We start from the raw sequence: 115,343 nt of genomic DNA, 5'->3' as shown, positions 1-115,343 counted from the left end.
ATATGGTCGTGCTGGATGAACTGACCTACATGGTGGCGTATGACTATCTGCCGCTTGAAGAGGTCATCAATGCCTTAAATGCCCGTCCGCAGAATCAGACGGTAATTATTACCGGTCGCGGTTGTCATCGCGATATTCTGGAACTGGCCGACACGGTCAGCGAGCTGCGTCCGGTCAAACATGCTTTTGAAGCGGGCGTAAAGGCCCAGATGGGAATTGATTATTAGGAAACGGTGCCGGATGACGGCGTAAACGCTTTATCCGGCCTACGGCCAAAACGTAGGCCCGGTAAGCGTAAGCGCCACCGGGCATTCAGCATCAGCCGTTGTTGTTACGACCGCCTGAACGACGACCGCCGCCAACCTGGCTGTGACGCTTCACCGCACGGCGAATCTGGTTCGCCTTCATACGACGTCGGTCTTTCTCGACGGCCACTTTGGAGGTGGTTTCCGGCGCCAGTTGCACCAGTTCACGCAGATAGTTGGTCTGCGCCAGATCCAGTTCAGTCCAGCCACCGCGCGGCAGCCCTTTCGGCAATGGAATATCACCATAGCGCACGCGGATCAGTCGGCTAACCTGCACGCCAACCGCTTCCCACAGACGACGTACCTCACGGTTACGCCCTTCGGTCAGCGTGACGTTGTACCACTGGTTAATACCTTCACCACCGCTGAATTTGATGGTCTTAAACGCCGCCGGGCCATCTTCCAGTTGAACGCCACGACTCAGGTCACGCAGCTTGGCGTCATCAACCTGACCAAATACGCGCACGGCGTATTCACGCTCAACTTCACGACTCGGGTGCATCAGACGGTTCGCCAGTTCGCCATCCGTCGTGAACAACAGCAAACCGCAGGTATTCACATCCAGACGACCTACGGCAATCCAGCGAGCGCCGCGCAGTTTCGGTAAGCGATCAAAAACGGTAGGACGACCTTCCGGGTCGTTACGGGTACACAGCTCACCTTCTGGTTTGTAATAGGCCAGAACGCGACAAATTTGTTCCGCAGACTCTTTCACCGAGATCAGATGACCGTCGATACGGATTTTCAGACCCGGCGTGATTTCAACGCGATCGCCAAGCGTGGCGATTTTGCCGTCAACGCTTACGCGGCCTGCTTCAATAATGGATTCAATTTCACGGCGAGAACCGTGGCCAGCGCGAGCCAGCACTTTTTGTAACTTTTCGCTCATAGAGCTTCCTTCAGGTGTCGCCTTCACAGGCGTCTGGTATACTTTCGAAAACAACGAGTTAGCATCAACAACTACTTAACTCACTGATATGTAACTATTTCATGGTACACAGCATGGCAAACAATATGTCACACAAGCTGTCACACACAACGATTCGTGGGCGCACATACTACACTAACTTTAGACTAAATGATTCAACAAGTTTTGTGCGTCTGAGTCTCGGTACTGATAGCCGAAAGCAAGCGGAAGTGATTATGAATCAGATCCGTCCTTTCATTCCCCTTGTTCAGAATGGAACGATGAGCCCCGAAGAGTTTAAACTTAAAATACAGGGCTACCGAGCCGCCACAAAACAAGACTTTGATGAATATCTTTTGAATTGGCTAAAAGGCGGCTTAGAAGAGGCTAAACGGTTACCAGAATTAGGCAGGTACCACAAACAGATTACGGGTGCGCCTTTATCGCCCCTAGACACTGCAAACGAGGCGCAAGGCTACGCCAACTCCCATTTGGGTAATATGTATAACGGTAACGATTTTTCCGCCAGGATGATGACTGCTGCACTCAGAATGAAGATGTTAACAGTTAATGAATCCGACCTTGATCAGGTTCACCATGTCGCCAGCCAGATAGATATGAATCAGGCCCTTATGTCACAGGCTTATGAAGCCTTCTATTCTGGTGATTTGACACGTTACCAGCAAATAATTGATTCGATGGGGTCAGCTTTACAAAATGCAATCCCGGCAGTTAATCCAGCGCCAATAGAGCAAAATACAGCGACAATTGCCGAGCCTGAGTCAGCATATAGTCCAAGATTGTTGGAAGCGTGGAACGACTATATAAAGGATAAGGGTCAAAAGTGGCGTAAGCAGACAGCAAACGAGAATCAGCGTTTCTTTGATGTTCTCTACCATGTTGTAGGTGATATCCCTGTCGATAGCGTTACGAAACAGCATATAAGAGATTCTCTCAAGGTCGCGGAGAATCTGCCTACTCGAACTAGACTACCTTATTCCAGAATGAGTCTTGTCGAGTGCATTGATTATGATGTCCCTGAGGATGACCTGATCGCCAGTGAGCATGTCCACAAACATTTAAAGCTCTGGCGCTCATTGTTCAAAACGTATCTAGTCGATCAGAAAGATATTCTTACCAAATCCCCTACTGAGGGGATCACCTACGAGGTGAAATCTAACCGGGGTGGGAACTATACAGCCAGCGAACTAAGCCGGATCAAAGAGTATCTCTTCGCGCTACCGGACAGTGATTATAGAAAATGGTACTTCCTCACCCTGATTTATACAGGTGCTCGACGTGGTGAAATAGCGGATATCCGTAAACATCACATACGGAAAGATGAGGAGACCGGGCGCTGGTATATCTTTATTGAAGGTGGGAAAACCGAACACGCCCGGCGACAAGTTCCAATCCATAGGGCTATAGAGGCGGGACTCTTGGCCTGTGTGGAAAACCGGAAGGATTCCGATCCTGTCTTTGGCAATCATCCGAACTATACAACCATCACATATGATTGGGTGGGATTGCTCCGAGTGCTAGAGATACCCGATTACAACGAGTTTGGGCTAAAACGGCGGGTGCATTCATTGCGACATACATTTATAAGCAATGCGATAACGTCCGTTGGCAATCCCCCACTGGTGCAATTTGTCGTTGGTCACAGCAGAACACAATCCCTTGGCATCACTGCCAGGTATACCCACACCCCACCACTAAAGGATCTACTCTCCGTGGTTGATTTGGCAAACTGAAACAACCCATAATTTAAATTAACCTTACATCACAGCAAATTAGGCCCAGAGCAAGGGTCTTTTTGTACATAAAACGTAAGCGCATCATAAAACAACCTATGCAATTACAACCCCCACCATTGAGAATGATTATTACTTGCAATTTGCAAGGGATGCTGTTAATATATACAGTATGAGTTAGAGAACATCAAACAGGCCAACGAGCCACCCACCGCCCTAACTCCTGAACCCCCACCCACTCAGGAGAACATACCCATGTTAACTAAATCTGAACTGCTCGCCTTTGGTCTCGACTATGACGAAACGGCTAAATTCTGTCTTGTCCGTGAGGCCAAATGCGGCACCCGTAAGGCTGTGGGCCAAAACAAGAAAGGCAAGGTTGTCGTGTACACGCCAAAGGGTTACGCCCCGGCGGCGGCTATTGTCTGGACTCTCCACAATGGGGACATTCCCGAAGATCACGCCGTTGTGACCGTGGGTGATCCTTTGGACTGCTCACTGTCAAATGTCCGTCTGGTAACGTCTGAAGAGGCGGACCAGCTACGCCGGGATCGCCGTGTATCGACCGCCAAGGCGCTTGTGAGAACTCCCAACGGATTACCGAGGGGTATCACACAGAGCGGCCCCAATGGCTATTACACGGCGTCATTTCGCCGCAACGGTGAACGGTTCCACAAGTGCGGGCGCGACCTCGCAGAGCTAACCGTGTGGATTCTCCTGAACCGTGACGGAATTGATATTACAATGGGCGGTAAGCTGTGATCAGCCTTGTCGGGGCGTATATCGCCGAACAGAAGCGCCGGGCCAAACGCCGCAAGCGCAAGTAATGACTAACCCCGCCTCTGTGCGGGTTTTTTATTGGCTCTTTTCCTCGTGAAGCCGTAGCGCTTTTGCTAATTCCAACTGAAAGGAAAATGACAGGCGGGAGCGGCTGATTTTGATACCGTCGATCACAATATGGGTGGGGTAAGCGGTGACCATGCGCCCGCCATAGGGGAAGCGTTTCGGGTGGGTAGACTTATCGTTATTCATTCATGTGTCATCCGTCTGGGTGGGGGTGATCCCGGTAGCGGATGATTGATCGAATATCGATCAAAATCAATAACTTAACTGATCCCTAATTCCTGGGGGTGGTACAAGTCCGCCTCCCCCAGCGCCTTATCTTGTGTGGGAAAATATCTGGGAGTTTGGATATATCAGCCAGGCACCACGAACCGCCCCCCTGGGGGTCTTGATCATGTTTCGCAAATATCTGCACTTGTCAATACTGATCATTCTCACAGCATCCATTCTTTACACTTTTTGACACTACAGACCCATACCGATCAGCCTCTTCAGGTCAATCCTTTGTATTCAACAAGTTAGTAAATACACAATGGCATTGTGTTGTTTTACCCTGTGGACCAGTGGCCCAGCCGGGCCACCCTGGAGGCGTCCGCCTCCCCTGTGCGCCTGTGGCGCGTTATCTTGTGGCAAGCAATACAAACCCACAGGGTTAAGAGTGGTAGCGCCACAGGCGCATACAGACAACGGGCCTACAAAGGCCCCATGAGGGGCGAAGGCTTTCGCCCCGATTGGTATTGAGAACAACTATCGTTTACAAATGATATTGATTCTCATGTGGAGAATAAAAAGCTGGGGATTTTTCTTGAGGGTAAATTGAAAATTTGCCAGGCAAGGCTATAACGAAATGATAATTAATTACGCACAAATACAAGAGGTTAGAGGCGCTGGGGGAGTCTGATCACCTTGCTAGCTTTGTGGTGATAGTACATTAAGCAACCATCTTTTACCCACTTAAACAGGCCATAAGGGCCGTTTCTCTCCCCTGTCGGGTCATTACTCTGCCATTAAACGCGATTAAACCCGATTTAATTCACTAAAAATACACATCTTAAAATTAATCATTTTTGTCGTTTACAAGTACATGTTTTTGATCAAGAATTCATCATAAATAGGATCTGGAGGGTACAGAATGAATTTCGTAGAAGGCTGTAAATCAGTTCAGGAAGTAAAAGCGGTAGCCGTCGAGCTACTCAAACAGGGCAAGGGGCTGACGCTGTACCGTGACGCCTGGTTACTTGGTTATGAATTGATGCTCAGGGTGTCGGATCTGCGCTCCATAAAGTACGACGATATAAAAGGCGATCATCTTGTACTGGCCCAACAGAAAACGGGGGAGTCTGTCCGGGTGAGACTCACCGATACCGCTAAACGCATCATAGCGGCCCGGAGAGAGGCGAACCCTGATCATGTGTACCTCTTACAGTTGGACAGCCACAGGAGCAAAGGAAAGCCTGTGAGCCGCTCTAAATTGCATGAGGAAATTAGCTACGCCGGGGAAAAGCTGGGGCTGAATCTTTCGACCCACAGCATGAGGAAGAGTAAACCAACGATTGGTTATGACAATGGGGAGGATATAGCCGTAATTAGTAAAGCATTAGGGCACAAATCGTTATCCAGTACGCTCCATTACATTGGGGCAACACAACGCAAAGTAGATGATTTTAGTGATAAATATTCAATTGAGGTTGCCGAATGATTTCGGTGAAACGGCGAAGCCTTTCATGGGCTAGCCCACAAAGAGGATTTGTTATGAGAAGTCAAGCCGTCTTAAATTCTGCCCGCCGGGCGCGTCGTTATGGTGTCGGGGTTTTACTGTCTGTCCTCGTTATGGGAACCGTTGGGATAGATGACGCTAAAGCCGGGACCATTACCATGAGTAACCCACAGGAAGAAACCACAGACAGCGGTAAGCGCCTGTGTATCTATTCCAACAGTATTTACACGTTTACCACGGTAACCCGGTCCCAGAATTGCCCGTACAGTAAAACGTTCGATACAGAGGATGCCGAATGACACAGGAAAGAGAAAGAGAGGCGCAGGAGATCCGGCAAGATACAGCCCGCGCCACACTTACCAGATAGTAAGCTATAGCAGAGTACCAAAAAGAAAAGGCTCCCACCAGGGGAGCCTTTTGTTAGTTACCGCCTTGAGTCAGGAGGTTAAATTGTTGCTGATTATTATGCTCAATCTCGGACTGTACAAGTCCCTTGATCTGCCCGTCCTGAACTTTAACGGCAACATTAACGTTCAATGGTTGGTTAAGCCAGCTTGGGGGAGTCATCAGTGGATTACCCGGCACACTCACCACGGTAGATGTTGTCGGCGGGTTAAACGTTGGCGTAGGAGCCACATAACCCGGATTAGAGTATGAGCTTACCCAGCCTGATTTATCCTCTGGTTTGGCAAAGTCTGGATTAGTCGGAAGGTCTGGGCTGTGGATGAAATCCCACATTTTACCCAGCGGGCTATCTTTCTTCAGATTGCCCCCGGCGGTGGTGTCCTGCCCGTACATGAAATCGTTAGCATCAAGGATTCTATCCCAGACATAATCCCCGCCAACAGTCCCGATTGCTGTAGCCCAGCCAACAGCGCCACCAGACAAGGCACCTAATCCGCCCAGCTTCCCGGTACGTGGTCCCCGTGCTTTGGTGTCCTTCCCTTTCTGATTTGGCTTCTCGTTATCAATACCACCTGTGGTAGCTGCCTCAATGCCACCAATAGCGGCTATCCCCTTCATGACTCCCAACAGCTTAGTGAGTGGGTTTAACATGGTGAGAATCCACTTGAAAGCCCCGCCCAACTTCCAGACGCTGGAGGCAAATAACGCAACGCCTGCGGCGTACGCTGCCATTTCACCCCATGCCTTTAACTGCTCGCCAGTGATACCCATCTTAGAGGCATAAAACTCAATGAGCCGTGCAACCAGAACAACGGTATCGTGAAGCTCTAAGAATGCATCAGTGGCACCCGACACTATCTGTCCGGCAATATGCCCGAACACCTCAAGTGCTCCGCCTGCGCCGTCTACAGCCGCCGCTGCACTATCGAAAGCGCTGGTCAGTGACTCACCAAAGCCAGAAGTGAAAAACACGTTCATGGCGTTCTGCATACTAGTTTGTAGGCGCTGCCAGCTTGCCCGGTTGGACTTCATAGCCTTATCCAGAGCGCCGCCGTTACGAGCAAGTTTCTTGAGTTGGTCCCCAACAGCCGGGAGCACATCCTTAGCTAATACTTTTCCTTGCCCAACAAGGTCTTGAAATTGTTCTTCAGTGACGTTTTTACCAAAGGCTTGGTTATAGGCATCGGTAAAGATACCAATAGCTTTAGGTACGGCGTCACCGAATTGTTGGCGGAGTTCTTCCATTGACACTTTGGATTTGCTCGCCATCTGCTGAAGTGCCAGCAAGGCGCGGGAGCTTTCTTCGGCGGAGAGTCCGAGGACTGTTCCATATTCAGACAGTCCCTCAAACACATTTTTGGTCTGTGCATCGGACAGTTTGCCTTGTGTCGCTGCGGAGAATTTGGCGTACTCTTTACCTACTTTTAGCAGGTCCAGACCCAGACGACCAGACTGATCGCGGAGGTAGTCCATTTCCTTCGCTGCTTTCTCACTGTCACCAGTTACAGCCAGTAGGGTGGACTCCAGAGAGGCGAAATCCTGCCCGGTAGTCATGATCTTGCCGGAGAGCGCCACAGTGGCGGCAATGGTGATCGCCCCGCCTGCACCCTCGATCATGCTGGTATCAAGTTTATTAACTTTGGCGGTTACCGGGATTGTGTAGCCACGCATCCCAACTTTGCCTTGCTGGCGCATAGTCTGCTGGAGGCGCGAGACACGGGCGTTATATTCCTGCAATGCCATAGCGCCTGCGTGATACTGGCGGGTAAGCTGTGCAAAGTCTTGCATGTGTCCGGTACGCTGTGGCCCGGTCAGTTGGGCGTTCGCCACTGCGGTGCTAAACCGGATACCCTTAGCGCGGATGGTCTGGATCTTACGCTCCGATGCCAACTGTGCCTTGGCGGCGGCTGCTTCTGCTTTGGCTTTGGCTTTGGCCTGTGCAATGGCTTGCTTTGCTGCTTCGTCCTGAACCTTACGGCGGGCTTTGGTGTAGGCGTTCTCCTCAAATTTGAAGCGCAGGGGCTTCATTTTGGACGCTACTTTGTCCCACTCCTTACCTACCTGTTTGATACGGTTTACGGTGCGTTGATAGCTGTTTTTATCGGTCGTAAAGGAGGTGCGGTTGATCGTTTTGACGATCACTACGTTACCCTGTGCCATTAGTTAGCCCCTTCCAGTTTGGAAGCCCGTAGTGGACGGCTAGACTTGTTGATTTCCACATAGCGGAGGCCTTCTGCACTCTTCATCAGAAGAGGGACGTTGCGACCATTAGCGGCCCCACCTTGACCAGTCATATGGGTCAATGCAATTCCCCGGCTCTTAATGGTGCGGCCCTTCTGGGCGCTGTCTGTAGCCGCTGCGAGGGTGTCGCCGTACTTATCGATCAGCGCTTCCAGTTCTGCCTGGGCGACGGCGGATTTGGTCACGTTGGCCTGTACGGCTTCTAGCCGCTCCAGGGCTTTGGCTTGCTCGATCTGAGCCAAAAGGTTTTTATATGCTTCCACGGGTGATCCTTACTTGGAAAAAAGGTAATAGAGGTGGTAGAGGCTTACCAGTACATAAAGTGACCAAAGAGGCCACCTTCCGACCAGCAGAAATAATAATTTCATGAGGTTAATCCCACGGCTGGCGCGGGCTGCGGACTGATTTAAGTTAAATCAGGAAAAAGGTGTGAAATGAAAATTACGGGGTTATGTGAGATTTACCGGGCAGCTAACAGACAATAGGGAAATGGGGTGATTGATTCCAAAATTCACATAATCAAAAAGCTGGGTCTAACTCCCACTCTCTGGACGGCTCTTTGATTTCCCCTCTCGGGTATACGGGCACCACCTCCCCCGGTTGGGGATCAGCTTGCTCCACCGTTTCCACCTTCTCACTGTAAACCGTCATCAATGCGATCGGCGCTTCAGGTCCTGGCGTTGATGGCACAACCTCCGCCACCGTGGGCGCTTCTACAGGCTCCGCTGTGTGGTTGGACTCCTGCACCTCTTCCCGCTCCGCTGTGGCCCGCTGTGGACGTGTGGCGGACGGCTTAGGCGTAAGCGCTGCATCTTCTGTGTTTGCTTCAACAATAGGCAGGCATACCAACAGATCCACATCATGCGGGCCACGTCCGACACACTCGATCATGCCTGCCTTTTTCAAAGCGCCGATCACGTTGCGGGCTGTTCTCAGTGAGCACATGAGAAAATCAGCTAATTCAGCCTGACCAAAAGCGGACGGCATCCCCTGTTTAACATGACCGTTAGCCATACGCTGATCACGGTTGAATGAAGCGATCAAGTCGTATGTCAGGACCATCTCCAATGAGACTTTTACGCCGTTGTACGTTTTCAAGCGGCGCAAGGTTCGGGACGTTTTCACAAAGTCCTTAGAATACAGCTTATTTAGAAATTCGGGTGCTGCTGCGGTCATTCTGTTTTCCTTCTGCGGAAGCGGCTAAAAGGGGGTGTTTTTCAAGGTAGGCGGCTAACGCCTGCTTAACGATAGTGTGGGGGGCACCGCCCCCGGCGCGGACCAGTGCATACAGCTGATCGGCCTGTTCTTTCGGAAAATCAATTTTCATAATGTGATCTCCTGTAATTCTGCGATATCTTCATCGGTCTGGGCCAGACCGAACCACTGGCCCCACCACGCCGCTGTGGCGGAAATTGCCGGGTTGCCGATGGTTACCATCTGCGCCGGGCTTACCGTTTCTAACATTTCCCGAATATCGCTGTAGAGGTACGGGGCTGTCTTATCGTCCTGAATGGCTTCAATCATTTCGCAAACGTAGCCACTCAACCAACGGGAATTACTCAAATCAGTAAAGGTGTGCATCATGTTTCCTCTCCAAAACGTGATTAATTAGTGAACGATCACGGGTAACTCGCCAGTGATTTTTTCGAAGTGATCCATAGAGAAAAGCATCAGGTACGTCATACATTCGTCGAACGATAGTTCTATACCTTTTGCATGGAATAACGATTGGAACGCCAGCACCACAGAGGCTTGAAGGTCTGTAGACTTTAACGCATACGCCGCTACGGTCGCCTTAAGCTCTAAAGCCTTCTCTGCGTCCATGCCGTCAAAGTTGACTGCTAAACGTTGGGCCTGCCTCAAGACGCCACTGGCGGCACACTTGGTTAATTCTAAAGCCCGGGTAATGGCGACCACTTCCGCTTTTTTGCCCTGCTTCTTGTATCGGCTGCGCTGCTGGAATAACGTTTCGCGGGTTACATCGCCGTGATCCACATTTCGAACCATACGATCGACATCAAGATAAACTGACACTTGCATTCTCCTGTTTTGTTGTTTATAATTCCAGAGAGGAAATCTTAGAGGTTATTAACAACCTCTTGACAGTATCTATTTTATCCCGGATTGCAGGAAATTGCAATAACCGGAGTGTAATTTATTGACTTCTGTTTGGGTTTGTGCATTGAGTCAGGCGGGGAGCCATATGGGACACTGTAGGCGGATTTCACCTACCGCTTAAACTCTGCGCCTATCGAGCGGTATCGCGTCCTGATGGCTACCCTGTGGGGTATGCGTTTAGATGCACTGTAGCGGGTTCTGTGTGGCCTCTGTTGTGGTCCTGTGGGTAGACTCCGCGCCGGGCCCCCCCCCGCCGCCCAGATGTCACCTTACATCGTGCGGTGTTACCCAAAGAGCAGAAAAGACACTCGCTGGAGCGAGTTCTGTTTCTGCATTCCCAAAACTGGGGGAGTCACATCGAGGATGTTTTCCCCCAATACGGGAACAGGGTTCCCTGTCTAAAGAGTCAATCTCTCTTGATTGTTCAATCAATGATTAACCCTCAATCTCTTTAAGGTCTTGACCTGGCCCTTAAGGGCGTAAGCCCTCTTATCAAAAGGTGTGTTAATAAGGGTTCATCTTATTAATCTTATAGTAGGCAGATTTTGCCTAACTTCGGGTATTAGCTTAGGCAGATTTTGCCTGACTTTAGAAGTTGGGCAGGAATTACCGGATCAGAAAGTTAGGCAGATTTTGCCTAAGCTACCCTACCGGGTCCAACCTGACACACCTAACCAATCTCATGATCGGTACGCCAATCTGACATACCCCGGAAATATTTCCGCCTGTGAGACTCCACATGTGGGAAACAGGCCCACGGCCTAAAACCTGGTAAGGCCGATCAGGCCGAGAAGGTTTTAAGAGTGATATAATAACGAATGAAATAATTAATTGTGATAACAATTAGTTATTGAATGAAATTATTATATAAGATTAAATAAACCGGACCCGGAGGGCGAGCGTAGCGAGGGTTTAGTAGTTATATACTCTAGTGTGCCTTTCGGGCTACATACTTTGTTATCAGTTTGCATAACATAATCACACCCCGCCCCCGCCGTAACTACTCCACACAACCCCGCCTAATACACATCCTGACGAGGAAGTCAACAACAAAATGAAATAATTATTGCAAATGATAATCATTCGTGTTAAACTAATATTCATGGTGTGAGATATGCGTTAGGTCTCCAACTCACCATTGACCAGCCTCACGCTTCCCCACCTGTCAGAGTCGCAACGTATGCATCAGAATCTGACAGAGACGCCGGGCGGACTATCTCCCCGCCCCGGCCCTCACACAAAGTGCTCTCCTTCATATCATAAGCCTCGCGCCTATCGGGGCTTATTCTAAACTCTCCTCCTTCACTGTGGCCCCTTCCGGCGATACGGGTTACATGGTGTTGTGAGGGGAGTTTAGAATATTGATTTCTCTCCAGAAAATGCGGGTCTCCTCGCATCCCGAAAGGGCACAGCCTCACAGACAGGTGATTAACCTGTAAAGGTTTCCGGGCGCGTTCAGGGCGTCCGTTTTCCTCTGTGGCTTCTTTGTCGAACCATGAAAGCAAATCATGTAAGGCATCGAGGCTACACAGGAAAATCAAGTGGATAGTAAAACGTTACGTAGCCTTTGGTCATATCTGCGCCTCCTTCGCGGTATGGCCTTTCTTTTTTGTGGTTATTTGCCTGATGGTTTCCGCCCCCGTAGGCCTGATAGTGAGTATCCACACAAAAGAAAGGCGCAACGCTTCTCTACCTTCCACATGAGGTGTGGGATCGGGGCTGGTGATGAGGTTCATAGATGAACCTCTGATCCTATTCTGCCCTCTCCTGTGTCTCCAATATCTGATCGTGAGTTCTCCCCAACTCACCAGACCGCCCGGTGCAACGCCGGGTATCTCTCTGCGGCCTTGCCGCTTCTCCATACCTCTCTAAGGATTCAATAATGAAAACTTCCGAGCGCTACCCTGTAACCCAGGGCGATGTAATCGTGAATGCGGCCTCGACGCTGTTTGATCGTACTGAAGTGACTGCTCCGTCACTGCCTGAAACTGTCTATTGCGGCGACATTTTGGACAGCAAAACTTACGCACTGTTTGACGCTGCCGCCGAGGATGCGGGCGTACCATTCATCAACCTGTCTGATATGTCCGCAGATGGCAAGCCTAAAACGCTGGTCATTTGTGACAGACACCTTGTGATCACTGACTTCTATTTACGTGCTGCCGATGAGGCGAGCAAAAAAGAAGCACTGCGCCGCCTGACAGCCTCCGGTGATATTCGTCTGGCTATCAACGCCGATTACTACAAAGCATAAGGAAATCACACGATGGCTATTGATTTTAAAAGTTTCGAATCTCTGGATCTGGTTACCGCAATTAAAGACGTCCCGTCTGGTAATTACCTGATCTCTGATCTGGGTATCTTCACCGATGTTAACTCAACCACTCCAAACGCCCAGATTTTAGATATTGTGGAAACCCAGGTTAGTGAACTGGAACAGGTAGCAGCCAACGGCACAGAAGTAAACAGCATCAAGATGGATAAAACCATCCTCCGCGCTCAGGAGCTGCCGCATTACGCAACAGAATCCGATGTGAAAACCGCCGATTGGATGGGGCTGGTAAGCCCACAGAACCCGGATCAGGCTGCTGCAATTACTCAGGTAATCGCTGATAAAGCTGTCCGTATGCGTAACTATCATCTGGAAACTGTGGAAGCTACTTTAGCCCGCGCCCTGTTCCAACAGAAAGCGAAAGCGGCTAAAACAAACGATGGCGACGTCGATTTCAACGTGGTGTTTGATACCGCCCCGCTGAGCTTCGATCTCGACGGATCAGCAGGCGCTAACGTCTATGCACAGCTTGCGAAGATTCGCCGCATGTTGGTTAAAGAGTATGGCGCGAGCCGCTCCTATCTGGAGCGTTTCTACTGCTTCGCATCCCCGGATCTATATGACGTTCTGGCGAGCCACCCAGAAATAACCAGCCTGATCACCAACAAAGTGGCGGAAGCTGCAAAAGGCGCTCTGATCCCGGTTAACACTGCGGGTTATGACTCCTTCAGCATTGGGAACATTACTTTCATTCTGGCGGACGATGACCGCTACGAAATCGAAGAGGGTTCCGGCCTGTTCGTTCCTAAGTTTAAAGCGGCTGATCGGAACCCCATGAAGCTGGTACACGGACCAGCGCAGCGCCACCAGGATATCTCGGTTAAGGGTGTGATCGCTCCTTACTACCAGAAGATCACAACTGACCGTTACGGCATGGTTACGGTACACAGTGAAGCGGCATTTATCCCGCTGAACCTGCGCCCGAACTATACGCTGAACGTTAAGCTGAAGTAATGCAGAATGCCCCCGGCTCCCGCTGGGGGTTATCCTTCCGGTCATATTCATTTTTACTTTTTTTTTCCATTTTGAGGTGTTTATGAAGGTACAAATCAACGTGAGCGGTATCGGTCAAGTGTATGTTTCTGGCGACGCTAGGGTGATCAATCGTGCGGCGCTGTGCAAAGAGTTGGGGCTGTGTAATGTCACATTCTGCCGCCTGGAAGCCCGTCACGGCTTTGAATATGCGCTGAACGTCCTGCTTGCAAAACGCCGCACAAAAGATAAGGCGTAAAAGCCGCACAAAAGTAATATGACACTGAATTCTAAGAGGCTGGCCCGTAGGGGCTGGCCTTTTTTGTTTCTGTATGGTTAGTACAATTGCCTAGCCTGTATGAACATCAATACATAACAGGGAAATACTATTTTTTCTTACAGCTTCTGTTGTCATAAAACGTGCCAAAGAGAGGTTCCCCTTCTTTGTTCTCAACAGATACAAGTACAACGGCATTTTTACTCATAATCAGAGGTCTAATCGCCAAGTTATTACAAACGAGTAGACCTTTTATACCGTAGTCATCCTTAGCCACTTCATTGATAAATTTTTCATCATTGGAATCCACTCGAACAGTGTAGGTCAAAGAATCAATGCTCTGTGGTGGAAGCTTCACAACCCCCTTACTGGTTTCCATAGATGGAATATACCCATTCAGGGTTGAAATTTTCACACTAGTAACAGTAAACACCCCCTTTAATAAATCAGGGGGGAGATCCAAGGACGGTTTATGGTTATCAGCATGATCACCAGCAAAAGCTACAGCCCCCACGAAGCAAGATAACAGTATTATTCGTTTCATTGTTTTGTCATTTTATGCGCCGATTGATGTAACACATTGAGTTATACATACTGAGGATATTCGGTGTCATACAAGAAGTACAACACCGACAATACAAAAAAGCCAACTTATTGATTTAAAAAGAAAAAATAAAAGACTTGTGCGCCTTCACAGGCGTCGAACAGGATAATCAACGGCGCTTTACAGCGCCATTTTAAGGCCGCGTAGTATACAGAGTTGCGCCCTTATAAGAAAGGTTTAACGTCACCAACGCCTTCGCGCAAGACAACCGGAGAATCATCGGTTAAATCAATCACCGTGGTCGGTTGCTGGCCGAGGTAACCGCCGTGAATGATCAAATCGACCTGTTTTTCCAGGCGGTCTTTGATCTCTTCCGGGTCGGACTCGGTAAATTCGCTGCCGGGCAGCATCAGCGAGGTGGAGAGCATCGGTTCGCCCAGCGCTTCCAGCAGTGCCAGCGCGATCGGGTTCGACGGCACGCGCAGACCGATTGTTTTCCGTTTTTCCTGTAACAGGCGGCGCGGCACGTCTTTCGTTCCCTTCAGGATAAAAGTGTAGTTGCCCGGCGTATTGTTTTTAATTAAGCGAAAGGCGACGTTATCGACAAACGAATAGGTCGATAACTCAGACAGATCCCGACACATTAGCGTGAAGTTATGCCCGTCCGGCAGGTGGCGAATGCGGCAGATGCGCTCCATCGCCCCTTTATCTTCGATTTTACAACCCAGCGCATAGCCGGAATCGGTTGGATAAACAATCACCCCGCCTTTACGCACAATTTCAACCGCCTGATTGATCAGCCGTTGTTGCGGGTTTTCAGGATGAATATAAAAAAACTGGCTCATACTTCCCTCACTGTGGTGTTTGTGGCTCTTCCCACAACTGCCATACGCCTTCGACGCCTGCTGGCAGCCAGAGCTTGCGACCCAGTTCAATCCACGGGCACGGCTGATGAAAATCAGAACCTTGTGATGCCCATAAATGGTGCTGGCGCGCATAGGTCGCCAGTTGGGTTCGCTCATTGGGCGACTGCTGGCATTGCGCCACTTCCATCGCATCACCGCGATGCAGCGCAAAATACGCAATCAACCTTTTCAGCCACTTAGCGCTAAGGTCGTAGCGGCCCGGATGGGCCAATACTGCCTTACCGCCAGAATGATGAATCACATCAATAGCTTGTTCTATTGTACACCACTGTGGCGGAACGTATCCGGTTTTCCCACGCGCAAGGTATTTTTTAAAAACATCGGCAATGCTCCCGGCTTTGCCGCACTCCACCAGAAAACGGGCAAAATGCCCGCGCGTCACGGCCCCACCGTCGGCAAGCCGCAAAGCGCCTTCCCACGCCCCAGGAATATGCGCTTTCTCCAGACGCTCGGCAATCAGACGCGCACGCTGCTGACGACGTTCGGTTTGTTTCGCCAGGAACGCGCACATCGCCGGATGCGCAATGTCGATATTCAGACCCACAATATGGATCTCATGATTTTCCCAGACAGTTGAAATTTCCACGCCAGGAATCAGGTTCAGGACAAGCCCGGAACGTGAAATTTCTTCTCTTGCCGCCGGAATAGCGGCTGTGGTGTCATGATCGGTGATCGCCAGTGTGCCGACTCGCATCTCTACCGCACGATGTACTAACGCTTCTGGCGTTAACCGACCATCGGACGCCGTTGTATGACTGTGCAGGTCGTAAATCACTGCGTAATTCGTGTCGCTCAAGGCGGCTCCCGTCTTAATAAATGTTCTTTCACAAACATCATAACGGTTCCGGCAAATATACTGAAATCAGGTGTTGACTTTATTTCATCGAACTAGTTAACTAGTACGCAAGTTCACATGAAGAAGGTATCTGAGATGAAAGCAACATTCGTACTGCACGGTTGGTGGCGCACTTCCTGATTTCGGGCAGTGTATGACGTCTGCAATAAGCAACCAGATACCCGGCCCGCCAGATGAGCGGGCTTTTTTTTGAACAGAATGAATGAGAATAACGATGCAAATACAAAAACCAACACTCGAATTGCTTTCCTGCAATGCCGCCTACCGTGAGAACCCGACGGCGTTGTTCCATCAGGTTTGTGGCGACCGCCCGGCAACGCTTCTGCTGGAATCCGCTGATATCGACAGTAAAAATGATCTGAAAAGCCTGCTGTTGGTCGATAGCGCGCTGCGTATTACCGCTGTGGGTGACACTGTCACTATCGAAGCGTTAACGGATAACGGCGCATCCCTGCTCCCGCTGCTGGATGCCGCGCTGCCCGCAGGCGTTGAAAATACAGCGCTGCCCGGCAGCCGGAAGCTGCACTTTCCCGCAGTAAGTCCGCTGTTAGATGAGGATGCGCGTCTGTGTTCGCTGTCGGTATTTGACGCATTCCGTCTGTTGCAGAACCTGGTGAATGTGCCTGCTGAAGAGCGCGAAGCCATGTTTTTCGGCGGTTTGTTTGCCTATGACCTGGTGGCGGGATTTGAAGCGTTACCGCAACTGGAAGCCGGTAATCGCTGCCCGGATTACTGTTTCTATCTGGCGGAAACGCTGATGGTGATTGACCATCAGAAGAAAAGCACCCGTATTCAGGCAAGCCTCTTTACCGATAATGAAGCGGAAAAACAGCGTCTGACGGCGCGCCTCGCGCAGCTGACGCAGCAATTAACCGAACCCGCGCCGCCGTTGCCCGTTACACCAGTGCCGCAAATGCGCTGCGAATGCAGCCAGAGCGACGAAGAGTTTGGCGCCGTTGTGCGTACCATGCAGAAAGCGATTCGCGCAGGAGAGATTTTCCAGGTGGTGCCTTCCCGCCGCTTCTCATTACCCTGCCCGTCACCGCTGGCGGCCTATTACGTACTGAAAAAGAGCAACCCAAGTCCATACATGTTCTTTATGCAGGATAACGATTTCACCCTGTTTGGCGCCTCCCCGGAAAGCTCGCTGAAGTACGACGCGACCAGTCGCCAGATTGAGATTTACCCCATCGCCGGCACTCGCCCGCGCGGTCGCCGTGCCGACGGCTCGCTGGATCGCGATCTCGACAGCCGCATTGAGCTGGAGATGCGCACCGACCATAAAGAGCTGTCTGAACACCTGATGCTGGTCGATCTGGCGCGTAATGATCTGGCGCGCATTTGTACTCCCGGCAGCCGCTACGTTGCCGACCTGACGAAAGTCGATCGTTATTCGTTCGTTATGCACCTGGTGTCCCGCGTGGTGGGTGAATTACGCAGCGATCTGGATGTGCTGCATGCTTATCGCGCCTGTATGAATATGGGCACGCTGAGCGGCGCGCCAAAAGTTCGCGCCATGCAGCTTATCGCCGGTGCCGAAGGGCGTCGTCGCGGCAGTTATGGCGGTGCGGTGGGCTACTTCACCGCGCATGGCGATCTTGATACCTGCATTGTGATTCGCTCTGCTCTGGTGGAAGACGGCATCGCCACCGTGCAGGCCGGTGCCGGAATCGTGCTGGATTCTGTTCCGCAGTCTGAAGCCGACGAAACCCGTAATAAAGCGCGCGCGGTTCTGCGTGCTATTGCCACCGCGCACCATGCACAGGAGATTTTCTAATGGCTGACATTCTGCTGCTCGATAACATCGACTCTTTTACTTACAACCTGGCAGATCAGCTACGGGCCAACGGCCACAATGTGGTGATTTACCGTAACCATATCCCGGCGCAGACCTTAATCGACCGTCTTGCGACGATGAAAAACCCGGTGCTGATGCTTTCTCCTGGACCAGGCGTCCCCAGCGAAGCCGGTTGTATGCCGGAGTTGTTGACCCGTCTGCGCGGCAAGCTGCCCATTATCGGCATCTGCCTCGGACATCAGGCGATTGTTGAAGCCTACGGTGGCTACGTCGGTCAGGCGGGCGAGATTCTCCACGGCAAAGCGTCGAGCATTGAACATGACGGACAGGCGATGTTTGCCGGTCTGGTGAACCCGCTGCCGGTTGCTCGTTATCACTCTCTGGTGGGCAGCAACGTGCCTGCGGGGCTGACGATTAACGCCCATTTTAACGGCATGGTGATGGCGGTACGTCACGACACAGATCGCGTCTGCGGTTTTCAGTTCCACCCGGAGTCCATTCTTACTACGCAAGGTGCGCTGTTGCTGGAACAAACGCTGGCCTGGGCGCAACAAAAACTGGAGCCGACCAATACGCTGCAACCGATTCTGGAAAAATTGTACCAGGCGCAAACCATGACCCAGCAGGAAAGCCACCAGCTTTTCTCTGCCGTGGTCCGTGGCGAACTGAAGCCAGAACAACTGGCGGCGGCGCTGGTCAGTATGAAAGTGCGTGGCGAACATCCGAATGAAATCGCTGGCGCCGCTACCGCGCTGCTGGAAAATGCCGCGCCGTTCCCGCGCCCGGACTATCTGTTTGCCGATATTGTCGGCACCGGCGGTGACGGCAGCAACAGCATCAATATCTCCACTGCCAGCGCCTTTGTGGCGGCGGCCTGCGGACTGAAGGTGGCCAAACATGGCAACCGCAGCGTCTCCAGTAAATCCGGTTCGTCCGATCTGCTGGCGGCATTCGGTATCAATCTGGATATGAACGCCGATAAATCGCGTCAGGCGCTGGACGACCTGGGCGTCTGCTTCCTGTTCGCACCGAAATACCATACGGGTTTCCGTCATGCGATGCCGGTTCGCCAGCAGCTTAAAACCCGCACCTTGTTCAATGTGCTGGGGCCGCTGATCAACCCGGCTCACCCGCCGCTGGCGCTGATTGGCGTCTACAGCCCGGAGCTGGTGCTGCCCATTGCCGAAACCCTGCGGGTACTGGGTTATCAGCGTGCGGCGGTGGTTCACAGCGGCGGTATGGATGAAGTGTCGCTGCATGCGCCAACCATTGTGGCTGAACTGCACGACGGCGAAATCAAGAGCTACCAGCTCACGGCGGAAGACTTCGGCCTCACCCCGTATCACCAGGAACAGCTGGCAGGCGGCACGCCGGAAGAAAACCGTGACATTCTCACCCGCTTGTTACAAGGTAAAGGTGAAGCCGCTCACGAGGCCGCTGTCGCTGCGAATGTCGCCATGTTAATGCGCCTGCATGGTAAGGAAGATTTAAAGGCTAATGCGCAAACTGTGATTGATGTACTGCGCAGTGGCGCAGCTTATGACCGGGTTACCGCACTGGCGGCAAGAGGGTAAATGATGCAAACCGTTTTAGCGAAAATCGTCGCGGATAAGGCGATCTGGGTAGAAGCCCGTAAGCAACAACAACCGTTAGCCAGTTTCCAGAATGAGGTTCAACCAAGTGCCCGCCATTTCTATGATGCGCTGCAAGGCACGCGTACCGCATTTATTCTGGAGTGTAAAAAAGCGTCCCCCTCCAAAGGGGTGATTCGTGATGACTTCGACCCCGCGCAGATTGCCAGTGTTTATAAACATTACGCGTCGGCGATTTCCGTTCTGACCGATGAGAAATATTTTCAGGGGAGTTTTGACTTTCTCACTGTTGTCAGCCGTATCGCGCCGCAGCCGGTTCTGTGTAAGGACTTCATCATCGATCCTTACCAAATCTATCTGGCGCGTTACTACCAGGCCGATGCCTGTCTGCTGATGCTCTCCGTACTGGATGACGAGCAATATCGCCAGCTTTCCGCCGTCGCCCACAGTCTGAAAATGGGCGTGCTGACGGAAGTCAGTAACGAAGAAGAACTGGAGCGCGCCATCGCACTGGGTGCGAAAGTCGTCGGCATTAATAACCGCGACCTGCGCGATCTGTCGATTGACCTTAACCGTACCCGTCAACTTGCGCCAAAACTGGGGCACGGCGTGACCGTGATCAGCGAGTCCGGGATTAACACCTATGCACAGGTGCGCGAGCTAAGCCACTTCGCTAACGGTTTTCTGATCGGTTCTGCGTTGATGTCCCATGCCGATCTGCACGCCGCCGTGCGTCGCGTGCTGCTTGGCGAGAACAAAGTCTGCGGCCTGACGCGCGGGCAGGATGCAAAAGCCGCTTACGAAGCAGGCGCCATTTATGGCGGGCTGATTTTTGTTCCCTCGTCGCCTCGCGTCGTAAATCTCGACCAGGCGCGCGAGGTGATAGCCGCCGCCCCCCTGCAATATGTCGGCGTATTCCGCAATACCGCTATCACCGAGGTATGTGAAAAAGCGACCACCTTGTCGCTCAAGGCCGTGCAACTGCATGGCAGCGAAGACCAGGCTTATGTCGATGCTCTGCGCGCCGCATTACCGGAACAGGTACAAATCTGGAAAGCGCTTAGCGTGGGCGACACACTGCCTGCTCGTGATTACCAGCACGTTGATAAGTACGTTCTCGATAACGGCCAGGGCGGCAGCGGCCAACGTTTTGACTGGTCGTTATTGAACGGTGAAACGCTGGACAACGTATTGCTGGCGGGTGGATTAGGCGCAGACAACTGCGTGGAAGCGGCAAAAACCGGCTGTGCCGGTCTCGATTTTAATTCTGGTGTAGAGTCACAGCCGGGCATCAAAGATGCACACCTTCTGGCCTCGGTCTTTCAGACACTGCGCGCATATTAAGGAAGAAAACATGACAACATTACTCAATCCCTACTTTGGTGAATTTGGCGGCATGTATGTCCCGCAGATTCTGATGCCTGCCCTGCGCCAGCTGGAAGAAGCGTTCGTCAGCGCGCAGAAAGATCCGCAGTTTCAGGCCCAGTTTGCCGATCTGCTGAAGAACTATGCAGGCCGTCCAACCGCGCTGACCAAATGCCAGAATATCACCGCCGGCACCAAAACCACGCTGTATCTGAAGCGTGAAGATTTACTGCACGGCGGCGCGCACAAAACAAACCAGGTACTGGGTCAGGCGCTGCTGGCGAAACGCATGGGTAAAACAGAGATTATCGCCGAAACGGGCGCAGGTCAGCATGGCGTGGCTTCCGCGCTCGCCAGCGCCCTGCTCGGTCTGAAATGCCGTATCTATATGGGCGCAAAAGACGTCGAGCGTCAGTCGCCAAACGTCTTTCGTATGCGACTGATGGGCGCGGAAGTGATCCCTGTACACAGCGGCTCCGCCACCCTGAAAGACGCCTGCAACGAAGCGCTTCGCGACTGGTCCGGCAGCTATGAATCCGCGCACTATATGCTCGGTACTGCGGCAGGCCCGCACCCGTTCCCGACCATCGTCCGTGAATTTCAGCGCATGATCGGGGAAGAGACGAAAGCGCAAATCCTCGAAAAAGAAGGTCGTCTGCCGGATGCCGTGATTGCCTGCGTGGGCGGCGGCTCCAACGCAATCGGCATGTTTGCGGACTTCATCAACGAAACCAGCGTAGGTTTGATTGGCGTCGAACCTGGCGGCCACGGGATTGAAACAGGCGAGCACGGCGCACCGCTGAAGCATGGGCGCGTAGGCATCTATTTCGGCATGAAAGCGCCGATGATGCAAACCGAGGAAGGGCAAATTGAAGAGTCCTACTCCATTTCCGCCGGGCTGGATTTCCCGTCCGTTGGGCCGCAGCACGCGTATCTGAACAGCATTGGTCGCGCCGATTATGTGTCGATCACCGATGACGAAGCGCTGGAAGCCTTTAAAACGCTCTGTCTGCATGAAGGGATTATCCCGGCGCTGGAGTCGTCCCACGCCCTGGCTCACGCCCTGAAAATGATGCGTGAAAATCCAGAAAAAGAACAATTGCTGGTCGTTAACCTTTCCGGTCGCGGCGACAAAGACATTTTCACCGTACACGATATTCTGAAAGCGCGAGGGGAAATCTGATGGAACGCTATGAAAACCTGTTTGCACAGCTGAAGGATCGCAAGGAAGGCGCATTTGTCCCCTTCGTGACCCTGGGCGATCCTTCCGTTGAACAGTCACTGAACATTATTGATACGCTGATTGAAGCCGGCGCCGACGCCCTTGAACTCGGCATTCCGTTCTCCGATCCGCTGGCAGACGGGCCGACCATCCAGGAAGCCACGCTGCGCGCGTTTGCCGCAGGCGTAACGCCTACGCAATGCTTTAAGATGCTGGCGCTGATTCGTCAGAAACATCCGACGATTCCGATTGGTCTGCTGATGTACGCCAACCTGGTGTTCAGCAAAGGGATCGACGAATTTTACGCGCAGTGCGAGAAAGTCGGCGTGGATTCCGTACTGGTGGCGGATGTGCCTGTTGAGGAGTCTGCGCCCTTCCGTCAGGCGGCATTACGCTACAACGTGGCGCCGATTTTCATCTGCCCGCCCAATGCCGATGACGATCTGTTGCGCCAGATAGCCTCTTATGGCCGCGGCTATACCTATCTGCTTTCGCGGGCAGGCGTGACGGGCGCAGAAAACCGCGCCGCATTACCGCTGCATCATCTGGTGGAAAAACTGAAAGAGTATAACGCCGCGCCCCCGTTGCAGGGCTTTGGCATCTCTTCCCCGGAACAGGTTACAGGTGCCATTGAAGCCGGCGCCGCCGGGGCGATTTCCGGGTCAGCGATCGTTAAGCTCATCGAGAAAAACGTCGCAAACCCCGGGCAGATGCTGACCGAGCTGAAAGCGTTTGTCACGGCAATGAAAGCCGCGACCCGCGCATAATATTGCGCAGGCAACAGGCCCGATAATGCCATGCTTATCGGGCCAATCCCGTCATTCCCTCATCTGCTTCATTTTGTACATTTCGTTATCCGCATCCTGAATAGCCGTATCCAGATCGCGGGTTACTTCTGCGACGCCCCATGACACCGACAGCGGTACAACATGACCATCAACCATAAATGCATAATCATTTATCTGGCCGGTTATCCGCTCCGCGATGGCTATCGCGTCACCGATCTGCGCGCGGTAAAGCAAAATAACGAACTCATCGCCGCCGGTACGAATCACCAGGTCATGACTGGTGCGGGTGTTAGAGAGCATTCTGTTGGCAATGATTTGCAACGCCCGGTCTCCCGCCACATGCCCCCAGGTGTCGTTGATGGCTTTAAACTTATTACAATCCAGCAGCACCACGCAGCTGCGCGTTAAATCCCTGCGCTTCACAATATCAAGGATCTTGCGGTTAAAGCAGCCCGTCAACGAGTCGATATACACCTTCAGGTCGCTCGCGTTCAGCCAGAATTTTAAGCCGAGAAAGATCAGGATAAAGAAGAATGGCGCCAGCAGAATCGCAATCCCGGCCTGCGTGTCGTATCTGACGAACCGATGCAGAGAGAGTGAAGAATGGAACGCATATTTTGCGGACATTGCACGGATGGACTCCCCGGCGACAGGCTGGCAATCACCGCTCAGGCAGAGATTTTCCTGCGTGGGCGTATGCACCAGAGCCACATTAAGGCCGGGTGGAATATGATGTTCAAAGGCCTCCGTCAGCGCCTCCTGTAGCTCAGGTTTAGAATGGTCATACACCAGATACGCAACGATATGATCGGAGATCTCTTTTCCAGAAAGATCGTAAATATAACTGACTACGCTGTACGCTTTTTCATTCGTGATTTTGTCCGTATAAAAGTCCGTTGAACTAAGCGACTTGGATTTGACATTCTTTTGCAGCAGACGCGTATAAAAGCCCACGGGCGGTAAGAAAAAGTCGGTGATATCGCCCGCCATTTTAGAGTCGCTAAAATAGAAGGGTTTTGCATCTGCTGGCGTGAACCAATAAAAATAGCTGGCATCTTTGGCGATAATGTAGCGATGCGCGGCATAATCCCCCGGATTAAGGGTGTTCATCCGATCCCGAATAAACTCCGCCGCCGCAAACATACATAAAGCGTTAATATTGGGCTGACGGGAAACAATAGTGCCCGTTGCGGAATGGATCCGCGCCCGGTCGGCATTGATTCCCCATGAATCCGCATCCCTGGGGGAAAACCTTGAGAGGTTGCCGCACTGCCCGGCATTTTTGATCTGGTGATAGCGAACCCCTGTCGCATCGGCGATGAGTTCGTTATCGTTGAAAATATCCATCATCCGCGTTTGCAGACGACTCATCCCTTCATTCACAACGGCCTGTCGTTGTTCGTAAATAATAAAGAGATACAGTGAAGTAAAAAGTAAAGTGATAAGCGCTGACATCAACAACGCCTGGCTATTTCTTAGGCTGTCCTGAACAATCTTCACTGAGGCACCTTAAGCCTGAATCGCGGGGCCGAATACGTTAGTAGATTTTGCTGATACAGTACAGTTTTCAGTGATTAATCATCTCCTTCAATCGGGTGTCCCGCCCTGCGAATAGCCTCACGGCAGTCACTGACGCCAGCGGCGTACCCGGCTTCAATCTCACAAACCGGACTCGAACTGCAATAAGGTAAACGGACGGGCGTAGCAATATTCTCTTCCAGCGCATCAATCTTATGCATTACATCCAGCAGCATACGCAGCGCCTGTAAAGTGAACTCAGCCTCTTCATCTCTGACTATCGATTCCAGGGTCGCGATTTTTTGTTGCAGAAGGGTTTGAGTTACTATCATCGTCAATGCTCTCAAAACAGGCTTGTTTCAAAGATAGCATCTCAGGGAGAGGTATGATGTTGAAATCAGCAGAATATAAAAAGCGGGCTGTATGACAGCCCGCTTTTTAGATAGGTCACATAAACTCAGAAACGATAACCGGCAGAGAACATAAATACCCACGGGTCGAGGCGGACGCTGTCATGCTGCTGGGCACCACCGAGTTTATAGCTTGCGGTAGTATCGATATCCATATACCAGACCGACATGTTAATTAACCAGTCCCGGTTAATCAGGTAATCCATACCCACCTGCCCGGCCATTCCCCAGGAATCCTTCAGACTCAGATCGGACAACCCTGTCTCTTTACCATTGTTGTTGAAACCTTCGTCAAAGAAGGTGGTGTAGTTTACACCTGCGCCAATATAAGGACGCAGTTTGCTACTGGCGTCGCCAAAGTACCACTGCGCCATTAATGTCGGCGGCAGGTGACGCACGGTAGCGATATCACCGGTATCCCCTGTCCCAATTTTATGACGGAACGGCGTCGCCGCCAGCAGTTCAATACCAATGTTGTCGGTTGCCATATAAGTAAAAGTCAAACCGAGTTGCGTATTGTTACTGACGTCAAAACCGTTCAGATGCCCCAGCGTTCCGCCTGCCCCTTCCGTCGGTCTCACGGTCGCCGAGCCCGCACGGATAAAAAACTCACCGCTCTCATGCGCAAGCGCACTACCAGAGAGAAGAGTACTTACTGCCAGGGCTGCCACTGTTAACTTTTTCATATCCGCTCCATCGTTATGGTTATAAATGCGTCACGAATATACCTACAATGGAGTAATAAGTGATCCAATACAGATCACATTAGGTCCTGTAATTTAACCTTTATTGATCCAGATTAATTTAGAACTTGCATCTAAAATCCTGGTTAAAGCCGTTTGAATCAAATTTTCCGAATTTTAGTGATAAATGGCCTTTTTCAACCAGGCGGATGGATTGTAAAAGAGAGGACGGCTGGCGCTTTCGCAGCAAAAATTACCCGCGCTTTACAAAGATATGCTTTTCCATACACCCCGTGATGCTGCCACTGTAGAGTTATCCAGGGTACAATTGCCCGCAAATTAACACCTGCAAAACTCAAGGAGAGTGCATGTCTATCACGGCGAAGTCCGTTTACCGTGACACGGGGAACTTTTTCCGTAATCAATTTGTAACCATCTTGCTGGTTTCGTTGCTGTGCGCATTTATTACGGTGGTTTTAGGTCATGCCTTTTCCCCCAGCGATGCCCAAATCGCGCAACTCAGTGAAGGGGACCATCTGACCGGTAGCGTCGGCCTGTTCGATCTGGTGCAGAACATGACGCCGGAACAGCAGCAAATATTATTACGGGCTTCAGCGGCATCAACATTTTCAGGACTCATTGGCAATGCGATCCTGGCAGGGGGCGTTTTGCTGATGATCCAGCTGATTTCCGCCGGTCATCGGGTCAGCGCATTACGTGCTATCGGTGCCAGCGCGCCGGTTTTACCTAAATTGTTTGTCCTGATTTTTCTGACTACCCTGTTAGTGCAAATCGGTATTATGCTGATTGTCGTACCGGGGATTTTGATGGCGATTCTGCTGGCGCTTGCGCCGGTGATGCTGGTTCAGGACAAGATGGGCGTATTTGCCGCCATGCGCAACAGTATGCGTCTGGCGTGGTCTAATATGCGACTGGTCGCTCCGGCGGTGATCGGCTGGTTACTGGCGAAAACGCTCTTGCTGCTGTTTGCCCCCAGCTTTGCAGCGCTGACGCCGAATGTTGGCGCAGTGTTGGCGAATACGCTGAGCAATTTGATTTCCGCCATATTGCTCATCTATTTGTTCCGCCTGTATATGTTGATTCGCCAATAACCCTGAACGTGTTAAGGGCCGGTTTGCCCAAAACTTTTGATTACGGAATCGAAGAATGAAGCAGTTTCTTGATTTTTTACCGCTGGTTGTCTTTTTTGCTTTTTATAAGCTGTACGACATCTATGCGGCGACCTCCGCCCTGATTGTCGCGACAGCCATTGTGTTGATCTACAGTTGGGTTCGCTATCGCAAGGTCGAAAAGATGGCGTTGATCACTTTCGTTCTGGTTGCCGTGTTCGGCGGCCTGACCATTTTCTTCCACAACGATGAGTTTATTAAATGGAAGGTGACGGTGATTTACGGCCTGTTTGCCGGTGCGCTGCTGATAAGCCAGTGGGTCATGAAAAAGCCGCTGATTCAACGCATGTTAGGGAAAGAACTGACGTTGCCGCAGCCGGTCTGGTCTAAGCTGAACCTGGCATGGGCCGTATTTTTCATCCTCTGCGGGCTCGCCAATATCTACATCGCGTTTTGGCTGCCGCAAAACATCTGGGTCAACTTCAAAGTGTTCGGTTTAACCGCGCTGACGCTGATTTTTACCCTTCTGAGCGGGGTCTACATTTACCGCCATCTGCCGCAGGAAGATAAATCCTGAGTTCTGTTTGCCAGACCGTCTGGTCTGGCATCCCCTTCACGCCAGCCTGGCGCACGTTTCCCCTCTGTTCTCCCTGCGCAAATCATAGTAGCATTCGCGCCTGAAATCTTTCTTCACAGTCGGTTCTACAATGACAACAACAAATAACGCTCCTCAGGGCGAACTGGTTTTACGCACGCTGGCCATGCCCGCCGATACCAATGCTAACGGCGATATTTTTGGCGGCTGGCTCATGTCACAAATGGATATTGGCGGCGCGATTCAGGCTAAAGAAATTGCTCATGGTCGCGTAGTGACCGTGCGCGTTGAGGGAATGAGTTTTCTGCGCCCTGTCGCCGTAGGCGACGTCGTATGCTGTTATGCCCGCTGCGTTAAACGCGGCACAACGTCTGTCAGCATTAATATTGAAGTGTGGGTGAAAAAGGTGGCGTCAGAGCCAATCGGCCAGCGTTATAAAGCAACCGAGGCGCTGTTCATCTATGTGGCGGTAGACAGTGACGGTAAACCTCGCCCGCTGCTGGTTCAGGCATGAATTACCGGATAAGGCGGTGCGCCGCCTTATCCGCTCTACGATTTAAGGGGATCGCGATTACTCGATCTGCGTGGTGCCGTTCAGACGGAAGATGATATTAACCACTAAGCCCGACCCCGGTTTCCCTGCTTCATAGCGCCATCTGCGCATCGCGTTTTTCACTTCACGCTCAAACATGTTCGCTGGCTGAGCGGAAAGCACCTGAACATTCTCCACTCGCCCGTCCGAGGTGACGTCGAATTTCACTTTCACGCGGCCTTCAATACGCAACGCTTGCGCTCGTGCCGGATACTGCGGCTGGTTGCGGCTCAATGCGCGAGGCCCCGCAGGAACACTGACGGCCGGTTTGCTGGTTGCCGCTGCGGTATTCGTTGTCGGACGTGACGGCGCCGTATTTTCAAACGGTGCGGCCGGGCGCGGTTCAGCAGGCTTAACATCACGTTTAGGCTGCTCCTGAACCTTTTTCACCGGTTTAGGTTTTGGCTTCGGCTTAGGTTTCGGCTTCTCAATCACCACCGGCGCCTCTTTTGGCGGCTCAGGAACAGGTTCCGGTTCCGGCTCAGGTTCGACGACGGGTTCCGGCGGCGGCTGAACCGCCTGTGGTGGCTCAAGATCGACAGGCGCGACCATTGTGATTGAGATCGGCTGCGCGGGCGCAGACGGTTCAATAACCTGATGTACCGAGGTATACAGCAGACCCGCCACTACAGCACCATGAATGCCAACGGAAAGTAACGTCGGCCAGGGAAAGCGACGAGGTAAATCAAGGGTCATTGAAGTCATAATCGTTTCAGTTAAAAAACCAGATCTCGATTTTAAATGCAAATAGCAATCATATTCAATAAGACATCACGGTAAGCCGCATTTAAAACGCAATATTACCGCAAAAAGTCCCTGTGTTATGCACGGTCTTAACAAAGTCGTTATCTTTGCGTTGCAGTTGAAAGACCTTTCCAATAACGTAATTAACGACTTTTACCGATTAAGGAGCTCTACCCGTGCTGTATGTCATTTACGCTCAGGATATCGCCGATTCTCTTGAAAAACGTCTTTCCGTCCGCCCTGCCCATCTGGCGCGCCTGCAACTGCTCCATGATGAGGGCCGACTGTTGACCGCAGGCCCTATGCCAGCCGTCGACAGCAACGATCCCGGTGCCGCCGGGTTTACCGGCTCAACCGTGATTGCACAATTCGAATCGCTGGAAGAAGCGCAGTCCTGGGCAGACGCAGACCCGTATGTGGCTGCGGGCGTGTATGCGCAAGTTTCTGTAAAACCGTATAAACAAGTCTTTTAAATCAGGCGGGGTTTGCATTCATGGGCACCGAATACGGTGCCCTGGTTGTATCAGATGCTGTGAATCGCAAACAATAACGTGTTACGTTGATGATTGAGAATGCATTTTCTGATTGAGTGGATACGCATATTACGACGCGATTGTCCTTCAAGCCAACGCGCTTTACGGCGGCTAGCCTGACGTTGCATGCGCCAGCGTCCCACTTCCGTTCTACTACGCTTCATGTTAACTACTCTTACAGTGCCAGAGCAGGCATTATACCCTCTCGTCAGGAGCAGACCAGCGCTTTTCCGGTGTTTTTATTTGCCAGATGAAGCCTGATGCGTAAACTCTTAACAATACGCTTTCAAAAGGATTTTTAAATTTATGACAACCTTCTACACAGTGGTGAGTTGGCTGGTCATTCTGGGGTACTGGATACTTATTGCCGGTGTGACGTTACGTATTTTAATGAAACGACGCGCCGTTCCCTCCGCGATGGCCTGGCTCTTAATCATCTATATTCTGCCGCTGGTAGGGATTATTGCTTATTTATCATTCGGCGAGCTGCATTTAGGGAAACGCCGCGCCGAACGCGCCAGAGCGATGTGGCCGTCCACCGCTAAGTGGCTGAACGACCTCAAAGCCTGTAAACACATTTTCGCCGAAGAGAACAGCAGCGTCGCTTCGTCACTGTTTAAGCTGTGTGAACGACGCCAGGGAATCGCTGGCGTTAAAGGCAATCAGCTGCAACTGCTGACCGACTCTGACGATGTGATGCAGGCGCTTATCCGCGACATTCAACTGGCGCGCCATAACATTGAGATGGTGTTCTACATCTGGCAGCCCGGCGGCATGGCGGATCAGGTTGCAGAGTCGCTGATGGCGGCGGCGCGACGCGGCATTCATTGCCGTCTGATGCTGGACTCCGCCGGGAGCGTGGCCTTTTTCCGCAGCCCGTGGGCGGCCATGATGCGTAACGCCGGAATTGAAGTGGTTGAGGCGCTGAAAGTCAATCTGATGCGTGTCTTTCTGCGCCGTATGGATTTGCGTCAGCACCGCAAGATGGTGATGATTGATAACTACATCGCCTATACCGGCAGCATGAATATGGTTGATCCGCGTTTCTTCAAACAGGACGCCGGCGTGGGACAATGGGTTGATCTGATGGCAAGAATGGAAGGCCCGGTAGCGACCGCAATGGGGATTGTCTACTCCTGCGACTGGGAAATCGAAACGGGTAAACGCATCCTGCCACCGCCTCCAGACGTCAATATCATGCCGTTTGAGCAGGCCAGCGGACACACCATTCATACTATCGCCTCAGGGCCAGGCTTCCCGGAAGATCTGATTCACCAGGCGCTGCTGACGGCAGCCTATTCCGCTCGTGAATATCTGATCATGACAACGCCCTATTTCGTCCCCAGCGACGATTTATTGCACGCGATCTGCACGGCGGCGCAGCGCGGCGTGGATGTCAGCATCATCCTGCCGCGTAAAAATGACTCCATGCTGGTCGGCTGGGCCAGCCGCGCCTTTTTCACTGAGCTGCTGGCCGCCGGAGTCAAAATCTATCAGTTTGAAGGTGGATTGTTGCACACCAAGAGCGTGCTGGTGGATGGCGAGCTGAGTCTGGTTGGCACCGTGAACCTGGATATGCGCAGCCTGTGGTTAAATTTTGAAATCACGCTGGTGATTGACGACGCCGGATTCGGCGGCGATCTGGCTGCGGTTCAGGATGATTATATTTCACGTTCTCGCCTGCTTGATGCCCGCCTGTGGGTAAAACGGCCATTATGGCAGCGGATTACTGAGCGACTGTTTTACTTCTTCAGTCCGTTGCTGTAAAACGTGCCCAAGAGATGGTAAACGGGTAGTCATTATGGAAATGGATCTGAACAATCGCCTGACTGAAGATGAAACGCTTGAGCAGGCTTATGATATTTTTCTCGAACTGGCGGCAGATAATCTCGATCCGGCAGATATTATTCTGTTCAATTTACAGTTCGAAGAGCGCGGCGGCGCGGAGTTATTCGATCCGTCAGAAGACTGGCAGGAACACGTTGATTTTGACCTCAACCCTGACTTTTTTGCCGAAGTCGTGATTGGCCTGGCGGATAGCGAAGACGGTGAAATTAACGATATTTTTGCCCGTGTGCTGTTATGCCGCGAAAAAGATCACAAACTTTGCCATATCCTTTGGCGTGAATAAGAAAGACGTCGAGCGATCGGGCCAGTGCCAAAAAAAAGGGCTGACATCATGTCAGCCCTTAAATTTATAGCGGGTCCACCTTCAGGCAGGAAACCGCATGCCTGAAACTGCCCTCCAGCACCGGTCGGGTTTTCGCACATTCTGGCCCGGCAATCGGGCAACGCGTGCGGAAAACACACCCCGACGGTGGATTGATGGGTGACGGTAATTCTCCTTCCAGCAACTGAATCGTCTTGTTCTTTTCCAGATCGGGGTCGGGAATCGGCACGGCGGACATCAGCGCTTTGGTATAAGGGTGCAGCGGATTGTGATACACCTCATCGTAGGTTCCCAATTCCACCGCATGACCCAGGTACATCACCAGCACACGATCGGAAATATGCTTCACCACCGCCAGATCGTGAGCGATGAAGATCAGCGATAACCCCATTTCACGCTGTAGCTGTTGCAGCAGATTCACCACCTGCGCCTGAATCGATACGTCCAGCGCCGAAACCGGCTCATCGCAAATAATCAGCTTCGGCTCCAGGATCAGAGCACGCGCGATACCAATACGCTGGCACTGGCCGCCGGAAAACTCATGCGGGTAACGGTTAATCAGATTCGGCAGCAGCCCCACCTTCATCATCATCGCTTTCACCCGATCGCGCACTTCCTGGCGCGGCAATTTGGGATGATAAGTGCGTAATGGTTCAGCGATGATTTCTCCAATGGTCATGCGTGGGTTCAATGACGCCAGCGGGTCCTGGAAAATCATCTGAATATCGCTGCGTACGTCCCGCCATTCATCAGGTTTCATCCCCAGCAGATCTTTCCCTAACCACGCCACGCGGCCATCGGTTGCTTTCACCAGACCAATAATCGCTCGCGCAAAGGTCGATTTACCGCAGCCGGATTCCCCAACCACCCCCAGCGTTTCACCTTCATACAATCGCAGCGTAACGCCATCGACCGCTTTCAGGGTTTTCGCCGGCTGCCAGAACCACTGTTTGCCATCTTTGATATCGAAATGCACTTTGAGATCGGCAATTTCGAGGAGCACTTTTCTCTCCTGGGTCACAGCATTCATACCAGCTCCTCCACCGGTTTAAAGCAGGCGCGCAAACGCCCCGGACTGAACTCCTCCAGGGGTGGAGTTGAACTGCAAATCTCCATCGCATACGGGCAACGCGGCTGGAATGGACACCCTTTAGGCAAGCGCAGCAAGTTCGGCGGGTTGCCCGGAATGGTCAGCATCGTTTCCCCTTCGGCATCCAGACGCGGAACCGCATTAAGCAAACCGATAGAATACGGATGAACAGGCTGGTAAAAGACGTCGCGCGCCTTGCCGTATTCCATCGTACGCCCGGCGTACATCACCAGCACCTTATCGCAAATACCGGCCACGACGCCAAGGTCGTGCGTAATCATGATAATCGCCGTGTTAAATTCGCGTTTCAGTTCATTAAGCAACGTCATGATCTGCGCCTGAACGGTCACGTCCAGCGCGGTTGTCGGTTCATCCGCAATCAGTAATTTCGGCCGACACAGCAGCGCCATCGCAATCATCACACGCTGGCGCATCCCGCCGGAAAACTCATGCGGATACATCTTCATCCGTTTCCGCGCTTCCGGCATTTTCACCGCGTCCAGCATTCTGACAGACTCTTCAAACGCTTCGGCCTTGCTCATACCTTTATGCAGCATCAGCACTTCCATTAACTGCTCGCCAACCCGCATATACGGGTTAAGAGAGGTCATTGGGTCCTGAAAAATCATTGAGATTTGTTCAGCGCGCAGCCTGTTGAGTTCACGCTCCGGCAGGTTGAGAATTTCGCGGCCGTTAAACGTCGCAGAACCACCAATGCGGCCATTCGCCGCCAGCAGCCCCATCAACGCAAACGCCGTTTGCGATTTGCCTGAACCTGACTCGCCAACAATGCCTAAGGTCTCCCCGGCACGCAGCGTAAAGTTCAGGTCGTTTACGGCCGTCACATCGCCGTCGGGTGTACTAAACGTCACGCGAAGATCTTTCACGTCCAGCAGTGCGTTAGCCCGTTGTTGCGCGAGTGGCGCGGTTGAGGTTTCAATTACGCTCATGGCTGCACTCCTTAACGATCTTTCGGGTCGAGGGCGTCACGCAGGCCATCGCCGATAAAGTTAAAACAGAATAAGGTCACAACGAGAAAACACGCCGGGAACAGCAGCAACCAGGGAGAGACCTCCATAGAGTTCGCACCATCGCTCAACAATGCGCCCCAACTGCTCAGCGGCTCCTGCGTCCCTAAACCCAGAAAGCTGAGGAAGGATTCAAACAGGATCATGCTCGGCACCAGCAGCGATGCATAAACCACCACCACGCCCAGCACGTTCGGCACAATATGACGCACAACAATGCTGACCGTTGAAACCCCGCCAACCTGCGCCGCTTCGATAAACTCTTTGCGTTTCAGGCTTAACGTCTGCCCGCGAACGATACGCGCCATATCCAGCCAGGAGACCATCCCGATCGCCACAAAAATCAGCAGGATGTTTTGGCCGAAGAAGGTCACCAGCAAAATGACGAAGAACATAAACGGAAAGGAGTTGAGGATTTCCAGCAGACGCATCATTACGGAGTCAATTTTGCCGCCAAGATAGCCGGACAGCGACCCGTACAGCGTACCGACAACCACCGCCACCAACGCGGCAGCAATGCCGACCATCAGCGAGATTCGCCCGCCTATCGCCACACGAACCAGCAGATCGCGACCGGAGGAGTCCGTACCAAAATAGTGGCCCGACTCCATATCCGGCGCGCTGGACATCATGCCCCAGTCCGTATCGAAATAGGTGAACTGTGACAGCATCGGCGCCAGTGTGACAAACAGCGCGATGGTGACCAGAACGATAAGGCTGGCCACCGCTGCGCGGTTATGCATAAAACGACGGCGAGCATCCTGCCACAGGCTGCGCCCTTCAACCTCCAGCTTCTCACTGAAATTCTCCAGCGTCTCGCTGTTTTTCTTACTTAACATCATAGCGAGCTCCAGTATCAGTAACGAATTTTCGGGTCGATAACGGCGTACAGCACATCGACAATCGCATTAAACAGAATGGTGAGCGTACCGACGAGAATGGTCAGACTCAGCACCAGCGAATAGTCACGGTTCAGCGCCCCGTTCACGAAAAGTTGCCCGATACCCGGCAAACCATAAATCGTCTCGATAACCATTGAACCCGTAATGATACCGACAAAGGCCGGGCCCATATAAGACAGTACGGGTAACAACGCCGGTTTTAAGGCATGACGGAAGATAATCCGGCGCATCGGCAAACCTTTTGCGCGCGCGGTACGGATAAAGTTGGAGTGCAACACTTCAATCATGGAGCCACGGGTAATACGGGCGATACTGGCGATATAGGCGAGCGACAGTGCGACCATCGGCAGAATCATAAATTTCAGCGCCCCGCCATTCCAGCCGCCGCCGGGCAGCCATTTTAAGGTGATGGCAAATATCATGACTAATAAGGGGGCGACCACGAAACTGGGAATCACGACCCCGGTCATTGCCACCCCCATCACCGTATAATCCCAGCGCGTATTTTGTTTCAGCGCCGCAATCACGCCCGCGCTCACGCCAATAATCACGGCAAGGAAAAAGGCGGCTGCACCCAGCTTCGCCGAAACCGGGAAACTCGACGCCACCAGATCGTTGACCGTATAGTCCTTATATTTAAACGAAGGCCCAAAATCGCCATGCGCCAGTTGTTTCAGATAGCTGAAGTACTGCGTCATGATGGGATCATTAAGATGGTATTTCGCTTCGATATTCGCCAGCACTTCCGGTGGTAATGCGCGCTCTCCGGTGAAAGGGCTTCCCGGTGCGAGACGCATCATAAAGAACGAAATCGTAATAAGTATAAAAAGCGTCGGAATCGCTTCCAGACAGCGACGTAAAATAAATTTTAACATTGCCCGTACCTTCTGGCGTGTGCCTTTACATCTCGTCATTCAGACGCACTGAAAGAGAGATGTTTATAGTGCGATGAAAATAAGACACTGTGGGGCAAAACACATTTGCCCCACGCTTTGCCATTAATGCTTGATAATATACAAGTTCTTAACGTAGATATTATCCATCGGGTCTTTACCGGTATAGCCGCCTACCCACGGTTTCACCAGACGCGCGTTCACATAGTAATAGAGCGGCACAATCGCAGAATCTTTATCAAGCTGCTGTTCCGCTTTGGCATACAACTCGGTGCGTTGCGCTTCGTCGGTCACTTTCAGCGTGTCGGCAATCAGCTTGTCAAACTCCGGGCTCTTATAGTGAGCGGTGTTGTTTGAGCTGTCGGACAGCATGGTGTTCAGGAAGGACGTCGGTTCATTGTAGTCTGCACACCAGCCCGCACGCGCGACATCAAACGTCCCCTGATGACGGGTATCAAGGAAGGTTTTCCACTCCTGGTTTTCCAGCTTCACGTTGGCGCCCAGGTTTTTCTTCCAGATTGATGCGACCGCGATCGCCAGTTTTTTATGCAGATCGGAGGTGTTGTACAGCAGGTCAAACGTTAACGGCTTATCGGCGGTATAACCGGCTTCCGCCAGCAGTTTTTTCGCTTCTTCGTTACGTTTTTCCTGTGACCATGTGAACCACTCAGGCTCGACCAGTTTCGCGCCATCGGTATACGGAGGGGTGTAGCTGTAGGCTGGCAAATCGCCCTGGTTCTTCACTTTATTAACGATAATGTCGCGATCCATCGCCAGTTTCAGCGCGGTGCGAACGCGCACGTCGTTAAACGGCGCTTTCTGGTTATTAATTTCGTAATAGTAAGTGCACAGATACGGGTCAACGCGCACTTCATTTGGGATCTCTTTTTTCAGCTTCTGGAATAACTCAATCGGCATGTTGTTATAGGTCATGTCGATTTCACCGCTGCGGTAGCGGTTCACATCAGTTACTTCAGAAGAGATTGGCAGATAAGTCACCTGGTTGATAACCGTTTTATCGTTATCCCAGTACTGGGTATTACGTTCCAGAACAATCCGCTCGTTGACGACCCAGTTTTTGAGTTTATACGCGCCGTTGGTCACGATATTCGCAGGTTGGGTCCATTTCTCGCCAAATTTTTCCACAGCCGCTTTAGGAACCGGAGAAACGGACGGGTGAACCAACAGTTTGTAGAAATAAGGCACCGGTTCGCTCAGCGTCACTTCGAACGTATTATCGTCGATGGCTTTTACGCCGAGATCGGTCGCCGGTTTTTTGCCCGCAATAATGTCATCGATATTCGCGATGTGCCCGTATTGCAAATAGCTGGCATACGGTGATGCGGTGTTCGGATTCGCCAGGCGCTGCCAGCTATATACGAAATCGTGCGCGGTCACAGGCGTGCCGTCTGACCATTTTGCGTTTTTACGCAGATGGAATGTCCAGACTTTAAAATCTTTATTTTCCCACTTTTCAGCGACGCCCGGTGACGGGTGGCCTTCAACGTCGCTGATCAGTAAACCTTCAAACAGGTCGCGGCTGACGTTTGACTCCGGGACACCCTCAATTTTATGTGGGTCGAGAGACTGAACTTCAGAACCATTATTGCGAACCAGCGTCTGCTTGTCAGACAGCTGAACACCCGCCGGGACATCTGCGGCCATTGCGACATTCCCGCCGATTAGCGCAGTTAAAATCCCCGCCGCCAGCAAACTTTTTTTTGTGATGTTGGACATTGTGTTTGTACTCCACTCATTATAATTACTGGTTTTCTTAACCAGCCTGTTTAATCCCGTTAGGGTCCTGTACAGCACTGGAGATTTTGCTGCTGCCAGGTCGTTTACTGCTTTGCTATCACCGACTTTATTTATTCTGACGATTCGTACGATCGCCTTACGTCGATTCCGTATCCGCCTCCCCTGTCAGAGACGGACATTTATTCTGTCTGGTGCAAGAAGCTTATTGAAAATAATTCTCATCACCGCAAAATCTTCTGCAAAATATCTGGCCGGAAAGTACCAAATGCGTTTCTTAACCGCCAATACATTTTACAGATTTGTTAACTAATTCTCTTTTACGGAAAAATTGTTGACCAGAAAGACATCTCCAAAAGAGACGTTTAGGAAAAATTATTTGCCCAGTCAATACGTTAACTACTCACCCACAGTCTGACCTCGTTCTGTTGCTGCCGTCAGGCAAAAATGCACATAAATTTAACAATTGGTTATTATTTAGCACATTCATCTGAGAGAGCGTTGAAATAACTAATAACATTTCGATAATCCTTCATCAAGCCCCAGAGTATGATGTTAAGAAAATAACAGGCGGCATAACGGCAGGCGTGAGTGTTATTAGAATAATTTATAATAGAATCAATAACAAAGAGGCATAAACATTATCAGTATCTTTTATTATTTCAACGCTGAATTTCAACTTTAGTGAGAAGATTTACTGATAATGGAAAAGAAACGGAGCCTGAAGCGGCTCCGTTTTATCGGTCAGGATCGTTAATTCAGTAAACCGGGGAAAATCGCTTTAATCCCCGTAACAATGAATTCAATGCCCAATGCCATCAGCAACAAGCCCATAATACGCGTAATGACGTTGATGCCCGTTTGCCCCAATAACCGCACCAGCCAGGGCGCCATGCGGAACACTCCCCAACAACAAAACGCAAACAGAGCGATGGCCACAGAGAAGCCGATTAAATGCATAATGGTGTGGTAACGCGTTCCCCACACAATCGTCGAACTAATGGCCCCCGGCCCTGCCATTAATGGTAAGGCCAGCGGAACCACGCCAATACTTTCGCGAATGGCGGTCTCTGATTTTTCCTGTTTGTTTTGCTTATCTTCACCCAGCTTCCCGCTGATCATCGACATCGCGATCGTCACCACCAGAATCCCACCGGCAATTCTGAACGAATCGATCGAAATGCCGAAGAGTTGCAAAATGCCATCTCCGAGAAAGAGCGAAATCCACAAAATGATGGCTACCGACAGGTTTGCCGTGAGATTTGTTTTGTTGCGCGCCGCTGCCGTCTGGTAGCTGGTCATACTAATAAAGACGGGGATAATCCCCACCGGGTTTACCAGCGCAAATAACCCTATGAAAAACTTGGAATAAACAGGAAAATCAAAAAGCGTTTGGGTCACGGTTAGCTCCGAAACGTTAGCCGGATAAATGATGTCGATAAAAATGGTGAAAAACGCGCTGAAGATACGCCTTTTGTCAGCATATTTCACCTCCTGACTGCTTGAAATTACGACTATTTCTCGGTGTTATAAATATGTGTAGATTATGCTAACTTCACCTCTATTCATCACCACTATTTATTAACACTTGGCGGAAATGGCTCAAATGGGCTGCTGAAAGGTGTCAGCTTTGCTTAAATTTGATCTGGATCACGCAATTACTACTCAGAAGTGAGTAACCTTGCTTACGCCACCTGGAGGTAACGCGTTAGAGTTAGATAACGCTATCGCTTAAGCTCTTTTAGTAAATCAGAGCGAAATGGACGTTAAGTAACCGTTTGATTTTCAGACTGTTATACAAACTTTCGTCAATCTGTCTATACTCTCGTATCGAGCAGATGATTTACTAAAAAAGTTTAACATTATCAGGAGAGCATTATGGCTGTTACTAATGTCGCTGAACTTAACGCACTCGTAGAGCGTGTGAAAAAAGCCCAGCGTGAATATGCCAGTTTCACTCAAGAACAGGTTGACAAAATCTTCCGCGCCGCCGCTCTGGCTGCCGCAGATGCTCGAATTCCCCTCGCTAAGATGGCCGTTGCCGAATCCGGCATGGGTATCATCGAAGATAAAGTGATTAAAAACCACTTCGCCTCCGAATACATCTATAACGCCTATAAAGATGAAAAAACCTGTGGTGTGCTGTCTGAAGACGACACCTTCGGAACTATCACCATTGCTGAACCGATTGGTATCATCTGCGGTATCGTACCGACCACTAACCCGACGTCTACTGCGATATTTAAGTCTCTGATTAGCCTGAAGACGCGTAACGCAATCATCTTCTCTCCACATCCGCGCGCCAAAGATGCAACGAACAAAGCGGCTGACATCGTTTTGCAGGCGGCTATCGCTGCGGGCGCGCCGAAAGACCTGATTGGCTGGATCGATCAACCTTCCGTTGAACTGTCTAACGCGCTGATGCACCACCCTGATATCAACCTGATCCTGGCGACAGGCGGTCCGGGCATGGTTAAAGCTGCATACAGCTCTGGTAAACCGGCTATCGGCGTTGGTGCAGGTAACACGCCGGTTGTTATCGACGAAACAGCAGATATCAAACGTGCGGTGGCTTCCGTACTGATGTCCAAAACTTTCGATAACGGCGTAATCTGTGCATCTGAACAGTCCGTTGTTGTTGTTGACTCCGTTTATGACGCAGTTCGCGAACGTTTCGCCAGCCACGGCGGCTACCTGCTGCAAGGCAAAGAGCTGAAAGCCGTTCAGGACGTTATCCTGAAAAATGGCGCGCTGAACGCGGCTATCGTTGGTCAACCGGCATATAAAATTGCTGAACTGGCAGGCTTCACCGTACCAGAAACCACTAAGATTCTGATCGGCGAAGTAACGGCTGTTGATGATAGCGAACCGTTCGCTCACGAAAAACTGTCTCCGACGCTGGCAATGTATCGCGCTAAAGACTTCGAAGACGCTGTTGATAAAGCAGAAAAACTGGTTGCAATGGGCGGTATCGGTCATACCTCCTGCCTGTACACCGACCAGGACAACCAGCCAGAACGCGTTGCTTACTTCGGTCAGATGATGAAAACCGCGCGTATCCTGATTAACACCCCGGCTTCTCAGGGTGGTATCGGCGACCTGTATAACTTCAAACTCGCACCTTCCCTGACTCTGGGTTGTGGTTCCTGGGGTGGTAACTCCATCTCTGAAAACGTTGGTCCGAAACACCTGATCAACAAGAAAACCGTTGCTAAGCGAGCTGAAAACATGTTGTGGCACAAACTTCCGAAATCTATCTACTTCCGCCGTGGCTCTCTGCCAATCGCGCTGGATGAAGTGATTACTGATGGCCACAAACGTGCGCTCATCGTGACCGACCGTTTCCTGTTCAACAATGGCTATGCTGACCAGATCACCTCCGTGCTGAAAGCGGCTGGCGTTGAAACTGAAGTCTTCTTTGAAGTTGAAGCTGACCCGACGCTGACTATCGTTCGTAAAGGCGCAGAGCTGGCGAACTCCTTCAAACCAGACGTGATCATCGCGCTGGGCGGCGGCTCCCCGATGGATGCGGCGAAAATCATGTGGGTCATGTACGAACATCCTGAAACCCACTTCGAAGAACTGGCGCTGCGCTTTATGGACATCCGTAAACGTATCTACAAGTTCCCGAAAATGGGCGTGAAAGCGAAAATGGTCGCAATCACTACCACTTCCGGTACTGGTTCTGAAGTAACGCCGTTTGCTGTTGTTACCGACGATGCGACCGGTCAGAAATATCCGCTGGCAGACTATGCGCTGACGCCGGATATGGCGATTGTCGATGCGAACCTGGTTATGGACATGCCGAAGTCTCTGTGTGCTTTCGGTGGTCTGGATGCGGTCACTCACGCTCTGGAAGCCTACGTTTCCGTACTGGCATCTGAGTTCTCTGACGGTCAGGCTTTGCAGGCGCTGAAACTGCTGAAAGAAAACCTGCCAGCGTCCTACCACGAAGGGTCTAAAAACCCGGTAGCGCGTGAACGCGTTCACAGTGCAGCGACTATCGCCGGTATCGCGTTTGCGAACGCCTTCCTGGGTGTGTGCCACTCTATGGCGCATAAACTGGGTTCTCAGTTCCACATTCCGCACGGTCTGGCAAACGCCCTGCTGATTTGTAACGTTATCCGTTACAACGCGAACGACAACCCGACCAAGCAGACTGCGTTCAGCCAGTATGACCGTCCGCAGGCTCGCCGTCGCTATGCAGAAATCGCCGACCATCTGGGTCTGAGCGCACCGGGCGACCGTACTGCCGCTAAGATCGAGAAACTGCTGGCATGGCTGGAAAGTGTGAAAGCGGAACTGGGTATTCCTAAGTCTATCCGTGAAGCTGGCGTGCAGGAAGCTGACTTCCTGGCTCATGTAGACAAGCTGTCTGAAGATGCATTCGATGACCAGTGCACCGGCGCTAACCCGCGTTACCCGCTGATCTCCGAGCTGAAACAGATTCTGCTGGATACCTACTACGGCCGTGAATTCACTGAAGGTGAAGTTGCTGCGAAGAAAGAAGCTGCCGCACCGAAAGCTGACAAGAAAGCGAAGAAATCTGCTTAATTCGTTAGCCCAGGCGACATTCTGAAAAAGCCCCCGTCTTCGGGGGCTTTTTTTTTTGCCTGATGGCGGCACAAGCGCCTTATCAGGCCTACAGGTTCTGCGTAATGTTGTAGGGGTCGCCGGATGGCGGCACAAGTGCCTTATCCGGCCTACAGAACGCGTGCAATCACGCGTGGCGGTGTTTCTCCTGAATCGACGTCAGGGAGCCTTCGGCAAGGGCTTCTTTGTAATGCTTGCGGCATACAGAGACATAACGCTCGTTCCCACCAATCACAACCTGCTCCCCTTCATTATAAGGTCTGCCAGCCTGATCAAGACGCAATACCATGCTTGCCTTACGGCCACAAAAACAGATTGTCTTTAATTCGACGAGTTTATCTGACCACGCGAGTAAGTATTGGCTGCCGCCAAATAACTCGCCACGAAAATCAGTACGCAACCCGTAACACAACACCGGAATATCCAGTTGGTCAACAACCTCAGATAATTCGTACACCTGCTGGCGAGTCAAAAACTGACACTCATCAACCAGAACGCAATGTATTGTCTGTTGCGCATTCTCGGTGCGAATCTCTTCAAACAACGATGAATTTTGGTTAAACAATTTTGCTGGCGAGGAGAGACCGATACGCGAACTGACTTTACCGGCGCCGAAGCGGTCATCAATTTCCGCTGTATATACAACGGTACGCATCCCGCGTTCCTGATAATTGTATGAAGATTGCAGCAATGCAGTCGACTTACCCGCATTCATTGCCGAATAGTAGAAATATAGCTGTGCCATTGGCAGCAGGCCCTCACCTGGCTGAAATAAAGATTGGGCGGGATTGTATCATAATTTACCGGCATGTCGGGGGCGCCTCGTCACGCCTCCAGTATAAAGAATTGAGCAAACATCGTTCGGTTATACACATTCCTTCACAAATTGTGCCTAAGATATTCATCAATGCTGCTTATCATCTCATCGCATAACCGGGCGCTCATACTTATTGTTACGCTTCCTCATAAATGTGGCAACGTATTAGGACTTTCCCGTAAGGGAAACTAATACAAAAGGTTGAAATTACTGCAATGACAGCCTATTCCACCCTGATAAAATGTGACTAAAATCCTGGAATTTTAACGTTATGCCATGAGTAACCTCGTTGCCAATAAGCTCTTTTTTGTGCGGTTCTTCAAGAAAAATTTAAGATGGGATAATTAATATCTGTACTTAATAAAGAGCAATTTTGAATTCCTTACATTCCAGGCTATTGCACATCTGAATTTATCGCTCTATTATTAGCTCAACAAACCACCCCCAATATAAGTTTGAGATTACTACAATGAGCGAAGCACTTAAAATTCTGAACAACATCCGTACTCTTCGTGCACAGGCAAGAGAATGTACCCTGGAAACGCTTGAAGAAATGCTGGAAAAATTAGAAGTTGTTGTTAACGAGCGTCGCGAAGAAGAAAGCGCCGCCGCAGCTGAAGTTGAAGAGCGTACCCGTAAACTGCAACAATATCGTGAAATGCTGATTGCCGACGGTATTGATCCGAACGAACTGCTGAATAGCATGGCTGCCGTTAAATCTGGCACTAAAGCTAAACGCGCTGCTCGTCCGGCTAAATATAGCTACGTTGATGAAAACGGTGAAACGAAAACCTGGACTGGCCAGGGTCGTACACCGGCAGTGATCAAAAAAGCGATGGAAGAACAAGGTAAACAACTGGACGATTTCCTGATCAAGGGATAATTCGGAATATGTTTGCTTAAAATCCCGCCAGCGGCGGGATTTTTTTTGCCCTTCCCTCATACCTCGTCTGTTCAGGGCAAAAAAAAACGGCGCTTTAACAGCGCCGCGCCTTTCAGATTATACCGCTTACTTCTTAATACCCAGCTCGTCTTCAAGCCATGCTTTAAATTCAGCGCCCAGAGAATTATGACGGATGCCATATTCAACGAACGCCTGCATGTAACCTAATTTATTACCGCAGTCGTGGCTTTTGCCCTTCATATGGTAGGCTTCGACCGTTTCTTTTTCGATCAGCATATCAATCGCGTCGGTCAGCTGAATTTCGTCGCCCGCTCCCGGAGGGGTTTTCGCCAGCAGAGGCCAGATGTCCGCGCTCAGGACATAACGGCCAACTACCGCGAGATTAGACGGCGCGACATCCGCTTTCGGCTTCTCTACAACGCCAACCATCGGCACGCTTTCGCCCGGTGCCAGCGCCGCGCCTTTGCAATCAACAACGCCGTATGCGGTAACATCTTCAACAGGCTCAACCATAATCTGGCTACAGCCGGTTTCGTCAAAACGACGAATCATTTCAGCAAGGTTATCCTGAGACAGATCGGATTCGTATTCATCCAGAATAACGTCCGGCAGAATCACCGCGACGGGCTCATTACCAACAACAGGATGCGCGCACAATACGGCATGACCCAGGCCTTTCGCCAGTCCCTGACGCACCTGCATAATCGTTACGTGCGGAGGGCAAATAGATTGCACCTCTTCCAGCAGCTGACGCTTAACACGTTTTTCCAGCATGGCTTCCAGTTCGAAACTGGTATCGAAATGGTTTTCGATCGAGTTTTTGGAAGAGTGCGTCACCAGCACAATTTCAGTGATGCCCGCAGCAATACATTCATTCACGACATACTGAATTAATGGCTTATCAACCAGCGGCAGCATCTCTTTCGGGATCGCTTTCGTCGCCGGTAACATCCTGGTTCCTAATCCCGCGACCGGGATAACGGCTTTTTTGACTTTCGAATTTAGGGCAGCCATTTAAAAATCTCCTGGACTGTTCATGTATTGAACGTGTTCATCAATCTGTATCGCATCCGAGTATATCAGCACTGGTACAAGCCTCAGTTCCGAAAAGGACGCGTGTTAGTATAATTAAGACAAATACGTATAATCTGGCGCTGATAGTAGCACCCACAGAGAAAGGCGGGTAAATCAATTTCACTTTGCCTTTTCATTTGCTCATTCCGCAGACAACATAAGACGCAAACGCCCGCCCGCGCCCCAAATTTGGCACTGCCATGACTCGCAGCGTTGGCTTAATTGGTTCAGGTAGGTATTGCCCAATGTGCCCAGCGGAACGCCATTACTGATCTGTACCTGGTGAGAACCGGTATTTAACGTCGCATTCAGGCCTGCTGAAACCAGTATCAAATTTTTAAGACCGCTGTGGTAATAACCCACTAATAGCGGAAACTGTCCCGGCAAATTCGCCTGCCGAAGCAGATGATTGACCTGTTTCAATAACGCCCCCAGTTCCGGCAAACGCTGATTCTGATGAGCGAGCTGTTCCTGCAATAAGCCATTAAATAGCGCCCGCAGTAATAACGCGGCCAGTACGCCATTATCCCCTGCCCGCGTTACGTCGAGGCAATAAAAAGCGAGATCGTTATCAGACAGCGGCGCAATATCCAGCACCAGACCGGGTTTGTCTGCCGCAACAAGTTGGCGGTAATTGATTCGGCAATGCGAAATAACCTGCTGAACCGGAGGTTGCAACTCCTGCAACAGCTTTGCTGCCGCCACCGGGTTATCAACCATCGCATCCCAGTCCCGAAACAGGCGTTCTTCTTCTTCAACCCGAGAGTTAAACATATTGGGATAGAGGCAGGCGAAGACGGTTTCCCGCAGACGATTGAGATCTTTCACTGGCTTTAGCAGGACGTCCTCAACGCCCAGTCGCAGCGCTTTGGCGATATCTGCCATATTTTCTGTCGCCGAGATAACCAGAATGGGGGTCTGATCGCCCCGATTACGTAAATGCTCTACCAGTTTGAGACCGTTCATCCTTGGCATCGCAAGATCGCAGATCATCAGATCAGGCGTAAAACTTCCCAGTAACTCCAGGGCGTCAAGACCATCGCCCGCCAGTGCCGTTGTCGCTCCCAAAGAGGAAAACCACGAATCCAGAAGCGAGCGAAATACAGGCTCGTCCTCCACAATAAGAATCTGTTTTCCGACCAATGGCTGCGTCATGTTTTCTCCCCTGACTGGCTTTAGTAAATAGTGGCATGCTATTGCCGCTCGCGCCTGTCAGAATTTGCTTAAGTGTGTATAAAAGATGCGTTAAACGTCGGTACGCACCAAAGGCAAAAGTTCGTCCATCTTTTTCTCTACCGCCAGTTGTCCCGCAGCAATAGCGGCACTGGCACGGTGGAAGTCCAACGTGGATATTTGCGGACAGAACGGTTGAATCAGAATATCCGGCGGGTCGCCTGCCATTCGGTTGCGTTTAAGGCGGTTTTCCAGCACCTGAATGGACGTTGTCATAATCTCCATCGCCGTTGGCGCGGTGACCGCACGGCGTGAAGTCATGCTGCTGAGGCGCTCTTTCAAACGCGCATGCCAGGAGAGCGAATCATCACTCTCATCGTTATCATTGCTGACATTCAAAGACAGAAGATCTTGCTGCATAAGGTGCGCATCGTGCTGAAGATCGACCGCAATAACAATATCGGCGCCCATCGCACGCGTCAGAGAAACGGGAACAGGGTTAACGACGGCGCCATCCACCAGCCAGTAGCCGTTATGCGCCACCGGAGACATCAGGCCTGGCATACTGCAAGACGCGCGAACCGCAAGGTGCAGGTCGCCTTCGGTAAACCACAATTCTCGCCCTGTACTCAGGTTGGTCGCCACCGTACCAAAACGTCGGGTGCATTGTTCAAAATCCAGTACCGGCATAACGTTCCGGTACTGATTGAAGACGCGCTCGCCGCGCAGCAACCCTCCTCTGCGCCAGGAGAGATCCATCAGGCGCAGGACATCCCAGTAACTGAACGAACACACCCACTGTTCAAGCGCGGGCAGTTTATTGCAGGCGTATGCGGCGCCAACCAGCGAACCAATTGAACATCCCGCCACGATATCGATATCAATGCCCATGTGTTTCAGGGCTTTGATGACACCAATATGCGACCATCCTCTTGCGGCGCCGGAACCTAGCGCCAGCCCTATTTTAATTTTTCTCATCGTACGTAAAAACTTCCCCTGGCTTCCAGACGTAGCAACATCGTCACCACTCGGTTAACATAGCGCTACCCTGGCGTTTGTACGCCGTTTTTTTTATCCAGGGAGATGATTGTGTCTCAGCTTTGTCCCTGCGGTAGCGCTGTCGAGTATAGCCTATGTTGCGGCCCTATTGTGTCCGGTGAGCGAGTTGCACCCGATCCGTCACATCTCATGCGTTCTCGCTACTGCGCTTTTGTGATGAAAGACGCAAATTACCTGATTAGAACCTGGCATCCCGCATGTGGTGCAACCGCCTTTCGGGACGATATTGTCGCGGGGTTCGCCCATACTGAGTGGCTTGGGTTGACCATTTTTGAAGAGAGCGGGTCAGACGCGGAAAACACAGGGTATGTCAGTTTTGTGGCCCGTTTTATCGAACAGGGAACACCCGGCGCGATTATTGAACGTTCGCGTTTCTTAAAAGAAAACGGTCAGTGGTACTATATTGACGGTACGCGCCCCCAGTTTGGTCGAAACGATCCCTGCCCCTGCGGGTCCGGCAAAAAATTTAAAAAGTGCTGCGGCTAAAACGCCTGACAGTGCTGATACAGCAAACACATTAAACAGGATTTACCCGGTAATGCACTCACTACAACGAAAAGTTCTGCGTACTATCTGCCCCGATCAGAAGGGCCTCATCGCGCGTATTACAAATATCTGCTACAAGCACGAACTCAATATCGTGCAAAACAACGAATTTGTTGACCACCGGACCGGGCGCTTCTTTATGCGCACAGAGCTGGAAGGCATTTTTAATGATGTCACGCTGCTTGCCGATCTCGACAGCGCATTACCGGAAGGTTCGGTGCGCGAGTTGAATCCTGCCGGGCGTCGCCGCATCGTCATTCTGGTCACCAAAGAAGCGCATTGTCTGGGCGATCTGTTAATGAAAGCCAACTATGGCGGGCTCGACGTTGAGATTTCCGCCGTAATCGGCAACCACGAAACCCTGCGACCTCTGGTTGAACGTTTTGATATTCCTTTCGAGCTGGTCAGCCACGAAGGGTTAACGCGCGACGAGCACGATAAACAGATGGCGGACGCCATTGATGCGCACCAGCCTGATTATGTCGTGCTGGCTAAGTATATGCGCGTCCTGACGCCGGAATTCGTTTCCCGCTTCCCGAATAAGATTATCAATATTCACCATTCGTTCCTGCCGGCTTTTATTGGCGCACGACCTTACCATCAGGCTTATGAGCGTGGCGTGAAAATTATCGGCGCTACCGCGCACTACGTGAACGATAATCTGGACGAAGGCCCGATCATTATGCAGGACGTAATTCATGTCGATCACACCTATACGGCTGAGGATATGATGCGAGCAGGGCGTGATGTTGAAAAGAATGTGTTAAGCCGCGCATTGTATAAGGTGCTGGCCCAGCGTGTGTTTGTTTACGGGAATCGCACCATCATTCTGTAATCGTCAACGATATGAATTGATTAGCTTTACTCCGTTACGGATGAAAAGTACGCAAACAGTTCATTTTAAGCAAAGGAATGCTTTACAGCGGCGTGTCATTTGATATGATGCGCCCCGCTTCCCGACAGGAAGCAGGCCAGTACAAAGCATTACCCCGTGGTGGGGTTCCCGAGCGGCCAAAGGGAGCAGACTGTAAATCTGCCGTCATCGACTTCGAAGGTTCGAATCCTTCCCCCACCACCATCTCTTCGCAAGACCTCTACAATTTGAATTACCCCTGGTGGGGTTCCCGAGTGGCCAAAGGGAGCAGACTGTAAATCTGCCGTCATCGACTTCGAAGGTTCGAATCCTTCCCCCACCACCATTACTTCCTGAAAGCACACAAACTACTTTTAATAACCTTGCCCCATATTCTGCCCTCACGGGGAAGGATGAGAAACTTCGACTAAGGTTCGATTCGAGCGGAAGCGAGAAAGCGTTGCCGAAGGCAACGACCCGAAGGGCGAGGCGCAACGCGCCGAGTAATCCTTCCCCCACCACCATTATTTATCTGTTGCACCCCAGCCAAATTAAATTCCTGTGTTCCATATTTTGCCCGGTGGCACTCCGTTTACCGGGCCTACATGATCACATAACCACATGTTATGTCCGATCGTAGGCCGGATAAGGCGCAGCCGCCATCCGGCAAACAGGCATAAAAAAACCTGCCGAAGCAGGGTTTAGCAACGCGCCGAGTCATCCTTCCCCCACCACCATTACTTATCTGTTGCACCCCAGCCAAATTAAATTCCTGTGCTCCATATTTTGCCCGGTGGCACTCCGTTTACCGGGCCTACATGATCACATAACCACATGTTATGTCCGATCGTAGGCCGGATAAGGCGCAGCCGCCATCCGGCAGACAGGCATAAAAAAACCCTGCCGAAGCAGGGTTTAGCCGCACGCAAAGCTGTATCAGCGACGGGCACGCACGACCTGGTATTTACGCGTCAGGTACTCGACCGGCGCGCTCCAGATGTGAACCAGGCGCGAGAACGGGAACAGCAGGAACAACGTCATCCCCAGCACCAGGTGCAGGCGGAAAATGAACGCTACGCCCTCTAAATGCTCAGACGCGCCGCCGTGGAACGTCACTACAGATTGCGCCCACCCCACCAGTTTCATCATTTCGCTACCGTCCATGTGTTGCGCAGAGAACGGAATAGTCAGCAGTCCCAGCGCGCACTGAATCACCAGCAGAGAAAGGATCAAAATATCCGCTCCCGTGGTCGTTGCACGCACGCGTGGGCTGAACAGACGGCGTTTGAGCAGCAGTACGCCACCGACCAGCGTCATCACGCCACAGGCGCCGCCTGCAATCATCGCCATTTTCTGCTTCACTTCAATCGGCAGGAACGCTTCGTACATCCAGTGCGGCGTCAGCATCCCCAGGAAGTGACCCGCGAAGATCCCCAGAATACCGAAGTGGAACAGGTTCGAAGCCAGGTTCATCCCTTTGCGATCCAGCATCTGGCTGGAAGCCGCACGCCAGGTGTACTGACCGTAGTCATAGCGCAGCCAGCTGCCAATCAGGAACACTGACCCGGCAATGTACGGATAGATATCAAAGAAGAACATATTCAGGAAGTGCATTATTGCTGTCCTCCGGTGGTGATATTCAAATATTGCGGAGCGACAGCCCCGGCAAAACGACGCTGGTGAGCGGAAATCTCCGACTCGCCGCAACCCTGCTCAGCAAAGAATTTCACCTGTTCTTCTTCCCAGACGGCATCCAGTGCTTGCGGGGTATCGTCACGGACTTCATCCGCAATTTTCTCTGCCACTTTGTCGCTGTCGATAACGGTATTAGCCAGCTTCAGCAGCAGATCGAACAGCACCGCATAGCGACTTTCCCGCTGTTGCAGACGTGCGCCCAGCAACGCCAGAATCGGCGCGATGTCCTGCAAGCCGCCAAGCGCGTCGTTTTTCGGCAACTGCGCCAGATACTCCAGATACAGCGGCAGATGGTCAGGCAACTCACGACTGTCGAGTTGCAGGCCGTGCTGCTCGTACTGTGCCATCAAATCGACCATTGCCTGGCCGCGATCGCGGGATTCGCCATGAACATGCTCAAACAGCAACAGCGACGTGGCGCGACCGCGATCAAACAGTTCGCTGTAGCTTGCCTGTACATCCAGCATCTCCTGCGCAGTGAGATCGCGCAGGAAAACCGCCAGACTCTGGGCATCTTCTTTATCCAGGTTTTCGGATGACGCGAGTGCATCGAAAAGTTCCTGTTGATGCTGCCATAAGGCAGCATCCGGGTACTCGAGCAGACGCGAAACAATGACGAGTTCAATCATTGGTGCGGCTCCGTTTTGCTGCTCACATCGATGGCATCAATGCGGCGGCTGTTGAACAGGTTGAATTTGGTATCTGAACCGTGGCAACCATCGCCGAACGTAAAGCCGCAACCACTTTTCTCCGGGAACGCCTCACGCGCCAGCTCACGATGGCTGCTCGGGATAACGAAACGGTCTTCATAGTTCGCAATTGCCAGGTAACGGTACATTTCCTGCGCCTGCGCTTCGCTCAGACCCACCTCTTCCAGCGCGCGGGTATCCAGTTTACCGTCAACGGTTTCCGCACGTTTGTAGTGACGCATCGCCAGCATACGTTTCAGCGCCAGCAGTACCGGCTGGGTATCGCCTGCGGTCAGCAGGTTCGCCAGGTACTGAACCGGGATACGCAGGCTTTCCACGTCCGGCAGGATGCCGTTGCTGCCCAGTTCACCTGCATCCGCCGCAGACTGAATCGGTGACAGCGGCGGCACGTACCAGACCATCGGCAGCGTACGGTATTCCGGGTGCAGCGGCAGCGCCAGCTTCCAGTCCATCGCCATTTTGTAAACCGGGGACTGCTGCGCCGCATCGATAACGCTCTGCGGAACGCCGTCTTTCAGCGCTTGTTCAATGACCGCCGGATCGTTCGGATCGAGGAACACATCCAGTTGGTGCTGATACAGATCTTTCTCGTTCTCGGTGCTGGCTGCGCTTTCAATCGCATCGGCGTCATACAGCAGCACGCCAAGGTAACGGATACGACCCACGCAGGTTTCGGAACATACGGTCGGTTGACCCGCTTCAATACGCGGATAGCAGAAAATACACTTCTCGGACTTCCCGCTCTTCCAGTTGAAGTAGATCTTCTTGTACGGGCAACCGGTGATGCACATACGCCAACCGCGGCATTTGTCCTGATCAATCAGGACGATGCCGTCCTCTTCACGCTTGTAGATGGCGCCGCTCGGGCAGGTCGCCACGCACGCCGGGTTGAGGCAGTGCTCGCACAGACGCGGCAGATACATCATGAAGGTGTTTTCGAACTGGCCGTACATCGCCTTCTGCATATTTTCGAAGTTCTGGTCTTTGGCGCGTTTTTCAAATTCGCCACCCAGAATTTCTTCCCAGTTCGGACCGCTGGTGATTTTGTTCATCCGCTGACCGGTGATCAGCGAGCGCGGGCGCGCAATCGGCTGATGCTTGCTTTCCGGCGCGGTATGCAGGTTCTGGTAGTCGTAATCAAACGGCTCGTAGTAATCATCAATGCCCGGCAGATGCGGGTTAGCGAAGATTTTACCCAGCAGCATCGCGCGGTTGCCCATGCGAGGTTGCAGTTTGCCGTTAATTTTACGGACCCAGCCGCCTTTCCATTTTTCCTGATTTTCCCAGTCGTTCGGGAAACCGACGCCAGGCTTACTTTCCACGTTATTGAACCAGGCGTATTCCATACCTTCACGGCTGGTCCAGACGTTTTTACAGGTCACTGAACAGGTGTGGCAGCCGATGCATTTATCGAGATTCAGCACCATGCCGACTTGTGAACGAATTTTCATTTTACGCTCTCCTGTACCTGGTCATTGCCTTCGCCATCCAACCAGTTAATGTTCTTCATCTTACGCACCACAACAAACTCATCGCGGTTTGAACCGACCGTACCGTAATAGTTAAAGCCGTAGGCCAGCTGCGCATAGCCGCCGATCATGTGGGTCGGCTTCGGCGTGATACGGGTTACAGAGTTGTGAATACCGCCGCGCTGTTGGGTAATTTCTGAACCCGGCAGGTTAACGATACGTTCCTGCGCGTGGTACATCATGGTCATCCCGGCCGGAACACGCTGGCTTACCACCGCGCGTGCCGTCAGCGCACCGTTGCTGTTAAAGACCTCGATCCAGTCGTTATCTTCAATACCCAGATCTTTAGCATCGGTTTCGCTCATCCAGACAATCGGCCCACCGCGCGACAACGTCAGCATCAGCAGGTTGTCGCTGTAGGTAGAGTGGATACCCCACTTCTGGTGCGGCGTCAGGAAGTTGAGCGCTTTTTCCGGGTTGCCGTTAGATTTTTCACCCATCACCGCTTTCACTGAACGCGTGTCGATTGGCGGACGGTAAACCAGCAGGCTTTCGCCAAAGTCACGCATCCACTGATGATCCTGATACAAAGACTGGCGGCCAGACAGCGTACGCCACGGAATCAGCTCGTGAACGTTGGTATAACCGGCGTTGTAAGAGACGTGTTCATCTTCCAGGCCAGACCAGGTCGGGCTGGAGATAATCTTACGCGGCTGCGCCTGAATATCGCGGAAGCGGATTTTCTCTTCTTCTTTATTGGTCGCCAGATGCGTATGGTCACGACCGGTGAACTCACTCAGTGCCGCCCAGGCTTTCACCGCTACGTGGCCGTTAGTTTCCGGCGCCAGCGTGAGGATCATCTCGGCGGCATCAATCGCGGTATTCAGCATCGGCTGGCCTTTTGCCGGGCCTTCAGCTTTGGTGTAATTGAGCTTGCGCAGCAAATCCATTTCGCTCTGAGTGTTCCAGGCGATACCCTTGCCACCGTTGCCGATTTTCTCCATCAGCGGGCCGATAGAGGTAAAACGCTCATACGTCGCCGGGTAGTCGCGTTCCACCGGAATGATGTGCGGCGCGGTTTTACCTGGGATCAGGTCGCATTCGCCTTTTTTCCAGTCTTTCACGTCCAGCGGTTGCGCCAGTTCGGCAGCGGAGTCGTGCTGAATCGGCAGCGTCACCACATCGGTTTCTTTGCCAAGGTGTCCCACGCAGACTTCAGAGAATTTCTTCGCGATGCCTTTATAGATTTCCCAGTCGCTTTTCGAGTCCCAGGCCGGGTCAACGGCGGCAGACAACGGGTGAATAAACGGATGCATATCCGAGGTATTCATGTCGTCTTTTTCATACCAGGTGGCGGTCGGCAGTACGATGTCGGAGTACAGGCAGGTGCTCGACAGACGGAAGTCCAGCGTCACCACCAGGTCCAGCTTGCCGTCAAGACCGTTATCCTGCCATTCCACTTCTTCCGGCTTCACGCCGCCCTGCATACCCAGATCTTTGCCCTGAATACCGTTTTCCGTACCCAGCAGATACTTCAGCATGTACTCATGCCCTTTACCGGATGAACCCAGCAGGTTCGAGCGCCAGATAAACAGGTTACGCGGGTGGTTTTTCCCGTTTTCCGGCTGCTCCGCCGCAAAACGAATCGAGCCTTCTTTCAGCGATTTCACGGTGTAATCCACCGCCGTCATCCCGGCTTTTTCCGCCTCACGCGCGATGTACAGCGGGTTGGTGCCCAACTGCGGCGCAGACGGCAACCAGCCCATGCGTTCAGCACGCACGTTGAAGTCGATCAGATGGCCGCTGTAGCGGGATTTATCCGCCATCGGCGACAGCAGTTCCTGCGCGGTAACCGTCTCGTAGCGCCACTGGCTGGAGTGGTTATAGAAATAGGAGGTGCTGTTCATGTGACGCGCCGGACGCTGCCAGTCAAGAGCAAACGCCAGCGGCTGCCAGCCGGTCTGCGGACGCAGTTTTTCCTGGCCGACATAGTGCGCCCAGCCGCCGCCGCTCTGACCGATACAGCCGCAGAACACCAGCATGTTGATAAGCCCACGATAGTTCATATCGAGGTGATACCAGTGGTTCAGACCGGCGCCGACGATGATCATTGAACGACCATGCGTCTTATCGGCGTTATCCGCAAATTCACGAGCGATACGAGTGATTTGCGCACGCGGTACGCCGGTTATCTGCTCTGCCCACGCCGGAGTATAGGCTTTAATGTCGTCGTAGCTGGTTGCGCAGTTTTCGTCGTTCAGACCGCGTTCCAGGCCATAGTTCGCCATCGTCAGATCGTAAACGGTAGTCACCAGCGCGGTGGTTCCGTCTGCCAGTTGCAGGCGTTTCACCGGTAGCTTGTGCAGCAGAACGTTTTGCAACTCGACTTTGTTGAAGTGTTCAGTGCCTTCACCACCAAAGTACGGGAAGCCCACTTCTGCGATATCGTCCTGGCTACCCAGCAGGCTGAGTTGCAGTTCGGTTTCTTCGCCTGACGTACCGTCACGCTGTTCGAGGTTCCATTTGCCTTTCTCACCCCAACGGAAGCCAATAGAACCGTTCGGCGCAACCATATCGCCGCGGGTGTTGATGGCAACGGTTTTCCATTCCGGGTTGTTTTCCTGACCCAGCGCGTCAATAAGATCGGCGGCGCGCAGCATACGGCCAGCGGCATAGTAACCGTCGCGTTCTTCAAGCATCACCAGCATCGGCATGTCGGTATAGCGACGGACGTAATCGGTGAAATACTGGCTCGGGTTATCAAGGTGGAATTCACGCAGCATAACGTGGCCCATCGCCAGCGCCATCGCGGCGTCAGTCCCCTGCTTCGGCGCCAGCCACAGGTCGCACAGCTTGGCGATTTCAGCGTAGTCAGGCGTAACGGCAACCGTTTTGGTGCCTTTGTAACGCACTTCAGTAAAGAAGTGGGCATCCGGGGTACGGGTCTGCGGAACGTTAGAGCCCCAGGCGATGATGTAGCTGGAGTTGTACCAGTCAGCGGATTCCGGTACGTCCGTCTGCTCGCCCCAGGTCTGCGGAGACGCAGGCGGCAGGTCGCAGTACCAGTCGTAGAAGCTCAGGCAAGTCCCGCCGATCAGAGACAGGTAACGAGCACCGGATGCGTAAGAGACCATCGACATTGCCGGAATCGGCGAGAAGCCCGCCACGCGATCGGGACCGTAATTTTTAATGGTATAAACGTTGGATGCCGCAATCAGTTCGTTCACTTCCTGCCAGGAAGAACGAACGAAGCCACCACGACCACGCGCTTGTTTGAAGCTTTTTGCTTTATCGGCGTCTTCGATGATGGAAGCCCAGGCTTCTACCGGATCGCTGTGCAGTTTTTTCGCATCACGCCACATTTTCATCAGGCGCTTACGCATCAGCGGATATTTCAGGCGGTTTGCGCTGTAGAGATACCAGGAGTAGCTCGCACCGCGCGGGCAGCCGCGAGGTTCATGGTTCGGCATATCCGGGCGGGTGCGCGGGTAGTCTGTCTGCTGGGTTTCCCAGGTGACCAGACCGTTTTTCACATAAATTTTCCAGCTGCAAGAGCCGGTACAGTTTACCCCGTGGGTTGAACGCACGACTTTGTCATGCTGCCAACGTTGGCGGTATCCATCCTCCCAGTCCCGGTTTGTTTCGAGAAGCTGGCCGTGCCCATCGGCAAAGGTTTCGCCCTTCTGTTTGAAGTAGCGAAACCGGTCCAGGAATTTACTCATCGGGTTTCTCCTGTTTGGAGCCTGACGGCTCTCTGATAAATCGACATTGCTGGATTGGCTGTGAAGGTAACGCTCTGAAAGGGCGTCAGAATTGATAACGATCAAGGCAGACGGGGATGAAAATCGGGGGTGTTTTTTGACATACCCCTTAAGGAGGATGATTTTTATTCATTCAACATACTGATTAATATGAATATTTTTAAATTCATCCATTATGTAAATGTTAAATTCTTTATAAGTGGGTATTAAGGGGTATGCCCCCTGCAAGGCATAAATGAACGCTGTTCTGACAAACTGGCGCTGTTTATTTATAAATAAGTATGTTGTAACTAAAAACAGGCAAAAAAAAGCGCGGTCTAACGCCGCGCAATGGATAATCAAACAATTACTTTTTTATTTTTTAGAATGACGTCCGTATACCGCCCAGGTGATGACTACGCAGGCAATATAGAAAATCAGGAACACTTTCATCGCATCGACCGGTGAGCCGGTTAATGCCAGAGATGTCCCGAATGCTTTCGGAATAAAGAAACCGCCGATTGCGCCAATCGCAGAGATAAAGCCCAATGCGGCTGCGGTATCGGTCGCGGCTTCACGCAGCGCTTTCTCTTCAGAACCCCCTTCCGCTTTAACCCTGTCCATCGTCAGCTTACGGAAAATAACGGAGATCATCTGGAAAGTAGACCCACTGCCCAGCCCGGCAGTCAGGAACAGCGCCAGGAAGACAACGAAGAAGGCGATAAAGCTGCCGCCCTGGCCGTTAGAAGGCAAGGTCAGGAACAGTAAGGCGCTGAAAATCGCCATCAGCACAAAGTTAACCAGCGTCACCCGCGTTCCGCCCAGACGGTCGGAAATTGCCCCGCCCGCAGAACGGGCCAGCGCGCCGATTAACGGGCCGAAGAAGGCATAATGCAGGATCTGTACTTCCGGGAACTGCGTTTTAGACAGCATCGCAAACCCGGCGGAGAAGCCGATGAATGAACCGAACGTCGCCAGATACAGCAGGCTCATCATCCACAGGTGCCCACGTTTAAGTACCGGCAACTGATCTTTCAGCGAAGCCTTCGAGGTCGCCAGCTCATTCATACCGAACCAGGCGGCCAGGGTGAAAATGGCCAGGAACGGCACCCAAATCCAGGCGGCGTTCGCCAGATACAGCTGCGAACCGTCCGGCTGTTCCACACCGTGACTGCCAAATACGGCAAAGACAGACAACGAGACCACCAGCGGCGCGACCAGTTGCATAACGCTCACGCCCATGTTGCCTAAACCGCCGTTCAGACCCAGCGCGCCGCCCTGTTTCTGTTTTGGAAAGAAGAAGCTGATGTTAGCCATGCTGGAAGCAAAGTTCGCGCCGGCAAAACCGCACAGCAGAGAAATCAGAATAAAGGTGCTAAACGGCGTAGAGGTGTCCTGCACGGCAAAACCTAACCATACGCAAGGAATGACCAGAATCCCGGTGCTGAACGCCGTCCAGCGGCGGCCGCCAAACAGAGGAACCATAAAGGAGTACGGCACACGCAGTAATGCGCCAGAAACAGACGGCAAGGCGGTCAGCATGAACAGCTGATCGGTGGTGAAGTTAAAACCGACCTTCGGTAAATTCACCGCGACGGCGCTGAATAACATCCATACACAAAACGCCAGCAGCAAACAGGGGACGGAAATCCACAGGTTGCGGCTGGCAACACGATGACCACGCTGTTCCCAGAAAGCGGGATCTTCCGGCCGCCATTCTGTGATTACAGCTCCAGATGCCCTTTCGGGGGCAGATGAGTGACTCATAGACACCTCTGTTACTCGATTCGATGTCTGCCACATTAGGGTTTACAGCCGGGGGTAAGTTGATATAAATCAAAGGAAAAGCCGTCATTATTCGCGGCTAAAAATTATCATGCCCCTTAGTGAGTAGGCTTTGTCGACAAAAAAGATGTGGTTTTTCACGGTGCTGTATAACCCTACCCCCCGGCTTCGCGATCCCCTCCCACCACCAGCAATTAAGAGGTAACTCGTTATAGGTATGGGTATACTCCAGGGTATGGCTGAGAATAACGTCACTGTCGAAACGCCCCTCGGTGAGCATCCCGGCAGAATCATCATTCATTAAGGTTTCCTGAGCAGGAAGCCTGAAGGAAGAAGTCTACATGTTTAAACGTTGTCTCTCTCCACTCACGCTGGTCAACCAACTGGCGCTTATTGTTCTCCTGTCCACCGCTATCGGTGTGGCGGGCATGGCTATCTCTGGCTGGCTGGTTCAGGGCGTACAAGGCAGCGCCCATGCGATCAACAAGGCCGGTTCGCTGCGTATGCAGAGCTATCGCCTGCTGGCAGCAGTGCCGCTGAGCGCCCACGACCAAAAACTGCTGGATGAGATGAAACAGACGGCGTTCAGCCCTGAACTGACCCGCGCTGCGGAACGCGACGGGCAACAAGAGCAGCTTCGCGCACTACAGGACTACTGGCATACGGAACTGGCGCCAGGGCTGCAACGCGCGCAGGACAGAAACGCCGTTGCCGGCGATGTTATGCGTTTTGTCTCCGGTCTGGATCGGTTAGTCACCGCCTTTGATCACACGACCGAGCTGCGCATTGAGCGCGTGGTGATGGTGCATCGGTTAATGGCCATCTTTATGGCGCTGCTGTTCGTCTTTACGATCATCTGGCTACGGGCGCGCTTGCTGCAACCGTGGAAACAACTGCTTTCGATGGCGCGAGCCGTCAGCCAGCGCGACTTCACCCAGCGGGCGCATATCAGCGGGCGCAATGAGATGGCGATGTTAGGCTCAGCGCTCAACAACATGTCAGAAGAACTGGCCGAAAGTTACGCCGTGCTGGAACAACGCGTGCAGGAAAAGACGGCCGGGCTGGAGCATAAAAACCAGATCCTCTCATTCCTGTGGCAGGCCAACCGCCGCCTGCATTCCCAGGTGCCGCTGTGCGAGCGCCTCTCCCCGGTGCTGAACGGCCTGCAAAACCTGACACTGCTGCACGATATTGAACTGCGGGTTTATGACCTGGAAGATGAAGATAATCATCAGGAGTTCACCTGCCAGTCCGACAGCAGTTGTGATGACAAAGGGTGCCACCTCTGCCCGCGCGGCGCGCTGCCCGCGATCAACGGCGGCACCACGCTGAAATGGCGACTTACCGATGCCCATACGCAATACGGCATTCTGCTGGCGACGCTGCCGCACGGGCGCCATCTGAGTCACGATCAGCAGCAGATGATTGATACGCTGGTCGAGCAATTGACCGCTACGCTGGCGCTGGACAGAAATCAGGAACGCCAGCAACAGTTGATTGTGATGGAAGAGCGTGCCACCATTGCCCGCGAACTTCATGATTCTATTGCACAATCGCTCTCCTGCATGAAGATGCAGGTCAGCTGTCTGCAAATGCAGGGCGCGACGTTGCCGGAAAGCAGCCGCGAGTTGCTCAGCCAGATCCGCAACGAACTGAATACCTCCTGGGTACAGCTACGTGAACTGTTGACCACCTTCCGGTTACAGTTGACCGAACCCGGCCTGCGGCCTGCGCTGGAGGCGAGCTGTCAGGAATATAGCGCCCGATTTGGTTTTACGGTGAAGCTGGATTATCAGCTCCCGCCGCGACGGGTGCCGTCGCATCAGGCTATCCACCTGTTGCAAATTGCCCGCGAAGCGTTAAGTAACGCCCTCAAGCATTCCCATGCCGATGAGGTGGCCGTCGCCGTGGTGCAAAATGGCAATCAGGTCAAACTGACAGTAAAAGACAACGGCTGCGGCGTACCAGAAAACGCCGAGCGCAGTAACCATTATGGCATGATTATTATGCGTGACCGCGCGCAGAGCCTGCGTGGCGATTGTCGTGTACGCCGTCGTGAGACGGGCGGTACGGAAGTTGCTGTCACCTTTATTCCCGAAACAAACTTCACAGAAGTCCAAGGAGATACCCAAGAGTTATCAGGAACCGGCTACCATCCTGCTGATCGACGATCATCCGATGTTACGGACCGGTGTTAAACAGCTTGTCAGCATGGCGCCCGATATTAGCGTGATCGGCGAAGCCAGTAATGGCGAGCAGGGTATTGAGCTGGCAGAGTCTCTTGATCCCGATCTGATCCTGCTGGATCTGAACATGCCGGGCATGAACGGTCTGGAAACCCTGGATAAGCTGCGTGAGAAATCACTGTCAGGCCGTATCGTGGTATTCAGCGTGTCCAATCATGAAGAAGACGTGGTGACGGCGCTGAAGCGCGGCGCAGACGGCTATCTGTTAAAAGATATGGAGCCGGAAGATCTGCTGAAAGCCTTACAGCAAGCGGCCGCTGGCGAAATGGTGCTGAGCGAAGCGTTAACGCCGGTTCTGGCCGCCAGCCTGCGGGCAAACCGCGCGACCTCTGACCGCGACGTGACCCAACTGACGCCGCGCGAACGCGATATCCTGAAGCTGATCGCCCAGGGACTGCCGAATAAAATGATCGCCCGCCGCCTGGATATCACCGAGAGTACGGTCAAAGTGCATGTGAAACATATGCTGAAGAAGATGAAGCTGAAGTCACGCGTCGAAGCGGCGGTATGGGTGCATCAGGAACGCATCTTCTGATTACTCCTCCGGGAGCAGCTTCCAGCGCGGATCGTTATCGGGCATCGCCATAAACGGTTCAGTCAGTGATAGCGTGATCTCATTGGAGGAGACACGCTGGCCCTGCTCATCTTCAACAACGACCGACAGCCGCCAGCGATTTGTCGCCCCTTCGCTGCTGTCCCAGGCCGGCATGATAATGGTCCAGCCCTCTGCGCTGTCCGCCTTCGCTCCTGCCGTCAGGCTCAGCGCCTGCGTATCGCCCTGCCACGTCACATGACGAACGCCATGCCGACTGCGAATCTGCACCTTCAGCGGCACCGTCTCGCCAGGCTGGAGATCCCACGGCGGCGTCGCCAGAAAAACAGTGAGCGTTTTACGCTGACGATACTCCATCGTCGGGAGATTATTGCGCTGCGGGTTGTCATAGCGACTGCCGCGCAACGACTGACTCTCCGCCACCTCGCTGGCCGACAGCTGTTTGTTCAGCGGCACGCCAAAACGGTAGTTCAGGTTCAACCCCAGATTATTCTGGCTCACCCCGCTCTCGCCCTGTTTATGTTGCGCCGTCACCGTCACCAACGGCACCGGCGTGTAATTAAGCCCCAGTTTTACCGCTACCGGATTATGGTATCCCGTGCCTGAGTCAAACAGATCCACCCGTTCGCCGAAATACTGTTCCACGCTGACGCTGGTGTTGAGGTGTTGATAAAACGGCATACGCATCTGCGCGGTAACATCGTAGCCGCGCGCCATACGCTGCTCTAAGGCGGTGGTCTGTTCATGCCAGGAAGCGAAAGGCTGGTAGTAATTGGCGGATAATCGCAGGTATTCGCCCCACGCTTCCGCGCCAAATCCCGCCCGTTGCAGATTCTCATCCAGCAGGTTGTCATAAAAAGTGTTGTACCCTAACAGCCAGCCGTCGCGCGCCCAGCGTTGACCGATGCCGACATTACTGACCAGGCCATCGTCCTGCTGAGTCAGCCCGAGTTGACTCCAGGTCAGATACCGCGTGTTGTCCTGCCAGGGAATAAACCAGCCCCCACGACTGCCGGTAAAGCTCCCTTCGTTATCAATCCTGAGATCGACACTCGCATTCCCCCAGGGCGAAAGCCAGGACTCCAGTTGATGATTCACCTGTTCACTCACGGCGTCCCGCACCTGGCCAAACGCAAACTGACGCGCCTGCTCGCCGGTATCCAGCCCATTGTCGGTCATGCTCGCTTCGCCAAAGGCTTTCACCATCTCAGCAAACTGTTTTTCACCTTCGTGTGACTCAGGCGTCATGCCCAAATCAGGCAAACCATCCTGGTTGTTATCGAAAGGATTTTCCGCCTGTTGAATAAACGAGGATTGCGCGCTGGCAGTACCGCCTGCCAGCAGCAAGAGTATGCAAAGGGAAAGAGGGCGATAAACAATACGGCTCAAATTGTCAGCTGCTTTTACATTAAACGAATGAAATCTCACACTTAACTAAAACCATAACGTTTCCATCCGCGTTTTGCAGCCCTTTATCGCATTTTCAGGAGAATCCCAGGCTTCCGGCGGATGCCGTTTGCGCCAGCAGCGCTTTCAGCTCCGGTACGCATGAGCCGCAGTTGGTGCCGCAGCGTAATGTTTTGCCCAGCGCCTGAACGGAGTCGCACCCTTGTGCGATAGCCTGCTGAATAGCACACTCCCCCACGCTAAAGCAGCTACAGATAATGCGCCCCTGGTCGGGCATCCCGCCGCCTGGTTTGCCACTCAACAGGCCATGCCGTTCAGGGGCGTTTTCCGGTGGATGGCGGAACGCGGCAATCACCGCCGCATCGTCTGTTTCGGGTTTTATCGCATCTGACCAGAACCCCAGCATTAATTGTCCCGCCTGCCAGGCCAGAATATTCAGCCCCTGCGGCGTCTGCGCGGTCTGCAATTGCCAACGCTGTTCGCGGCACATCGCCAGCAACCAGTCGCGATCGTCACGATCGCTTGCGAGGGTGAAACGCGCCACGCCTTCCGCCGCTTTACGCCACCAGTGAACAAAAGGAGGAAAGGTTATCTCCTCGCGGATGAACAGTTCCCCCTGCCAGCGCGGCTGCCACGGCGTGATGCGCACCGCCGTTTGTTTACTCTCCGGCTGCCCTGATTGAGGATCGCAGACGGGCGCGACCAGCGCATTGACCCTTCCCTGACGGGCAAAGCGATTATTCCAGTGCATCGGCGTAAACGCCGTCCCTTTCCGCAAGCCGCCCTGAATCACCACTCTGGCGACCATTACCCCGCGCGAAGAGCTGATACGGCCAAATGCGCCATCCACCAGGTGAAAACGGGCGGCATCGGACGGTGAAACCTCAACAATCGGTTCGCTAATGTGCTGCATAAGCCGAACCACCGTTCCGGTTCGGGTCATGGTGTGCCACTGATCGCGCAGGCGGCCACTGTTTAAAATAAGCGGATAGAGCGCGTCACAGTGCGTTCTCATGCCCTCCGGTTCAACGGGCACCAGCCGCAGACGCTTATTGCGATGCCAGCCGCGAGCCAGGTCCAGCGCTCCGTGGTGGCGGCTGACCGGCCAGCGGACAGGCGCCATTTCATCCCACGCCGCGCGGTTCAGATCCGCCAGCGCGCCAATATCAAACGCGCGGTCGCCGTCATTCTCAAACCCCGACAGCGCAGCGTGTTCCCGAAAGACATCCCACGCATCCTGCCAGGCGAATGCCTCGCCAAAGCCGAGTTGTTTCGCCATCTGCGCGACAATCCACCAGTCTGCTCTGGCCTCGCCGGGGGCGGTTAAAAATGCGCGCTGACGCGAGATGCGCCGTTCAGAGTTGGTGACGGTGCCGTTTTTCTCCCCCCAGGCCAGCGCCGGAAACCGGATATGCGCCAGTCGACTGGTATCGGTATCGGCCACCACCTCCGAGACAATGACCAACGGGCAGGCAGACAGCGCCTGACAGACGGCATGAGTGTCCGGCAGCGATACCGCCGGATTCGTGCCCATGATCCACACCGCCTTCACCTCGCCGCGCGCGATAGCGTCGAACAGATCCACCGCCATCAACCCTGGCGTCTGCGCCAGCCGCTCCGTGCCCCAGAAACGGGCAACCCGCGACAGATCCTGTGGCTCAAAATTCATGTGCGCCGCCAGCTGTGTCGCCAGCCCGCCGACTTCACGCCCTCCCATCGCATTTGGCTGTCCGGTCAGCGAAAAGGGCCCGCAGCCTTCCCGCCCGTATTTACCGCTGGCAAGGTGTACGTTAATGATCGCGTTACATTTATCACTGCCGCTGGCGGACTGGTTAATCCCCATCGTGTAAAGAGTGATTGCGCGCGGCGCGGTCAGAAAACCATCATAAAACCGGCGGATTTCTGCGGGTTCCAGACCACAAAATTGCGCGACTCGCTCAACAGGCCAGCGGCTGGCGCGGGCAAACGCCGCCTGCGCATCATCAAAATCGACGTCATGTTCGCCGCTTGTCGCGATGGCGTGCAGCAGCCCGACAAACAGCCCGCCATCGCTGCCGGGCGTCAGGGCAAGGTGCATATCCGCAATATCACAGGTGGCGGTGCGCCGGGGATCAATCACCACCACTTTCATGGACGGGTTCTCTTTTCGCGCCTGCACCAGGCGCTGATAGAGCACCGGATGCGTCCACGCCGCGTTCGAGCCGACCAGAATCACCAGATCGCTGCGCTCTATATCTTCGTAGCTGCATGGCACCACATCCGCGCCAAACGCGCGTTTGTAGCCCGTAACGGCTGACGACATGCACAGGCGCGAATTGGTATCGATATTGGCCGCACCGATGAATCCCTTCATCAATTTATTCGCCGCATAGTAGTCTTCCGTCAGCAGTTGCCCCGAGGCGTAGAAAGCCACCGACGTTGGGCCATATTGCGCGATGATGCTGCGCAGGCGCTCGCCCGCCGTGTTCAGCGCCTGCTGCCAGCTTACCGTTTCACCGTTAACCTGCGGATGTAATAACCGTCCGGTCAGGCCGGTGGTTTCCCCCAGCGCGGCGCCTTTCACACACAGTCGCCCAAAATTGGCCGGGTGATCGGGATCGCCCTGAACCGTGACGCCCTGTTCGCTGACGCGGGCGATCACTCCACAGCCGACGCCGCAGTAAGGGCACGTTGTCCGGGTTTCATTCATGACGCCTCCGCGCGCAGCAGTAGCGCCTGATTCCCGACCCATACCTTGCCCGCTTCGACTTTCACCGGCCAGGCGCGCACAACGGGCTCACCGCTGTCATACTGCCGACCATCGCGCAGGCGAATACGCTGTTTGTAGAGCGGCGAAATGACAACGGGCTCACCGCCGGCATCCCCCAGAATTCCCCGGGAAAGCACGTTTGCGTCGCTGCCGGGTTCATGGTTATCAAGGGCGTAAATCGTCTGACCAAAGCGAAACAGCGCAATTTGCAGGTTGCCTAGACGGGCGCCAATGCCCGCCTGTTCGGGGATCTCCTCCAGTTGACAAACCTCCTGCCAGGGTTTTTTCGGCAGGATGGTTCTCGCTGGCGCCGCCGGTTTCGCCAGCTGCGGTTGCCCACGTAGCATCTGGCGCGCTACGGCTTCATCCGGTTCGTCGCCGTTCACGCTGGCGCGGAACAGCGCCAGACGCTGCGGATCATTCAGCGTGGTTTGCCATTCACACTGGTATGTTTCCACGATTCGCGCCATCTCCTGTTCAAGCTCGTCGCCGATACCCAGACTGTCGTGTATAACCACCTCGCGCAGATAGTCGATGCCCCCTTCAAGATTATCCATCCAGGTGCTGGTGCGTTGCAGGCGATCGGCGGTACGGATATAGAACATCAGGAAGCGATCCACGAATTTAATCAGCGTGGCGTCATCCAGATCGCTGGCGAACAGATCCGCATGACGCGGCTTCATACCGCCGTTTCCGCAGACATACAGGTTCCAGCCTTTATCGGTAGCAATCACGCCAACGTCTTTCCCCTGCGCTTCGGCACACTCGCGGGTACAGCCGGAGACCGCCATTTTGATTTTGTGCGGGGCGCGCAGTCCCTTGTAGCGGTTCTCCAGCGTGACGGCCAGACCGGTTGAATCCTGAACGCCATAGCGACACCAGGTTGACCCGACGCAGGATTTCACCGTGCGCAACGACTTCCCGTAGGCGTGCCCGGTTTCAAAACCGGCGGCAACCAGATCGCGCCAGATATCCGGTAGTTGTTCAAGGCGCGCGCCAAACAAGTCAATACGCTGCCCGCCGGTAATTTTGCTGTAGAGCTGATAACGTTTGGCGATTTCGCCAATGGCGATCAGCCCATCCGGCGTCACCTCGCCTGCCGCCATGCGCGGTACGACGGAATACGAACCGTCTTTCTGGATATTGGCAAAATAACGATCGTTGGTGTCCTGCAACGGCAGATGCGCAGGTTTTAGCAGATACTCATTCCAGCAGGAGGCCAGTACCGAGCCCACCAGTGGTTTGCAAATCTCACAACCATGCCCGCGACCATAGCGGCTAATCAACTGCTCAAAGGTGTGGATGCGGTTCACCCGCACCAGGTGGTAAATCTCCTGTCGCGAGTACGCGAAGTGTTCGCAGATATCCTTTTTAACCTCCACGCCCTGTGCCGCCAGCTGGAGCTCCATCACCTGTTTCACCAGCGCGCTGCACCCACCGCAGCCGGTTGCCGCTTTGGTACACTGCTTGATTGCGCCCATCTCCGTTGCGCCCGCGCTGACCGCCTGGCAAATGTCCGCCTTGCTGACGTTATGACAAGAGCATATTTGCGCGCTGTCCGGTAATGCCGCAACGCCCAACGTTTTCGGCGCGCTGCCCGCCAGTGCAGGTAAAATCAGCGATTCCGGCTGTCCGGGCAGCGCCATACCGTTAAGCATCATTTGCAATAACGTGGCGTAATCCGCCGCATCACCCACCAGCACGCCGCCCAGAAGCGTCTTGCCGTCCGCGCTGACCACAATTTTTTTGTAGATTTGCTCCGGGCCATGCGTCCACTGGTAGCTTTGCGCGCCTGGCGTGCGCCCCTGCGCATCGCCGAACGAGGCCACATCCACCCCCAGTAATTTAAGTTTAGTGCTCATATCCGCCCCGCTGAACGCCGCATCTTCACCGGCCAGCCGCGCTGCCGCCACGCGCGCCATCTGGTAGCCCGGCGCAACCAGCCCGAACACCCTGCAGTCCCAGAGCGCACATTCACCAATGGCAAAAACATCCGCGTCAGAGGTCAGACAGTGGTTATCAATACACACCCCGCCGCGTTCTCCGATACGAAGTCCGGCGCCGCGCGCCAGCGCATCCTGCGGGCGAATACCGGCAGAAAACACCACCATATCCGTCTCCAGACGCTTACCATCCGTAAACACCAACTGTAACCCTTGCGGGGTGGAGTCAATTTCCGCAGTGGATTTCGAGGTATGCACGCTCACGCCCAGCGCCTCGATTTTTTCACGCAGCATCGCCGCGCCAGCGTTATCAAGCTGAACCGCCATTAACGATGGCGCGAACTCGACAACATGCGTCTCCAGCCCTAATTGCCGCAAGGCGTTCGCCGCCTCCAGCCCCAACAGCCCGCCGCCAATTACCACCCCACGGCGAGAGTGTTTTGCCTTCGCGGCAATCGCATCCAGATCGTCCAACGTGCGATAGACGAAACACGCCGCCGAATCACCGCCTTTCACCGGCGGAACAAAGGGATATGATCCGGTTGCCAGCACCAGTTTATCCCAGTGCGTTTCATGTCCGCTGGCGGTGCGAATAACGCGGGCATCCCGATCGATCGCCGTAACGCATTGCGACAACCGCAGCTCAATACCGTGGCGGGCAAAAAAATCGCCTTCCACCAGCGAGAGCGATTCTGCGCTGCGCCCGGCGAAATACTCCGACAGATGAACGCGGTCATAGGCGGCATAACGCTCTTCGCCAAAGACCACAATCTGATAGTCAAGATGCAAATTGCGGCTAACGCATTGCTCAAGAAAATGGTGGCCAACCATACCGTGTCCAACAACAGCCAACGTGGGTTTTGTCATAGTCACCTGTCCTGCAGCCGCAGGCTGCGTATCAAATCTGTCGAATAACCAGTCAGGATTCGCCGACGCAGCCTGCGCCAGCAAATCAGTCAACGGCGCGGCGCTGCGGCAATCGCCCATCAGCAGCACCCCCTGTAACCGTCCATTGCGGATCAGCAGACGACGGTAATGACCGCTCAGCGGGTCAAATGTGCGCAGCAGGTCATCACCTGCCGTGGCGTTTACCTCCCCGGCGCTGAACAGATCGATGCCCGTCACCTTCAGACGCGTACCGCTGTCCTGCCAGTGAAAATCAGCGCCGGGGGTTCCCGCCAGGCGAGCCGCCAGCACCTCCGCGTGCGCCAGACAGGGCGCGACCAGCCCCCAGGTCTGGCCGTCGATTTCACAGCACTCGCCTATCGCGCTGATCCCCGCCACCGCCGTGCGCAGTTGCCCGTCCACCACAATTCCACGCTGACAGGGCACCCCGCTTGCCTGCGCCAGCGCCGTATTGGGTTTTACGCCAGTGGCAATCACCACGCGCGTTGCAGACAGCACGCAACCGTTCGTCAACGTGACGTCATCAGGCGTAATCCTGTCGATACCGGACGACAGCACGCAGTCAATCCCGCGTGCGTTAAGGTGTTCCGCCAGCAGTTCCCCGGCCTGCTCATCCAACTGTTGCTCCATGAACCGATTGCCGCGATGAATTAACGTGACATTGTCACCTTTTAGTCGCAGCGCGGCAGCCGCCTCGACGCCAAGCACACCGCCGCCCAGCACGGCAACCGGCCCGCAGCCATGCAGGATGCTGTCCACATCGTTAATCGTGCGAAAAGCATGCACATGGGGTAAATCAGCGCCGGGGATCGGCGGAATAAACGGAACCGAGCCGGTGGCAAACACCAGCGCATCCCACGCCAGCGTTCGACCGGTGGTGGTGGCCGTACGCGCTATCGCGTCAACGGCGATGACGGCTTCCCCCGTCAGCACCGTGACGCCGTGGCGCTGATACCACTCAGGCGGATGCAGCAGCGTCTGCGCAAAGCGCTTTTCGCCGCCCAGTACGGGCGAAAGCTGAATGCGGTTATACGCATGCTGCGGTTCTTCCCCCACCACGGTTATCGTGAAGGTCTGCGGCGCCTGCGCCAACAGCGCCTCCACCAGACGGGTGGCGGCCATCCCATTGCCGATAATGACCAGTCGCTGCGTCATACCGCCTCCCTACGCCGCCTTCGGCTGCTTTTCGTAGAGGAAGTGAAGAATCTGCTGGCGCAACTGGTGGTATCGGCTGTCGTCAGCCAGCTGCACGCGATTACGCGGGCGAGGAAGCGTGACGGGCAAAATGTCGCCTACCGTCGCCGCCGGGCCGTTGGTCATCATCAGCACGCGATCGGAGAGCAGCACCGCTTCATCCACATCGTGGGTAATCAGCACAATGGTGGTATTGAGCGACTGCTGGATTTGCATCACCGTGTCCTGCAAATGCGCGCGCGTCAGGGCGTCCAGCGCGCCAAACGGTTCATCCATCAGCAGCACTTTGGGTTTCATCGCCAGCGCCCGGGCGATGCCGACGCGCTGCTTCATCCCCCCGGACACTTCTCCCGGATGCTTGTGCATGGCGTGCCCCATTTGCACCCGTTCAAGATTGTGTTCAATCCATTCCCGACGCTCTGTTTTCCCCATCGTGCGGCGAAAGACCCGATCAACCGCCAGCGCAACGTTATCGAAGCAGGTCAGCCACGGCAGCAGCGAGTGATTCTGAAAGACCACCGCCCTTTCCGGCCCCGGCCCGGCGATTTCCCGGTTGTCGCAAATAAGCCCCCCGTCGGTAGGGAGCGTAATTCCGGCAATCAGATTCAACAGCGTCGATTTCCCGCAGCCGGAATGCCCAATAAGGCTGACGGTTTCACCTTCATGAATGTCGAAAGAGACGTTTTGCAACGCCAGAAATTCGCCGCTGGCGGTAGAAAAACGCTGACTGACGGCCTGTACCTGAATTAACGGTTTCATGGTGTTCCCCTTATTTTTCCTGCCAGCTAAAACGACGCGCCACCAGCATTAAGCCCTGCTCCAGCAGCAGGCCAACCACGCCGATAATGACGATAGCGATGAGAATGTTTTCCACATTGAGGTTGTTCCACTCGTTCCAGATCCAAAAGCCAATGCCAAGGCCGCCGGTGAGCATTTCCGCCGCCACAATCACCAGCCAGGCGATGCCGATAGACAGGCGCACGCCGGTCAGCACCGCAGGCAGAACCGCCGGAAAGAGAATACGGCGCATCACCGTCCATTCCGGGAGTTGCAGGACACGGGCAACGTTAAGGTAATCCTGTGGGATGCGGCGCACGCCTTCGGCGGTGTTGATCACCATCGGCCAGATAGAGCAGATAAAAATAGTCCAGCTTGATGCCGGTTCCGCTTTCTGAAACAGCAGCAAGCCAATTGGCAACCAGGCCAGCGGGCTGACCGGTCGCAGCAGCGCGATCAGCGGGGTAAACATGCGCGAGAAAAAGGTGAACCGGCCGATCAGGAAGCCAAGCGGGATACCCACCAGCGCCGCCAGCCCAAAACCAATCGCCACACGCTGTAGCGACGCCAGCACATTCCAGCCAATCCCCATATCATTAGGCCCACCGTTATAAAACGGGTCGGCAAACAGCGTCAGCGCGGAATCAAGGGTGCTGAGCGGCGTCGGGAAGCCTTTGCTGTTAATGGCCGCCAGTTGCCAGCCCACCACCAGCAGCGCCAGCCCCAGCAATGCGGGAACGGTTCGCTGCGCCAGCGTTCGCATCAGATGCGACAGCGGCGGATTACGCCTGCGCACCGTAACGGGCGGCAGCGTAATCACTTCACCGGCGGCGGGTTCAGGAATGCGTCTTTGCGCGTTTTGTACTGTTTTCATGTCAGGCCCCTTGATGATGGAGAGTGAAACTGTTGGCGTAACGTTCGGGGTCCCGCCCGGTCCATACGGAACCATCCATGAGGGTGCTGGTGCGTAGCAGCTGAGAAGGCGGCGTGATGCCGCCTACCGCTGCGGCGGCGTCCCGCCAGATGTCCGTGCGGTTAATCCGGACGGCGATGGCGTTATAATCCGGCGCGTCCTTGAGCAGCCCCCAGCGACGAAACTGCGTCAGGAACCACATCCCGTCGGAATGCCACGGAAAACTCACTTCCGCATCGTGATAAAAACGAATGGCGTGCGCGTCCTGCCAGCGATGCCCTGCGCCGTTGTCGTACTCGCCCAACATACGTCCGGTCAGGTACTGCTCTTTAGTGTTGAGCCAGGCGCGACGAGCCAGTATTTGTGCGGTTTCGCGTCGGTTTTCCACTGAGGCGTCGATCCAGCGCGCCGCCTCCAGTACCGCGCTGACCAGCGCTCTGGCGGTGTTTGGATGTTGTTCGACCCAGTCACGGCGCGTTCCCAGGATTTTTTCCGGGTGATCGGGCCAGATGGCCTGCGAGGTCGTGGCGGTAAAACCAATGCGATCATTAATCGCACGGGCATTCCACGGTTCACCGACGCAAAAACCCACCATGTTGCCAATACGCATGTTCATCACCATTTGCGGCGGCGGCACGACGACCATTCGGACATCAGAGAACGGGTTAATCCCCGCGCTGGCCAGCCAGTAATAGAGCCACATCGCATGCGTTCCGGTCGGAAATGTATGCGCAAAGGTGTAAGTGCCGGGCGCTTGTCCGGCGATCATGTTTTTCAATCCGCCAGCGTCGGTAATGCCTTTCTCCTGGAGCGCCGTCGACAGCGTGATTGCCTGCCCGTTCTGATTTAGCGTCATCAGGTTCGCCATCGGCTGTGGCTTACTGGCAATACCAAGCTCAAGACCATAGAGCAGGCCATACAGCACATGCGCCGCGTCCAGTTCACCGGAAACGAGTTTGTCGCGCACCGCCGCCCAACTGGCCTCTTTGGTCGGCACAAGGGTAATGCCGTATTTCTTATCAAACCCTTTCAACGCGGCGATGATCAGCGGCGCGCAGTCGGTGAGCGGAATAAAGCCGACTCTGACAATTTCAAGTTCGGGTTTGTCCGACCCTGCCGCCCACACGGACTGCATCAAACCGGGCACCAGCAGCGCCCCGCCCATCGCGGCCCCTGCCTGCAATAATCGACGTCGCGTCAATGAAACAGACCTGTCACCCATACATGCTCCCCATTGCAAAAAAAAAGCGCCCGGCAATGCCGAAGCATTGCAGGACGCCTTTATCCCAAACGCGCGCAAACCGTCGTTGGTTTGCCGCTAAACTGTTTTCAGAACTCTTTTACAATTTCAGTCCTGCAATTCAGATGCCAACATCAACATGCCCCTATTCCGCCGCTTTTCAGGCGGTACGCGAACGCGCTTGCACCCGAATCTGGCACGCGATGCCCAGCCGTTGTGCAGCTACCCTTTGGTTGTCACCTGCCAGAGCGATTTCACCGTGAGCAGCGCACGCGCGATGTCCACCATCCGCTGGTTCTTATCCATCGCCATTTTGCGCAGCGACTGCCAGGCCTGCTCTTCAGACAGATTCTGGTGATGCATCAGCACATATTTGGCCTTATCAATAACCTTTCGCTCCTCCAGCGCATCCTGTAGCGACGCCAGTTGCCCGCTGAGCTGCTCCAGTTCCCGCGCCTGTTGCCGCACAACCAGCAGCAACTGCTTATCCCGACGCAATGAGAACGTATCGTCGGTGGCATCATCCAGCCAGCTGGCGAGTGGCAACGTTGTCTCATCCTGCGCCAGACGGCGCTCCACCGCAGACATTAACTCGGCGATCAGCATCTCCTCGATGCTGCGCAGTTGCTCCAGCCGTTGCGTCTGGAGCGTGAACCAGCGTAAAGCGCTTTCGCCCTTATCGGGCGCAGGCTGGCGCGTACAGGCCAGGCGGCGCCACTGTTCGATAGCGGCTTCCGCTTCGCACTGTTGGCGAAATGCGTGAACCACCGCCGGTGACGCCAGCGATATAAAGGTGTCAAAGCAGAGCTGCTGTCCGTCAATGCGATCCACCAGTTCCTGTCGCATCTCGTGGCTGAACGCCCCTTGCGTAAACCCTATCGCCCCCAGCGCCCGCTCTTGCCCCACCAGCTCCTTACCCTGCATAAAGCTGTACAGCGCGACCATCCCTCCGGCGATGTGGGGATGGTCGATGTTGTCGTTAAGCTGCGGCACAATACTTAGCAGGTGTCGCAGCGTGCGGCTGTACTGATCCATCGCCTGTGGCGCATCGCTATGCCGTCCACTGACCGCTTCGCGCAGCTGCGGCAACTGCTCCAGACACCAGACAGCCCCGGCGATGCGATGACAGAGCGCGCTGTTCGCCATCGGCCTCATCTCCTGCAACAGGGACTGCAACCGGGCGTGTTCTTCGTCCACCAGCGCGCGGCTGGCGCGTATCTCCGGCCCATAAAGTTGCCCTGCGGAACACAACCAGATGTTGGATGCGCCGCGTTCGCACTGTAGCATATGCACCAGATGGCTAATCCGGGACACCAGCTTCCCTGACTGCGCCAGTTGGCGAAGCTGCGTATTCTCAAGCTGGCGCGCATAATGAAACCATTGGGTGGCGCCGGGGCGGCTTTCCATATTCGTCATCATCGTTGCTCTCCCGGGTAACAGGTCTACCCGTAACTACAAGCAATATCCATGCCCCCCTGACAACAGGAGTCAAAATGCAAAAGATAGTGATCGTCGCAAACGGTGCGGCATACGGTAGCGAAGCGTTATTTAACAGCCTGCGTCTGGCCATTGCGCTACGTGAACAGACCGGCGACCTCGACCTGCGTTTATTTTTAATGTCGGATGCCGTCACCGCAGGATTACGCGGACAGAAGCCTGCGGAAGGTTACAATATCCAGCAAATGCTGGAGATCCTGACCGCGCAGAACGTCCCGGTGAAACTGTGTAAAACCTGTACCGACGGGCGGGGAATCACCACATTGCCGCTCATTGACGGCGTGGAAGTCGGTACGCTGGTCGAACTGGCCCAGTGGACGCTGGCGGCGGATAAAGTTCTGACCTTCTGATCCCTGGCGCGGGAATTGCCCCTGGTTTCCGCGCACCTTCATTAGCGCTTAACGCGCGTTTAGCCCTGCTGATACTATTTTCTTATGGACGCGGTTGCAGCCTCAAGATTCGCCGCCCGGTAGCCGATAGGATTTCCAATACCACACTGAAGGAAATACTATGTTCAGCTCAATTCGCGCCCGTATTATTGCGGCGACAACGGGATGTCTGGTTGTCGCCCTCCTCCTTAACACGCTGATTAACCTTCAGGTAACGCGTCTCGATAACCGACAAGCGCAGCAGGATACGCTCACCAGCACCAGCGCCAGCCACAGTCTGGCGATTGCCGACTGGGTTAGCGGTAAAATGAATATGATTTCCTCGTTGCAGCAGGCGGCACTAACCGACGATCCGGTGCCGGTATTTCGTCAAATGGCGCTGGGCGGCGGCTTTACGAATATCTATGTCGGGTATGCCAGCAAAACAGCAAAATTCTCCGACCCGGCAGGCATACCGCCAGATTTCGATCCGACGTCACGTCCCTGGTATCAACAGGTTGTCAGCGCTGACGCTGCCGTCGTTACGGCCCCCTATGTTGATGCCGGAACCGGCAAGCTGGTGGTAACATTCGCCGTTCCGGTGAAAGAGAACGGCGAACTGAAAGCGGTGGTCGCCGGTGATGTCGCGATGGATGCCGTCGTGGCGAATGTACACGGTATTCGACCGACGCCCGCCAGCAGCGGTATGTTGCTCGACCAAAACGGAACGCTCATCGCCGCCAACGATCCGGCGCTGACGATGAAACCTTTCGCGCAGGTCGTCAGCGGCGTGGATTTCAATCAGGTAAAAAGCGGACACCCTGTTCAGGCACTGATCGGCGAGAGCAGTAAAACGCTGCTGGCGACGCCGGTGCAAGGAACCCACTGGTGGCTGGTCGTGGCGTTAGACGAAAAAGAGGCGACCTCCGGCATGCTGGCGCTGCTGAAGGCGTCCACCCTGTCTCTGCTGCTGTTGGTTCTCGCGGGCGGCGCAGTGATGCACCTTCTGGTGGCTCGCCTGATGAAGCGTCTGTCCACGATCCGCGACGCGATGCATGCCATTGCCAACGGGACGAACGATTTGTCTCAACGTTTGCCGGACAGCGGCACGGACGAAGTCGCGCAAATCGCCAGGGCGTTTAACGGTTTTAGCGATAAGCTGTCCGTGGTAATGGTACAGCTACGCGATGCCAGTGCCTCGGTGAAAATGGCCGCGCAGGAGATTGCCGCCGGTAACCGCGACCTTTCAGGCCGTACCGAGCAGGCCGCCTCCAGCCTGCGTGAAACCGCCAGCGCCGTTGAGCAAATCACCGCATCGGTCGCCCAGTCCACGGAATCTGCCGCCGAAGCCAACGATCAGGCGCAAAAAGCCTCACAGGCCGCCACGCGCGGCGGCGACGTGGTCTCGCAGGCAATCACGACAATGCAATCTATTGAAGGGGCATCGGCGAAAATCGGCGATATCACCAGCGTGATCGACGGCATTGCGTTCCAGACCAATATTCTGGCGCTGAATGCTTCGGTCGAAGCCGCCCGGGCGGGAGAGCAAGGCCGCGGGTTTGCCGTTGTCGCGGGTGAAGTGCGCAACCTTGCCAGCCGCAGCGCGCAGGCGGCAAAAGAGATTAAATCGCTGATCGACTCCACAACCACCAGCGTCGCGACAGGTTCACGTTATGTTCATCTGGCCGGAGAAAGTATGCAGGAGATCCTGTCCAGCATCGGCCATGTCTCCGGCATCATGCATGAAATCAGCATCGCCACCAGTGAGCAGATGAAAGGCATTCAGGAAATAAATCACTCCGTGAACCACCTTGATCGCATGGTGCAACAGAACGCTGAACTGGTGGTGCAGTCTGCCGCCGCCGCAGGCGCCTTGCAGAGCCAGGCAGGCGAGCTGGCTGAAACTGCCGGGCATTTCCGAATTTAATCTTATAAGGGCGTGTTTTTGTCGAAAGTTACCACGCCCTTTCAATGATTTTCAGGCATTTTGTCATTTTTGTTTAATGGTTATGCCATTTTTTGATCAAAATCAGCATCCGTGAGCTCACCCTTTGGTGTTATGCAGTGAGTGAAATGTGAACAACATCACGCAGCACTTCCGCAAGGGAGTACGTTGTTTTCAAGAACGGGGTGAAAAATGGCATTAGTGAAAGCAAGTTTGAAATTGTTTGGTGGGGATACGGTGATAGTGCGTTGTTCTGAACGCTGCCACATCCATTTAATGAGCGAGAAAAAACACGTCAAAGACACGCAGACCGATATTTTAAGCGTGCAGAACCGTGATAATGCCTGGCTGACCGTACCGTACACCGGTGTCTGGAACGTGCTGATCGACAGCCACAGCCAGTCACTGGAACACTCCATCAGTTATATCGCAGCCTGATGTTTTTGCCCCTGGATTCAGGGGCAACGCTCAGGCAAATCCGGGGTTGAATCCCCTTTCCGGCTGATTCTCGCCTAACAAGCCTCTGACTTTCGCCACCAGATCGTTCAGACAATCGTCCCGCATCCCCAGTCTGGCAAGCTCCTGTTCCAGCGAGAACAGATATTGCGCGTTGGTGCCCAACGGCCCACTGGCGGCAGCGATCAGCGGCGCGATAATCTGAGCGCGAGTATCCGACTCATACAGCGGGTGTCGCGGGTCCATAATAAACACCAGCGCATTGACCGTCCGGCCATCATCCAGCGCCAGCTGGCACCAGGTGGGAAGATAGCAGCCGGTAATCATTTCCCGCTTCCACAGCAGCGTCAGCTCCTGCTCCAGCGCGTTCTCCGGCAGTTTATAAGCCACGCCAGTAGTTCGCCCGCCCTCTTTCAGCGCCAGCATCCGTCCGGGCTGGCACGCCGTTCCACGCCCTGCCGTCAGACGCAGACAAAACGCCCGGTGCCAGCCGACCAGCGTACCGGTACAGGACTCGTCAAATTCTAACGCCGGATTCCACATCAACGATCCATAACCGAAGATCCACACCGGTCCATCATCGGGCCTACAGGCAAGCGTCGCCGCCAGTGAAGCGGCCCGTTGTTCTGCTGACCAAAGTAGTGATTCTTCAATAGCGCCAAACGCCGTTTTACAATCGGCATTCAGTAAAAAATCACGCGTTAACACCTTACACCTCCGCCACTGCAAACTTCCCTGCAACACTTTTTTGACGCCTTCCGGGCATTTTAACTGCTCATTTTGAAACCACTAACAGGACAATATGCAATTCAATCGCCGCTTGCAAGGCAACAGACACTCAACGCGCATCATTTGCCTGGCCTGGCACGAAGACGATCAGCGCTTTTTATGCCACTTATCATCGCCCCCTTTTTGGTAATCATTTTTGACGGCAGCCCAGGCAACCTTATGCGCGGTCTCCTCCCGGCTGGCGTCGTCACGTCTGTCCGTTTTATCTTTATATTGTTCCCAGGCGCTATTAAACGCCTCTTTATAGATATCCTGCGCGTGCGCAGGCAGCACATTCTGCACGCTTTCCGGCAAATCGCTTTTCGTTTTATAAGGCATTGCTGACTCCTCTTTTTGCTGTAAACCTTTAGTGTGGTCAACAATGTTTTGTCTCGCCAGTCGGGTGCTATTTTACTTTTTATTTGTCACTAACCCACTGTTATTCATATACTCTCTAAACAAGACGTACTTTTTTATTCACTCTGCGGGGAAAAATAGCCCATGCCGTAAAATTACGTAAAAACACAATGATGAAGCCGCGATTTCTGTTATTTTTTACAATCTTTAATACATTTATAATTAAAAACACCTGCGGAGATGGAGAATCATAATGACACACGCACATGAGGCGGTGAAAACCCGCCACAAGGAGACCTCGCTTATTTTCCCGGTTCTGGCACTGGTGGTGCTGTTCTTATGGGGAAGCAGTCAGTCACTACCAGTGGTCATCGGTATTAATATACTTGCCCTTATTGGTATTTTAAGCAGCGCTTTCAGCGTTGTCCGCCATGCGGATGTATTAGCGCACCGACTCGGCGAACCCTACGGTTCCCTGATCTTAAGTCTTTCTGTCGTTATTCTGGAAGTGAGTTTAATTTCCGCATTGATGGCCACCGGCGACGCCGCGCCAACGCTGATGCGCGACACGCTCTATTCAATCATCATGATTGTAACTGGCGGACTGGTCGGTTTTTCTCTGCTGCTTGGCGGTCGTAAATTCGCCACGCAATATATGAACCTGTTTGGCATTAAACAGTATTTAATTGCCCTGTTTCCGCTGGCGATTATCGTACTGGTCTTCCCTATGGCGCTGCCAGGGGCGAATTTTACTACGGCTCAGGCGCTGTTAGTGGCGCTTATTTCCGCCGCGATGTACGGCGTTTTCCTGCTGATTCAGACAAAAACGCACCAGAGTTTATTCGTTTACGAGCATGAAGATGAAAGTGATGACGATGACCCGCACCACGGCAAACCGTCCGCGCACAGCAACATCTGGCACGCTGTATGGCTGATCGTACATCTGATTGCCGTTATCGCCGTGACGAAAATGAACGCCAATCCACTGGAGACACTGTTAACCGAACTGAATGCGCCAGTGGCATTTACCGGTTTCCTCGTGGCCTTGCTGATCCTCTCCCCTGAAGGGCTGGGCGCGCTGAAAGCGGTGTTGAATAACCAGGTACAGCGAGCCATGAACCTGTTCTTTGGTTCGGTACTGGCAACCATCTCCCTGACCGTACCGGTGGTGACGCTGATTGCATGGGCTACCGGAAATGACCTGCTCTTCGGTTTGGGCGCCCCGGAGATGGTGGTAATGGTGGCCTCACTGGTGCTGTGCCACATTTCCTTCTCGACCGGGCGAACCAATGTGTTGAACGGCGCGGCGCATCTGGCTCTGTTTATCGCTTACCTGATGACCATTTTTGCCTGACGGACAAAAAAGCCCGGTAGCGTTTACGCTTTCCGGGCTTACGAAACCGCGTTTATTGTAGGCCGGATACGGCGTCAGACGCCCTCCGGCACACATCATCCCCGCTTAGTGTTCGGTATCCAGCTCGCCGAAGCTTTTCACCAGATCGTCAATCGCTTTAATTTGCTTCAGGAACGGTTCCAGCTTCGCTAACGGCAGCGCGGACGGACCGTCACATTTCGCATGCTCCGGGTCCGGGTGCGCTTCAATGAACAAACCGGCCAGACCTACCGCCATACCGGCGCGCGCCAGTTCGGTAACCTGCGCGCGACGACCGCCAGATGCAGCGCCAAACGGGTCACGGCACTGCAACGCATGGGTGACGTCAAAAATAACGGGCGAGTTACCAGAAACTTTCTTCATCACGCTAAAGCCCAGCATATCAACAACCAGGTTGTCGTAGCCGAAGTTCGCACCACGATCGCACAGGATCACTTTATCGTTGCCGCCTTCGTGGAATTTGTCCACGATATTGCCCATCTGACCAGGGCTGACGAACTGCGGTTTTTTCACGTTAATGACCGCGCCGGTTTTTGCCATCGCTTCCACCAGGTCGGTCTGGCGAGCGAGGAATGCCGGAAGCTGAATGACATCCACCACGTCAGCGACAGGCTGCGCCTGACTGGCTTCATGAACGTCGGTGATCACTTTCACACCAAACGTTTGTTTCAGTTCCTGGAAAATCTTCATCCCTTCTTCCAGACCCGGGCCACGGTAAGAGTGAATAGAGGAACGGTTGGCTTTATCAAAAGAGGCTTTGAACACATAAGGAATACCCAGCTTCTGGGTCACGGTTACGTAGTGTTCACAGATACGCATCGCCAGATCGCGTGATTCCAGCACGTTCATACCGCCAAACAGCACAAACGGCAGGTCATTTGCCACGTTGATGTCGCCAATGCTAACCACTTTTTGTTTCATAGGATCGCCTTAACCATGGGTAAAATGTCGATTAATTAATGCAAAACAATTTGCTTGTGCGCAATGGTATTAATCTGCGCACGAATCATTTCGCTGATCGGGTCTTCTGGACACTGTTCAACAAAATAACTTAAATCCGTCAACGCAACATGTTCACACTCCAGTTGCGCATAAATCAGGCCCCGGTCGCGGATCTCGTAAGGGTCTTCCGGGTTAAATTGCAGTAACGCTTCGCTGGCGCGCAACGCCAGTTCCATTTGCCGCTCTTCCATCAAGGAAGATTTCAGCGTATCCAGCAATTTGCGAATGACCTCAGCGTTATCCGCCTCATCCAGATCTTCGTTAAACAGTTCAGCGACCGGGCTAATATTGCCCTTCAGCCAGACTTCCAGCGTATGCTCATCGAGCGTTTCGCCGTTAAATGGGTTGATCAGCCACATTTCCCCCTCCAGCGATTCAATACGCAGAATCAACTGGGTCGGGAAAATGACCGGCACCAATGGGAGACCCAGCCGGTGAGCCAGCCACAATAAGATTGCGCCTAACGATACCGCGCTCCCCTGGCGGTTTTTCAGAACCTGATCGAGCCATAATGCATCAGAAAGACGGTAGACGCCGTGGGTATCTCTGAACCCCCACTCGCCATAAAAAAGTGCCAGCAATTTTTCCAGTTGCTCATCCTGAGACAGGAGCTGGCTAATTTCTTCATGCGCCAGACTGGCCAGACGTTCCAGTTCGTCATAGACCGCTTGCGTCGGAAAATCCAGGCGGATCGATTCCGATGCCAGGATCATCCCATCGCACAGTGGCGCTTTATTAAATTCGAAATCAGCTAACGACCTCATGACTTACCCCAGTAACGGTATTTTTGTGGTGGCGAGTTTAATGATGATGTACAGCACCACCAGCGCCAGCGGGAAGGCGATAACGCGCGCCTGCTGACTGCGCGCCTGACGATAATCAAGCGCAATAAAACCCAAAACGATGTAGATGATAACGCCAAACAACTTCTCAGTCAGCCATGTCCCCTGTTCGGTGAATGGCAGGATGTGCGTTTTTATGATCAACCCCGCTCCGCTAAGCAGCAAAACGGTGTCAATAATCGGCGGGACAACCCGCGTCCAGCGTGCGGATGCCAGCGCATGGCGGGTATAGCGCCACCAGAAACGCAGCACGAACAGGCTAACGGAAAGCGTAACGCTAGTCAGATGGACGCCCAGCAGCAGCGTAAATGTATTCATGGCGCGATCCGCCCAAGCGTGATTCGTTCGTTGTCGCCATAATCACGGCAGGTCTCAACCTGAACGTACCCCGCCTGCGTCAACGCGGTTCTGACCGCCGCCCCTTGCTGCCAGCCGTGCTCCAGCAACAGATACCCCCCCGGCGCCAGCGCATGGCGCGCCTGCGCGATAATGTGCGTGATATCCGCCATGCCGTTATCGTCTGCGACCAGCGCCGACAACGGTTCAAAACGCACATCGCCCTGCGCGAGATGGGGATCATGCGCATCAATATACGGAGGGTTGCTGACGATCATGTCAAATTGCTGCCCCGGCAACGCCGCAAACCAGTCGCTTTGCAGTATGCGAACATTGTGAATCGCCAGATGTTGCGCATTACGGCCAGCCAGCGCCACGGCGTCCGGCATACGGTCTACCGCCGTGACCTCGCAGTCCGGTCGCTCTGTCGCCAGCGCCAGCGCAATCGCGCCGGTTCCGGTGCCGAGGTCGAGAATCCGACACGGCGAATCAGGCAGACGCGCCAGCGCCTGTTCGACCAGACATTCGGTGTCCGGGCGCGGAATCAGCGTAGCGGGCGAGACAAACAGCGGCAGTGACCAGAACTCGCGCATGCCAGTCAGGTGTGCGACCGGTTCACCGCGCTGACGACGCGCCAGCAACTGCGCCAGTTGCTCACGCTGCGTGTCGGTCAGCGCCGTTTCGCCAAATGCCAGAATAAAGGTGCGCGCCTTACCGGTAACGTGGCCCAGCAAAATCTCGGCATCACGTCGGGGGCTTTCACTCTCCTGTAAGCGGCTTATCGCCTCACGCAACCAGTGCTGGTAATCCATTATTCCTGCTCGGACAACGCCGCCAGTTGGTCGGCCTGATGTTCCTGAACAATCGGCTCAATGAGCATGTCCAGTTTCCCCTCCATCGCCTCATCCAGACGGTAGAGGGTCAGGTTAATACGATGATCCGTCACGCGACCCTGTGGGAAGTTATAGGTACGGTTGCGATCGCTGCGGTCGCCGCTGCCTAACAGGTTACGCCGGGTTGAGGCTTCAGCCTGCTGACGCTTCGCCGTTTCTGCGGCGTGGATGCGCGCCCCAAGCACCGACAGCGCCTTCGCTTTGTTTTTATGCTGTGAACGTTCGTCCTGGCACTCCACCACGATACCGGTCGGCAAGTGCGTAATACGAATTGCGGAGTCGGTGGTGTTAACGTGCTGACCGCCCGCGCCCGAAGAGCGGAAGGTGTCGATACGTAAATCAGCCGGGTTAATATCCGGCAGTTCGGCCTCCGGCAGTTCCGGCATAACGGCGACGGTACAGGCGGACGTGTGGATACGCCCCTGCGATTCGGTCGCCGGAACGCGCTGAACGCGATGGCCGCCGGACTCAAACTTGAGTCGCCCGTAAACGCCATCGCCGCTGATTTTGGCGATGATCTCTTTATAGCCGCCATGCTCGCCTTCACTGGCGCTCATGATCTCTACCCGCCAGCGACGTGCTTCCGCGTAACGGCTGTACATGCGGAACAGATCGCCTGCGAACAGCGCGGCTTCATCGCCGCCCGTTCCGGCGCGCACTTCGAGGAAAGCGTTACGTTCGTCATCGGGATCTTTTGGCAGCAGCAGAACCTGCAACTGTTGCTCCAGTTGTTCACCTTTTTCTTTGGCTTCGCGCAGTTCATCCTGCGCCATCTCGCGCATTTCAGGATCGTCGAGCATCATCTGTGCCGTTTCGATATCATCCTGAACCTGTTGCCAGTCCGTAAAACAGCGAGAAACATCGCTTAATTGCGCATACTCACGCGACAGCGCGCGAAAGCGTTCCTGGTCTGCGATGGTTCCCGCATCACCCAACAGCGCCTGAACTTCTTCATGGCGTTCGTGCAGGGCTTCCAGTTTGGCAACGATAGAAGGCTTCATAGGCGTAAATGCACCCTGTAAAAAATAGATTGGTGTGCTGCTACTCCAGCCCGAGGCTGTCGCGCAGAATATTCAGGCGTTCGTCATCCCCGTCACGGGCAGCCTGTTGAAGAGATTTAGTTGGCGCATGGATCAGGCGGTTGGTCAGTTTCCATGCCAGATCCTGCAAAATGGCTTGCGCGTCGCCGCCCTGTTCAAGGGCTGCCAGCGCTTTAACTGTCAGTTCATCGCGTACGTGCTCTGATTGACTACGGTATTCGCGGATGGTCTCGCTGGCGCTTTGCGAGCGCAGCCAGGCCATAAATTCGCTGGCTTCCTGCGCGACAATCGTTTCGGCCTCCACTGCCGCCGCTTTACGCTGTGCCAGGTTATGCGAAATGATGCTTTGCAGGTCATCAACGCTGTACAGATAGGCATTCGCCAGTTTCCCGACTTCCGGCTCCACGTCGCGCGGCACGGCAATGTCCACCAACAGCATCGGCTGGTTACGACGGCTTTTTAATGCGCGCTCCACCATCCCTTTGCCGATAATCGGCAACGGACTTGCGGTTGAGCTGATAATAATATCGGCTTCCCGCAGACGTTCGTCGATGTCGCTCAACGAAATAACCTCGGCTCCCACTTCATCCGCCAGCACTTGCGCGCGTTCGCGGGTGCGGTTGGCGATGATCATTTTCTGTACTTTATGTTCACGCAGATGGCGCGCGACCAGTTCAATGGTTTCACCCGCCCCGACCAGCAACACCGTCACCGTGGAGAGGGATTCGAAAATTTGACGCGCCAGCGTACAGGCGGCAAAAGCAACGGACACGGCGCTGGCGCCGATGTCTGTTTCGGTGCGTACGCGTTTGGCGACGGAAAACGATTTCTGGAACATGCGTTCCAGCGCGCTGGCATGCAGATGGCCTTTTTGCGAATCTGCAAACGCTTTTTTCACCTGACCGAGAATTTGCGGTTCGCCCAGCACCAGCGAGTCCAGCCCGCTGGCGACGCGCATCAGGTGGCTGACGGCGTCGTTGTCCTGGTGCCAGTAGAGGCTATTGCGCAGGTCGTCTTCATTGAGATTATGGTAATCACATAACCAACGAATCAGCGCCTCTTGCAGGTTATCCTGTTCTTCAACGCTGAGATACAACTCCGTACGGTTGCACGTCGACAACACCACGCCGCCCTGCACCATCGGCTGCGCAAGCAGGCTGTCCAACGCCTGATCGAGCGTATCTGGCGAAAACGTTACGCGTTCTCGCAGCGATACAGGTGCCGTTTTATGGTTAATACCGAGCGCTAAAAGGGTCATGTGTGCGGGAATAGTACCAGCGTTGATAAGGTTAGACTGGGTGCATCATACAGGATGCTCGTGGTCAATAAAAGAGACAGCCTCCTTTTGGAGTAATAGCTTACTGTTTAAATTAAGATAACGTGAACGTAGACGATGTACCCGGTCAGCGCTAGCATTAAGGGTTATAACTGCAACCAACCGACGGGTTCAGTTTGTCGGCCTGATAAGCATAGCGCCATCAGGCAATTATCGCACCGTATTACAAGGATTCGTCATCACTATGACCCTGCCTGATTTTCGCCTGATCCGCCTGCTCCCGCTGGCTAGCCTGGTCCTCACCGCCTGTACGATCAATGCGCCGAAAGGTCCTGGCAAAAGTCCCGACTCCCCTCAGTGGCGTCAGCATCAGCAGGACGTGCGCAAGTTGAATCAGTATCAGACGCGTGGCGCGTTTGCTTATATCTCCGACGATCAGAAAGTGTATGCCCGCTTCTTCTGGCAGCAAACCGGTCAGGATCGCTACCGTCTGCTGTTGACCAATCCGCTGGGCAGTACCGAACTGGAGCTGAACGCCCAGCCGGGCAATGTGCAACTGGTCGACAATAAAGGGCAGCGTTACACCGCCGACGACGCCGAAGAGATGATCGGCAATCTGACCGGGATGCCCATTCCGCTTAACAGCTTACGCCAGTGGATTCTCGGTCTGCCGGGCGACGCCACCGATTACACCCTCGACGACCAGTACCGCCTGAGCGAAGTGAACTACCGCCAGGACGGTAAAAACTGGAAAGTGGTATACAGCGGATACGACAGTAAAACGCAGCCCGCCATGCCGGCAAATATGGAACTCTCTGACGGCGGTCAGCGCATCAAACTGAAGATGGATAACTGGATTGTAAAATGATGACCCACTGGCCATCTCCGGCAAAACTGAATCTGTTTTTATACATCACCGGACAGCGTGCGGACGGTTATCACACATTGCAAACGCTGTTCCAGTTTCTTGATTACGGCGACACGATCGGCATTACGCCGCGCGGCGACGGCGAAATTCATCTTTTGACGCCTGTCGAGGGCGTCGAAAATGACGACAATCTGATCGTCCGCGCGGCGCGGTTGCTGATGAAGACAGCGTCCGCCCACGGGCGTTTGCCCGCAGGCAGCGGCGCGGATATCAGCATCGAGAAACGTTTGCCCATGGGCGGCGGTCTGGGTGGCGGCTCGTCCAATGCGGCGACCGTTCTGGTGGCGCTGAATCATCTCTGGCAGTGCGGATTATCGGTCGATGAACTGGCGGAAACAGGCTTAACGCTGGGCGCGGACGTCCCGGTGTTTGTCCGTGGACATGCGGCCTTCGCCGAGGGCGTGGGTGAAATCCTGACGCCGGTAGACCCGCCGGAGAAGTGGTATCTGGTTGCCCACCCTGGAGTAAGCATCCCCACGCCGGTTATTTTCAAGGACCCCGAATTACCGCGCAACACGCCAAAAAGGTCAATAGAAACGTTATTAAAATGTGAATTCGGCAATGATTGCGAGGTTATCGCAAGAAAACGTTTTCGCGAGGTTGATGCGGCGCTTTCCTGGCTGTTAGAATACGCGCCGTCGCGCCTGACTGGTACAGGGGCCTGTGTCTTTGCTGAATTCGATACAGAATCCGCTGCTCGTCAGGTGCTTAAGCAAGCCCCGGAATGGCTCAATGCGTTTGTGGCGAAGGGTGTCAACCTCTCTCCATTGCAAAAAGCCATGCTTTAAGCCGGGCAAGCTGAGTTTCGGTGACAACGTCACCCTGTTCCAGACGTTGCATCGCGCTCTTTAATACACCGCCTGGATAGGATATTGCCTGGCCCGCACAGTTTTCGGCAGATTCTATCCACCAATGGACGCATGCCTGAGGTTCTTCTCGTGCCTGATATGAAGCTTTTTGCTGGTAACGCCACCCCGGAACTAGCACAACGTATTGCCAACCGCCTGTACACTTCTCTCGGCGACGCCGCTGTAGGTCGCTTTAGCGACGGCGAAGTCAGCGTACAAATTAACGAAAATGTACGCGGTGGTGATATTTTCATCATCCAGTCCACTTGTGCCCCTACTAACGACAACCTGATGGAATTGGTTGTTATGGTCGATGCGCTGCGCCGTGCTTCCGCAGGCCGTATCACCGCCGTTATCCCTTACTTTGGCTATGCGCGTCAGGACCGTCGTGTACGTTCCGCTCGTGTACCGATTACCGCAAAAGTCGTCGCTGACTTCCTGTCCAGCGTTGGCGTTGACCGCGTTCTCACCGTTGACCTGCATGCTGAACAGATCCAGGGCTTCTTTGACGTTCCGGTTGATAACGTATTCGGTAGCCCAATTCTGTTAGAAGATATGCTGCAACTGAACCTGGATAACCCGATTGTGGTTTCTCCAGATATCGGTGGCGTTGTGCGTGCCCGCGCTATCGCTAAGCTGCTGAACGATACCGATATGGCGATCATCGACAAACGCCGTCCGCGCGCTAACGTTTCTCAGGTGATGCACATCATCGGTGACGTTGCCGGCCGCGACTGCGTACTGGTTGATGATATGATCGATACCGGTGGTACGCTGTGCAAAGCAGCAGAAGCACTGAAAGAACGTGGTGCCAAACGCGTATTCGCCTACGCGACTCACCCGATTTTCTCAGGCAATGCGGCAAACAACCTGCGCAATTCGGTGATTGATGAAGTCGTTGTCTGTGACACCATTCCACTGACCGACGAAATTAAAGCACTGCCGAACGTGCGCACGTTGACACTGTCGGGTATGCTGGCCGAAGCGATTCGTCGTATCAGCAACGAAGAATCCATTTCAGCTATGTTCGAACACTAATCGAACCCGGCTAAAAAACCCGCTGCGGCGGGTTTTTTTGTCTGTAACTCTTATTTGTATGACCAATGCCTCCTTCACCTGCCATTTAGTTGACAGATGATGCGCTCATGGATGAAACATTATTGTGAACAGAATATTTTCCTCACATGTGATGCCTTTCCGCGCCCTCATCGACGCTTGCTGGAAAGAAAAATATACCGCCTCACGGTTCACCCGTGATGTGATTGCCGGGGTAACCGTCGGGATCATCGCTATCCCGCTGGCGATGGCGCTGGCAATTGGCAGTGGTGTTGCACCGCAGTACGGTCTTTATACGTCCGCTGTGGCGGGAATTGTTATTGCCTTAACCGGCGGGTCACGCTTCAGCGTCTCCGGCCCGACCGCCGCATTTGTCGTTATTCTCTACCCGGTATCGCAACAATTCGGGCTGGCAGGTCTGCTGGTCGCCACCCTCATGTCCGGGGTGTTCCTGATCCTCTTCGGTCTCGCGCGTTTTGGCCGTCTGATCGAATACATTCCCGTATCGGTCACGTTAGGTTTTACATCAGGGATCGGCATCACCATCGGGACAATGCAGATTAAAGATTTTCTTGGTCTGCAAATGGCCCATGTGCCGGAGCATTACCTACAAAAAGTCGGGGCGCTGGTTATGGCGTTGCCGACCATTAATCCGGGCGATGCCGCTATTGGCGTGGTGACGCTCGGTATGCTGATTTTCTGGCCGCGTCTGGGGATTCGTCTGCCGGGCCATCTTCCGGCGCTGCTGGCGGGCTGCGCCGTTATGGCCGTGGTTAATCTGCTGGGTGGCCATGTGGCGACGATTGGTTCACAGTTCCACTATGTGCTGGCCGATGGTTCGCAGGGCAACGGCATTCCTCAGCTGCTGCCGCAGCTGGTGCTGCCGTGGAATCTCCCGGATTCAGATTTCACGCTAAGCTGGGATTCATTGCGGGCGTTATTGCCAGCCGCTTTCTCGATGGCGATGCTGGGGGCGATTGAATCCCTGCTGTGCGCGGTCGTGCTCGACGGCATGACAGGCACCAAACACAAAGCAAACAGCGAACTGATCGGCCAGGGGCTGGGGAATATCGTGGCGCCGTTCTTTGGCGGGATCACCGCGACGGCGGCGATCGCCCGTTCTGCGGCAAACGTGCGCGCAGGCGCGACCTCGCCCATTTCCGCCGTTATCCACGCAATTCTGGTCATCCTCGCCCTCCTCGCGCTGGCTCCCCTGTTGTCATGGCTGCCGCTTTCCGCCATGGCCGCGCTGCTGCTGATGGTTGCGTGGAACATGAGTGAAGCCCACAAGGTGGTCGATTTACTGCGACATGCGCCCAAAGACGACATCATCGTGATGATGATGTGTATGTCGCTGACGGTGCTCTTCGATATGGTGATTGCGATCAGCGTCGGGATTGTCCTGGCTTCCCTGCTGTTTATGCGCCGTATTGCCCGTATGACGCGCCTCGCGGCGGTAAACATCACGGTTCCCGATGATGTGCTGGTATTACGCGTTATCGGGCCGCTCTTTTTCGCCGCCGCGGAAGGGTTATTTACCGACCTCGAATCACGCATTGAGGGTAAACGCATTGTGGTGCTGAAGTGGGACGCCGTTCCGGTGCTGGATGCCGGTGGTCTGGACGCCTTCCAGCGCTTTGTGAAGCGTTTGCCGGAAGGCTGTGAACTGCGCGTCAGTAACGTGGAATTCCAGCCGCTGCGCACCATGGCCCGCGCCGGTATCAAACCCATTCCAGGTCGTCTGGCATTCTTCCCGAACAAAGATGCCGCGCTGGCGGATATCTAATTCCGGCTGCCGGTCTGTACCTCAACAGACCGGCAAGTTTTCTTGTTGAAAACTGGTTTTCTGCGTCTGACTTGTTATTATCGTTTTCCTGATATTTGTTAGCGATAACTGATATGAAACCGACCTCTCCGTTTGTTTTTCGTGAAATAACGCGGGACGATATTCCTGCCGTACAGTCCTTTATTATTCGGCATCTTAATCTTTATTTTAATGCCGGCAGAGCATTACCCACTGCGAGTGACGACGTATTCGACCTCCAGGGAAATTATCTTGAGCGGGAAAGAAACCAATTGTTCGGCGTCTGGAATGAACAACAGCAGATAATTGGAACGCTGGCGATATGTCAGTACGATGACAGAATAGAGATGTTGCACGGTCGTTATAATTTACCGGAGACAGCTGAGATTTGTCGCTGCTATGTCGATCAGCGTTATCGCAGGCAAGGTATTGGCAGCCAACTGGTCTCGCTGGCTGAACAATTTTGCGAGCAGCAACGCTATAAAATATTATATTTGCACACCCATCATTTTTTACCCGGTGGGTATCAATTCTGGCGGCGAAATCTGTTTAACGTCTTCATGGATGTGGGCGACGAGTGGCAGATCGTGCATATGGAAAAACCGTGTAAATATATTGTTACCAGCGACAATATTGATAACATTCACTGTTTATAATAACGCCTTCTTTCTCATCGCGATTAATTGATCAACGTCAATCAATTCTCATTTGCCTTTCCATTATTACTTGCGGTTGCAATAATCACAACCCCAACAAAAACACAACCATTTGAATTTAAATTAGTTAATATAAAAATCGCCATAAAGTATGATGTTTTTTCTCTTTTTTCATACGGTTGACGAGATTATTGATTGCCGATACAGTCGCCAGTGACAGTATTCATAACACAGCCGTTGTTTTGAAAGGAATATGGTGCGGATTATTTTAATCTCATTCCATAGCTGCCCCCGCAACTGTAGGCGGATACCGAATATCTGCGTGTGGTTATTGTAACCACCGGTCACTGTAAAGATTTGCTTTATGGGAAGGCCGATATTCTGATTACCGCGAGCCAGGAGACCTGCTGTCAGGGTTGTACGCATTGAGTGGACGGGATGGTCCATGGGATGATTTATTTGGCATAAATACCATTATGAATTGATGAGCCTATTCCTGCTGAGATTTTGCATTCTCATAATTTCATCATTCAATGTCATCTATCGTCATGTACCTGTCCCGATATATGGAACCAAATAAACCATGACCAGACGTTCAGATTCTGGCATGTACAGGACGATAACAATGTACGCAGACTTTACTTTACCTCATAAAAAATACCTTCTGGCTGTGGCTGGCGCAGCGTTATTATTCACATCAGGATTGACTCATGCAGCAAAAACAGTCTATCCGTTGACGATTAAAAACTGCGGCCGTGATATTACCTTCAATAAAGCCCCGGAACGCGTTGCCACGGTCGGGCAAAACAGCACTGAAATTCTTTATTCCCTGGGACTGGCCGAGCGCGTTGTCGGCACATCGCTGTGGTTCGGTCCCGTCCCGGATGCTTACAAAGCGGCAAATGAAAAAGTGGCCGTGATTGCGCAGAACATCCCCAGCTTTGAAGGCATTATTGCCAAAAAACCGGATTTGGTCGCCAGCCAGTTTGAATGGCAAATTGGGCCTGCCGGAACCGTCGCCTCTTACGAGCAGTTTAGCGAGTTGAACGTACCGGTATATACCGCGCCTGCGGACTGCGCTAAAGACAACGAAGACGGTGGCGACGGTGTACGTAAAGGCATGTTTGATATTGCTATGGTTTATCAGGAAGTCTCCGATCTGGCGAAAATTTTTGACGTGCAGGACAAAGGCGATGAATTGATCGCCAGTCTGAAAGCTCGTGAAGCTGCCGCCAAAAATAAAATTGCCGGAATGGATAAAAACGTCTCCGCCGTATTCTGGTTTTCCAGCGCCGATCTGCAACTGGACCCCTATGTGGCCGGGAAATTTGGCCCTGCCGCATGGATCGCCCAGACGCTGGGGGTGAAAAATGTGATTGATTCTGCTGAAGAGTGGCCAACCGTTGGCTGGGAAACCATCGCGAAAGCCAGCCCGTCCGTCATTGTTCTCGGTGAAATGAGCCGTCGTCGTTTCCCGGCAGATGACTGGCAGGTCAAACTGGAATATCTCAAGTCCGACCCCGTGACTAAACTCATCCCCGCCGTGAAGGAGAACCATCTGCCGGTGGTGGATGTGCAAACAATGAACGCCGGCATCAGAACGATAGATGGCGTCGAAAAACTCGCAGATGCGTTGGTTGAATACGGTCTGGCACATCCGAAAACGGCTCAATAATCTTTATGTCGCGCTATGTCTTACCGGGCATAGCGCGCCTCTGGCATTCAGGATTACAGGTAGATGATGAGCGAAACTCGCAGGACGCGTCGCGCTGTCGGCCAGTTAACGATAAGAATCGGGGGACACGCCCTTTGGGTCAGCGTGCTGATGTGCTGCGTTCTACTGGCGGGGATCTCCATTGGCGAGACGTTTATCCCCTGGCAGCATGTCATCCATACGCTTTCTAACCAGTTCTTTGATACGCGCTATGCCGTTGATGCGCTGGATGCGGGCATTATCTGGAACTATCGCCTGACGCGGGCGTTGGTTTCTGCCTGTTGTGGCGCATGTCTGGCGGTTTCCGGCGTCGTATTGCAGTCATTGCTACGAAACGCGCTGGCAGAGCCTTATCTACTGGGGATCTCTGCCGGCGCCTCGACCGGCGCTGTTCTGATCGCCTTAACAGGGCTTGGCGCTGGGATCGTCAGCATGTCGCTCGGGGCTTTTATTGGGGCGTTAACGGCTTTTCTTTTCGTGGCGTTACTGGCGATCGCCGCCGGGGGGAGACAGGGAAGCGCCACCACGCAAATCATCCTGGCCGGGATCGCCAGTTCACAGCTATTTAATGCCCTCACCTCACTAATCATCACTCGCTCAGCGAATGCGGAACAGGCCCGTGGGATTATGTTCTGGCTGCTGGGCAATCTGAGCGGCGTTCGCTGGCCAGATGTCGTTTTGGCCGTCCCTACCGCGCTGGTCGGTGTGGCGTTATGTTTTTGTTACGCCCGTCATCTGGATGCGTTTTCGTTTGGCGCAGAGTCCGCAGCGTCACTTGGCATCCCGGTAAAACGCACGCGCGGAGTCCTGATTGCCGCCGTTACCGGGATGACGGCAATTATGGTCTCCATTGTCGGGGCGATTGGTTTTGTCGGCCTGGTGATCCCCCATGCCGCCCGCCTGCTGGTGGGTAATCAACACCATCGATTGCTGCCGGTCAGCGCCATGATCGGCGCCATTTTTCTCATTATCGCCGACGTAATCTCCAGGACATTACTTCCCGGGCAGGTGTTACCCATCGGGGTGATTACGGCGCTTGTAGGCGCACCTGCGTTTTCCATCATTTTGATCAGAGGAAACCAGACAAAATGACGGTAAATTCTGCTCTCACCGCTCCACGCTATCCTTCTGCAACAGTCCGAAGCCTGGTGCAGGCGCAGCAACTGCACTGGGAAGTAAAAGGCAAAGTCATCGTCAGCGACGTCTCTTTTCACGTCGCGCCCGGTGAGTTTGTCGGCATTATCGGCCCCAATGGCTCAGGCAAAACATCACTGATCTCATTGCTTGCCGGTTTACTGAAACCCTCGTCAGGCAGCGTAACGCTGGAGAATAAAAATATTCGCCATTACTCACGCCGCCATTTAGCGCAAAAAGTGGCGCTGGTGGAACAACAAGCGGAAACCAGTGAACGTCTCACCGCATTGCAGGCTGTCTCTCTGGGGCGCACCCCGTGGTTGAGTCTGCTCTCGCCCTGGTCTAAACAAGATGACGATATTGTCCAGACCATGCTGGAGAAGGTAGATCTACAGCGCGTACAAAATCGCTGCTGGAATACCTTTTCTGGCGGGGAAAAACAGCGTTTGCATATCGCCCGGGCCCTGGCGCAGCAGCCGAAAGTGCTGCTGATGGATGAACCCACGAACCATCTCGACATTCAACATCAGATAGGCCTGCTTAATCTGGTGAAACGCCAGAAGCTCACCGTCATTGCGGCTCTGCACGACCTGAACCATGCCGCCATGTTCTGCGACCGCATTCTCGTAATGAAAGCGGGTCAACTGGCAATGCAGGGCAGCCCTGCAACCATTTTTACGCCTGAAAACCTCAGCCAGTGGTTTGGCATTAATGCCATCGTTGAGCAGGCGCCGGATGGATTGAGCTGCTTCATCCGCTACCAACGACCGGAATAAACACCTAAGGGAGAACCCATGAAATTGATTAAGCAAAGCCTGAGCATGTTATGTCTGTTAGCGCTGACCACCACGACTTTCGCTCAGACCCACGAAGTGCTGATGAAAAACAGAGGCGCGGGCGGCCCGATGGTATATGAACCTGATTATCTGGCGATTCAGCCAGGCGACACCGTGAAGTTTATTCGCAAGCATAAGAGCCATAACGCTGCGTCAATCGCAGAGCTTTCGCCAGCAGGCTACCCCGGATTTATCGGCAAGATTGATGAGGAAATTGAGGTCAAGTACGACAAACCTGGATTTTACGGTATTAAATGCACCCCGCATTACGCGCAAGGGATGGTGATGCTCATTAAAGTGGGTGATGCAACCCTGCCTGACAGCTATCGAACCTTTAAGGCGCCGGGGATCGCGGATAAGCGTTTCCAGGACATTTATACACGCATTGAGAAACAGTAATCCAGATACGCGAAAATGGTGAGGGGCGCACGGTGGCGGATAAAAAACAGAGCAATGAAGACGTTCAGGTACAGCGGCGAGAATGCCTGTGTAAACTCACAAAATTTGTCGGGGCTGCGGGTGTCACCGCCGCCGTCTGGCCGCTCATCTCCGCACTGGGGCCGGATGATAAAACCGTAGCGGAAAACGAACCTGTCGATGTCTCTCTCGCCGGAGTTGCCGTCGGCCAGACGGTGAAAAGAGTCTGGCAGGGAAAACTTATCCTTATTCATCACCGTACCCCGGAGGAAATTCGCTCAGCGCAGCAGGCGGATGTCCATCGTTTTATCGATCCGCAGGCTGACGGCGAACGTATCAAGACAGAGTATCCGCAGTGGCTGGTCATTCAAGGTTACTGCCCCCACGCAGGCTGTGTGCCCAATGCCAAACCCGGTGGACAAGGCTGGGTATGTCCTTGTCATGGCTCGGAGTTTGACACTTCAGGGCGCGTCACGCGGGGGCCCGCTACGGCGAATCTCGCAATCCCCGATTACGCGTTTCATCCCGATGGCCTGACGGTGCGTATTGGCGCGAAGGAAGTCTGAAATGGCGGCAGAACATCTATCCATACCCCGACGAGAGCGAGTGTGGCGTATTCCCTTCCCTCGTACGGTCGCAGGCGTCTGGGTTTTTGCCGTCGGGATCATTCTGCTGGTGATGCTCGGAGTACAAATCCTTTCTGGTCTCGTTCTGGCGATGTTTTATGTACCCACGGAAGGGCTGGCCTTTGATTCAATCATTCATATTATGCGATCCGTGAGACACGGCGAACTGGTGCGCAACGCGCATTCTATTGGCGCATCGCTATTTTTCTTCGCCTGTTACCTGCACATCTTCCGCGCCATGTATTACAACGTGTACCGAAAGCCTTATCTCAAAATGTGGATGATAAGCGTGACGTTATACGTGTTACTGATGATCACCGCATTTCTGGGATATAGCCTGATTTGGGGGCAAAAGAGCTACTGGGCCGCCACCGTTATTACCGGATTCACTCGTGCGATCCCGTGGGTGGGAGATACGTTGTATTCGTTTTTAGTCGGCGGGTATGCTCCAGGAACACCCACATTAGGCCGTTTTTATGTGCTTCATTTTATTATCCCCTTCGTCATTGTCGGGGGAACGATATGGCATATCCGCACCGTGCAGTCCGCATTTGCGCAGACAATGAAAAAGACATTTACGCAGAGCGAGTCCCGGAAACTGTTTTTCGATTATAAAATCATCGACAGTGATGCCATCAAGCTCACTCTTTTCATGATGCTGTTCGCCTGGTTTTTATTCTTTGCCCCGCACTATCTCAGCAGCGCCGACAATTTTATCCCGGCAGATCCCACCGTAACGCCCGCTGTCGTGGCGCCTGAGTGGTATTTTTTGCCGTTCTTTTCCATTTTGCGCTGCTTCCCAAACGAACTTCTCGGGATAGCCGCCATGTGTGCTTCAGTGCTGATTTTTTATTTTCTCCCCTGGCTCGACACTTCACGCGCCCGCTTTCGCAATTACAGCAAGCTCGTTAAATGTGGTTTTTGGCTCTGGGTTGCTAATGCATTCTTTTTAGGATGGCTGGGTTCAAAAGCGCTGGTCGGCCCCGACCTGCCTGACGGTTTCAGTAATGAAGAGGGCTGGATACGCGCGGCATCGCAACTTTCAACGCTGGTTTACTTCGGATGGTTTGTCATCGTACTGCCCTGCCGACGTTTTCTGGAAAAGCAGGATTAACCGCCATGAAGGGATTAGTGAGATATAGCGTTTTATGGCTGTGCATTCTGGGCACCAGCGCTGTCTGTGCGCAAGAGACGCCACCTCGCCAGGCGTGGAGTTTTAGCGGCATAACGGGCCACTATGATAAAGAACAACTGCGGCGCGGTTTACAGGTCTACGAAGAGAAATGCCGCGCCTGCCACGGGATGGTTCATCTTAATTTTCGCACCCTGACAAAGCCAGGCGGGCCCGAACTCTCGCTCACAGAGGCAAAGCGTCTTGCCAGCGGCTACGTCTTTCCCGACATTCAGGATGATGGTCAAACCGGCGAGCGGGAAGGCAATCTCAATGATACGTTTGTCTCGCCCTACCTTAACGATCAGGAAGCAAGATATCTTAATAATGGCGCCCTTCCCGTCGATTTAACCTATATCGTTCGCGCCAGAACGTTCGACCGGGGGTTCCCGCAATTTCTGTTCGACGCCTTCTTGCCCTATACCGATCAGGGAGCGGATTACGTCTATGCCTTGTTGACAGGTTATCTGCCTGACGACCCGGAAATGAAGGCAAACCGATACGCTCCCGGCGGCATAATTAACATGCCGAAGCCGTTGTCTGATGGGGAGATCACCTGGTCAGAAAAGGACGATATACCAGAAACCGAAGAGCAGTACGCGCGGGACGTTACGGCTTTTCTGGCATGGGCTGCCGATCCGGCGCTTGAACAGCGAAAACATCAGGGCCATTACGTAATGAGTTATCTGGTCATTATGCTGGCATTGCTGCTGATTTTGCGCCGATTAAAGAGACGCTCGTCAGAAAAAACGAGTGAGAATGGTTAAGACAATAACCAGTCAGTCCAACGCTGACTGGTCTTAAACCGACGCGATACCTTAGCTGTGACGGCGATTGTCGTTACGGCGGCAGCGTTTGTCGTAGTGGCGAACCCACCAGTAACGATCGCTCACCTGCTCATGCCCACCTACGCGGGCACCTGCCAGCCAGAGAATGGCACCGACAAAGATGCTCAGCACCGCACCATGTGCAAAAAATTGTGGCAGGTTAAACTGCGGTAACTGGTTTAAAATAGAATAACCAACACCAACCACCATGACCACTAACCCCAACCCCATGAGCACGTTACCGAGTAACGAAGCGTTTTTGCGTTTCATATGTCACCTCCGGAACTTTTGGGTTGTTTCAGGGAATACCCCTAATCCTTATGTGTAAAGTATAGACAACACTGTGCTTTATGAGTGCGTGGGCGATCACAATTACAACCTGTTATTCAACAAAACTTTACAAATAACCCTCTGAACAGCTTGACTTTCCAATAGTTCAAACAGGCAATTATTCAGCTTCCGGCGCAATCCACGCTGTTTTTTGTCAAGCGCGGCCGCAGACAGTAAACTACGCGCCAGTTATGGACACACTCAGGACAAAAAACGTGACGATTAAATTGATTGTCGGCCTGGCGAACCCCGGCGCAGAATACGCGGCGACACGCCATAATGCGGGCGCATGGTACGTCGATTTACTGGCAGAGCGACTACGCGCGCCTCTGCGTGAAGAGCCGAAATTCTTCGGTTACACCTCCAGAGTGACCCTCGAAGGGGAAGATGTTCGCCTGCTGGTGCCGACCACGTTTATGAATCTGAGCGGTAAAGCCGTCGGCGCGATGGCCAGTTTTTACCGCATCATGCCCGATGAGATTCTGGTTGCCCACGACGAACTGGATCTCCCCCCTGGCGTCGCGAAATTTAAGTTAGGCGGCGGACACGGTGGTCATAATGGCCTGAAAGACATCATCAACAAACTGGGTAATAACCCTAACTTTCATCGCTTACGTGTCGGAATTGGTCATCCGGGCGATAAAAATAAAGTTGTCGGTTTTGTTCTGGGTAAACCGCCGGTGTCGGAACAAAAGTTAATTGACGACGCCATTGACGAAGCGGCACGTTGTACTGAAGTCTGGTTCAAAGAAGGGTTAACCAAAGCGACGAACCGATTACATGCCTTTAAAGCACAATAAGCAGTGATGTGCGGCATTTTTGCCGCGCGCTGTGTATAATAGGCAAAGTTGTTTACTTTTCTACAATCTGTTTTCTACAACAGGTTGATTATCAAGATATTAAGGTGATTTAAATCATGGGATTCAAATGCGGTATCGTTGGTTTGCCCAACGTCGGGAAATCCACCCTGTTCAACGCCCTGACTAAAGCCGGTATTGAAGCGGCAAACTTCCCGTTCTGCACCATCGAGCCAAATACCGGTGTAGTGCCGATGCCCGATCCGCGTCTGGACAAACTGGCTGAGATTGTCAAGCCGCAGCGCATTCTCTCTACCACTATGGAGTTCGTCGACATTGCCGGTCTGGTAAAAGGCGCGTCGAAAGGCGAAGGCCTGGGTAACCAGTTCCTGACAAACATCCGTGAAACCGAAGCGATTGGTCACGTAGTACGCTGCTTTGAAAACGACAACATCATCCACGTTGCGGGGAAAGTAAACCCGGCGGAAGATATTGACGTTATCAACACCGAGCTGGCGCTGTCCGACCTTGATACCTGTGAACGCGCCATTCACCGCGTGCAGAAGAAAGCCAAAGGTGGCGATAAAGACGCGAAAGCTGAGCTGGCCGCGCTGGAAAAATGCCTGCCGCACCTGGAAAACGCCGGCATGCTGCGCTCACTGGATCTGACAGACGAAGATAAAGCGGCGATCCGCTATCTGAGCTTCCTGACGCTGAAGCCGACCATGTATATCGCTAACGTCAACGAAGATGGCTTCGAAAATAACCCGTACCTGGATCAGGTTCGCGCCATTGCCGATGCAGAAGGCTCTGTCGTGGTTCCGGTTTGTGCCGCTATCGAGGCCGACATCGCAGAACTCGACGATGCTGACCGTGACGAGTTTATGGCTGAGCTGGGTATTGAAGAACCGGGTCTCAACCGCGTTATTCGTGCGGGCTACAAGCTGCTGAATCTGCAAACTTATTTTACCGCTGGTGTGAAAGAAGTACGCGCGTGGACGATTCCTGTCGGCGCAACCGCACCGCAGGCTGCGGGTAAAATTCACACTGATTTTGAGAAAGGCTTTATTCGTGCGCAGACCATCGCTTTCGACGACTTCATCACGTACAAAGGTGAACAAGGCGCGAAAGAAGCCGGTAAGATGCGTGCGGAAGGCAAAGACTACATCGTTAAAGACGGCGATGTGATGAACTTCTTGTTCAACGTCTAATTGTTGCCTTATGAGGTTTCAATAAACCTCGTAAAGTCCACAAAAACCCATAAAATCCACGCAATTGCGTGGATTTTTTATTTAAAGCGTATCCGTTGATATCATGGAAGCGCGATCGGAACTGAGTATAGCGGTGGTATAATCTGAATAGCCACCCATTTTGTAGACGCCTTAAGTGGTTGTAGTTATAAATTATCCTTTGTATGAGGCTTCTTGTCCGCAATGACAGGCGGAAGTCGGCTAAAAACGATATTACATGTTATTTGATCATATCCAGAATGTCTTGAGCCTTTTGAAATAGCTCGTCATAAGTGACAATCTCAACGTTTGTCATACTATTTCTGAATAGCTCAAATGATTTGTATTGACTATTATTTTTAAGCTCCGACTCAAGTGTACCAATAACAATTAAGCATTTAGGATTGAATGCCGAAAATGAATCACCTCCGTTACCTTCACTTAGTTTGAAATATTCCTTCATTAATTGGTCTTTATAATTTAACACCTGAACAAACGCCCCAGATAGTTCTTCGCTAATTGAATAGGCATTAGTTCTATATCTTCTCCCCAGTAATATCGTCTTTGGGGTCTTTATTTCGACCAATACTATATTTCCAGTCAGCCTGCTTGCGTAGATAAAATCGACAAGATTACCACCCGAATTGTTTATCGATTTTCCACCAACATAGCATTTACTGCCTAACTGAAACATACTTTGTGGAAATATCTGTGATAATACAGCAGGACATTTTTGTAGAAGAGTTTGCCAGAATTCCTCGGATGCATTTTCACGATTTACTTTCCAGACACCTATTGCTTCCTCTAAAGAGATTTCGACCTGCTCATCCAGCTTGACCTCTGCTACACACTTAGAGGCAGACACTATTTCTGATATTTTATTTAAATGTTCTTTCCTGGCCTTTCTTAGCCACTCAGTCGAATATATTTCCGGCTGTCTGTCAATAATCGCATGATGATTCGGGCACAACAGAAGATAGTTTTCTATTTGAAATAGTTGGTCTGCATTTTTAGAAGGGTTGTGTCTTGGTCCGTGAGAGTGAATGGCTTCAATCGAAGCTATTTCACCAATAAATGATGAATCCTGAAGCATGAGGTTTTGATCACAACCTGGAAACGAGCATCGATAGCCGCTCAATATAGCTACCTGCCGCTTCACGCTAGCGGAGAGATAACGTCTTATCTTTCTCTCAAAGGTTACTTGTTCCGCCTCAAATTCCATTAGCACAACCTCAACTTTCGCAGTGTATTTTATTTATCCTGAGCACATCTTGCAGATGCGTACAGCATATTCGAGTATCTTTACCTGCATCATACGATTTTGTCAGTAGATTTCCACTCACCGTTTTTGAGTGAAGATTCTCCGCAACGAGCGACAACATCTGGTCGCCAGCCGCGCTCAGCCGCTGTCGACTCATCATTGCCCTTTGCACTAAACATAAATCTGCCCGAAATGAGTGTTCATGAACGGAAGCTTTGCTCATCATTGACCAATAGGAAAAAGTTGATCAACCAAGTAACACAGGTAAGATATATCTAATCCGAATCATTAAGAAGCACTATGCAAGTGAGGGTCCTATGGGGATTCCAGGAAATTATTACCTTAAGGGTTATATAGATGACTCCAGGCCAGGCCACATCGAGACGCTCTTTCAGGCAACATTCTCTGGCACAGAAGAAGTCGTTGCATCCTGCCCTCTTTTACCCGAAGAAGTTTTTCTCTTGGTCGAACGGCTTTACTGGACCTCGATTGATGGCGACACGATTTATAAAAACGATGACAGCGGTACTAAATTAATTCTAAAATATCCTTTTTCACGATTTTGGGATGTTATTACAAATAACTTTGCTATAGCACAATATTCTGAGCATTACGGGCTTTCTTTTCAGCTAAATTTGAGAGAGAAACTCAATCTCGATAACCTGCAATTCCCTCATTTCATCCGCATCACACTGCCGGGAAACTCGATTGGTGACGAACTTAACAAAATAAAAACACGCCCTCATCATGCTGGCATTGATCATTTCGAATGCCGCTCAGATATAATTTCTCATGCTACATATGTAGAAGGAATGTTGTACAAAATAATAATTAATAGTGGACTGTCAGTAACAGGGGCCATTGATGAAATGACATTTAATGAGAAAATAGTATTTTGCAGAAAGAACAAGCTACTCAAAATGAAACTTATTAATATAGTCTGGCTTTTGAAAAATTTAAGAAATGAGGCAGCCCATCAATTTTCCTTTGAAATTAATGACTCTTCAGAAAGTCATCTGGAAATAAAACCCGTCAGCGAAAAACTGTTAGTCGGGATAAAAGAGTTTGTTAAAACCTGCGAGAAGCGATATGGTTTGACAGCAGCTAAGATACATCGCTTTGATAATAGCTTTCGAATGCTTGCGGGAGAGCTAAATGAAGCAGCTAACCTTACCCAGGTCATTACTCTGGGAAAGCAGTTCCCGGTCGAACTATCTAGTTATTTTTACGGATAATGGAAACTACAAATTATCAACGCTAGCAGAGAATTCAGAACCGAGTATGAGTCAATCTAAGATATCCGGCCATCCCCGTTGATAATGGTTAGCGAACTCCCTTCAATGTTGGCATGGTTAAATGTTCGCTCAAGGGAATTGTGGTTTTCAGGGATCTGAGCTTTTGACCCATAACGTATCTTCGTGAAAGAGACACCTTTCACGAATAACAAAAATCCACGCTCTGGCGTGGATTTTTTCATAACGCTGCGCTTCACATTAATAACCAGCCGCTGACTGCCTGGACGGGCAATCTCACCCGACTACCCCTGCTCTGCCGCTATTAAATAGGGCGCAATGCTCGCTAATTTCTCCCGGGTTTCCGTCAGTTCGCGTTCCGGCGTAGATTGCGCGATGATCCCCGCCCCCGCCTGTATCCAGCTGCGCTGGCTGTCCTGAAATACGGAACGCAGGACTAGCGCCGCATCAAAGCGCGTATCGTCCAGCAGCAGGATTGCGCCGGAATAGAGCTCTCGCGGCGTCTTCTCAATTTGCATAATCGCGTTCAGGGCAGCGTTTTTAGGGATACCTGAGGCGGTAATCGACGGAAACAGCACGGTAAACGCATCCCAGGCATCCTTGTTTTCCGCAAGCTGACCGCTCACGCCGGACCCCAGATGCTGAACGCTGCCGCGCTGGCGAACCGACATTAAATCTTCAACCACCACGCTGCCCGGCAGGCAAACGGCCTCCAGTTCAGCAATCGCTTCTTTGACAGAAAGGATATGCTCAAGCACCTCTTTACTGTCGTGCAGCAGTTCTGCCTCTTTCGCCTTATTATGCTCCGGGTTTCCCATGCGATCGCGGGTGCCCGCAAGCGGTTCAGTGACCACTTTATTGCCCGTCACTGACATCACCAGTTCCGGGCTAAAGCCCAGCGCTTCGCGTCCTTCCTGACGGAACATAAACGAGCGCACAGGCGTGTTTGCCTGCCGCCCGTATAACAGCGTGGCGGGCATATCAATCCGCGATGGCAGGGGAATGGCGCGCGAGACAATCACTTTGACATACTCGCCACGGCGGATCTCCGCAACGGCGCGCGCAACCTGTTGTTTATACGCCTCACCATTGAGGGCGGTATCCACCGCCAGTGGTGCGTTCTGCGTCGTTGTACTGGCCTCTTTTACCCACTCGCACAAACGTCGGCACCCGTCGGCGGAGTCCGCATAAACGGTGACATTTCCCTTTTCAAAAATAAGTTCTTCACGGGGAACGGTTAACGTCAGCAGCGGCCACTCCCCGGCGTCAAAGGCAATCCCCCGCGCATGCGCCGCAAAGTTGAACCCAACCTGTCCATATACCCGACGTCCTTTCACCTGAGGATGCGCCATAAAACGACGCGCGCAGTCGGCAATGGAATCCACCGCCCATTTTTGCTCCCCGGCATCATCAATAAATGTCGCCTGCGTTCCATCGGCATTAATGTGCAACCGTGCCTGGCACCCTTTGCCTAAATACCAACAGGGTTGACGCTCATAGACATAACACTCTTCTTCTGCGAACTGGCGTAAAACGCCAGAAATCGTCGGCAGCCATTGTTCCTCTGGTAACGCCAGGTGTAAAAATTCACTGATTTTCATCCCTTACCTCTCTGTGTTATTCCCGGATCAATCAATTGCGCTTGTCATCAGTTCTCTTGCCGAATGCAGCCGGATATAAGCAACCCACGCCGCCAGCAACGTGAATGCCCCGGCAAACAGGAAGCAGGCCGCATAGCCAAAATGTTGAGCAACAACGCCGCCGATAACGCCTGCCAGAATGGCGATTGCCGCGTCAGTACATTGAAAGAGGGTGAAGTCGACACCGGCCTGCAAAGGCGATGAAAGCGACATCAGCGTGGCGTAAAGACAGACCAGCGCGCAGGCCAGCGAAATGGACTGGACAATGACCAGACACTGGAGAATCGGCAGCAGCAGATGACCCGGCGCCATCATGAGCGTCATCACCACCGCCAGCAGCGCGATCCCCTGGACGCCATAAGCCGTCAACAGCGCTCTGCCGGGTGAGGTGTATTTCATCAGCAATCCGCCGGCCAGCGTTCCTGCTATGCCCGCTGCAATATTGCCGCCGCTGAACAGCGCGCCCAACGCGGACATGCTTAACCCATGATCCAACAACAGCGGCGCCAGAAGAGGCAGCACAAACCGCATGCCTGAATTCAGCATCAATACCAGCAGTAAGCCCAGGCGCGCCTGCTTCCTCCTTAGCGCATAACCTAACGCCGGAACATGCGGGATAGTCGCTGTTCGCGTCGGCTCCGTAATGCGCCACAGCGGGAATGACAGCGCCATAATCAGCACCGCCATCATCAGCATGGCGACAGGCCAGCCGGATGCTGCCGACAGCATCAGGAACACCCCGCCGCCGCACATCATTCCCAGATAGCTACCGCCGACCTGCACGCTGTTTCCCCAGCCGTAACCCGCGCGGGTCAGTTGATCGACGCAAAAGCCGTCGCTGGCGATATCAATGGTGGAGGCGACCGTGCCTGCCACCATAAACAGAACAAATAACGCGACGATTTGCGTATCGGGGAATCCCCCTTCTCGCCCAAACCAGCCAATCGCTGCGGCAATCATCAGTATCGCCGCTAACGCGACCTGACCACGCAGGATTAACATGCGGGAACGGCGTTCCTGGCTACCGGGCGGAAGCCGCCAGCGCTCGATCCACGGCGCCCAAATAAACTTCAGCGCCCAGGGCAGCATGAACAGGGTTGTCGCACCGGCAAGCGCCAGCGAGCCGCCAGCAGCGCGCACCAGCGCGGGTAAGGACTGCATAGACAACGCCGATACCAGGCTCTGCGTCACATAGACGCCGGCAATAGCAAAAATCACCCGCCCGGTCGTCAACGTCAGCGGTTTCACATTCGACTGAACATCACTCATGCACCCACTCTCCAGACGCGGAAACCCCGTCGTCGCGCCACACGCGCGCGGCCATTTGCGCCTGCCACAGCGCCTGATAACGTCCATGATGAGAGAGCAATTGCGCATGGGTACCCTGCTCAACCACCTGTCCCTCTTCCATCACCAGAATGTTTCCGGCCCCGGCGATGGTGGATAAACGGTGGGCGATGATAATCACCGTCCGGTTGCGAACCAGGTTATCGATCGCTTTTTGCACCGCCAGCTCGCTTTCAATATCCAGCGCGGCGGTCGGTTCATCGAGAATGACGACCGGCGCGTTTTTCAATAACGCTCTGGCAATGGAAATCCGCTGGCGCTCGCCGCCCGATAGCTGGCCACCCATCTCTCCCATTGGCGTCAGCCAGCCTTGCGGAAGGCGGGAAATAAACTCAAGGCACTGCGCAGCGCGGGCGGCCTCTTCCACCTCCTGTCGCGTCGCCTGTGGGCGCGCGATACGGATATTCGCCAGCAGCGTGTCATCAAACAGCCAGACATCCTGGAAAACAACAGAAATCAGGCTATTGAGCTGTTCCGGCGTCAGGCGGCGAATATCGACGCCGCCAATAGAAATCTGCCCTTGCTGCGGATCGGCATAGCGCATTAACAGTTTAGTGACCGTGGTTTTGCCTGCGCCGGAGGCACCCACCAGCGCGCTCATACTGGCCGCCGGGAACGTCAAAGAAACATGATTAAGCGCGTGGCCGTCGCCTTCTTCGTAGCGATAGCTGACGTTGTCAAAGCGGATATCATAACGTTCCGGCATCTCGCTTTGCTCTGCGACGGGAAGCGGTGCTACCGCCATAAACTGCTCAATCCGTTGCAGGGCGCTGGCGATCAGTTCCACAACCGAGGTGTAGCTGATAAACATCGCCATCGGTTCTGCGAAGCGCATAATCATCGCGACGGCGGCAATCAGAAAGGCGAGGTTCAGAGTGCCCGTCACCACCCAGACGATCCCGGATAACACCACCACCTGTAGGCCCAACTCCACGACGCTGGCGATCAGCATCGTCGCGCCAGCGCCCTGACGGTGAGTGCGGGTTTGTAAGTTTTCCAGCGCATTGAAATGCGCCAGCAGCGCCCGGCTTTTATCGGCATCGCTGCCGCAGGTGCGCAATACCATCATCCCCTGAGCAAATTCAACGATATCGCCGCTCAGCCGATGGTGCGCTTCCCCCAGCGTCTGCATCTGTCGCCGCATCGCCGGGCGGCGCCAGTAATAAAACGGCACCAGCAGAGGGAAGATCAGCAACATCACCAGCCCCAGCCGCCAGTCTATCCACAATGTCGCCAGCGACGCCGTTAGCGGCGTGACAATGGTGAGCAGCAAAATATTGGCTATCGCGATAACATAATTGAGGTTTTCATCCACGCTGCCCAGCAGCAAGGCGTTCATCTCGCCCGCCCTGCCGCGCTGGAGCTTCTCCAGCGGCACGCGGCGTAACTGCTCGCCAAGTCGCAGGCGCAACTCATGGGTGGCCTGCGCCAGATGACCACGGTATTCAAAGCCCAGGCCATACCAGCGTAGCGCCAGCGTCACAATCGCGGCAACGCTGAAGGCCACAGCCCAGTTGAGAAGTTGCGGCGCGTCTCCCCGTAACAGCGCATCAATGATCGGATAAAGACAGGCAAAGGCGATCCCCTGCATGAATGCCGCCAGCAACAGCGCCAGCATACTGCGCCTCAGCATCCTGGCCTGACTGCCAACGCTGGAGATAAGCTGGCGCCAGATGACGCGCCAGGCCAGGTTATCCGCAGGATTATTGTCTTTCATTTTCCACCACCTCTTCCTGTGTTCCACCCGGCACCCAATGCTGCGCCTGCTGATAGTGTTGCCAGAGCCGTTGATACAGGCCACCCTGCGCCAACAGTTGCGTATGGTTCCCTATTTCCCTGAGCTGTCCGTCGGAAAACAGCAATATCACATCGGCCTGAGTCACCATTGAAAGACGATGCGCGACCATGATGACCGTCCGGCCGCGCATGGCCGCCGCGAGTGCCTTGATAAGCGCCGCTTCGTTTTCCGGGTCAGCAAACGCCGTCGCCTCATCAAGCACCAGGATGGGGCGATCCTGCAAAATCGCCCTGGCGATAGTGATGCGCTGCCGCTGGCCGCCGGAGAGAAATACCCCACGTTCCCCGACTCGCGTGTTGTAACCTTCTGGCAGCGCGCTAATAAAATCATGGGCCTGCGCCACTCTGGCCGCCGCTATTACCGCCTCCAGCGGCGTATCCGGCGCGCCCAGACGAATGTTATTGGCTATCGTGTCGGCAAAAAGGAAGTTGTCCTGAAACACAAACGAGAGTTGCTTCATCAGGGTGTCCGTCTGCATATCGCGCAGATCCACGCCGCCAATACGGATATGGCCTTTGTCCGGGTCGGCGTAACGCAGCAGCAAGCGCGCCACGGTGCTTTTTCCGGCGCCACTTGGCCCGACCAGCGCCACAATTTGCCCGGCAGGCACATGAAAGCTCACCTCCTGCAAAGCGGCGCCAGTACGCGCTTGCGGATAATGAAAGCTCACCTGCTCAAAGGTAATGCTCGCCTCTTGCGGCTGCTGGTCGGACAGCGGCAGCGATAACTCCGGCATCGCAAGAACCTGATAAATACGCTGAATGCTTAAACGCGTTTGCGCGACCAGGTTATTGAGCATCATCATTGGCATTACGGCTTCGGCCATTCCGCTGCCCAGCAGTAAAACGGCCACCCACGCGATAAAATCGAGACTGCCATAGTGCAACAGGCCGTATCCCGACCAGATCAGGACAAACAGGGTCGGGAGAGGGTTCAGAATCGAGAAGGAAAAACGCGCTGAAAAACCGGCTTTGCGATACCAGGTTTTGAGCACATCGACCCACTCTTCAAGGGCGCGTTGATAGCGCAAAAAACTGGTGCTGCCGCTATCAAACGTTCTCACCACGGGCATGGCCTGCACGAACTCAATAACCGCCGCACTGACCTGCTCGCGCGCCTTATGATAACGCTGAGCCATATCTTCCGAACACTGGCGGGCGAGCACGAGAACAACCGATCCAAACGCCAGTACCCCCAGCGTCGCGATTGCCAGCCGCCAGTCCAGCCAGAACAAGATAACGATTGTCGCCAGCGGCATGATGATCGCGCGGGCATAGAGCGGCGTGCTGTCGGCCACAAAAATATGTAACGACTTCACGTCATCCAGCATCACTTTCGCTACTGACCCGCTGCCCATTTGCTGTAACACGCCAGGCGGAAGCTGCAATGCTTTACGGGCTAACCTGCTGCGCAGAATGTTCTCCAGATGAAAAGCCGCGTAATGAGAGGTGTTGAACGCCTGCAAGCGCAGAACAAAAGTTAAGACCACGCAGCCGATCACGCCGCCCAGCGGCCAGGCCGGAATAGCGTCAGGCGTCGCGCGAATGTCACGCAGGCTCCACGCCAGAAAAAGGAGCGCCCCCAGGTTGGTTAATGCCGCCAGCCCCGCCAGCGCCATAGCTAAAATAACCTTCCTGCGAACCGGTGTAATCACCTGCCAGAGAGGAAATCGGGACAGCGATTCAGTATTGGATGATTGAGATGACATGGGAGTAACTGAATTTCCTGATGAATTTTTACGGACGCCAAAAACGACAATTCAGGGTGGCGTTCTGAGAATTAATGTGAATAATAACCATTATCAATAACTCATCTACCCCATTCGGTTCTATTTATACCCTAAATAGTTCGAGTTGCAGGAAGGCGGCAAGCGAGGGAAGCCCCAGGAGCTTACAGAAGTAAGTGACTGGGGTGAGTGAGCGTAGCCAACGCACATGCAACTTGAAATATGACGGGTATATGCCCGCATTGGTCTAAGCCACAGGGAGATAACCAGGTCATGACGGAGTCACCGCAAACGCAATCTGAAATCTCTATTCACCAGTTGGTGGTCGGGAAACCTGCAAACGATGGCAATATTCCTGCTCAGTGTGAACTGCTGCGCTGTTCGTTGCAGGAAGGTATGGATATTTTGCTCTGGAGGGGCCATTTTGCGCGGCCTGAGACGTTGCAGCTACACGACGATCTGGGCAGGATTAACTTCTCGTGCATCCTGGAAGGCACATCTCGCTTTGCGATTCAGGGACTCAGGCGCCACACCGACTGGGAGCTTGCGCGCAATCGCCATTACATTACCCATACGCCAGACTGCCGTGGCAGCGCCTCCTATTGTGGCCGATTCGAGAGCATTACCCTCTCCTTCAGCCCTGAAACCCTCGCGCTGTGGGTGCCGGATATTAGCGCGGTCATTAAGAATAAGATCGACTCCCACTGCTGTTGCCAGCAGCAGCGTTGTAATGCTGAAACCCACTTAACGGCTCAGGCCTTGCGTCACGCGCTGATGCGCATGCACGGCGGCTTCAGCCATGAACAAAAGCCGTCAACGCTATGGTTGCAGGGGCAAAGTCTGGTCATGCTCAGTCTGGTGCTGGATGAACATCGCGAAGACGCCAGTTGCCTCTCCTGCCACTTCAACCCGATGGAACGCCAGAAACTGCTGCGGGCGAAGGATCTGCTGCTGGCTGATCTGACGCAAGCGCCGGGCGTCGCGGAGCTGGCCAGAGAGTCCGGTCTGAGCGTTCTCAAAATTAAGCGAGGCTTCCGCGTTCTGTTCAACAACAGCGTCTATGGCCTGTTTCAGGCTGAACGAATGCAGGAAGCCAGAAGACGCCTGGCTAACGGCAATACCTCCGTCATGACGGTGGCAGCCGATCTGGGCTATGCCAACGCCAGCCATTTCTCTGCCGCCTTCCAGAAACAGTTTGGCGTAACCCCTTCGACCTTTAAACGCGTGATGTAACCGGGGTCGCGCCCCCCTAAATTCCTCCCTGACAGAGGCCCGGATACCCCATCCGGGCCTCTGTTCTTTCCGCCTGTTACCAACCCGAAACGGGCATAAATAAACCCGTTTCGGGTAGCATCCAATTGTTAATAATTATTATTCTCATATGAGCAATGCTTTTCGGTAAGACGTGCCATCAGGAGGAAGAATGATTTCTGGCGCACCATCTCAGGATTCGCTGTTACCGGACAACCGCCACGCGGCTGATTACCAACAATTACGCGAGCGGCTTATACAGGAACTGAATTTAACGCCGCAGCAGTTACATGACGAAAGCAACCTGATCCAGGCCGGCCTGGATTCAATAAGATTGATGAGATGGTTACACTGGTTTCGTAAAAATGGCTACCGCCTTACCCTTCGCGAGCTGTATGCCGCCCCCACGCTGGCGGCATGGAACCAGTTAATGCTCATCCGGTCGCCGGAGAACGCGGAAGAAGAAACGCCGCCCGACGAATCATCCTGGCCGAACATGACCGAAAGTACCCCCTTCCCATTGACGCCGGTACAGCACGCCTACCTGACGGGCCGCATGCCGGGGCAGACGCTTGGCGGCGTGGGTTGCCACCTGTATCAGGAGTTTGAAGGCCATTGTCTGACAGCATCGCAGCTGGAGCAGGCCATCACGACCTTGCTGCAACGCCACCCAATGCTGCATATCGCCTTTCGCCCCGACGGGCAGCAGGTCTGGCTACCGCAACCTTACTGGAACGGCGTCACCGTTCATGATTTACGCCATAACGACGCTGAAAGCCGCCAGGCCTATCTGGACGCACTGCGCCAGCGCCTGAGCCACCGTCTTTTACGCGTGGAAATCGGCGAAACGTTTGATTTTCAGCTGACGCTCTTGCCGGACAATCGCCACCGCCTCCATGTCAATATTGACCTGCTGATTATGGATGCCTCCAGCTTTACGCTTTTCTTCGATGAGCTTAACGCCCTGCTGGCCGGAGAATCGCTGTCGGCTATCGACACCCGCTATGATTTCCGCTCGTATTTGCTGCACCAGCAGAAGATCAATCAACCACTGAGAGACGACGCACGCGCTTACTGGCTGGCGAAAGCATCGACGCTTCCCCCCGCGCCCGTCTTGCCGCTGGTCTGCGAACCCGCCACGCTACGTGAAGTCCGTAATACCCGACGCCGCATGATTGTCCCGGCAACACGCTGGCACGCCTTTAGCAACCGGGCCGGCGAGTATGGCGTGACGCCGACAATGGCGCTGGCGACCTGTTTTTCTGCCGTGCTGGCTCGCTGGGGCGGCCTGACGCGTCTGCTGCTTAACATCACCTTATTCGACCGCCAGCCGCTGCACCCGGCGGTTGGCGCGATGCTTGCCGACTTCACCAATATTCTTCTGCTGGATACCGCCTGCGACGGCGATACCGTCAGCAATCTGGCGCGTAAAAACCAGCTCACGTTTACGGAGGACTGGGAGCATCGCCACTGGTCCGGCGTCGAGCTACTCCGTGAACTCAAACGCCAGCAGCGCTACCCCCACGGCGCCCCGGTGGTATTTACCAGCAATCTGGGGCGTTCCCTCTACAGCAGCCGCGCAGAATCGCCGTTGGGCGAGCCGGAATGGGGCATCTCGCAAACGCCGCAGGTCTGGATAGATCATCTGGCGTTCGAGCATCACGGCGAGGTCTGGCTGCAATGGGACAGCAACGACGCGCTGTTCCCTCCGGCGTTAGTCGAAACATTGTTCGACGCCTACTGCCAGCTAATTAACCAACTCTGCGATGACGAAAGCGCCTGGCAAAAGCCGTTCGCAGATATGATGCCCGCCAGCCAGCGCGCGATACGCGAACGGGTCAACGCCACCAGCGCCCCCATTCCCGAAGGCTTGCTGCATGAAGGCATTTTCCGTATCGCTCTGCAACAGCCGCAGGCGCTGGCGGTAACGGACATGCGTTATCAGTGGAATTATCATGAGCTGACAGACTATGCCCGCCGTTGTGCAGGCAGGTTAATCGAGTGCGGGGTTCAGCCCGGCGATAATGTGGCTATCACGATGTCGAAAGGCGCAGGACAACTTGTTGCAGTTCTGGCCGTCCTGCTGACCGGGGCGGTTTACGTTCCGGTTTCGCTGGATCAGCCTGCCGCACGGCGCGAGAAAATCTACGCTGACGCCAGCGTCCGGCTGGTGCTCATTTGTCAGCACGACGCCAGCGCCGGGTCAGACGATATTCCCGTCCTTGCCTGGCAGCAGGCCATTGAGGCGGAGCCGATCGCCAACCCGGTAGTACGCGCCCCCACGCAACCGGCCTACATTATCTACACCTCCGGCTCTACCGGTACGCCGAAAGGGGTAGTCATTTCTCACCGGGGAGCGCTTAACACCTGTTGCGATATCAATACCCGCTATCAGGTTGGCCCGCATGACAGGGTGCTGGCCCTCTCCGCCCTGCATTTTGATTTATCGGTTTACGACATTTTTGGCGTACTGCGCGCGGGCGGCGCGCTGGTGATGGTGATGGAAAATCAACGGCGCGATCCTCACGCATGGTGTGAGCTGATCCAGCGCCATCAGGTCACGCTCTGGAACAGCGTCCCGGCGCTGTTCGATATGCTGCTGACCTGGTGTGAAGGTTTCGCCGACGCCACGCCGGAAAACCTGCGCGCAGTGATGCTTTCCGGCGACTGGATCGGGCTTGACCTCCCCGCCCGTTATCGGGCCTTCCGGCCACAAGGACAATTTATCGCGATGGGCGGCGCCACCGAGGCGTCTATCTGGTCTAACGCCTGCGAAATTCACGACGTCCCCGCCCACTGGCGTTCCATCCCTTACGGTTTTCCGCTAACCAACCAACGCTACCGGGTGGTGGATGAACGGGGCCGGGACTGCCCTGACTGGGTGCCGGGCGAATTATGGATTGGCGGCATCGGGGTCGCGGAAGGCTATTTCAACGATCCCCTGCGCAGCGAGCAGCAATTTTTGACGCTCCCGGACGAGCGCTGGTATCGCACCGGCGATCTCGGCTGCTACTGGCCAGATGGCACAATCGAGTTCCTCGGTCGTCGCGACAAGCAGGTCAAAGTCGGAGGATATCGCATCGAGCTGGGCGAAATCGAAAGCGCGCTCAGCCAGCTGGCGGGGGTGAAACAAGCAACCGTTCTGGCGATCGGCGAAAAAGAAAAAACGCTGGCGGCATACGTTGTTCCTCAGGGCGAGGCTTTTTGCGTTACCGATCATCGGAACCCGGCACTGCCGCAGGCGTGGCACACGCTTGCGGGAACGTTGCCCTGTTGCGCCATCTCGCCAGAGATCTCCGCAGAACAGGTAGCCGATTTCCTTCAGCATCGCCTGTTAAAACTAAAGCCGGGTCACACCGCTGGCGCCGATCCTCTCCCCCTGATGAACTCACTCGCTATCCAGCCGCGCTGGCAGGCCGTGGTGGAACGCTGGTTAGCATTTCTGGTGACGCAACGGCGACTGAAGCCCGCTGCTGAAGGTTATCAGGTCTGCGCTGGTGAAGAACGCGAGGATGAGCACCCGCACTTCAGCGGACATGATTTAACGTTATCGCAAATTCTTCGCGGCGCCCGTGACGAACTGTCGTTACTGAACGACGCGCAGTGGTCGCCGGAAAGCCTGGCCTTCAACCATCCGGCCAGCGCCCCGTATATTCAGGAACTGGCGACAATTTGCCAACAGCTTGCACAGCGCTTACAGCGCCCGGTACGCCTGCTTGAGGTGGGAACCCGCACCGGCCGCGCCGCAGAATCGCTGTTGGCACAGCTCAACGCCGGACAGATTGAGTATGTCGGGCTTGAGCAGAGCCAGGAGATGCTGCTGAGCGCCCGGCAGAGGCTTGCCCCCTGGCCTGGCGCTCATCTGTCCCCCTGGAATGCAGACACGCTGGCGGCGCACGCTCACTCGGCGGACATTATCTGGCTTAATAACGCCCTGCATCGTCTGCTGCCGGAAGATCCCGGGCTCCTTGCGACATTACAACAGCTTGCCGTTCCCGGCGCGCTGCTCTACGTGATGGAGTTTCGCCAGTTAACGCCGTCCGCCTTGCTCAGCACGCTTCTGTTAACCGATGGGCAGCCGGAGGCCTTGCTGCATAACAGCGCCGACTGGGCGGCATTATTTAGCGCAGCCGCCTTCAACTGTCAGCATGGCGATGAGGTCGCGGGGTTACAACGCTTCCTCGTACAATGCCCTGACAGGCAGGTGCGCCGCGATCCCCGTCAACTTCAGGCCGCCCTCGCCGGGCGCCTGCCGGGGTGGATGGTGCCGCAACGGATCGTCTTCCTCGACGCCTTACCGCTGACGGCTAACGGGAAGATTGACTATCAGGCGCTGAAGCGTCGTCATACCCCTGAAGCGGAAAACCCGGCCGAAGCGGATTTACCCCAGGGCGACATTGAAAAACAGGTTGCCGCCCTCTGGCAGCAACTCTTATCGACTGGCAATGTCACCAGAGAAACCGACTTCTTCCAGCAAGGCGGCGATAGCCTGCTGGCGACCCGTCTGACCGGGCAACTTCATCAGGCAGGTTATGAAGCGCAATTAAGCGACCTGTTTAATCATCCCCGGCTGGCGGATTTTGCCGCCACGCTGCGTAAAATCGACGTCCCGGTCGAACAACCATTCGTCCACTCCCCTGAAGATCGCTACCAGCCCTTTGCGCTTACCGACGTGCAGCAGGCTTACCTGGTGGGACGTCAGCCAGGCTTTGCCCTGGGCGGCGTCGGCTCACATTTCTTTGTTGAATTTGAAATTACCGATCTGGATCTCACCCGGCTGGAGACGGTCTGGAACCGATTAATCGCCCGCCACGATATGCTGCGCGCCGTCGTGCGTGATGGACAGCAACAGGTGCTCGAACAGACGCCCCCCTGGGTGATACCCGCACACACCCTCCATACGCCTGAAGAGGCGTTGCGGGTACGCGAAAAACTGGCGCATCAGGTACTCAACCCCGAAGTGTGGCCGGTATTCGATCTCCAGGTCGGATACGTGGACGGGATGCCCGCCCGCCTGTGGCTGTGTCTGGATAACCTGTTGCTTGACGGTCTGAGCATGCAGATCCTGCTGGCGGAGCTGGAGCACGGCTACCGCTACCCGCAACAGCTGCTTCCGCCGCTGCCCGTCACCTTCAGGGATTATCTGCAACAACCCTCGCTACAGTCGCCCAATCCAGATTCTCTGGCATGGTGGCAGGCGCAGCTTGATGATATTCCTCCGGCGCCTGCGTTGCCGCTGCGCTGCTTGCCTCAGGAGGTTGAAACACCGCGCTTCGCCCGCCTGAACGGCGCGCTGGACAGCACGCGCTGGCATCGGCTGAAAAAACGGGCGGCTGACGCCCATCTCACCCCGTCGGCCGTGCTGTTGTCGGTGTGGTCAACGGTTCTCTCTGCATGGAGTGCGCAGCCTGAGTTCACGCTTAACCTTACGCTTTTCGACAGGCGACCGCTGCACCCGCAAATCAACCAGATTCTGGGCGATTTCACCTCGCTGATGCTGCTGAGCTGGCATCCCGGCGAAAGCTGGCTGCACAGCGCGCAGTCACTACAGCAGCGGCTGAGCCAGAACCTCAACCACCGCGATGTGTCGGCCATCCGCGTGATGCGTCAACTGGCGCAACGGCAAAACGTGCCTGCCGTTCCGATGCCCGTCGTCTTTACCAGCGCGCTGGGCTTTGAGCAGGATAACTTCCTCGCCCGGCGTAATCTGCTCAAACCGGTCTGGGGCATCTCCCAGACGCCGCAGGTCTGGCTCGATCACCAGGTTTATGAATCCGAAGGCGAACTGCGCTTTAACTGGGATTTTGTCGCCGCGCTGTTTCCTGCCGGGCAGGTGGAGCGCCAGTTTGAACAGTATTGCGCATTGCTAAACCGAATGGCCGAGGATGAAAGCGGCTGGCAACTGCCGCTCGCCGCGCTGGTGCCTCCCGTTAAACACGCAGGGCAATGCGCAGAGCGCCCACCGCGCGTATGCCCTGAGCACTCTCAGCCACACATTTCGGCGGACGAGAGCACCGTCAGCCTGATTTGCGACGCCTTCCGCGAGGTGGTTGGCGAGTCTGTCACACCCGCAGAAAACTTCTTTGAGGCGGGCGCAACGTCGCTGAATCTGGTGCAACTGCACGTTTTGTTACAACGTCACGAATTTTCCACCCTGACGTTGCTTGACCTCTTCACCCACCCTTCTCCTGCCGCCCTGGCCGATTATCTGGCCGGCGTCGCCACGGTGGAGAAAACAAAACGTCCTCGCCCTGTTCGCCGTCGTCAGCGGCGGATATAGCGCGAAGCAAACTGATTTTCCCCGGAACGCCATCGCGGACGCCTGGCGTTCCATTGACTTTGTGAATCTTAGGAAACGGGACCGATTATGGATAACTTGCGCTTCTCTTCTGCGCCGACAGCAGATTCCATTGATGCATCGATCGCTCAACACTACCCGGACTGCGAACCTGTCGCGGTTATCGGCTACGCCTGCCATTTTCCTGAATCGCCGGATGGCGAAACGTTCTGGCAAAACCTGCTGGAAGGTCGTGAATGCAGCCGACGCTTTACGCGCGAAGAGCTTCTGGCCGTCGGTCTGGATGCCGCCATCATTGACGATCCTCATTATGTCAATATCGGTACGGTGTTAGACAACGCCGACTGCTTCGACGCCACCCTGTTTGGCTATTCGCGACAGGAAGCGGAGTCGATGGACCCGCAGCAGCGCCTGTTTTTGCAGGCGGTCTGGCATGCGCTGGAACATGCCGGTTATGCCCCCGGCGCCGTCCCCCATAAGACCGGCGTTTTCGCCTCTTCCCGGATGAGTACCTACCCCGGTCGCGAAGCATTGAACGTGACAGAAGTCGCGCAGGTAAAAGGTCTGCAATCTCTGATGGGCAATGATAAAGACTATATTGCCACCCGCGCCGCGTACAAACTCAACCTGCACGGCCCGGCGTTATCGGTACAGACCGCCTGCTCCAGCTCGCTGGTTGCCGTGCATCTGGCCTGTGAAAGCCTGCGCGCAGGCGAATCCGATATGGCGGTTGCCGGCGGCGTGGCGCTCTCTTTCCCTCAGCAGGCGGGCTACCGCTACCAGCCCGGAATGATTTTCTCTCCTGACGGTCACTGTCGTCCTTTTGACGCCTCGGCTGAGGGCACCTGGGCCGGTAACGGTCTCGGCTGCGT

At 53.7% G+C, this 115,343-nt stretch carries 99 protein-coding genes, 2 tRNA genes, 1 other RNA gene, 2 pseudogenes, 1 riboswitch and 1 other annotated feature (2 of these 106 only partly in view); of the genes and pseudogenes, 52 read left to right on the top strand and 52 right to left on the bottom strand.

The window, feature by feature from the left end; genetic code table 11:
• Positions 1 to 227: the end of a cob(I)yrinic acid a,c-diamide adenosyltransferase gene (cobO, locus tag OGV50_RS17835; protein WP_012132224.1), read on the top strand. Its footprint begins 364 nt before the window's first position; the window shows 227 of its 591 coding nt (coding positions 365-591); its start codon lies beyond the left edge, outside the window; its stop codon occupies positions 225 to 227.
• 91 nt (positions 228 to 318) lie between these two features.
• On the opposite strand, the gene rluB is transcribed toward cobO, so the two are convergent.
• Positions 319 to 1,194 carry a 23S rRNA pseudouridine(2605) synthase RluB gene (gene rluB, locus OGV50_RS17830; RefSeq protein ID WP_012132223.1) on the bottom strand — a complete coding sequence of 292 codons (876 nt, stop codon included), beginning with the start codon at positions 1,192 to 1,194 and terminating at the stop codon, positions 319 to 321.
• 254 nt (positions 1,195 to 1,448) lie between these two features.
• On the opposite strand from rluB, the gene OGV50_RS17825 reads away from it, so the two are divergent.
• Complete coding sequence (locus tag OGV50_RS17825; RefSeq protein ID WP_353622095.1) at positions 1,449 to 2,966, top strand: tyrosine-type recombinase/integrase; 1,518 nt, start codon at positions 1,449 to 1,451, stop codon at positions 2,964 to 2,966.
• Positions 2,967 to 3,221: 255 nt separating this feature from the next.
• The gene (locus tag OGV50_RS17820) at positions 3,222 to 3,728 is read left to right on the top strand and encodes an HNH endonuclease (protein WP_286488682.1); all 507 of its coding nucleotides are present in this window, start codon (positions 3,222 to 3,224) and stop codon (positions 3,726 to 3,728) included.
• A gap of 93 nt (positions 3,729 to 3,821) precedes the next feature.
• Here OGV50_RS17820 and OGV50_RS17815 read toward each other — a convergent pair whose 3' ends face one another.
• Positions 3,822 to 3,998, bottom strand: a complete 177-nt coding sequence (locus OGV50_RS17815) for a hypothetical protein (RefSeq protein WP_286488681.1) — start codon at positions 3,996 to 3,998, stop codon at positions 3,822 to 3,824.
• Positions 3,999 to 4,941: 943 nt separating this feature from the next.
• Here OGV50_RS17815 and OGV50_RS17810 point away from each other — a divergent pair.
• Together OGV50_RS17810 and OGV50_RS17805 are read left to right on the top strand one after the other, a co-directional pair.
• Positions 4,942 to 5,508: a tyrosine-type recombinase/integrase gene (locus OGV50_RS17810; protein ID WP_286488680.1), complete on the top strand. Its 567-nt coding sequence runs from the start codon at positions 4,942 to 4,944 to the stop codon at positions 5,506 to 5,508.
• A gap of 131 nt (positions 5,509 to 5,639) precedes the next feature.
• Positions 5,640 to 5,825, top strand: coding sequence for a hypothetical protein (locus OGV50_RS17805; protein WP_286488707.1), 186 nt, complete (start codon positions 5,640 to 5,642; stop codon positions 5,823 to 5,825).
• A 121-nt stretch (positions 5,826 to 5,946) separates the two neighbouring features.
• On the opposite strand, the gene OGV50_RS17800 is transcribed toward OGV50_RS17805, so the two are convergent.
• The 6 genes from OGV50_RS17800 to OGV50_RS17775 form a co-directional block, all read right to left on the bottom strand.
• Complete coding sequence (locus OGV50_RS17800; RefSeq protein WP_286488679.1) at positions 5,947 to 8,091, bottom strand: tape measure protein; 2,145 nt, start codon at positions 8,089 to 8,091, stop codon at positions 5,947 to 5,949.
• Positions 8,091 to 8,435 (bottom strand): phiTE-211 family phage-derived protein, encoded by a 345-nt coding sequence (locus OGV50_RS17795; protein ID WP_286488678.1) that lies wholly within the window; start codon positions 8,433 to 8,435, stop codon positions 8,091 to 8,093. Before OGV50_RS17795 ends, OGV50_RS17800 begins: the two co-directional genes overlap by 1 nt.
• A 256-nt stretch (positions 8,436 to 8,691) precedes the next feature.
• On the bottom strand, positions 8,692 to 9,348 hold the full coding sequence (locus OGV50_RS17790) for a hypothetical protein (RefSeq protein WP_286488677.1): 657 nt from the start codon (positions 9,346 to 9,348) through the stop codon (positions 8,692 to 8,694).
• A complete protein-coding gene (locus OGV50_RS17785; protein ID WP_286488676.1) occupies positions 9,317 to 9,499 on the bottom strand; it encodes a hypothetical protein in 183 nt (60 codons plus the stop codon). The genes OGV50_RS17790 and OGV50_RS17785 overlap by 32 nt, the downstream gene beginning before the upstream one ends.
• A complete protein-coding gene (locus OGV50_RS17780; RefSeq protein ID WP_286488675.1) occupies positions 9,496 to 9,753 on the bottom strand; it encodes a hypothetical protein in 258 nt (85 codons plus the stop codon). Before OGV50_RS17780 ends, OGV50_RS17785 begins: the two co-directional genes overlap by 4 nt.
• Before the next feature lie 27 nt (positions 9,754 to 9,780).
• Positions 9,781 to 10,212, bottom strand: coding sequence for a hypothetical protein (locus OGV50_RS17775; protein ID WP_286488674.1), 432 nt, complete (start codon positions 10,210 to 10,212; stop codon positions 9,781 to 9,783).
• Positions 10,213 to 12,172: 1,960 nt separating this feature from the next.
• Here OGV50_RS17775 and OGV50_RS17770 point away from each other — a divergent pair.
• From OGV50_RS17770 to OGV50_RS17760, 3 genes are all read left to right on the top strand, one after another.
• Positions 12,173 to 12,544: a hypothetical protein gene (locus tag OGV50_RS17770; RefSeq protein ID WP_286488673.1), complete on the top strand. Its 372-nt coding sequence runs from the start codon at positions 12,173 to 12,175 to the stop codon at positions 12,542 to 12,544.
• Positions 12,545 to 12,556: 12 nt separating this feature from the next.
• On the top strand, positions 12,557 to 13,576 hold the full coding sequence (locus OGV50_RS17765; protein WP_286488672.1) for a major capsid protein: 1,020 nt from the start codon (positions 12,557 to 12,559) through the stop codon (positions 13,574 to 13,576).
• 82 nt (positions 13,577 to 13,658) lie between these two features.
• Positions 13,659 to 13,853 carry a hypothetical protein gene (locus OGV50_RS17760; RefSeq protein ID WP_286488671.1) on the top strand — a complete coding sequence of 65 codons (195 nt, stop codon included), beginning with the start codon at positions 13,659 to 13,661 and terminating at the stop codon, positions 13,851 to 13,853.
• Between the two features lie 127 nt (positions 13,854 to 13,980).
• Here the strand turns inward: OGV50_RS17760 and OGV50_RS17755 are convergent, their stop codons facing one another.
• The 3 genes and pseudogenes from OGV50_RS17755 to rnm all read right to left on the bottom strand — a co-directional run bounded on the left by OGV50_RS17755 (position 13,981) and on the right by rnm (position 16,137).
• Positions 13,981 to 14,415 (bottom strand): hypothetical protein, encoded by a 435-nt coding sequence (locus OGV50_RS17755; protein WP_286488670.1) that lies wholly within the window; start codon positions 14,413 to 14,415, stop codon positions 13,981 to 13,983.
• 224 nt (positions 14,416 to 14,639) lie between these two features.
• Positions 14,640 to 15,260: an L-threonylcarbamoyladenylate synthase gene (locus OGV50_RS17750; protein WP_012132222.1), complete on the bottom strand. Its 621-nt coding sequence runs from the start codon at positions 15,258 to 15,260 to the stop codon at positions 14,640 to 14,642.
• Positions 15,257 to 16,137 (bottom strand): annotated as a pseudogene (rnm, locus tag OGV50_RS17745) (RNase RNM). The gene OGV50_RS17750 and the pseudogene rnm overlap by 4 nt, the downstream one beginning before the upstream one ends.
• 135 nt (positions 16,138 to 16,272) lie before the next feature.
• Here rnm and trpL point away from each other — a divergent pair.
• The 6 genes from trpL (at position 16,273) to trpA (ending at position 22,941) form a co-directional block, all read left to right on the top strand.
• Positions 16,273 to 16,317 carry a trp operon leader peptide gene (gene trpL, locus OGV50_RS17740; RefSeq protein ID WP_012905981.1) on the top strand — a complete coding sequence of 15 codons (45 nt, stop codon included), beginning with the start codon at positions 16,273 to 16,275 and terminating at the stop codon, positions 16,315 to 16,317.
• Positions 16,294 to 16,388: a sequence feature (Trp leader region), on the top strand. It overlaps the preceding gene by 24 nt.
• A 23-nt stretch (positions 16,389 to 16,411) precedes the next feature.
• Complete coding sequence (locus OGV50_RS17735) at positions 16,412 to 17,974, top strand: anthranilate synthase component 1 (RefSeq protein WP_200090653.1); 1,563 nt, start codon at positions 16,412 to 16,414, stop codon at positions 17,972 to 17,974.
• On the top strand, positions 17,974 to 19,569 hold the full coding sequence (gene trpD, locus OGV50_RS17730; RefSeq protein ID WP_012132219.1) for a bifunctional anthranilate synthase glutamate amidotransferase component TrpG/anthranilate phosphoribosyltransferase TrpD: 1,596 nt from the start codon (positions 17,974 to 17,976) through the stop codon (positions 19,567 to 19,569). Before OGV50_RS17735 ends, trpD begins: the two co-directional genes overlap by 1 nt.
• 3 nt (positions 19,570 to 19,572) lie before the next feature.
• Positions 19,573 to 20,931 carry a bifunctional indole-3-glycerol-phosphate synthase TrpC/phosphoribosylanthranilate isomerase TrpF gene (gene trpCF, locus OGV50_RS17725; RefSeq protein ID WP_200090979.1) on the top strand — a complete coding sequence of 453 codons (1,359 nt, stop codon included), beginning with the start codon at positions 19,573 to 19,575 and terminating at the stop codon, positions 20,929 to 20,931.
• A gap of 10 nt (positions 20,932 to 20,941) precedes the next feature.
• Complete coding sequence (gene trpB / locus OGV50_RS17720) at positions 20,942 to 22,135, top strand: tryptophan synthase subunit beta (protein WP_012132217.1); 1,194 nt, start codon at positions 20,942 to 20,944, stop codon at positions 22,133 to 22,135.
• On the top strand, positions 22,135 to 22,941 hold the full coding sequence (gene trpA, locus OGV50_RS17715; RefSeq protein WP_200090654.1) for a tryptophan synthase subunit alpha: 807 nt from the start codon (positions 22,135 to 22,137) through the stop codon (positions 22,939 to 22,941). The genes trpB and trpA overlap by 1 nt, the downstream gene beginning before the upstream one ends.
• A gap of 51 nt (positions 22,942 to 22,992) precedes the next feature.
• Here trpA and OGV50_RS17710 read toward each other — a convergent pair whose 3' ends face one another.
• The 3 genes from OGV50_RS17710 to ompW form a co-directional block, all read right to left on the bottom strand.
• The gene (locus OGV50_RS17710) at positions 22,993 to 24,462 is read right to left on the bottom strand and encodes a GGDEF domain-containing protein (RefSeq protein ID WP_200075776.1); all 1,470 of its coding nucleotides are present in this window, start codon (positions 24,460 to 24,462) and stop codon (positions 22,993 to 22,995) included.
• 74 nt (positions 24,463 to 24,536) lie between these two features.
• On the bottom strand, positions 24,537 to 24,812 hold the full coding sequence (locus OGV50_RS17705; RefSeq protein WP_200090655.1) for a hypothetical protein: 276 nt from the start codon (positions 24,810 to 24,812) through the stop codon (positions 24,537 to 24,539).
• Positions 24,813 to 24,937: 125 nt separating this feature from the next.
• A complete protein-coding gene (ompW, locus tag OGV50_RS17700; protein ID WP_047463524.1) occupies positions 24,938 to 25,576 on the bottom strand; it encodes an outer membrane protein OmpW in 639 nt (212 codons plus the stop codon).
• A 250-nt stretch (positions 25,577 to 25,826) separates the two neighbouring features.
• On the opposite strand from ompW, the pseudogene OGV50_RS17695 reads away from it, so the two are divergent.
• The 4 genes and pseudogenes from OGV50_RS17695 to yciA all read left to right on the top strand — a co-directional run.
• Positions 25,827 to 25,916, top strand: a pseudogene (locus OGV50_RS17695) (YkgJ family cysteine cluster protein); the annotation flags it as partial.
• Between the two features lie 25 nt (positions 25,917 to 25,941).
• The gene (locus OGV50_RS17690; protein WP_012132212.1) at positions 25,942 to 26,685 is read left to right on the top strand and encodes a YciC family protein; all 744 of its coding nucleotides are present in this window, start codon (positions 25,942 to 25,944) and stop codon (positions 26,683 to 26,685) included.
• 55 nt (positions 26,686 to 26,740) lie between these two features.
• The gene (locus OGV50_RS17685; RefSeq protein ID WP_012132211.1) at positions 26,741 to 27,280 is read left to right on the top strand and encodes a septation protein A; all 540 of its coding nucleotides are present in this window, start codon (positions 26,741 to 26,743) and stop codon (positions 27,278 to 27,280) included.
• 130 nt (positions 27,281 to 27,410) lie between these two features.
• Complete coding sequence (gene yciA / locus OGV50_RS17680; protein WP_286488669.1) at positions 27,411 to 27,812, top strand: acyl-CoA thioester hydrolase YciA; 402 nt, start codon at positions 27,411 to 27,413, stop codon at positions 27,810 to 27,812.
• A gap of 57 nt (positions 27,813 to 27,869) precedes the next feature.
• Here the strand turns inward: yciA and tonB are convergent, their stop codons facing one another.
• Positions 27,870 to 28,586 (bottom strand): TonB system transport protein TonB, encoded by a 717-nt coding sequence (gene tonB / locus OGV50_RS17675; protein ID WP_200090981.1) that lies wholly within the window; start codon positions 28,584 to 28,586, stop codon positions 27,870 to 27,872.
• 224 nt (positions 28,587 to 28,810) lie between these two features.
• Here tonB and OGV50_RS17670 point away from each other — a divergent pair, with 224 nt between their 5' ends.
• A complete protein-coding gene (locus OGV50_RS17670; RefSeq protein WP_047463520.1) occupies positions 28,811 to 29,107 on the top strand; it encodes a YciI family protein in 297 nt (98 codons plus the stop codon).
• A 50-nt stretch (positions 29,108 to 29,157) separates the two neighbouring features.
• Here OGV50_RS17670 and OGV50_RS17665 read toward each other — a convergent pair whose 3' ends face one another.
• Positions 29,158 to 29,331: a YciY family protein gene (locus OGV50_RS17665; RefSeq protein WP_012132207.1), complete on the bottom strand. Its 174-nt coding sequence runs from the start codon at positions 29,329 to 29,331 to the stop codon at positions 29,158 to 29,160.
• 142 nt (positions 29,332 to 29,473) lie between these two features.
• Between OGV50_RS17665 and cls the strand changes: the two genes are divergently transcribed.
• Complete coding sequence (cls, locus tag OGV50_RS17660) at positions 29,474 to 30,934, top strand: cardiolipin synthase (protein ID WP_012132206.1); 1,461 nt, start codon at positions 29,474 to 29,476, stop codon at positions 30,932 to 30,934.
• Between the two features lie 34 nt (positions 30,935 to 30,968).
• Positions 30,969 to 31,298, top strand: coding sequence for an HI1450 family dsDNA-mimic protein (locus tag OGV50_RS17655; RefSeq protein ID WP_012132205.1), 330 nt, complete (start codon positions 30,969 to 30,971; stop codon positions 31,296 to 31,298).
• A 64-nt stretch (positions 31,299 to 31,362) separates the two neighbouring features.
• Here the strand turns inward: OGV50_RS17655 and oppF are convergent, their stop codons facing one another.
• The 6 genes from oppF to OGV50_RS17625 form a co-directional block, all read right to left on the bottom strand.
• Positions 31,363 to 32,367, bottom strand: a complete 1,005-nt coding sequence (oppF, locus tag OGV50_RS17650) for a murein tripeptide/oligopeptide ABC transporter ATP-binding protein OppF (protein WP_012132204.1) — start codon at positions 32,365 to 32,367, stop codon at positions 31,363 to 31,365.
• Positions 32,364 to 33,377, bottom strand: coding sequence for a murein tripeptide/oligopeptide ABC transporter ATP-binding protein OppD (oppD, locus tag OGV50_RS17645; protein ID WP_012132203.1), 1,014 nt, complete (start codon positions 33,375 to 33,377; stop codon positions 32,364 to 32,366). The genes oppF and oppD overlap by 4 nt, the downstream gene beginning before the upstream one ends.
• A gap of 11 nt (positions 33,378 to 33,388) precedes the next feature.
• Positions 33,389 to 34,297 carry an oligopeptide ABC transporter permease OppC gene (oppC, locus tag OGV50_RS17640; protein WP_115626731.1) on the bottom strand — a complete coding sequence of 303 codons (909 nt, stop codon included), beginning with the start codon at positions 34,295 to 34,297 and terminating at the stop codon, positions 33,389 to 33,391.
• A gap of 14 nt (positions 34,298 to 34,311) precedes the next feature.
• Positions 34,312 to 35,232: an oligopeptide ABC transporter permease OppB gene (oppB, locus tag OGV50_RS17635; protein ID WP_012132201.1), complete on the bottom strand. Its 921-nt coding sequence runs from the start codon at positions 35,230 to 35,232 to the stop codon at positions 34,312 to 34,314.
• A gap of 123 nt (positions 35,233 to 35,355) precedes the next feature.
• Complete coding sequence (gene oppA / locus OGV50_RS17630) at positions 35,356 to 36,987, bottom strand: oligopeptide ABC transporter substrate-binding protein OppA (RefSeq protein ID WP_012132200.1); 1,632 nt, start codon at positions 36,985 to 36,987, stop codon at positions 35,356 to 35,358.
• Between the two features lie 771 nt (positions 36,988 to 37,758).
• Positions 37,759 to 38,406 (bottom strand): YchE family NAAT transporter, encoded by a 648-nt coding sequence (locus OGV50_RS17625; protein ID WP_024130298.1) that lies wholly within the window; start codon positions 38,404 to 38,406, stop codon positions 37,759 to 37,761.
• A 477-nt stretch (positions 38,407 to 38,883) separates the two neighbouring features.
• On the opposite strand from OGV50_RS17625, the gene adhE reads away from it, so the two are divergent.
• Positions 38,884 to 41,559: a bifunctional acetaldehyde-CoA/alcohol dehydrogenase gene (gene adhE, locus OGV50_RS17620; RefSeq protein ID WP_047463440.1), complete on the top strand. Its 2,676-nt coding sequence runs from the start codon at positions 38,884 to 38,886 to the stop codon at positions 41,557 to 41,559.
• Between the two features lie 166 nt (positions 41,560 to 41,725).
• On the opposite strand, the gene tdk is transcribed toward adhE, so the two are convergent.
• Positions 41,726 to 42,343 carry a thymidine kinase gene (gene tdk, locus OGV50_RS17615; RefSeq protein WP_012132197.1) on the bottom strand — a complete coding sequence of 206 codons (618 nt, stop codon included), beginning with the start codon at positions 42,341 to 42,343 and terminating at the stop codon, positions 41,726 to 41,728.
• Between the two features lie 541 nt (positions 42,344 to 42,884).
• On the opposite strand from tdk, the gene hns reads away from it, so the two are divergent.
• Entirely contained in the window at positions 42,885 to 43,298 is a 414-nt protein-coding gene (gene hns / locus OGV50_RS17610; RefSeq protein WP_012132196.1) for a histone-like nucleoid-structuring protein H-NS, read from the top strand.
• A 126-nt stretch (positions 43,299 to 43,424) separates the two neighbouring features.
• On the opposite strand, the gene galU is transcribed toward hns, so the two are convergent.
• The 3 genes from galU to rssA all read right to left on the bottom strand — a co-directional run bounded on the left by galU (position 43,425) and on the right by rssA (position 46,544).
• Entirely contained in the window at positions 43,425 to 44,333 is a 909-nt protein-coding gene (gene galU, locus OGV50_RS17605) for a UTP--glucose-1-phosphate uridylyltransferase GalU (RefSeq protein WP_012132194.1), read from the bottom strand.
• A gap of 201 nt (positions 44,334 to 44,534) precedes the next feature.
• On the bottom strand, positions 44,535 to 45,548 hold the full coding sequence (gene rssB / locus OGV50_RS17600) for a two-component system response regulator RssB (protein WP_012132193.1): 1,014 nt from the start codon (positions 45,546 to 45,548) through the stop codon (positions 44,535 to 44,537).
• Positions 45,549 to 45,638: 90 nt separating this feature from the next.
• A complete protein-coding gene (gene rssA, locus OGV50_RS17595) occupies positions 45,639 to 46,544 on the bottom strand; it encodes a patatin-like phospholipase RssA (RefSeq protein WP_012132192.1) in 906 nt (301 codons plus the stop codon).
• Between the two features lie 111 nt (positions 46,545 to 46,655).
• On the opposite strand from rssA, the gene OGV50_RS17590 reads away from it, so the two are divergent.
• From OGV50_RS17590 to OGV50_RS17570, 5 genes are all read left to right on the top strand, one after another.
• Entirely contained in the window at positions 46,656 to 47,111 is a 456-nt protein-coding gene (locus OGV50_RS17590) for a YchJ family protein (RefSeq protein WP_115182331.1), read from the top strand.
• A 52-nt stretch (positions 47,112 to 47,163) separates the two neighbouring features.
• Positions 47,164 to 48,006 (top strand): formyltetrahydrofolate deformylase, encoded by an 843-nt coding sequence (gene purU / locus OGV50_RS17585; RefSeq protein WP_104868603.1) that lies wholly within the window; start codon positions 47,164 to 47,166, stop codon positions 48,004 to 48,006.
• Between the two features lie 158 nt (positions 48,007 to 48,164).
• A tRNA-Tyr gene (locus tag OGV50_RS17580) sits at positions 48,165 to 48,249 on the top strand.
• 36 nt (positions 48,250 to 48,285) lie between these two features.
• A tRNA-Tyr gene (locus tag OGV50_RS17575) sits at positions 48,286 to 48,370 on the top strand.
• A 46-nt stretch (positions 48,371 to 48,416) separates the two neighbouring features.
• Positions 48,417 to 48,548: non-coding RNA, RtT sRNA (locus tag OGV50_RS17570), on the top strand.
• A gap of 412 nt (positions 48,549 to 48,960) precedes the next feature.
• On the opposite strand, the gene narI is transcribed toward OGV50_RS17570, so the two are convergent.
• The 5 genes from narI to OGV50_RS17545 all read right to left on the bottom strand — a co-directional run bounded on the left by narI (position 48,961) and on the right by OGV50_RS17545 (position 57,405).
• Positions 48,961 to 49,638, bottom strand: coding sequence for a respiratory nitrate reductase subunit gamma (narI, locus tag OGV50_RS17565; protein WP_012132187.1), 678 nt, complete (start codon positions 49,636 to 49,638; stop codon positions 48,961 to 48,963).
• On the bottom strand, positions 49,638 to 50,348 hold the full coding sequence (gene narJ / locus OGV50_RS17560; protein ID WP_012132186.1) for a nitrate reductase molybdenum cofactor assembly chaperone: 711 nt from the start codon (positions 50,346 to 50,348) through the stop codon (positions 49,638 to 49,640). Before narJ ends, narI begins: the two co-directional genes overlap by 1 nt.
• A complete protein-coding gene (gene narH / locus OGV50_RS17555) occupies positions 50,345 to 51,880 on the bottom strand; it encodes a nitrate reductase subunit beta (RefSeq protein WP_112002042.1) in 1,536 nt (511 codons plus the stop codon). The genes narJ and narH overlap by 4 nt, the downstream gene beginning before the upstream one ends.
• A complete protein-coding gene (locus OGV50_RS17550) occupies positions 51,877 to 55,620 on the bottom strand; it encodes a nitrate reductase subunit alpha (RefSeq protein ID WP_200090657.1) in 3,744 nt (1,247 codons plus the stop codon). Before OGV50_RS17550 ends, narH begins: the two co-directional genes overlap by 4 nt.
• 393 nt (positions 55,621 to 56,013) lie before the next feature.
• Positions 56,014 to 57,405, bottom strand: coding sequence for a NarK family nitrate/nitrite MFS transporter (locus OGV50_RS17545; protein WP_024130296.1), 1,392 nt, complete (start codon positions 57,403 to 57,405; stop codon positions 56,014 to 56,016).
• Between the two features lie 359 nt (positions 57,406 to 57,764).
• Here OGV50_RS17545 and narX point away from each other — a divergent pair, with 359 nt between their 5' ends.
• Positions 57,765 to 59,621 (top strand): nitrate/nitrite two-component system sensor histidine kinase NarX, encoded by a 1,857-nt coding sequence (gene narX, locus OGV50_RS17540; protein ID WP_286488668.1) that lies wholly within the window; start codon positions 57,765 to 57,767, stop codon positions 59,619 to 59,621.
• Positions 59,602 to 60,204, top strand: coding sequence for a two-component system response regulator NarL (gene narL, locus OGV50_RS17535; protein ID WP_286488667.1), 603 nt, complete (start codon positions 59,602 to 59,604; stop codon positions 60,202 to 60,204). The genes narX and narL overlap by 20 nt, the downstream gene beginning before the upstream one ends.
• On the opposite strand, the gene OGV50_RS17530 is transcribed toward narL, so the two are convergent.
• From OGV50_RS17530 to nasR, 7 genes are all read right to left on the bottom strand, one after another.
• Positions 60,205 to 61,611: a YchO/YchP family invasin gene (locus OGV50_RS17530; RefSeq protein WP_024130295.1), complete on the bottom strand. Its 1,407-nt coding sequence runs from the start codon at positions 61,609 to 61,611 to the stop codon at positions 60,205 to 60,207.
• 94 nt (positions 61,612 to 61,705) lie between these two features.
• Positions 61,706 to 64,318 (bottom strand): nitrate reductase, encoded by a 2,613-nt coding sequence (locus OGV50_RS17525; protein WP_286488666.1) that lies wholly within the window; start codon positions 64,316 to 64,318, stop codon positions 61,706 to 61,708.
• Positions 64,315 to 68,382 (bottom strand): nitrite reductase large subunit NirB, encoded by a 4,068-nt coding sequence (gene nirB / locus OGV50_RS17520; protein WP_286488665.1) that lies wholly within the window; start codon positions 68,380 to 68,382, stop codon positions 64,315 to 64,317. Before nirB ends, OGV50_RS17525 begins: the two co-directional genes overlap by 4 nt.
• A 9-nt stretch (positions 68,383 to 68,391) precedes the next feature.
• Complete coding sequence (locus OGV50_RS17515; protein WP_012132175.1) at positions 68,392 to 69,180, bottom strand: ABC transporter ATP-binding protein; 789 nt, start codon at positions 69,178 to 69,180, stop codon at positions 68,392 to 68,394.
• 10 nt (positions 69,181 to 69,190) lie between these two features.
• A complete protein-coding gene (gene ntrB / locus OGV50_RS17510) occupies positions 69,191 to 70,072 on the bottom strand; it encodes a nitrate ABC transporter permease (protein ID WP_012132174.1) in 882 nt (293 codons plus the stop codon).
• A gap of 1 nt (position 70,073) precedes the next feature.
• Entirely contained in the window at positions 70,074 to 71,333 is a 1,260-nt protein-coding gene (locus OGV50_RS17505; protein ID WP_286488664.1) for a CmpA/NrtA family ABC transporter substrate-binding protein, read from the bottom strand.
• 240 nt (positions 71,334 to 71,573) lie between these two features.
• Positions 71,574 to 72,770, bottom strand: a complete 1,197-nt coding sequence (nasR, locus tag OGV50_RS17500) for a nitrate regulatory protein NasR (protein ID WP_081353188.1) — start codon at positions 72,768 to 72,770, stop codon at positions 71,574 to 71,576.
• Positions 72,771 to 72,844: 74 nt separating this feature from the next.
• On the opposite strand from nasR, the gene OGV50_RS17495 reads away from it, so the two are divergent.
• The 3 genes from OGV50_RS17495 (at position 72,845) to OGV50_RS17485 (ending at position 75,599) form a co-directional block, all read left to right on the top strand.
• On the top strand, positions 72,845 to 73,198 hold the full coding sequence (locus tag OGV50_RS17495; RefSeq protein WP_286488663.1) for a DsrE/DsrF/TusD sulfur relay family protein: 354 nt from the start codon (positions 72,845 to 72,847) through the stop codon (positions 73,196 to 73,198).
• A gap of 160 nt (positions 73,199 to 73,358) precedes the next feature.
• Complete coding sequence (locus OGV50_RS17490) at positions 73,359 to 75,143, top strand: methyl-accepting chemotaxis protein (RefSeq protein WP_012132170.1); 1,785 nt, start codon at positions 73,359 to 73,361, stop codon at positions 75,141 to 75,143.
• A gap of 210 nt (positions 75,144 to 75,353) precedes the next feature.
• Entirely contained in the window at positions 75,354 to 75,599 is a 246-nt protein-coding gene (locus OGV50_RS17485; protein WP_012132167.1) for a DUF1883 domain-containing protein, read from the top strand.
• Positions 75,600 to 75,629: 30 nt separating this feature from the next.
• Here the strand turns inward: OGV50_RS17485 and OGV50_RS17480 are convergent, their stop codons facing one another.
• Positions 75,630 to 76,325 (bottom strand): gamma-glutamylcyclotransferase, encoded by a 696-nt coding sequence (locus OGV50_RS17480; RefSeq protein WP_049010648.1) that lies wholly within the window; start codon positions 76,323 to 76,325, stop codon positions 75,630 to 75,632.
• A 168-nt stretch (positions 76,326 to 76,493) separates the two neighbouring features.
• The gene (chaB, locus tag OGV50_RS17475; RefSeq protein WP_286450679.1) at positions 76,494 to 76,724 is read right to left on the bottom strand and encodes a putative cation transport regulator ChaB; all 231 of its coding nucleotides are present in this window, start codon (positions 76,722 to 76,724) and stop codon (positions 76,494 to 76,496) included.
• A 271-nt stretch (positions 76,725 to 76,995) separates the two neighbouring features.
• Here chaB and chaA point away from each other — a divergent pair, with 271 nt between their 5' ends.
• Positions 76,996 to 78,096: a sodium-potassium/proton antiporter ChaA gene (chaA, locus tag OGV50_RS17470; RefSeq protein WP_012132163.1), complete on the top strand. Its 1,101-nt coding sequence runs from the start codon at positions 76,996 to 76,998 to the stop codon at positions 78,094 to 78,096.
• A 105-nt stretch (positions 78,097 to 78,201) separates the two neighbouring features.
• Here the strand turns inward: chaA and kdsA are convergent, their stop codons facing one another.
• Genes kdsA through hemA form a run of 6 tightly spaced genes read right to left on the bottom strand, consistent with a single transcriptional unit; the run spans position 78,202 to position 83,506 of the window.
• Positions 78,202 to 79,056, bottom strand: a complete 855-nt coding sequence (gene kdsA, locus OGV50_RS17465) for a 3-deoxy-8-phosphooctulonate synthase (RefSeq protein WP_012132162.1) — start codon at positions 79,054 to 79,056, stop codon at positions 78,202 to 78,204.
• A gap of 35 nt (positions 79,057 to 79,091) precedes the next feature.
• Positions 79,092 to 79,901 (bottom strand): invasion regulator SirB1, encoded by an 810-nt coding sequence (sirB1, locus tag OGV50_RS17460; RefSeq protein ID WP_012132161.1) that lies wholly within the window; start codon positions 79,899 to 79,901, stop codon positions 79,092 to 79,094.
• Positions 79,902 to 79,904: 3 nt separating this feature from the next.
• Positions 79,905 to 80,297, bottom strand: coding sequence for an invasion regulator SirB2 (sirB2, locus tag OGV50_RS17455; RefSeq protein ID WP_047463430.1), 393 nt, complete (start codon positions 80,295 to 80,297; stop codon positions 79,905 to 79,907).
• Entirely contained in the window at positions 80,294 to 81,127 is an 834-nt protein-coding gene (gene prmC, locus OGV50_RS17450; protein WP_134769365.1) for a peptide chain release factor N(5)-glutamine methyltransferase, read from the bottom strand. Before prmC ends, sirB2 begins: the two co-directional genes overlap by 4 nt.
• On the bottom strand, positions 81,127 to 82,209 hold the full coding sequence (gene prfA / locus OGV50_RS17445) for a peptide chain release factor 1 (RefSeq protein ID WP_012132158.1): 1,083 nt from the start codon (positions 82,207 to 82,209) through the stop codon (positions 81,127 to 81,129). Before prfA ends, prmC begins: the two co-directional genes overlap by 1 nt.
• Positions 82,210 to 82,249: 40 nt before the next feature.
• Positions 82,250 to 83,506, bottom strand: coding sequence for a glutamyl-tRNA reductase (gene hemA, locus OGV50_RS17440; RefSeq protein ID WP_012132157.1), 1,257 nt, complete (start codon positions 83,504 to 83,506; stop codon positions 82,250 to 82,252).
• A 262-nt stretch (positions 83,507 to 83,768) separates the two neighbouring features.
• Between hemA and lolB the strand changes: the two genes are divergently transcribed.
• The 12 genes from lolB (at position 83,769) to OGV50_RS17380 (ending at position 95,481) form a co-directional block, all read left to right on the top strand.
• On the top strand, positions 83,769 to 84,392 hold the full coding sequence (lolB, locus tag OGV50_RS17435) for a lipoprotein insertase outer membrane protein LolB (RefSeq protein WP_286488662.1): 624 nt from the start codon (positions 83,769 to 83,771) through the stop codon (positions 84,390 to 84,392).
• Entirely contained in the window at positions 84,389 to 85,240 is an 852-nt protein-coding gene (gene ispE, locus OGV50_RS17430; protein WP_012132155.1) for a 4-(cytidine 5'-diphospho)-2-C-methyl-D-erythritol kinase, read from the top strand. The genes lolB and ispE overlap by 4 nt, the downstream gene beginning before the upstream one ends.
• A 150-nt stretch (positions 85,241 to 85,390) precedes the next feature.
• Entirely contained in the window at positions 85,391 to 86,338 is a 948-nt protein-coding gene (prs, locus tag OGV50_RS17425; RefSeq protein ID WP_001518537.1) for a ribose-phosphate diphosphokinase, read from the top strand.
• Between the two features lie 124 nt (positions 86,339 to 86,462).
• Positions 86,463 to 88,142, top strand: coding sequence for a C4-dicarboxylic acid transporter DauA (gene dauA / locus OGV50_RS17420; RefSeq protein WP_024130291.1), 1,680 nt, complete (start codon positions 86,463 to 86,465; stop codon positions 88,140 to 88,142).
• A gap of 113 nt (positions 88,143 to 88,255) precedes the next feature.
• Positions 88,256 to 88,816 carry a GNAT family N-acetyltransferase gene (locus OGV50_RS17415; protein WP_070518485.1) on the top strand — a complete coding sequence of 187 codons (561 nt, stop codon included), beginning with the start codon at positions 88,256 to 88,258 and terminating at the stop codon, positions 88,814 to 88,816.
• 200 nt (positions 88,817 to 89,016) lie between these two features.
• A riboswitch (cobalamin riboswitch) is annotated at positions 89,017 to 89,242 on the top strand.
• A gap of 199 nt (positions 89,243 to 89,441) precedes the next feature.
• Entirely contained in the window at positions 89,442 to 90,491 is a 1,050-nt protein-coding gene (locus OGV50_RS17410; RefSeq protein WP_060816069.1) for an ABC transporter substrate-binding protein, read from the top strand.
• 66 nt (positions 90,492 to 90,557) lie between these two features.
• On the top strand, positions 90,558 to 91,622 hold the full coding sequence (locus OGV50_RS17405) for a FecCD family ABC transporter permease (protein WP_024130289.1): 1,065 nt from the start codon (positions 90,558 to 90,560) through the stop codon (positions 91,620 to 91,622).
• The gene (locus OGV50_RS17400) at positions 91,619 to 92,440 is read left to right on the top strand and encodes an ABC transporter ATP-binding protein (protein ID WP_200090666.1); all 822 of its coding nucleotides are present in this window, start codon (positions 91,619 to 91,621) and stop codon (positions 92,438 to 92,440) included. Before OGV50_RS17405 ends, OGV50_RS17400 begins: the two co-directional genes overlap by 4 nt.
• 18 nt (positions 92,441 to 92,458) lie before the next feature.
• On the top strand, positions 92,459 to 92,899 hold the full coding sequence (locus OGV50_RS17395; protein ID WP_130028831.1) for a pseudoazurin: 441 nt from the start codon (positions 92,459 to 92,461) through the stop codon (positions 92,897 to 92,899).
• 32 nt (positions 92,900 to 92,931) lie between these two features.
• The gene (gene petA / locus OGV50_RS17390) at positions 92,932 to 93,483 is read left to right on the top strand and encodes a ubiquinol-cytochrome c reductase iron-sulfur subunit (protein WP_110494182.1); all 552 of its coding nucleotides are present in this window, start codon (positions 92,932 to 92,934) and stop codon (positions 93,481 to 93,483) included.
• Between the two features lies 1 nt (position 93,484).
• The gene (locus OGV50_RS17385; protein ID WP_200090667.1) at positions 93,485 to 94,657 is read left to right on the top strand and encodes a cytochrome b; all 1,173 of its coding nucleotides are present in this window, start codon (positions 93,485 to 93,487) and stop codon (positions 94,655 to 94,657) included.
• Between the two features lie 5 nt (positions 94,658 to 94,662).
• Positions 94,663 to 95,481, top strand: coding sequence for a cytochrome c1 (locus OGV50_RS17380; RefSeq protein WP_200090668.1), 819 nt, complete (start codon positions 94,663 to 94,665; stop codon positions 95,479 to 95,481).
• Positions 95,482 to 95,532: 51 nt separating this feature from the next.
• Here OGV50_RS17380 and ychH read toward each other — a convergent pair whose 3' ends face one another.
• The gene (gene ychH / locus OGV50_RS17375; RefSeq protein ID WP_012132144.1) at positions 95,533 to 95,811 is read right to left on the bottom strand and encodes a stress-induced protein YchH; all 279 of its coding nucleotides are present in this window, start codon (positions 95,809 to 95,811) and stop codon (positions 95,533 to 95,535) included.
• Between the two features lie 275 nt (positions 95,812 to 96,086).
• Between ychH and pth the strand changes: the two genes are divergently transcribed.
• Together pth and ychF are read left to right on the top strand one after the other, a co-directional pair.
• Positions 96,087 to 96,671 (top strand): aminoacyl-tRNA hydrolase, encoded by a 585-nt coding sequence (gene pth, locus OGV50_RS17370; RefSeq protein WP_012132143.1) that lies wholly within the window; start codon positions 96,087 to 96,089, stop codon positions 96,669 to 96,671.
• A gap of 116 nt (positions 96,672 to 96,787) precedes the next feature.
• Positions 96,788 to 97,879, top strand: a complete 1,092-nt coding sequence (gene ychF / locus OGV50_RS17365; protein WP_286488660.1) for a redox-regulated ATPase YchF — start codon at positions 96,788 to 96,790, stop codon at positions 97,877 to 97,879.
• 259 nt (positions 97,880 to 98,138) lie between these two features.
• Here the strand turns inward: ychF and OGV50_RS17360 are convergent, their stop codons facing one another.
• Complete coding sequence (locus OGV50_RS17360; protein ID WP_115614747.1) at positions 98,139 to 99,119, bottom strand: Shedu immune nuclease family protein; 981 nt, start codon at positions 99,117 to 99,119, stop codon at positions 98,139 to 98,141.
• A gap of 356 nt (positions 99,120 to 99,475) precedes the next feature.
• On the opposite strand from OGV50_RS17360, the gene OGV50_RS17355 reads away from it, so the two are divergent.
• Complete coding sequence (locus tag OGV50_RS17355; protein WP_286488659.1) at positions 99,476 to 100,393, top strand: hypothetical protein; 918 nt, start codon at positions 99,476 to 99,478, stop codon at positions 100,391 to 100,393.
• Between the two features lie 302 nt (positions 100,394 to 100,695).
• Here the strand turns inward: OGV50_RS17355 and ybtS are convergent, their stop codons facing one another.
• Genes ybtS through ybtP form a run of 4 tightly spaced genes read right to left on the bottom strand, consistent with a single transcriptional unit; the run spans position 100,696 to position 106,814 of the window.
• A complete protein-coding gene (gene ybtS, locus OGV50_RS17350; protein WP_200090670.1) occupies positions 100,696 to 102,012 on the bottom strand; it encodes a yersiniabactin biosynthesis salicylate synthase Irp9/YbtS in 1,317 nt (438 codons plus the stop codon).
• Between the two features lie 27 nt (positions 102,013 to 102,039).
• On the bottom strand, positions 102,040 to 103,320 hold the full coding sequence (gene ybtX / locus OGV50_RS17345; RefSeq protein WP_014907272.1) for a yersiniabactin-associated zinc MFS transporter YbtX: 1,281 nt from the start codon (positions 103,318 to 103,320) through the stop codon (positions 102,040 to 102,042).
• Positions 103,313 to 105,115: a yersiniabactin ABC transporter ATP-binding/permease protein YbtQ gene (ybtQ, locus tag OGV50_RS17340; protein ID WP_014907271.1), complete on the bottom strand. Its 1,803-nt coding sequence runs from the start codon at positions 105,113 to 105,115 to the stop codon at positions 103,313 to 103,315. Before ybtQ ends, ybtX begins: the two co-directional genes overlap by 8 nt.
• Complete coding sequence (gene ybtP, locus OGV50_RS17335) at positions 105,102 to 106,814, bottom strand: yersiniabactin ABC transporter ATP-binding/permease protein YbtP (RefSeq protein ID WP_014907270.1); 1,713 nt, start codon at positions 106,812 to 106,814, stop codon at positions 105,102 to 105,104. The genes ybtQ and ybtP overlap by 14 nt, the downstream gene beginning before the upstream one ends.
• Positions 106,815 to 107,195: 381 nt before the next feature.
• Here ybtP and ybtA point away from each other — a divergent pair, with 381 nt between their 5' ends.
• From ybtA to irp1, 3 genes are all read left to right on the top strand, one after another.
• Positions 107,196 to 108,155, top strand: coding sequence for a yersiniabactin transcriptional regulator YbtA (ybtA, locus tag OGV50_RS17330; RefSeq protein ID WP_000140406.1), 960 nt, complete (start codon positions 107,196 to 107,198; stop codon positions 108,153 to 108,155).
• A gap of 190 nt (positions 108,156 to 108,345) precedes the next feature.
• Positions 108,346 to 114,453: a yersiniabactin non-ribosomal peptide synthetase HMWP2 gene (gene irp2, locus OGV50_RS17325; protein ID WP_286488658.1), complete on the top strand. Its 6,108-nt coding sequence runs from the start codon at positions 108,346 to 108,348 to the stop codon at positions 114,451 to 114,453.
• An 87-nt stretch (positions 114,454 to 114,540) separates the two neighbouring features.
• Positions 114,541 to 115,343, top strand: partial view of a yersiniabactin polyketide synthase HMWP1 gene (gene irp1 / locus OGV50_RS17320; protein ID WP_286488657.1) — the 5' portion only. The gene runs 8,689 nt beyond the window's last position; only the first 803 of its 9,492 coding nucleotides appear in the window; the start codon lies at positions 114,541 to 114,543; its stop codon lies off the right edge, out of view.

It is taken from the genome of Citrobacter sp. CK180 (genome assembly GCF_030333655.1).
GTDB lineage: Bacteria > Pseudomonadota > Gammaproteobacteria > Enterobacterales > Enterobacteriaceae > Citrobacter_B > Citrobacter_B koseri.
The sequence above is the reverse complement of the archived record's forward strand: the minus strand, read 5'-3'. Positions and strand labels throughout refer to the sequence as shown.

Excerpts from the sequence above, each read along its gene's own strand:
- OGV50_RS17655 (WP_012132205.1), top strand. The coding sequence starts at position 30,969 with ATGGAAATGGATCTGAACAATCGCCTGACTGAAGATGAAACGCTTGAG.
- purU (WP_104868603.1), top strand. The coding sequence starts at position 47,164 with ATGCACTCACTACAACGAAAAGTTCTGCGTACTATCTGCCCCGATCAG.
- OGV50_RS17400 (WP_200090666.1), top strand. The coding sequence starts at position 91,619 with ATGACGGTAAATTCTGCTCTCACCGCTCCACGCTATCCTTCTGCAACA.
- narJ (WP_012132186.1), bottom strand. The coding sequence starts at position 50,348 with ATGATTGAACTCGTCATTGTTTCGCGTCTGCTCGAGTACCCGGATGCT.
- rssB (WP_012132193.1), bottom strand. The coding sequence starts at position 45,548 with ATGACGCAGCCATTGGTCGGAAAACAGATTCTTATTGTGGAGGACGAG.
- kdsA (WP_012132162.1), bottom strand. The coding sequence starts at position 79,056 with ATGAAACAAAAAGTGGTTAGCATTGGCGACATCAACGTGGCAAATGAC.
- ychF (WP_286488660.1), top strand. The coding sequence starts at position 96,788 with ATGGGATTCAAATGCGGTATCGTTGGTTTGCCCAACGTCGGGAAATCC.
- OGV50_RS17505 (WP_286488664.1), bottom strand. The coding sequence starts at position 71,333 with ATGGGTGACAGGTCTGTTTCATTGACGCGACGTCGATTATTGCAGGCA.
- narX (WP_286488668.1), top strand. The coding sequence starts at position 57,765 with ATGTTTAAACGTTGTCTCTCTCCACTCACGCTGGTCAACCAACTGGCG.
- OGV50_RS17485 (WP_012132167.1), top strand. The coding sequence starts at position 75,354 with ATGGCATTAGTGAAAGCAAGTTTGAAATTGTTTGGTGGGGATACGGTG.
- prmC (WP_134769365.1), bottom strand. The coding sequence starts at position 81,127 with ATGGATTACCAGCACTGGTTGCGTGAGGCGATAAGCCGCTTACAGGAG.
- lolB (WP_286488662.1), top strand. The coding sequence starts at position 83,769 with ATGACCCTGCCTGATTTTCGCCTGATCCGCCTGCTCCCGCTGGCTAGC.
- prfA (WP_012132158.1), bottom strand. The coding sequence starts at position 82,209 with ATGAAGCCTTCTATCGTTGCCAAACTGGAAGCCCTGCACGAACGCCAT.
- OGV50_RS17690 (WP_012132212.1), top strand. The coding sequence starts at position 25,942 with ATGTCTATCACGGCGAAGTCCGTTTACCGTGACACGGGGAACTTTTTC.
- OGV50_RS17810 (WP_286488680.1), top strand. The coding sequence starts at position 4,942 with ATGAATTTCGTAGAAGGCTGTAAATCAGTTCAGGAAGTAAAAGCGGTA.
- OGV50_RS17515 (WP_012132175.1), bottom strand. The coding sequence starts at position 69,180 with ATGAAACCGTTAATTCAGGTACAGGCCGTCAGTCAGCGTTTTTCTACC.
- OGV50_RS17705 (WP_200090655.1), bottom strand. The coding sequence starts at position 24,812 with ATGATAGTAACTCAAACCCTTCTGCAACAAAAAATCGCGACCCTGGAA.
- tdk (WP_012132197.1), bottom strand. The coding sequence starts at position 42,343 with ATGGCACAGCTATATTTCTACTATTCGGCAATGAATGCGGGTAAGTCG.
- rssA (WP_012132192.1), bottom strand. The coding sequence starts at position 46,544 with ATGAGAAAAATTAAAATAGGGCTGGCGCTAGGTTCCGGCGCCGCAAGA.
- nasR (WP_081353188.1), bottom strand. The coding sequence starts at position 72,770 with ATGATGACGAATATGGAAAGCCGCCCCGGCGCCACCCAATGGTTTCAT.
- galU (WP_012132194.1), bottom strand. The coding sequence starts at position 44,333 with ATGGCTGCCCTAAATTCGAAAGTCAAAAAAGCCGTTATCCCGGTCGCG.
- ompW (WP_047463524.1), bottom strand. The coding sequence starts at position 25,576 with ATGAAAAAGTTAACAGTGGCAGCCCTGGCAGTAAGTACTCTTCTCTCT.
- OGV50_RS17385 (WP_200090667.1), top strand. The coding sequence starts at position 93,485 with ATGGCGGCAGAACATCTATCCATACCCCGACGAGAGCGAGTGTGGCGT.
- ybtP (WP_014907270.1), bottom strand. The coding sequence starts at position 106,814 with ATGGCGCTGGCGGGGCTGGCGGCATTAACCAACCTGGGGGCGCTCCTT.
- OGV50_RS17405 (WP_024130289.1), top strand. The coding sequence starts at position 90,558 with ATGAGCGAAACTCGCAGGACGCGTCGCGCTGTCGGCCAGTTAACGATA.
- trpB (WP_012132217.1), top strand. The coding sequence starts at position 20,942 with ATGACAACATTACTCAATCCCTACTTTGGTGAATTTGGCGGCATGTAT.
- oppF (WP_012132204.1), bottom strand. The coding sequence starts at position 32,367 with ATGAATGCTGTGACCCAGGAGAGAAAAGTGCTCCTCGAAATTGCCGAT.
- oppD (WP_012132203.1), bottom strand. The coding sequence starts at position 33,377 with ATGAGCGTAATTGAAACCTCAACCGCGCCACTCGCGCAACAACGGGCT.
- rluB (WP_012132223.1), bottom strand. The coding sequence starts at position 1,194 with ATGAGCGAAAAGTTACAAAAAGTGCTGGCTCGCGCTGGCCACGGTTCT.
- hns (WP_012132196.1), top strand. The coding sequence starts at position 42,885 with ATGAGCGAAGCACTTAAAATTCTGAACAACATCCGTACTCTTCGTGCA.
- ybtA (WP_000140406.1), top strand. The coding sequence starts at position 107,196 with ATGACGGAGTCACCGCAAACGCAATCTGAAATCTCTATTCACCAGTTG.
- sirB1 (WP_012132161.1), bottom strand. The coding sequence starts at position 79,901 with ATGAGGTCGTTAGCTGATTTCGAATTTAATAAAGCGCCACTGTGCGAT.
- OGV50_RS17755 (WP_286488670.1), bottom strand. The coding sequence starts at position 14,415 with ATGAAACGAATAATACTGTTATCTTGCTTCGTGGGGGCTGTAGCTTTT.
- ybtX (WP_014907272.1), bottom strand. The coding sequence starts at position 103,320 with ATGAGTGATGTTCAGTCGAATGTGAAACCGCTGACGTTGACGACCGGG.
- OGV50_RS17800 (WP_286488679.1), bottom strand. The coding sequence starts at position 8,091 with ATGGCACAGGGTAACGTAGTGATCGTCAAAACGATCAACCGCACCTCC.
- OGV50_RS17380 (WP_200090668.1), top strand. The coding sequence starts at position 94,663 with ATGAAGGGATTAGTGAGATATAGCGTTTTATGGCTGTGCATTCTGGGC.
- OGV50_RS17760 (WP_286488671.1), top strand. The coding sequence starts at position 13,659 with ATGAAGGTACAAATCAACGTGAGCGGTATCGGTCAAGTGTATGTTTCT.
- trpD (WP_012132219.1), top strand. The coding sequence starts at position 17,974 with ATGGCTGACATTCTGCTGCTCGATAACATCGACTCTTTTACTTACAAC.
- OGV50_RS17685 (WP_012132211.1), top strand. The coding sequence starts at position 26,741 with ATGAAGCAGTTTCTTGATTTTTTACCGCTGGTTGTCTTTTTTGCTTTT.
- OGV50_RS17770 (WP_286488673.1), top strand. The coding sequence starts at position 12,173 with ATGAAAACTTCCGAGCGCTACCCTGTAACCCAGGGCGATGTAATCGTG.
- OGV50_RS17415 (WP_070518485.1), top strand. The coding sequence starts at position 88,256 with ATGAAACCGACCTCTCCGTTTGTTTTTCGTGAAATAACGCGGGACGAT.
- OGV50_RS17785 (WP_286488676.1), bottom strand. The coding sequence starts at position 9,499 with ATGAAAATTGATTTTCCGAAAGAACAGGCCGATCAGCTGTATGCACTG.
- ybtS (WP_200090670.1), bottom strand. The coding sequence starts at position 102,012 with ATGAAAATCAGTGAATTTTTACACCTGGCGTTACCAGAGGAACAATGG.
- trpCF (WP_200090979.1), top strand. The coding sequence starts at position 19,573 with ATGCAAACCGTTTTAGCGAAAATCGTCGCGGATAAGGCGATCTGGGTA.
- OGV50_RS17765 (WP_286488672.1), top strand. The coding sequence starts at position 12,557 with ATGGCTATTGATTTTAAAAGTTTCGAATCTCTGGATCTGGTTACCGCA.
- narI (WP_012132187.1), bottom strand. The coding sequence starts at position 49,638 with ATGCACTTCCTGAATATGTTCTTCTTTGATATCTATCCGTACATTGCC.
- chaB (WP_286450679.1), bottom strand. The coding sequence starts at position 76,724 with ATGCCTTATAAAACGAAAAGCGATTTGCCGGAAAGCGTGCAGAATGTG.
- OGV50_RS17360 (WP_115614747.1), bottom strand. The coding sequence starts at position 99,119 with ATGGAATTTGAGGCGGAACAAGTAACCTTTGAGAGAAAGATAAGACGT.
- OGV50_RS17495 (WP_286488663.1), top strand. The coding sequence starts at position 72,845 with ATGCAAAAGATAGTGATCGTCGCAAACGGTGCGGCATACGGTAGCGAA.
- OGV50_RS17355 (WP_286488659.1), top strand. The coding sequence starts at position 99,476 with ATGGGGATTCCAGGAAATTATTACCTTAAGGGTTATATAGATGACTCC.
- OGV50_RS17775 (WP_286488674.1), bottom strand. The coding sequence starts at position 10,212 with ATGCAAGTGTCAGTTTATCTTGATGTCGATCGTATGGTTCGAAATGTG.
- oppA (WP_012132200.1), bottom strand. The coding sequence starts at position 36,987 with ATGTCCAACATCACAAAAAAAAGTTTGCTGGCGGCGGGGATTTTAACT.
- OGV50_RS17825 (WP_353622095.1), top strand. The coding sequence starts at position 1,449 with ATGAATCAGATCCGTCCTTTCATTCCCCTTGTTCAGAATGGAACGATG.
- OGV50_RS17815 (WP_286488681.1), bottom strand. The coding sequence starts at position 3,998 with ATGAATAACGATAAGTCTACCCACCCGAAACGCTTCCCCTATGGCGGG.
- tonB (WP_200090981.1), bottom strand. The coding sequence starts at position 28,586 with ATGACCCTTGATTTACCTCGTCGCTTTCCCTGGCCGACGTTACTTTCC.
- chaA (WP_012132163.1), top strand. The coding sequence starts at position 76,996 with ATGACACACGCACATGAGGCGGTGAAAACCCGCCACAAGGAGACCTCG.
- oppC (WP_115626731.1), bottom strand. The coding sequence starts at position 34,297 with ATGATGTTAAGTAAGAAAAACAGCGAGACGCTGGAGAATTTCAGTGAG.
- OGV50_RS17550 (WP_200090657.1), bottom strand. The coding sequence starts at position 55,620 with ATGAGTAAATTCCTGGACCGGTTTCGCTACTTCAAACAGAAGGGCGAA.
- hemA (WP_012132157.1), bottom strand. The coding sequence starts at position 83,506 with ATGACCCTTTTAGCGCTCGGTATTAACCATAAAACGGCACCTGTATCG.
- OGV50_RS17545 (WP_024130296.1), bottom strand. The coding sequence starts at position 57,405 with ATGAGTCACTCATCTGCCCCCGAAAGGGCATCTGGAGCTGTAATCACA.
- OGV50_RS17805 (WP_286488707.1), top strand. The coding sequence starts at position 5,640 with ATGGGAACCGTTGGGATAGATGACGCTAAAGCCGGGACCATTACCATG.
- OGV50_RS17525 (WP_286488666.1), bottom strand. The coding sequence starts at position 64,318 with ATGAATGAAACCCGGACAACGTGCCCTTACTGCGGCGTCGGCTGTGGA.
- yciA (WP_286488669.1), top strand. The coding sequence starts at position 27,411 with ATGACAACAACAAATAACGCTCCTCAGGGCGAACTGGTTTTACGCACG.
- OGV50_RS17395 (WP_130028831.1), top strand. The coding sequence starts at position 92,459 with ATGAAATTGATTAAGCAAAGCCTGAGCATGTTATGTCTGTTAGCGCTG.
- OGV50_RS17665 (WP_012132207.1), bottom strand. The coding sequence starts at position 29,331 with ATGAAGCGTAGTAGAACGGAAGTGGGACGCTGGCGCATGCAACGTCAG.
- nirB (WP_286488665.1), bottom strand. The coding sequence starts at position 68,382 with ATGACGCAGCGACTGGTCATTATCGGCAATGGGATGGCCGCCACCCGT.
- OGV50_RS17410 (WP_060816069.1), top strand. The coding sequence starts at position 89,442 with ATGTACGCAGACTTTACTTTACCTCATAAAAAATACCTTCTGGCTGTG.
- OGV50_RS17735 (WP_200090653.1), top strand. The coding sequence starts at position 16,412 with ATGCAAATACAAAAACCAACACTCGAATTGCTTTCCTGCAATGCCGCC.
- OGV50_RS17490 (WP_012132170.1), top strand. The coding sequence starts at position 73,359 with ATGTTCAGCTCAATTCGCGCCCGTATTATTGCGGCGACAACGGGATGT.
- cls (WP_012132206.1), top strand. The coding sequence starts at position 29,474 with ATGACAACCTTCTACACAGTGGTGAGTTGGCTGGTCATTCTGGGGTAC.
- ntrB (WP_012132174.1), bottom strand. The coding sequence starts at position 70,072 with ATGAAAACAGTACAAAACGCGCAAAGACGCATTCCTGAACCCGCCGCC.
- irp2 (WP_286488658.1), top strand. The coding sequence starts at position 108,346 with ATGATTTCTGGCGCACCATCTCAGGATTCGCTGTTACCGGACAACCGC.
- OGV50_RS17790 (WP_286488677.1), bottom strand. The coding sequence starts at position 9,348 with ATGACCGCAGCAGCACCCGAATTTCTAAATAAGCTGTATTCTAAGGAC.
- trpA (WP_200090654.1), top strand. The coding sequence starts at position 22,135 with ATGGAACGCTATGAAAACCTGTTTGCACAGCTGAAGGATCGCAAGGAA.
- OGV50_RS17820 (WP_286488682.1), top strand. The coding sequence starts at position 3,222 with ATGTTAACTAAATCTGAACTGCTCGCCTTTGGTCTCGACTATGACGAA.
- ybtQ (WP_014907271.1), bottom strand. The coding sequence starts at position 105,115 with ATGAAAGACAATAATCCTGCGGATAACCTGGCCTGGCGCGTCATCTGG.
- OGV50_RS17750 (WP_012132222.1), bottom strand. The coding sequence starts at position 15,260 with ATGAGCCAGTTTTTTTATATTCATCCTGAAAACCCGCAACAACGGCTG.
- ychH (WP_012132144.1), bottom strand. The coding sequence starts at position 95,811 with ATGAAACGCAAAAACGCTTCGTTACTCGGTAACGTGCTCATGGGGTTG.
- narL (WP_286488667.1), top strand. The coding sequence starts at position 59,602 with ATGTTACGGACCGGTGTTAAACAGCTTGTCAGCATGGCGCCCGATATT.
- ispE (WP_012132155.1), top strand. The coding sequence starts at position 84,389 with ATGATGACCCACTGGCCATCTCCGGCAAAACTGAATCTGTTTTTATAC.
- oppB (WP_012132201.1), bottom strand. The coding sequence starts at position 35,232 with ATGTTAAAATTTATTTTACGTCGCTGTCTGGAAGCGATTCCGACGCTT.
- OGV50_RS17780 (WP_286488675.1), bottom strand. The coding sequence starts at position 9,753 with ATGCACACCTTTACTGATTTGAGTAATTCCCGTTGGTTGAGTGGCTAC.
- narH (WP_112002042.1), bottom strand. The coding sequence starts at position 51,880 with ATGAAAATTCGTTCACAAGTCGGCATGGTGCTGAATCTCGATAAATGC.
- adhE (WP_047463440.1), top strand. The coding sequence starts at position 38,884 with ATGGCTGTTACTAATGTCGCTGAACTTAACGCACTCGTAGAGCGTGTG.
- sirB2 (WP_047463430.1), bottom strand. The coding sequence starts at position 80,297 with ATGAATACATTTACGCTGCTGCTGGGCGTCCATCTGACTAGCGTTACG.